The following is a 115,343-nucleotide window of genomic DNA, read 5'->3' on the forward strand; positions in this document are numbered from 1 at the left end:
TCACCGAGCTGTCCCCGCACCCGCTGCTGACCCACGCCGTCGACCAGACGGCCAGCAGCCTCGACATCAGCCACGCCGCGCTGGCCAGCGTGCGCCGCGAACAGGAAATGCCGTACGGCCTGCGCGGGGTGCTCGCCGACCTGCACAACGCGGGCGCCCAGATCGACTTCTCGGTGCTGTACCCGTCCGGCAACCTCGTCGACGCCCCGCTGCCGACCTGGACACACCGCGAGCTCATGCTCGTGCGCGATCCGCACGAACTGGCCCCCGGGGGCGCCACCATCGCCGTGCATCCGCTGCTGGGTGCGCACGTGCGGCTGCCCGAGGAGCCCGAACGCCACGCCTGGCAGGCCGACATCGGCACCGAGACCCAGCCCTGGCTGGGCGACCACCAGGTGCACAACGTTGCCGCGCTGCCCGGTGCCGCCTACTGCGAGATGGCGCTGGCCGCCGCGCGCACCGTCCTCGGTGACACCGGCGAGGTGCACGACATCAGCTTCGATCAGCTGCTGCTGCTGGAGGACACCACCGAGGTCTCCGCGGCCGCCACGGTCACCGGGGCCGGTAGCGCCCATTTTGCGGTGGAGACCTACCTGCAGGGCGAGCAGGTCAAGAGGGCCTCGGCCGCGCTGCGTACCGGCGAGGACGAGACCGCGCCCGCCGCGGTGGACATCGATGCCGTGATCGCGGCGCACCCGCTGCGCATCGACGGCGCCGAGATGCGCGGCTGGTACAACCAGCGTGGCGTCCAGTACGGCCCGGCCTTCGCCGGTCTGGTGGCGGTCAACGTCAACGACAGCGGGGACGGCCCCTCCGACTCGGTGCTCGCCGAGGTGGCGCTGCCCGGATCCATCCGGTCCCAGCAAGGCGCCTACGGGGTGCACCCGGCGCTGCTGGACGCCTGCTTCCAGGCCGTCGGTGCCCATCCGGTGCTGCGCAGCGACACCACCGGCACCCTGATGCTGCCGCTGGGTGTGCGGCGCCTGCGCGCCTACGGCTCCACCCGCAACGCGCACTACTGCTACGCCCGCATCGTCAGCGTCACCCCCGCCGCGGTCGAGGTGGACCTGGACCTGCTCGACGAGAACGGCGCTGTGCTGCTCGCCGTCGGTGGCTTGCGCGTCGGCACCGGCGTCTCGGACAGCGGCCAGCGTGATCGCACCTTCAGCGACCGGCTGCTGACCATCGAGTGGCGTCAGCAGGAACTGCCCGAGGTGGACTACCACGATGCCGGCCGCTGGCTGCTGATCAGCACCTCCGATGCCGCCGATCTGCTGGCCACCAAGCTGGCCGACGCGCTCAAGAGCCACGACATCGACGTCACCACCATGGTGTGGCCGCAGCACTCCGACCACGACGCACATGCGGCACGCCTGCGTGAGCAGTTGGCCGCGCAGCAGTTCGGCGACGTGCTGGTGGTCACCCCGCCGCGGCACGGTGTCACCGACGAGCAGTCCGGTGTGCGTGGCGGCGACAACGTGCGCCACCTGGTGAAGATCGTGCGCGAGCTGCCGGAGACGCCGGGGGAGGCGCCGCGGCTGCATGTCCTGACCCGCAACGCCCAGACCGTGCTGTCCGACGATTCGGCCAACCTCGACGAGGCCGGTCTGCGTGGTCTGGTGCGGGTGATCGGCACCGAGTTCCCGCAGCTGAAGACCACCCAGATCGACGTCGATGACTACACCGACGCCGCGCAGATCGCCGCGCAGCTGGTGTCGGGTTCCGACGAGGACGAGACCGCCTGGCGGGGATCCAAGTGGTACGTCGCGCGTCTGGTCCCGGGGCCGCTGCGCCCGGAGGAGCGGCGCACCACGGTGGTCAACCCGGCCCGTGAGGGGATGCGTCTGCAGATCCGCACGCCCGGTGACATCCAGTCCCTGGAGCTGGCCGCCTTCGAGCGGGTCGCGCCCGGGCCCGGGCAGATCGAGGTCTCGGTCACCGCGTCCAACCTGAACTTCGCCGACGTCCTGGTGGCATTCGGCAAGTACCCGAGCTTCGAGGGCCGCATGCCCAAGCTGGGTGCGGACTTCGCCGGTGTGGTCACCGCTGTCGGGCCGGGTGTCACCGGCCACAAGGTGGGCGACCGGGTCGGTGGCATCTCCGCCGACGGCGCCTGGGCGACGTTCGTGACCTGTGATGCCAACCTGGCCGTCACGCTGCCACCGGGGCTGCCGACCAATCGTGCCGCCGCGGTGCCCAGCGCCCATGCCACCGCCTGGTACAGCCTGCACGACCTGGCCCGGATCACCGCCGGTGACAAGGTGCTCATCCATTCCGCCACCGGCGGTGTGGGACAGGCGGCCATCGCCATCGCGCGTGCCGCCGGCGCCGACATCTACGCCACCGCGGGCAGCGAAGCCCGGCGGGAACTGCTGCGCGGCATGGGCATCGAGCATGTCTACGACTCGCGCAGCACCGCCTTCGCCGACGAGATCCGCCGGGACACCGACGGCTACGGCGTGGACATCGTGCTGAACTCGCTGACCGGCGCGGCCCAGAAGGCCGGCCTGGAACTGCTGTCCTTCGGCGGCCGGTTCGTCGAGATCGGCAAGCGCGACATCTACGGCGACACCCGGATGGGGCTGTTCCCGTTCCGCCGCAACCTGTCGTTCTACGCCGTCGACCTGGCGCTGCTGTCGCTGACCAACTCCGACACCCTGCGGCGCCTGCTGGAGGTCTGCTACCAGCAGATCGCCGACGGCGTGCTGCCGCTCCCGGAGACGACGCACTACCCGCTCGAGGACGGCGCCACCGCCATCCGCGTGATGGGTGCCGCCGAGCACACCGGCAAGCTGGTGCTCGACATTCCGCACGGCGGTCAGATCAACGCGGTCGTGCCGCCCGAGGAGGCGCAGGCGGTCCGTCGCGACGGCGCGTACGTCGTCACCGGTGGTCTCGGCGGTCTCGGTCTTTTCCTCGCCGAGAAGCTGGCCGATTCCGGCGCCGGACGGATCATCCTGAACGGCCGCTCGGCACCGTCCGCCGCCGCCAAGGAGGTCGTGGAGCGGATCCGTCGTGCCGGCACCGAGGTCGAGGTCGAACTCGGGGACATCGCCGAGCCCGAAACCGCCGAGCGACTGGTCGTGGCGGCCTGTGCCACCGGCCTGCCGTTGCGCGGTGTGCTGCACGGCGCCGCCGTCATCGAGGATGCCGCGATCCCCAACATCACCGATGAGCTGGTGGAACGCGACTGGGCGCCGAAGGTCTACGGTGCGCTGAACCTGCACCGGGCGACCACCAAGCAGACCCTGGACTGGTTCTGCGTGTTCTCCTCGGCGGCCGCACTGGTCGGCTCCCCGGGCCAGGGTGCCTACGCCGCCGCGAACAGCTGGCTGGACGCGTTCACGCACTGGCGTCGCAGCCAGAGCCTGCCCAGCACGTCGATCGCGTGGGGCCCGTGGGCCGAGATCGGCGCGGGTGTGGCACTGGCCGAAAGCAGCGAGGCAGCGATCGCACCGGAGGAAGGTGCCTTTGCGTTCGAGACCCTCCTGCGGCACGATCGTGCCTACAGCGGTTACGCGCCCGTGGTCGGCACACCGTGGTTGGCCGCGTTCGCTCAGACGAGCAAGTTCGCCGAGGCGTTCCAATCGTCGGGGCAGCGCAACACCGGCAGCGCATTCCTTGCAGAGTTGCATGAGCTGCCGCGGGACGAGTGGCCGGCGCGGATGCGCCGGATGATCTCCGAGCAGATCAGCCTGATCTTGCGCCGGTCGGTCGACCCTGACCGCCCGCTCGCCGAGTATGGGCTCGATTCGCTCGGCACGCTCGAAGTACGCACCCGCATCGAAGCGGAGACAGGTATTCGTATCGGATCGACAGATATTTCCACGATCAGGGTGCTCGCGGATCGCTTGTGCGATGTGCTGGCACCTGACGAAGTATCGGTTCCGTCGTGATCACGGGTTGCGCAGCGTCGCTCAGCCCGGGGTCGGACGTCGTCGAAACAGGAGATGAATAGTGGTTTCCATGAAACCGATCCACGACTGGGTCGGCGAACCGGGTGCTGTGACTTCCTGGCATCCGTCGCGGGCGACGCTTGCGAAGGTCAAGGATGCACCGGTCAGCGACGTTCCGGTGAGCTACCAGCAGGCTCAGCACCTGCTCGCTTATCGAAAGCACGAGTCCTCCGGCACCGACATGGCCCGCCTGAACATCCCCTCCTGGGACATCCCGGGCCGCTGCGATGTGCGGGCGATGACCCACGTCATCAACGCCTACCTGCGCAGGCACGACACCTTCCACAGCTGGTTCGAGTACGCCGAGACCGAAGACGGTGCCGACAAGATCATCCGGCATACCCTGACCAACCCGCGTGACATCAAGTTCGCCCCCGTCGAGCACGGCGAGATGAGCGCGACGCAGTGGCGCGACCACGTGCTGGGCACCGCGAGCCCGTGGGTGTGGGACTGCTTCCACATCGGGATGATCCAGCGCGAGGATCACTTCACCATCTACATCAGCGTCGACCACGTGCACACCGACGCCATGTTCATGGGCCTGGCCTTCGTCGAGATCCACATGATGTACAACACGCTGGTCGAGGGTGCGGCGCCGCTGAAGCTGCCCGAGCCGGGCAGCTATGACACCTACTGCCGGGAACAGCACGAGTACGTGTCCGCGCTGACCACGGACTCGCCGGAGGTCCGTAACTGGATCGAATTCCTGCAGCACAACGGCGGCACCCTGCCGACGTTCCCGCTGCCGCTCGGCGACCCGTCGGTGGCCTACACCGGCGACGTCATCACCGTGCAGCTGCTGGACAAGGAGCAGGGCGACAAGTTCGAGCAGGCCTGCATCACGGCCGGGGCCCGCTTCAGTGGCGGCGTGTTCGCCTGCGGCGCCATCGCCAACGCCGCGCTCACCGGCACCGACACCTACCGCGTCATCACCCCGACCACGACGCGGCGCACACCCGCGGAGTTCATGACCACGGGCTGGTTCACCGGTCTGGTCCCGATCACTGTGCCCGTCGACGTCGACGCGTTCGGTGACACCGCGCGGGCGGCTCAGGAGTCCTTCGACAGCGGCCTGGATCTGGCCCATGTGCCGGTCGAACGGGTGCTGGAGCTGGGCGCCGAGTCGCACGGCCTGCGCCCGCCGGAGTCCGGTGTGCCGATGCTGTCCTACCTGGACGCCGGCCTGTTGTCACCCGGTGTGATCGCCGAGTGGCAGCGCCTCAACGGCACCATCTACAGCGATTCCCGGTCGGCCTATCAGGTCGGCATGTGGGTGAACCGGGTCGAACAGGAGACCACGGTGACCGCCGCCTTCCCGAGCAACCCGATTGCCCGGGAATCGGTGCTGCGCTATCTGCAGGCGATGAAGTCCGTCTATTTGAGCGTCGTCGAGGGCCGTAGCGTCGCGGTCGCCGCCATCGCCGCGGACACCGTCGACCTGGATCTCAAGACGGCCTGATCGCCGTTGTTGTTATCGGAGGTGCCGCCGCGATGACCCGTGCCGACAACCGGCTCGATTTCACCGATCAGGCGATGTTCCTCGGGCTGCGCGCCACCGGCCAGGAAGCCGTCATGCAGGTGGTGTGGATCTACGAGCGTCCCGTCGACCTCGACGGGGTGCGGCGGTTCCACGAGTGCATCGGGCACGGTCTGCTGGGCCGGCGCATCGAACGTTCGGTACTGCCCTTCGGCAGGCACCGCTGGGTGTCGGTGCTCGGCCCGCAATCGGACCTGGACTTCGCCGAGCCGCGCGATCGCAGCGAGCTCGGGCGCTGGATCGACGAGCGCTCCACGCTGCCGCTGGATCCGGAGTTCGGTCCGGCATGGCATGTCGGAGTGCTGCCGATGACCGACGGGTCGACGGCGATCAGCATCGTGATCTCGCATTGCGTCAGTGACGGCGGCGGCGCGCTCGCCTCGATGGTCAACGCCATCAACGGCCGCACCCTCGACTTCGGCTATCCGCCCCCGGCGTCGCGCACCCGTACGCGCGCGCTACGAGCCGACCTGCGCGACACCGTCCGCGGGCTGCCCGAGGTGGGCCGCACCCTGGTCGAGGCCACCCGACAGGTCGTCCGCCGGCGCGGGGAACTGTCGACCTCCGGTGCCGCCAAACCCGTCGTGAGCGGGCCGGACCATCAGGTGTTCACTCCGTCGGCGACCGTCTGCGTGAAACTCGACGACTGGGACCGGCGGGCCGCCGAGCTCGGCGGCAACGGGCATTCGCTGGTCGCCGGGTTCGTCGCCAAGCTCGCCCAGCAGATCGGCCGGGTCGGCGCCGAGGACGGTCTGGTCACCCTCAACATCCCGCAGGGCGACCGGCTGCCCGGCGATGGCGACACCCGCGCCAACGCGGTGGTGCTGGTCAACCTGGCCATCGACCCGGCGAAGGTGACTTCCGATCTCACCGAGGCACGCGCGGCGCTGCGGGAAGGGCTGCGGGTCGCCCGCGAGGTGCCCGACGAAAACCTGGCGCTGCTGCCGCTGACGCCGTTCATCCCGAAGCGTGTCGTCAAGAAAATGGCCGATGTGGCGTTCGGCTTCAGCACCGAGCTGCCGGTGTCGTGTTCCAACATGGGTGACGTGCCCGAGGGCCTGCCCAACCTCGACGGCACCGAGGCCGACTTCGTCTTCCTGCGCGGTATCGACCGGGTCGCGACCAAGCACGCTCTGGAAGAGCGCTGCGGTCTGCTGACCGTGGTCGCCGGCCGGATCAACGGCACCGAGACACTCACCTTCGCCGCCTACGCGCCCGGCGCGGAGAACACCACGGCGTGGCTCAAGGCCGAACTCGAAAAGACGCTCGCGGCGTTCGAGCTGTCCGGCGTTATCGAATAGTGATGGGGGACAGGTCTTTTGGAGTTCACTAATGGCGACGCTGTGGGTAACCAGCTGACGCTGTGGGACGAGGCGCTGGTGCGCGCGAACCGGGCGACCGGCCGGGTTCAGCTCATCAAGGTGGTGTGGGTCTACGAGCACCCCGTCGACATGGATGCGGTGCGGCGATTCCACCGCAACTTCGGCTACGGGATGGCCGGCCGCCGGGTCGAGCGCTCACCGCTGCCGTTCGGGCGCTACCGCTGGGTGTCCGCGCTGGGCCCGGCCGCCCCGCTGCACATCAACACCGACCCGCTGCCGCGCGAGCAGATCAGTGACTGGGCCGACCAGTGGGCCCAGGTGCCGATCGACCCGGAGACCGGGCCCGGCTGGCAGATGGCCGTGCAGTCGTTCTCCGAGGGCGTGACCGCGATCTCGGTGGTGGGGTCGCACTGTCTCGGTGACGGTGTCGCCGCACTGCTCGCAGTGGGCACCGCGGTCGCGGGCGCCAACATCGACATCGGCTACCCGCCGCCGCTGTCGCGGCGCTCCGGCCGGGCGATCGCCGCCGACCTGCGCGAGACGATCCGCGGGCTCCCCGAGATCGGACGTGCGGCGCGCAAGGCCGTCAAGGTGCTGCGCGCCGGCGGCGAGGAGGCCGCTACGTCGCCGAAGCCGGCCCGCCCGCCGGTCGCGAACCCCGACGAGCTGGTCATCGTTCCGGCCATCACCACCTACGTGGATCTCGCCGAATGGGATGCCCGGGCCGCGGCGCTGGGCGGTAACGGCTATTCGCTGCTGGCGGCGATCAGCGCCAAACTGGGTGAGCGGATGGGGCGCCGCAACGCGGACGGCAACGTCTCGCTGCTCATCGCCATCAGCGACCGCACCTCCGAGACCGATATCCGCGCCAACGCGATGACGCTGGTCAACGCCAAGGTCGATCCGGCCGAGGTGACCAAGGATCTCAGCGTCACCCGGACGATCCTGCGCAATGCGCTGAAATCGGCCAAGGATCAGCCCGACGAGATCCTGGAACTGATGCCGCTGGTACCGCTGGTGCCCAAGCGACTGGTCAAGAAGGTCGCCGACATGATGATCGCCTCCGATGACATGCCGGTGGTGTGCTCCAACATGGGTGATCTCCCGCCGGTGCTGACCAGCGTGGACGGTACCGAAGCCGAGTACACGTCGTTCTACGGCGTCGACCAGGCCACGCCGCGCGGCGAACTGGAACAGGGCGACGGTCAGCTGGTCGTGGTGTCCGGGCGCATCAGTGGCAAGATCATCATCGGCATCGTCGCCTATCAGTCCGGGGCCGAGAACACGAAGACCCGTCTGCGGGAACTGACCGCGGAGACACTGGCCGAATTCGACCTGACCGGCGTGTTCGTTTAATACTGCATTTCGATTTGCACGGCTGAGAAAGGCTCACACCCGATGTCCGATACCTCCCTCATTGGCGTGCTCCGCGAACGCGCGAGCCTCCAGCCCGAGGACATTGCGTACACCTTCATGGACTACGACCACGAATGGGACGGGGTGGCCACCACCCTGACCTGGGCGCAGTTGAACCGGCGGGTACGCAGCCTGGCCGTCGAGATGCGCGCCATCGGCCAGCTCGGTGATCGCGCCGTCATCCTCGCGCCGCAGGGCCTGGAGTACGTCATCGGCTTCCTGGCCTCGCTGGAGGCCGGCATCATCGCGGTGCCGTTGTCGGTGCCCATGGTGGGCCAGCACGACGAGCGGGTGTCCGCGGTGATCAAGGACTCCGCCCCGTCGATCATCCTGACGACCTCCGCGGTCGCCGGCACCGTCGCCGAATACGCGAAGACCGACGACGGCGCGGCGGCTGCCGCTGTCATCGAGGTCGACACCCTGGATCTGGACGCTCGGCGCAAGTCGCTGTCCAGCCGCGAGGAGAAGCCGGAGACTGCGTACCTGCAGTACACCTCCGGGTCCACCCGCACCCCGGCCGGCGTCATGGTGACCAACCGGAATCTGACCTCGAACTTCGAGCAGATGATGTGCGCGTTCTTCCCGCATTTCGGCAAGGTCCCGCCCTCGGGCGCCCATGTGGTGTCCTGGCTGCCCTTCTATCACGACATGGGTCTGCTGCTCGGCATCGTCGCCCCGGTGCTGGGCGGCTGGAGCACCGTGTTCACCACACCGCTGTCGTTCCTGGCCCGGCCCGCGCGCTGGATCCAGCTGATGGGCAGCTTCCCGCGGGTGGTCACCGGTGGGCCGAACTTCGCGTTCGAACTGGCCGCCGGCCGGACCACCGACGAGGATCTCGAAGGTATCGATCTCGGCGATGTCATCGCGGTGTACAGCGGGGCCGAGCGGGTGCACGAGACGACCCTCAAGCGCTTCTCCCAGCGGTTCGCCAAGTTCAACTTCGACGAGGGGGTCATCCGGCCCTCCTACGGGCTGGCCGAGGCGACGCTGTTCGTCGGCACCGGCGTGCCCGGCCCGCCGAGCGTGGTGGCCTTCGACCCGGACAAGCTGTCCGCCGGGCTGGCCGAGCGCACCACCGACGGCAGCGGCACCAAGCTGGTCGGGTACGGCCGCCCGGAGGACCCGGTGGTGCGCATCGTCGACGCCGAGACCCGCCTGGAGGTGCCGGCCGGCGGTATCGGGGAGATCTGGTCCTACGGTGAGAACAACTGCCTGGGCTACTGGCAGAAGGACGAGCAGACCGAGCACACCTTCAACGGGCGCATCGAGAATCCGTCCGAGGGCACGCCGGAGGGTCCGTGGTTGCGGACCGGCGACCTCGGGTTCCTGTCCGACGGTGAGCTGTTCATCATCGGGCGGATCAAAGATCTGCTGATCGTGCGCGGCAGCAACCACTATCCCGACGACATCGAGGCCACCATCCAGGAGATCACCGGTGGCCGGGTCGCGGCGATCGCGGTCGAGGGGCACCGCAGCGAGCAGCTGGTGGCGATCATCGAGGTGAAGAAGCGCGGCGAGACCGAGGAGGCCATCGTGGAGAACCTCCTGACCATCAAGCGAGATGTGGCCTCCGCGGTGTCGCAGACGCACGGCATCAGCGCGGCCGACCTGGTGCTGGTGCCCCGCGGCGCCATCCCGATCACGACCAGTGGCAAGATCCGCAGGCAGTCCTGTGTGGAGAAGTACAACAAGCAGGAGTTCTCGCGGCTGGACGACAAGGTGCCCACCGCCTGACATGCGCGTCAGCTGATCGGTGCACACACGCAATTACGATGTGAGGGTGGACAACACCCTCGCCTATATCGATCAGGGGTCCTTCCTGGGCCTGCGGGCACTAGGGCGTGGGCCCATCGTGCAGGCCGTCTGGGTGTATGACCGCGGAGTCGACATGGACGGGTTGCGTCGGTTCCGTCGCAACCTGGCCAAGGGACTGTTCGGACGCCGGATCGAGCGCTCGGCACTGCCGTTCGGGCGGCATCGCTGGGTGGCCGACGGCGACCCGCAGTCCCTCGACCTGTCGGCGCAGGAACGCCCACGGTCGGATGTGTGGAACTGGGCCGACAAATGTCTGGGCACGCCCATCGATCCGGAGCACGGGCCCGGCTGGCGGCTGGCGGTACAACCGCTGACCGACGGAGCGGCGGCGGTCAGCCTGGTCGTCTCGCATTCGATCGCCGACGGTCACGGTCTGGTCATCGCGGTCACCGATGCCGTCAACGGTGTCGACCGGGACCTCGGTTATCCGCCACCGCGTTCCCGGACGCGGCGGGCGGCGCTGACCCAGGATGCCCGGCAGACGCTGGCCGCGGTGCCCGAGATGGCCGCCGCGGTGGCGGCGTCGGTGCGGGTGGCACGGGCCGAGCGCAGTGAGCTGGCGACCTCGTTCAAGGCCGCCGGCGACGTGCCCCCGGGCGATGACGTGCCGATGGTCGCCCCGTCGGTCGTCGTCTTCGTCGATGCCGAGCACTGGGACGAGTGCGCGCAACGCCTCGGCGGCACCAGCAATTCGCTGTTCTGCGGGATGGCCGCGCGGTTGGGTCAGCTACTGGGCCGGGTCGGGGCGGATGGCCGGGTGAACCTGTCCTGGCCGGTCAGTGAGCGTTCCGAGGGTGACACCCGCGCCAATGCGCTGGTGGCTGCCACGATGACGGCGGACCCCGATCAGGTTCTGACGGATCTGAGCGTCGTGCGATCGGACATGAAGAAGGCATTGTCGGAGTCCGCCGAAACCTCGGTGCGGATGACCGGCCCGCTGCCGCTGACGCCGCTGACCCCCCGCGTGGTGCTGCGCCGGCTGGAAGGCATGGTGCTGTCGGTGAACAGCCCCATCGGCTGTTCCAACATGGGTGATCTGGGCCCGGCGTTCAGCAGGCCCGACGGGACCGATGCCGACTACGTGATGATGCGGGGCGCGGAACCGCAGACCACCAGCCGGGTGCTGAACCGGATCGGCGGGCAGTTGGTGCTGGGCGGCTGCCGGTCGCGCGGCCGGGTGGCCGTGTCGGTCAGCTCCTGGTCGGTGGGCCGGCACAACTCCAAAGAGGCGTTACGCGAGGTGGTGCTGAAAGCGCTCGCCGATTTCGGGTTGTCCGGCACCGTCGAGGGCCCGGCGAACTAGACCGCCTCGGCCTTGACCTTCTGCTCGATCAGATCTGCGGCCATGGTGACGCTCTGCTCGGGAGTGGCCAGCCGGGCCGCGAAATCACGTGCCCGCGCGACGACGTCGGGGGCCAGCACGGTGCGCAACGCCTCGGTGAGCGATTTCTTCGTGATCCGGGTGAAACGCTGGGACGTACCGATTTTCAGCTTCTTGACCTGGCGGGCCCACACGGGCTGATCGGCGGAGACCCACAGCACCAGCGTTGGCACGCCGGCCCGGGCGCCGGCGGCGGTGGTGCCCGCGCCGCCGTGGTGGACCACCGCGCGGCAGGTCGGGAACACCGCGGCGTGATTGACCGCGCCGACGAGCTTGACGTGCTCGGCGAGCGGCATGGCGTCGAGTTCCCAGACCCCGGAACTGATCAGGGCGCGTTCACCGAGTTCGGCGCACACCTCGGTGATCATGGTGACCGCGTCGGCGGGGGACTCCACCGGCATGCTGCCGAAACCGAAATAGATGGGTGGCTTGCCCGCTGCGATCCACGACGTCACCTCGTCATCGGTCTCGGTCTGCAAGCCCAGCGTGATGGCGCCGGTGAAGGCCCGGCTGCCATTCCATTCCTGCGAGAGCCCCGGGTAGAACTGCTCGTCGTAGGCCTGGATCTCCAGCGTGCCGCTGTCGACGACGCGCTTGGCGGACCGGACGTCGGTCTTGGGCAGGCCCAGGATGCGGCGCTGCTCGTCCTCGGCCTTCTTCGAGACGCGCCACAGGCCCCACTCGATCACCGCGAAACCGGATTTCGCGACCCAGCGAGGGGCCGGCACCGGGATCAGCTGGCTGTTGGGCCGGTTCGGGAAATAGTGCAGGGCGGCCAGTGGGATGTCGTAGCGCTCGGCGACATTGGCGGCCACCTCCTGGTAGGTGGTGCCGGTGAGGATGATGTCGGCGTCGGCGGCCAGGTCGGTCAGCGCCGCGTTCATATCGGTCCAGCCCGCGGTGTAGTAGTCGATGGCCTTGCGGGCGACKGTCAGCGGATTGTGGAACTGCCAGTAGTTCTGGAAGGCATCGCTTTCGACCTGTTTCTGGGAGTCGACGCCGTAGGGCACCGCATCGGTGAAGCCGATGGAGGCGACGAAGCCGATCAGGTTCGGCGGGACGGCCATCCGCACCTGATGGCCGCGGTCGCGGAGCTCGCGGGCCACGGCGGTGCAGGGTTCGACATCGCCACGTGTGCCGTGGACTGCCACAACGATTTTCATCAGGTCGCAGTGTATGCGGTCCTGCAGCTGCCGGGACGACTCAGCGATCGACCTTGGAGAACCATCTGGTCTTGATGCGCCAGGAGTGCGCCGAGGACAGCGCGAAACCGGCGCCGCAGGCACACGCGAAGATCCATACGAACACGCCGCGCTCCCAGGCCAGGAACGCCGGGAAGATCGCGGACATGATGCGGATGATGCAGGCGATGATGCCGCTGCCGCAGGCGACGAGGTACACGTTGGCGATCCGCCGTGAGCGGGGGTCCTTACGGAGCACCAGCAGGGCACGGGCGCCGTAGCCCAGCAGGTAGATCAGCATGCCGCAGAGCATCACCCAGTACAGGCTCAGCCAGCTGTCGGTGGGGGAGGCGAAGAAGTCGCGGGCGTACACGTCGTGCGCGCTGCTCAATGAGAAGGCTGCCAGCAGCAGGGGAATGCAGAGTGTGGCCGGAAGTTCCACGTACTGCCGGAACGCGCGCTGCATCTGGTGGTCGTCCTGCAGGCGGCCGACCGCGTTGTAGACGATGGCCGAGGCCGCCACGATGTACATGTCGTGGCCGACGAAATCCTCGAGGTTCCACATCCCGGTCACCGAATGCAGGGCCTTGCCGAGCGTTTCCGATGCCAGCGGCGACATTAACAAGATCGCACCGCCTTGTAACGCAATGTTCAGGGTGGCCGCGACCTCCCAGCGACATGACCACGTCACACGGCGAATCCACAGACTCCACGCGATACACATAAGTGTGATCACGATCAGTACGGTTAGTTCCATCGCGCTTCGCCTTCGAGGCCTGTGAGCTGAATCCCTGCCAGCAAATACTACTGCTTAAAGCGGCGGTGCGTCGCTACGCGGCGTCAATTCGGACAGTCGGGGTCGTCTGGTCTGTTGCTGCGGTTCGGCCTGCACGCGGACCGCTTCTTGCACGGCCGTCACGGTGAACGGCGTCGATTCGATGTAGTTCCACACCTCTTGCCTGCTCATGAGCCCAAAGCGGATCTGCAGGTCGGGGTAGCTCAGGGCGAAGCGGTCGGCGACCCGGCGCAGCTCCTCCGCATCGGGATAGCTGCTCTCCTTGATCCGCCGGTAGTAGGTGCTGCTGGAGATGTCGAGCGCGTCATAGATGTCCTTGGCTTCGACTTCTCCGTCCAGGAGGTAGTCGAGCAGGGCTTTCAGCTGTCTGCCGTTCTCATCTGTACGTGGCACCCGCTCACAATAGCGTTATCCCGGCTTTGGGGGCTAGCAACCGATCAGCGGACATCAACGCCTTAATTGACAGGGGTGTCAGACTTTCGGGAGTGATGTCCCAATTCTGGGACACTCATTGTATTCTCAGCTACATGGTTGCTCCGCTATTCCAGGACCGGGTCTACGTCGACGACTTCGCGGCGTCGGGCTTCGAGCTCGTCATCGGGCATGCGCACGACATCGCCACCTCCCTGACGCTGGCCGACTACGACGTCGACGGTGTTCCCGCCGAGTCCGACCAGCAGCGGGTGTCCGTGCCGCTGCCGGCGGTACTCAGCGCCGAACTCGACGGCGCCGCCGCCCACCTGGGCGTCCTCAACGGCAAGCTGCTGCTGGCCGCGCTCGGCCGGGCCGTTGCGCGCACCATCGGCAGTGGTGTCGTCGCGGTCGACGTCGACACCCACATCATCGCTCTGGACTGCGTCATGCCGTCCGATCTCGATGCCACCCAGATGCTCGCGCACGTGTGCTCGGCCCTGGCCGGTTCCACCGTCCGGCGCCCCGGTCAGACGCTGGCCGAGCTGGCCTTCCGCTGCGCAGGCCCGGTCTCGTCCGAGGAGCCGCTGGAAGGGCACGCCCTGGAACTGCGGGCCTACCGCAGCAACGGCGTGGTGCAGCTGGACCTGTGGTTCGATGCGCGCCGGTTCGAGGCCTACACCATCGAGGAACTGGCCGAACAGTTCCCGCAGGCGCTGATCGAGATCACCTCCGAGGCGATCCCCGGATTCACCGACGCCGCCTGACCGTTAGACTGCAACGCACAGGCTTTGATCCGGCCATCACCGGGGAGCCTCCGGAAGAACGGCGTCTCGGCGCTCAGTAGAACCGGACGGCCGGGCTCGTCATCGCCCAATCGAGCGGCGCACCACGCTGATGTCGGCGCGGTACGCAAGCGGGGTGGTACCGCGGGCTCGCGCACCTGTCGCGACGTTCGTCCCCGTGCCTGAATCTCTGGGCACAGGAGACAACGCAGTGACCCCACCTCCCGAGTCGGCCGCCTACCGCAAGCCCGCCGCCGGAGCACCTGACTTCCCGGCGCTGGAATCCGAGGTCCTCGACTATTGGGGCGCCGACGACACCTTCCGCGCGAGCATCGCGCGCCGTGACGACGCACCCGAATACGTCTTCTATGACGGCCCACCGTTTGCGAACGGGCTGCCGCACTACGGGCATCTGCTCACCGGCTACGTCAAGGACATCGTTCCCCGTTACCGCACCATGCGCGGCTACAAGGTGGAACGCCGATTCGGCTGGGACACTCACGGTCTGCCCGCCGAACTCGAGGTGCAGCGCCAGCTCGGGATCACCGACAAGGCTCAGATCGAAGAGCTCGGCATCGAGAAGTTCAACGATGCCTGCCGTGCCTCGGTGATGAAGTACGCCGGCGAATGGCGTGCCTACGTGACTCGTCAGGCACGCTGGGTCGACTTCGAAAACGACTACAAGACACTGGATCTGGACTTCATGGAGTCCACCATCTGGGCCTTCAAGCAGCTCTGGGACAAGGGGCTGGCCTATGAGGGCAACCGGGTGCTGCCGTACTGCTGGAACGACGAGACGCCGCTGTCCAACCACGAGCTGCGGATGGACGATGACGTCTACCAGAGCCGCCAGGACCCCGCACTCACGGTGGGATTCAAGGCGACCGACGGTCCGGTGGCCGGCAGTTACCTGCTGATCTGGACCACGACACCGTGGACGCTGCCCTCCAACCAGGCCGTCGCGGTCAACCCCGCGGTCTCCTATGTCACCGTGGAAGGTCCGGACGGACACCGGTTCGTGCTGGCCGAGGCACGGCTGGGTGCCTACGCACGCGAACTCGGCGAGGAACCCGTCGTCGTCGCGTCCCATCTCGGTGAGCAGCTGCTGGGTACGCACTACCTCCCGCCGTTCCCGTATTTCCCGGATGCGGTCAACTCGTTCCAGGTGCTCGGGGCGGACTTCGTCAGCACCGAGGACGGCACCGGGATCGTGCACATGGCGCCGGCCTACGGCGAGGACGACAAGGCGACCGCCGATACCGCCGACATCGTCGCCGTCACGCCGGTGGACTCCAAGGGCCGGTTCGACGCGACGGTGCCCGATTACGCCGGTCAGCAGGTGTTCGACGCGAACACCCAGATCATCCGTGATCTCAAGAGCGGCACCGGACCGGCCGCCGTCAACGCCCCGGTGCTGCTGCGCCACGAGACCTATGAGCATTCCTATCCGCACTGCTGGCGCTGCCGTAACCCGCTGATCTACCGGGCGGTGTCGTCCTGGTTCGTGAAGGTCAGCCAATTCCGGGACCGCATGGTCGAACTGAACCAGCAGATCACCTGGTACCCCGAACATGTGAAAGACGGCCAGTTCGGCAAGTGGCTGTCGAACGCCCGTGACTGGTCTATCTCACGAAACCGGTACTGGGGCACCCCGATCCCGGTGTGGGTCTCCGATGACCCGGCCTACCCGCGTACCGATGTGTACGGCAGCCTGGACGAATTGGAGCGCGATTTCGGGGTCCGTCCCGACAACCTGCACCGGCCGTTCATCGATGAGCTGACGCGGCCGAATCCTGATGATCCGACCGGTAATTCGACCATGCGGCGCATCGAGGACGTGCTCGACGTGTGGTTCGACTCCGGGTCGATGCCCTACGCGCAGGTGCACTATCCGTTCGAGAACCAGAAGTGGTTCGACGGCGTGACCGGTGACGGCGGGGCAGAGGCACACTTCCCCGGCGATTTCATCGTCGAGTACATCGGCCAGACCCGCGGTTGGTTCTACACGATGCACGTGCTGGCCACCGCGCTGTTCGACAAGCCGGCGTTCAAAACCTGCGTGGCACACGGCATCGTGCTCGGCAACGATGGCCAGAAGATGAGCAAGTCGCTGCGCAACTACCCGGATGTGTCCGAGGTGTTCGACCGTGACGGGTCCGATGCGATGCGGTGGTTCCTGATGGCCTCGCCGATCCTGCGCGGCGGCAACCTGATCGTCACCGAACAGGGCATCCGCGAGGGTGTGCGGCAGGTGCAGCTCCCGTTCTGGAACGCCTACACCTTCCTGACCCTGTACGCGCCTCAGAAGGGCACCTGGCGTACCGATTCCCAGCACGTGCTGGACCGCTACATCCTGGCCAAGCTGGCCGCGTTGCGCGATGATCTGACCCTCTCGCTGGACACCTGCGACATCTCCGGAGCGTGCGATCAGCTGCGTCAGTTCACCGAGGCGTTGACGAACTGGTATGTGAGGCGGTCGCGTTCGCGTTTCTGGGAAGAGGACCGCGATGCCATCGACACTCTGCACACGGTGCTCGAGGTGACCGGCAGGCTGGCCGCGCCGCTGCTGCCGCTGGTCTCGGAGGTCATCTGGCGGGGTGTGACGGGGGAGCGTTCGGTGCACCTGACCGACTGGCCCGATGCTGCCGATCTGCCCGCCGATCCGGAACTGGTGGCCGCGATGGATCAGGTGCGCGAGGTCTGCTCGACGGGATCGTCGCTGCGTAAGGCAAAGAAGCTCCGGGTGCGCCTGCCGCTGCCGAAACTGACGGTGGCGGTGGACAACCCGGAGAGTTTGCGGCCCTTCGTCGATCTGATCGCCGACGAGCTGAACGTCAAGGCGGTCGAACTGTCCGACGATGTGGACAGCTACGGCCGGTTCGAACTGGCCGTGAATGCCCGGGTCGCGGGCCCGCGCATCGGAAAAGATGTGCAGGCCGCGATCAAGGCGGTCAAGGCCGGCGAGGGTGTGGTCAACGCCGACGGCACGCTGACCGCCGGGCCCGCGACGCTGCTGCCCGCCGAGTACACCTCCAAATTGGTGGCCGCCGACCCGGAATGGACGGCCGCGCTGGCCGACGGCGCCGGTCTGGTGGTGCTCGACGGGGAGGTGACAGCCGAGCTCGAGGCAGAGGGCTGGGCCAAGGACCGCATCCGGGAACTGCAGGAGCTGCGCAAGACCACCGGGCTGGAGGTGTCCGACCGGATCAGCGTGGTCATCGATGTTCCGGCGGAGAAGCTGGCGTGGGCGCAGACCCACGCCGGCCTGATCTCCGGCGAGGTGCTGGCCACGTCATTCGAGTTCGGCAGCGCGGCGGACGGTTCGGACATCGGTGACGGCGTGCGGGTGACGATCGCCAAGGCCTGATCTCAGCCCGCGGTCACCCGCGCGGACTGTCCGGCGATGGACACCTCGTCGCCCGGGTGCAGTTGGCGTCCGCGGCGCAGGTCGACATCGCCGTTGACGCTGACCTGCCCGTCGGCGATCACCGCCTTGGCGTCGGCGCCGGAATCGATCAGTCCGGCGAGCTTGAGGAACTGCCCGAGCCGGATCGATTCGTCGCGAATGGGCACGTCATCCATGTCGGTCAGAGTAGCCACCTAACATTTCCCGGGTGGAGCGCTGGGTGCTACATCTGGACATGGACGCGTTCTTCGCGTCCGTGGAACAGTTGACCCGCCCGACGCTGCGCGGCAGGCCGGTGCTGGTCGGCGGTCTCGGGGGCCGCGGCGTGGTGGCCGGGGCCAGTTATGAGGCCCGGGTCTTCGGTGCCCGCTCGGCGATGCCGATGCACCAGGCGAGGCGGATGGTGGGCGCCGCCGCGGTGGTGCTGCCACCGCGCGGGGTGGTCTACGGCGCGGCCAGTGGGCGGGTGTTTGAGACGATCCGCACCGTGGTCCCGGTGCTGGAACAGCTTTCCTTCGACGAGGCGTTCGGCGAACCCGCCGAGATCGCGGGTTCGACCACCGCTGAGGTGGTGGATTTCTGTGAAGCGCTGCGCGCAAAGGTTTTTGCCGAGACGGGACTGGTGTCCTCGGTCGGGGCCGGATCCGGTAAGCAGGTCGCCAAGATCGCCTCCGGGTTGGCCAAACCGGACGGTGTCCGGGTGATCGGCCGCGAAGAGGAGCGCGAGGTGCTGGCCGGATTACCGGTACGCGCGCTGTGGGGGATCGGGCCGGTCGCCGAGGATAAGCTGCGCCGACTTGGCATCGAGACCATCGGGGCGCTCGCGGAACTGACCGACAACGAGGTCGCCGATGTGCTCGGCGCAACCATCGGGCCCGCGCTGCACCGGTTGGCGCGCGGTATCGATGACCGACCGGTCGCCGAACGGGCCGACGCCAAACAGATCAGCGCCGAGTCCACGTTCGCCGAAGACCTGCGCACCCTGGACCAGTTGCGCGACGCCGCCGGGTCGATCGGGGAGCACGCGCACCGACGGTTGCTCAAGGACGGGCGGGGCGCCCGGACGGTGACGGTGAAGCTGAAGCGATCGGACATGAGCACCCTGACGCGTTCGGCGACCTTGCCCTACGCCTCCACCGATGTGGCCCTGCTCATCTCCACCGCACGGCGGTTGCTGCTCGATCCCATCGAGATCGGCCCGATTCGTCTTGTCGGGGTGGGCTTTTCGGGCCTGTCCGATGTGCAGCAGGAATCGCTGTTCCCGGATCTGGATCAGGGTGCCGAGGATGGTCCGATCGCCGGGTCCGAGGGTCCGGCCCCCGCGCCGGTGGCGGCCGGTCCCACTCCGTGGCGCATCGGCGACGACGTGATGCATCCCGAGCACGGACACGGCTGGGTGCAGGGCGCCGGGCACGGTGTGATGACGATCCGCTTCGAGACCCGGGCGTCCGGGCCCGGCATCGCGCGCACCTTCCGCGCCGACCTTCCCGAGATCAGCCGCGCCAATCCGATCGACAGTCTGGACTGGCGGGAGTACCTGGACGCGCTCTACCGAAACGACGAGTAGCCGGCCACCCGTCAGCCCCACTCGGCGACGACGTCGGCGACCGGGGAGCCCGCGGCCAGCGCGGCCATCAGCAGCACCCGGGCCTGCGCGGGGCGCAGCGTCGGCACCACCACCGCACCGGCGTCCACGAGTGCGCGGCCCGGACCGTAGGCCGGGCGCACCCGCCCGCCGGGCACCCGGGTGGATACCGCGACGGTGACCCCGGCCGCGCAGGCGCGCCGGACGCCGTCGATGACGGCGTCCCCGGCGTTGCCCGATCCGAGGGCTTCGAGCACGAGACCGCGCGCGCCGGCAGCCACACAGGCGTCGAGTGCGACGGCATCGGCCCCGGGGTAGGCGGCGACGATGTCGACCCGCGGCGCTCCCGCGGCGCTGAGCGCACCGAGGTTCGGCCGGCGCGGAGCCGTGTCGAATCGGACCTCCCCGTGCTGCACCGACCCCACCGCGGATCCGGCGAATCCTCGCAGGTCATCGGTGGCAACTTTATGCAGGCCCAGCGGCTCCCAGATGATGCCGGCGAAGCTCAGCAGCACACCGGCGTCACGGGCCTCGGTGCTGCCGGCCACCGCGAGCGCGTCGCGCAGATTGCCCGGGCCGTCCGCATCGGGGGCGTCTGCGCTGCGCTGCGCTCCGGTGAGCACCACCGGCACCGTGCCGGCATAGGTGAGCTGCAGCCACAGCGCGGTTTCCTCCATGGTGTCGGTGCCGTGGGTGACCACGATGCCGGTTGCGCCGCCGGCGGCGGCGGAGGCGATGGCGACGCCCATCCGGTCCCATTCGGCCGGGCCGAGCGCGGAGCTGTCCACGGCCATCAGCTCGATCACGGAGACATCCAGACCGCTGGTGAGATCGGCCCCGCTGCGGGTGGGCCGGGCCACGCCATCGGCTCCGGAACTGGTGGCGATGGTGCCGCCGGTGCTGATCACGACGAGGCGATGCATGCCCGCAATTGTTCACCCACCCGGGCGGCTGCGCGGAGACCGCTCGAATGTTTGGGATGATGGGCGGGTGACTGAGGAATCAACAGGCTCGGCCGAGCCGGTGGCCGCGGACCAAGAAGCGCAACCGCAGCCCCGTAAGCGCCTGCTCCTGCTGCTGTCGATCGCCGGTGTGGTGCTGGCGCTCGACATCGTCACCAAGGTGCTGGCGGTGCGCCTGCTGGTGCCCGGTCAGCCGGTGTCGATCATCGGCGACACCGTGACCTGGACATTGGTGCGCAACTCCGGCGCGGCCTTCTCGATGGCCACCGGCTACACCTGGGTGCTGACCCTGATCGCCACCGGCGTGGTGTTCGGCATCATCTGGATGGGACGCCGGCTGGTGTCGCCGTGGTGGGCGCTGGGGTTGGGCATGATTCTGGGTGGCGCCCTCGGAAATCTGGTCGACCGGTTCTTCCGGTCACCCGGACCGTTGCGCGGCCACGTGGTGGACTTTTTGTCGGTCGGCTGGTGGCCGGTGTTCAACGTCGCCGACCCGGCCGTCGTCGGCGGCGCCATCCTGCTGGTGGTGCTCTCGTTGTTCGGTTTCGACTTCGACACCGCCGGCCGGCGCAGGCCCGAGGCCGAGCCCGCGACGCCACCGCCGGCGAAGCCGGGCGCCGATGAGCAACCGGACGCGTCCACCTGATGACCACCCGTTCGATGCCCGTGCCCGAGGGCCTGGCCGGAATGCGGGTCGACGCCGGACTGGCCCGTCTGCTCGGGTTGTCCCGCACCGTCGCCGCGGCGATCGCCGAAGAGGGCGGTGTCGAGCTCGACGGCGCGACCGCAGGCAAATCCGACAAACTCGTCTCCGGCGCCTGGCTGGAGGTTCGGCTCCCGGAACCGGCTGCGCCCGTGGAGAATACGCCCGTCGAGGTCGAGGGCATGAACATCCTGTACTCCGATGACGACATCGTCGCCGTCGACAAACCGGCGGGCGTCGCCGCCCACGCGTCGGTCGGCTGGACCGGGCCGACGGTGCTCGGTGGGCTGGCCGCAGCGGGTTTCCGGATCACCACGTCCGGCGTGGCCGAGCGCAAGGGCATCGTGTCGCGCCTGGACGTGGGGACCTCCGGGGTGATGGTGGTGGCCATCTCGGAACGGGCCTACACCGTGCTCAAGCGGGCGTTCAAGGAGCGCACCGTGGAGAAGCGCTACCACGCACTGGTGCAAGGGCATCCCGATCCGTCCAGCGGCACCATCGACGCGCCCATCGGTCGTCATCGCGGCCAGGACTGGAAGTTCGCGGTGACCGAGAACGGCCGCGACAGCATCACCCACTACGACACCATCGAGGCGCACGTCGCGGCCAGCCTGCTCGACATTCACCTGGAAACCGGCCGCACCCACCAGATCCGGGTGCATTTCTCGGCACTGCACCATCCCTGCTGCGGCGATCTCACCTACGGCGCGGACCCGACGCTGGCCAAGAAACTCGGACTGGAGCGGCAATGGCTGCACGCCCGGTCGCTGGCCTTCGCGCATCCCGCGGACGGCCGGCGGATCGAGATCACGAGTCCCTATCCGGCTGACCTTCAGCACGCCCTGGATCAATTACGCCGCGACCAGTGAAACGGTCCGGACTGCTCTTCGGCATCGGCGCGTACGGCTCATGGGGGCTGTTCCCGGCCTTTTTCCCGCTGCTCAAACCGGCGGGCTCGGTGGAGATCCTGGCGCACCGGATCGTTTGGGGCTTCCTCTTTCTCTTCGTGGTCGTCGCCGCGGTGCACCGGCTGCGGGATGTGCGGGCCATCGGTGGCCGCACCTGGCTGTTGCTGGCGCTGGCCTCCGCCCTGATATCGGTCAACTGGCTGATCTACGTCTATGCGGTCAACAACGGCCATGTGGTCGACGCGGCCCTCGGGTACTTCATCAACCCGCTCGTCACGGTCCTGCTCGGGATGGTGGTGTTCCGTGAGCGCCTCAACCGCGCGCAGGGCGCGGCCCTGGTCATCGCGGTCGCCGCGGTGGTGGTGTTGACGGTGCAGGTCGGCGCGCCGCCCTACATCGGACTCGGGCTGGCGTTGTCCTTCGGTCTGTACGGCGCGGTCAAGAAGGTGGTGCCGGTCGATCCCCGGGTGAGCGTCGGAATCGAGACCGCACTGGCCGCCCCGTTCGCGCTGGGCTATCTGATCGTGTTGCAGGCCGGTGGGCACGCGGAGTTCGTCGGGCACGGCACCGGACATGTGGTGCTGCTGGTGCTGGCCGGCGTGCTGACAGCGGTGCCGCTGCTGCTGTTTGCCGCCGCCGCACAACGGTTGCCAATGGTGACGATGGGGCTGCTGTTCTATATGACACCGATCATGCAGTTGTCCTGGGGTGTTCTGGTCGGACACGAGCCGATGCCGGCCGCCAGATGGCTGGGATTTGCGCTGATCTGGGTCGCTTTGGCGGTCTTCACCGTCGATGCCATCCTGCGCTCCCGGTCGGCCCGCGCCACTGCCGCGCGTAAGCCGGTCGGCGAACCCCTGCCATGAGCGCGCCGACACCCGGATGCGCTGGTCACTTGTAGCTGACGGAGTTAACAGCAACACCATGTAGCCTTGTCGCCAATGTCCAGACGTTCGAAGGTGACCGCGCGCGGCCTTCTCGCCTCAAACGGTCGCATGATCGTTCGTCATCCCGTGCTCATCATTGCCGCTTGGCTGGTCATCGCCGGTTCCCTGTTCGCGGCGCTCCCGCCGCTGATCACGGTGGCGCAGCGCAACCCTCCGGACTTCATGCCGAGGGACGCGGCGGTCCTTCAGACCAGCCAGCAAATGAAAGACGCCTTCAACGAGGCCGATGCGACCAACCTCATAGCGGTCATTCTCGTCAACGACAACGGGTTGACCGACCAGGACGAGGACACCTACCGCAAAATCGTCGAGAACCTGCGTGCGCGGACCGACATCGTGGTCTCGATGCAGGATTTCATCAGCATCAAAGAAATCCGCCCGGCGATGTCGAGCAAAGACGGCAAGGCCTGGAACCTGCCCGTCAGCCTTAACGGCACCATGGGTACCGGAGTCGGCCAGGCGGCCTACCGCGACGCCGTCAAGATCATCAACGACACCACGGCCGGCACCACGCTGAAGCCGAGCATCGTCGGTGCGGCGGCGACGATGGAAGACGTCACCGAGATCGCCCTGCGCGACCAGCACCTGATCGAGATCTCCACCGTGGTGACGGTCCTGCTGATCTTGATCATCGTCTACCGCAATCTCGTCGCCATGGTGATCCCGCTGCTGAGCATCGGGATCTCGCTGGCGGTCGCCCAGCAGGTGGTGGCCGGCCTCGGTCTGCTCGGACTCGGCCTGGCACCGCAGACGATCGTGCTGATCACCGGCATGATGCTCGGCGCAGGGGTGGACTATGCCGTTTTCTTCTTCAGCCGATATCAGGAGTACATCCGAAAAGGCGTGCACACCGACGAGGCGATCGTCGGTGCCATGGTCACCATCGGCGAGGTGATCGCGGGATCCGCGGGCACGGTGGCGATCACCTTCTCGGCATTGTCCTTCGCCACGCTGAGCGTGTTCTCCAGTGTCGGACCGGCGCTCGCGGCGACGATCTTCATCGGGTTCCTGGGATCCATCACGCTGCTGCCGGCGTTCATCACCCTGGCCGGCCGCCGGGGCTGGGTGAATCCGCGCAAGGACATCACCGGTCCCATGTGGCGCCGGATGGCCGTCAGCATCGTCCGCAAGCCCAAACTCAACCTGTTCGGCAGCCTGGTGGTGCTCGTTGCGCTGGCGGCCTGCGCGCTGCTGGTCGACTTCAACTACGACGACCGCAAGAACCTGCCCACCGAATCGGACAGCAACAACTCCTACCAGACCATGAACGCTCATTTCCCGGCCAGCGCGTCGATTCAGCAGTTCATCGTCGTGCATTCCGAAACCCAGGATCTTCGGTCACCGCGGGCGCTGGCGGACATGGAACAGATGGCCAACCGGATCAGCCAGCTGCCCGACATTGCGGCCGTCCGCGGGATCACCCGGCCCAACGGCGAGATGCTCACCGAGGCGCGCGCCACCCATCAGGCCGGCGAGGTGGGCGACAAGCTCGGCGAGGCAACCAATCTCATCGACGAGAACGATTCCCGGCTGACCCAGCTGTCGGAGGGCGCGCACACGCTGGCCGGCGCGCTCGACAAGATCCGCGATCAGGTGATGGCCGCCGCGCCCTCGGTGCGCACCATCCTCACCTCTCTGGTCGAGATCGAGGAGGAGTACGGCGGCGCAGCCACTCTGAACGACATCGACGTCGGCGCCCGGCTCATCACGGTGATGCGCAACCTGGGCCGATCCATGGGTGTCGGACTGGAACAAGTGGTGCTCAACTACACCTGGATGGCACCGATGGTGGCGGTGCTGGACAACAGCCCGATGTGCACGCTGGACCCGGCGTGCAACGCCGTGCGCGTCGATATGAAGCGCATCGTCACCGCCTATGACGACGGCACCATCCAGCAGCTCTACGAGCTGTCGAAGCAGATGGAGACCACCCAGGAGGGTGACGGCCTGCAGCGCTCGGTCGGCGGAGTCACCGACAACCTGGAGAAGGCGCTGGGTGCCGCCGATCAGCTCGGGCTGAACCGGCCAGAAGACGTCGAAGCCCAGATGGACGAGCTGCTGACCGGCGTCAACACACTTGCCGATTCCAGCGCGGCACTTGCCCAGGGCGTCCAGCTGCTGGTCGATCAGACCCGGCAGATGGGCGGCGGACTGAGCCAGGCCTCCGACTTTTTGCTGGCGATGAAACGCGACGCCGCGGACCCGTCGATGTCCGGGTTCTACATCCCGCCGCAGATCCTGACCCGGCCCGAGTTCGAGAAGGCCGCCGGGCTCTTCATCTCCCCGGACGGCCACACCGCGCGCTACATGGTGCAGACCGCGCACGACCCGTTCGGCGCCAATGCGATGGACCAGGTCGACGACATCATCGAGGCGGCCCGCAGCTCGATGCCCAACACCGCGCTGGCCGATGCGGATATCGCCATGGTGGGCACCAGCGTCTATCAGAGCGAGATCCGCGACTACTACAACGGCGACATCCGCTACATCGTGCTCGTCACGCTGATCGTGGTGTTCCTGATCCTGGCGCTGCTGCTGCGCGCGATCGTGGCACCCATCTATCTGGTGCTCTCGGTGGTGCTGTCCTATATGTCCGCGCTGGGCATCGCCGTGGTGTTCTTCCAGATCATCCTGAAACAGCCCATCTTCTGGAACACGCCGGGCTTCACGTTCCTCGTGCTGGTGGCCGTCGGCGCCGACTACAACCTGCTGCTGATCTCCCGAATACGGGAGGAAGCCCACCGTGGGACGAAGGTGGCGGTGATCCGCACCATCGGCGCCACCGGCGGCGTCATCACGTCCGCCGGCCTGATCTTCGCCGCGTCGATGCTTGCCATGACGGTGAGCCACATCGCCGCGATCGTGCAGCTCGGCTTCATCATCGGCATCGGTCTGCTGCTGGACACCTTCGTGGTGCGCACCATCACGGTGCCGGCGCTGGCGGTGCTGCTGGGGGAGAAGAACTGGTGGCCCTCAACGGTTCCCAGCGATCTGAAGCGGCGCATACCCTTCGTCAAGAAGGAATCGCCCACGTACAAGGCCAAGCCGATGACGTTCCCCGTCGACGACGACCCCTATGACGACGACACCGACGTCGGTTACGGCGTCGCGGTGGCCAAGGCGTCGATGGTCACTGCGGCCTGGCGGACTCACTGACCACGTTGAAGGCCTCGTGGACCCGAGTCAGGTGCTCATCGTTGTCCCGGTGCACGAAGATGAAGTTGTTCACGTAGTCAGGGGAGCGGTTGCCTCCCAACGACTTTGCGGCTTCTGATCGCTGGAGTGCCGCGGTGTCGAACTCTCCCACATCCCGCAGCTTGCCGCGGTGTAGAAAGTAGCCGCGGTAGTTGATCGAGTCGAAGAACGAGAATGTCCTCTCGACTCCTCCTGCGTTGTGTCTTTCCTCGCACTCGACGATGCAYGTCGGTTTGACCGTCCGTAGTGTCTCGGTCCCGCCGCACAGAACCGCCGACTCGTGACCTTCAACATCGATCTTCAGGACGCCGACCTCACGGAGTCCCAGTTGGTCGATGGTGGTTGTCGGTACGGTGACCGTTCGTAGTCTGAAGCCCGGGTTGGCGTCCTTCTGCAGTGAACTGCGCGTGAACACGTCGCGACCATGGCGGGTCGGGATGTGCAATGTTGTCTCGCCGACCTCGTCCGAGAGTGCGACCGGAAGGACTTCATTGTCTGCCTTGATGATCCGCCGGAGACCGACAACCATGTCTGGATGCGCCTCCACGGCGAACACCTTCCGGAAGCGACTGAGCGCGTAGAAGGAGTAGACGCCTCTGTTTGCACCGACGTCGAGGAAATCGCGGCTCGGGTCGGTCAGGATCGCGAGGAGTCGGAGCTCAGGTTCCCCGTGGTGAAGTTCCCTGTGGACCAGTTGACGAGCGTGCAGGCGATGCACTGGAAGTGCGTCGGCGGCCTTGCGGAAGCCTTTCAGAAGGTTCATCGGTTCTCCTCGCCGTTACCTGCGATCGCGAAACACCGCTGCGCTCGTGGCCGCGGCATCCCGCCAGGAGCCATAGTCGGACGCCCACTGACGTAGTGCCTCGCGGTCGACACTGCGCGCCTTTTCTCGTGCCTCGATCAGCCCCGCGGCCAATCCGTCGACGCCGAGTTCGACCGGGTAAAGGCGCTGATCCCCGGCGAGATCGGCGAGGTGATTGATCCCGGGACCGACGACAGGGCAACCCATGCTGAGCGCCAGCAATGCGCTACCGGAGGTGAAGAAGGCGCGGTGCGCGATGACGGCAGCGTCGGCCGCGGCAAAGTAGATCGGAACATCTGCACCGGGAATACGCTTCGCATGCAGAACAATTCGAGGGTCGCGGCGAGCGAGAGCGAGCTCTGCCGAGACGTCGCCCTCGGGATGGCCGGCGAGCACGAGTCGGTCTTGCTCGCCGGCGACCTTCTGGAACGCATGAATGATGTCGTCGATGCCCTTGTAGGGCCGGATGAGTCCGAATGCCAAAGCGACGAAGCCCTCGCTGGGAAGTCTGAGTTTCGCGCGTGCATCGGCCTGTGTGGGTGGCGTCGGGTGCGAGTCGATGTAGTGCGGATGGTGAACCACCGTGCACGGGCCGGTGTATCCGAGTTCTCTCGCGAGTATCGCTTGGGCGCCCGGAAAATGTATGAACACGTGGTCGGCGAGTGCGAGTAGGTCGCGGCGAGCCTTCCGGCCGAGGTCCGGGTGCGGGTCGTCATGTGGCAAAAGGTTGTGCGCCGTCCATGCAATGCGCACGCCGCGTCGTTTCAGCCTTCGGACTTGTTGGTGGAACAGCGCAGCTCGGGCCTGATACACCCAGCGTATGTGGTGGGTATGCGCTTCGGTCGACCAGTGCGCGTGCAACCAATCGCCGGGCTTCAGGTGAGCGGAACCGCTGCTCAATACGTGCGGCGAGGTGACCGCGATGCCCTCGTCCTTGAGTGCGCCGACCAAGCTGGGCATGTACGGGTTATCGAACCAATGCGGCCAGACCAGCACCTCTACGGGGGCTGGGACTGGTTTGACAGGCTTCTCCGCGGTGGGTTTGACCGCTCGAGACAGCAAACGGGCCATGGACCGGAACCTTACCGCTCTTTATTGGCAGCGCCTGCCAGAAAAGCGAACTCGTGGTCATCCGATTCGCCCACCGGTCGTGCTCAAATTAGCTGTTGCCGTAGAGATTTCAACCAGGATACGGAGAGGCGGCGTTCGAGGAGTCCGTGGTTGGCGGTCGCGGCAATGCGCCAGGTGGCAAACTGGCAAATTGCAGTCGATTCGCCAGTACGTGCTCCTTCGGTGTGATGTGGGGGCGGCCTGTCCACCTGTTCGGGACTGCACCCGAGCATTTCGTGGCTCGAAATATGTTCGCTGACATTGTATTCCGTGCGTTTCACTCAGCTTGAGCGCTGTCGAAGGCCATAGTATCCAGCTTCGCTCGTCGGCGGCGTTTCTGATCGCAAGAAGCGTGCCGATGTTTGTTGTGGCCACTTCAGCATGTGGTGTACCGCGTCACTTAACGCGATCGACGGGAGGGGCACTGAAGGCCGATATGCGCTGTCGCGGACCGGCGCGCGACCGCGGAGGTTGATTGCTGAGATCGCGCGTGCCCGTCGCCAGGTACTTGCAGAATCAATGTCGTGAGCGGCACGGCAGACGGATTCGGTGCTGGATATTCGGTGCTGGTGAGGTTCCCGGGGTGGCTGTGACCTGACGTTGCGAGAGCGCCACGATGTGGTGTACTTAGCGGCGATGGCTCAGTGTCTTCAGTGGCCCGCCACCCGTCGCGCTGGAGTCAGCGCGCGGCGGACACCTCCAGTGAGGGAGAATTTCGTGGCGGGCAGACTCGATCGGCCGGGAACAATTCTGTTTTTTGAGTCTCATCCCGCGTGGTCCCAACGTACTGCTAGAGCTTGGAGAGCAGCCAGATGAAATTGAGTGTGATCGGAACGGGCTATCTGGGCGCCGTTCATGCCGCCTGCATGGCACAGATCGGCCACGAGGTCGTTGCGTACGACACCGATGCCTCCAAGATCGCCACGCTGTCCACAGGTACGTCGCCCTTCTTCGAACCGGGGTTCGACGAACTCCTCGGCGAGGTTCTCGCGACCGGCCGGCTGAAGTTCACTCAGTCCGTCGAAGAAGCGGTCTCCGGTGCTTCGGTGCACTTCGTCTGTGTCGGCACCCCGCAGCTGGCGGGCTCGGATGCGGCCAATATCGAGTACGTGGACAGCGCGTTTCGGTCCGTCGCCACACATGCCGATGGCGACGGGTTGATCGTCGGCAAGTCCACCGTGCCGGTGGGTACCGCGCAGCGCCTCGCCGCCGAGGTGGCGAACACGCCCTCGGCACATCGGCTTGAGGTCGCCTGGAACCCGGAGTTCCTCCGGGAGGGCAAGGCGATCGAGGACACCCTGCGGCCGGACCGCCTGGTTTTCGGGGTCACCTCCGAATACGCGGAGAAGACCCTGCAGGAGGTGTACGGATCCATCATCGAGGCCGGCACCCCGCACCTGACCGCGGACCTTCCGACCTCGGAACTGGTCAAGGTCGCCGCCAATGCCTTCTTGGCCACCAAGATCTCGTTCATCAACGCGATGGCCGAGGTGTGCGAGATCGTCGACGCCGACGTGGTGACGCTCAGCCGCGCGCTGGGATACGACGACCGCATCGGCAAGCGATTCCTCAATGCGGGCTTGGGCTTCGGCGGCGGCTGCCTGCCGAAGGACATTCGCGCGTTCAGTGCGCGCGCCGGTGAGCTGGGTGCTTCTGACGCGCTGCGATTCCTGCACGAGGTCGACAAGATCAACCTGCGTCGGCGTGAGAAGGCCGTCGCGGTGGCGCGTGCCGTCGTCGGGGGAGACTTCCTCGGTAAGAGCATCGCCGTGCTGGGCGCTGCTTTCAAGCCGAACAGTGATGACGTCCGCGATTCACCTGCCCTGAACGTCGCTGCGGCAATGCATCTGAAGGGCGCCGACGTTCGCGTTCACGATCCGAAGGCGATCGCGAACGCCAAGGCACGGTTCCCGACGCTCGGCTACTTCGACAGCGCCGAAGAGGCCTGCCGCAATGCCGATCTGATCGTGCTCGCGACCGAATGGGACGAGTACTGCAATATCGATCCCACCTCGTTCCGGGCGGTCGTCCGGGAGCCACGACTGCTCGACACCCGCAATGCGATCGACCGTGACTACTGGTCCGGCGCGGGATGGCAGGTGTACAGCCTCGGTCGCGGCGGATTGAACGGCTGATTTGTGACGGGTCAGACCATCGAGGTGATCATCCCGGTCCGGGACATGGCCGACCATTTGCCGAAGCTACTGCAGTCCTTGCTGGATCAGCTGTCCGCCGGTGACCGGGTCACCGTCGTGAACGACGCGTCCACCGACGAGACCGAAGCTGTGGCGCGTTCGCTGGGCGCCAACGTGGTCACGGTCACCACCAGCCGGGGGCCGTACTACGCCCGCCAGCTCGCCGCCAGCAAGTCGAACGCCGATATCCTGCTGTTCATCGACGGTCGCTGCCGGCCACTGCCCGGCTTGCTCGACGCACATCGCGCACTGCAGGGTCAACCCGGAGTTGCCTTGTCCTGCACGAATGTTCGCACCGTCACCGGGCCCACGCTGGCGGCCAAGATGGCGGCCAAGATGCAGCCGTTCATGCTGCCGCGTGGTGGCGGGGCCATGAAGGCGACCATCGGGATGGTCCCGCCCAAACCCGATTACTATCCGACCGCGAATCTCGGCATCGACCGCACCGCGTTCGCGAAGGTCGGCGGATTCCGGGCCATGCGCGGCGGCGGTGATCTCGATATCTGCTGGCGCATCCAGGAGCAGACCGGCGGCACGATCGCCACCGACACCCGGGTGCTGATGGAATGGGAGCCCCGGGCCGCAATGCGGGACATGGGCAGTCAGTGGAAGCGTTACGGACACAGCAACGCCTACCTGCGTTGGGCCCATCGCCACGAGAGCGACGCCGACGGTGCACACCCACCGGCGAAGCATTCGCCGGTGGAGGCCTGGACCACGCTGCGTGCCGAAATGCGGCGTCCGGTGGGCGAACTGGCGGCCAATGCGGTCGTCGGTCTGGCCTTCCAATACGGGTTCATCTCGGCGTGGCTGAAGCGTTCGGAGTTCGAGATGCCGGCCCGGTTCGAGGTTGGCCCTGGGCTGGACGTCGGCTGACGGAGCTCGCGTTCGGACCGAGCATGGCCTGCTGCTGTGACGGCAAGCGGTCAGTGCACCACGCGGCGCAAATTTTGCGCATGAGATAGTTTGCCACGCAAATATCCGCTCGCGTTGCGTCGCTCGCGTAGCGCAGGTATCTTCACTTTGTGGCGTCTTCTGCCAGTTATTCGCCAGCTGCGGACAGTGGGGGCATTGGCGCAGCTACCTATGGTAGTTGGTGTCTGGCGTGAATATGCGGTGAAGGCTGCCTGACGCACTGGGGGGTGTGGGTGGAACCGACTCAAAAACGGACCGTGCGACTGGTGTTCGGCATGACTGTCCTGTCGATTGCCTTGCTGCAGTATATTTTTCTCGCAGTCGCCCGCGCGGAACCCTATCCCGCACTGATCCTGCCCGGCTTTCCGGCAGCATGTCCGGGCTGCTTGCTGGAAACGGGGCAACCCGCGTCAAAAGATCCGGAACTGCAACTGCGACTGGCCGATGGGCGCATCAAACAGATCCCGATGGGGAGCATTCTGCCTCCGGGTCCGTCTGTGCGGCTCATGGCATTCTCGGCTGCGTTCAAGGACGACACCCTCAGATCGGATCCCGAGGTCGTCGCATGGCTGGAATCGAGAGTCGCTGAGCAGTTCCCTGATGACGCAGTCGTCGGTCTCGACATCGTCTGGCGATCTGCCACCTACCGGGCCGCCAGCGCGTCGTCGATCGACTACCTGCCCATGTACACAATTCACATAGATTTCGACGCGCCCAGATGAATATCGGCGAAAAGTTTGACCATTGGGTGGAACGTGGACCGTTCACGTCTGCGGATCTGGGAATTTATCGGATCATCTATGCGGTCGCAGCGTTGTTCACCGTGCCCGATATTTCTTGGGTCAGTGAGTATCCCGACTTCATGTTCCAGGCGCCGCCAGGCCCGCTCTGGGTGCTGTCAGGCTTTCCGTCGCTCACCGTACTGATCGCACTGGAAATCCTTCGATCGCTCACCTTGGTCATGCTCGCGCTGGGCATCTGGACCAGGTATGTGTCCATCGCCGCCTGGGTGATGCTCTCCCTCACATATGGTCTGACGTTCACGCTCGGCAAGGTCGACCACACGATCTTGATGGTGATCGTGCCGTTGGTATTGGCGTTCGCCAATTGGGGTGATCGCTTCTCGATCGACGCGCTGCGACGCAAGCACGAACCTTCGCCGCAGCGGCAATGGCCCCTGCGACTGTTGGCTCTTCTGATCGGCTGGGCATTCTTCGCCGCGGCAGTGACCAAACTTCTGACCGGATGGCTGTCGCCGTCCAGTCAAGCGGCCCGCGGTTACTTCGTGCTCGGATTTCTGACCGAGGATCGAACGCACCTCCTGGCGACGTGGGTCGCGGCGCACGACGTGACCGCTGCATGGGAACTCATCGACTGGATGACCGTGCTTTTCGAGTTCTCCATATTGCTTGCCCTGCCGTGGTGGCGAGCCTTTCGGACAACGCTGGCCGTGGCAACGACCTTTCATCTGGGTGTGTTGCTCTCCATGAACATCGACTTCAGCAATGCTGTGGTGGCCTATGGGGCGTTCGTGTCATGGGGGGCCGCGGCTCGTTGGCTGGGTGATTCCGCGGGCGGTAAAGCTGCCAGGCAGTTCGTGGTGACGCACCGCGCCCTGTTCACGGGCTGGGGCATCGTCGCTGTGTCGTGGATCGTGGCATTGGTCCTTGGCGGCGCAGCGTGGTTCCTGATGGTGAACCCGGCGGGCCGGATCGCGACGGGCCTCATCGCCGGCAACGCGATCATTGTGATCGGCGCGATCGTCGGTGTGTCATACCTGGTGTCGCAGGCGCGGACCGTGCTGCGTCGGGGGCGTCCGGTGGGCGCCGATGTTCACCCGTCGAGCTTGCCGCCTTCGACCGCCGCCCGGTAGCCGCGCACGGTGGCGGGCACGAACAGTGCCCCGAGCACCACCGCCCACACCGCGGTCAGTAGGAGCGGTTGCCACACATCGCCGCCCGAGGACAGCGCCCGCATGGCGGCCGCCGGAGGCGCGATCGGCTGGTACTCGGCCAAGGGGCGCAGCACCGCCGGGAGCCTGTCGAGAGGGATGAGCGTCGCGAAAGCCAGACCCATGCAGCCACTCTGCGTCCAGGTCAAGATGATCCGGCCCTGCGGCCGCAGCGCGAGCGTGATGACGATGGTCGCGAACACAACGACGATGACGACCGGGATCAGCAGATAGACCACCATCCCGAGCCAGCCGCTCTCGAACCGGAATCCCATCGCGAATGCAGTAACCACCACCAGCGCCGTTCCGGCGATGGTGCGTACGGCCTCGGCCAGCAGGGCGCCGGTCAACGGTGCGGTCCGGTGGACCGGCATGAGCCACAGCCGGGTGAGCAGACCGCTGTCTCGGTCGTAGGGCACGGCCAGGCCGGCGCCGACCGCGGCAGACATCGCTCCGGCCAAGGCGCAGACCGGAATCAGCAGATCGATACCACTGTTCCCGGTGATCCGGGTCATCGATTTGCCGACGAGCAGGCCGTAGATGATCAGCAGTCCGGTGGGGAACAGCAGCGCCTGTAGCGGGACCATCGGGTACCGGCGCCACTGGATGAAGAGCCGACTGGCGAAGATCCAGCTTTCGGCGAGTAGCGAACGCTGGTGCTGTGAGCTCGTGGTCATGATCGCCGCCCCTGGATTCGGATGGCGATGGTGCCGAAGACAACAAGCATCCCGAGGCACCACGCCAGGCTGGCGATGAGATTGCCCGGCACGATGTGGCCGCTGGTGAAACCGCGCAGTGTCTCGGTGATCTGCGAGATGGGCTGATACTGCACAAATGGTGCCAGCCAGGTCGGAAAGGCGTCGAGCGGAGCGATGCCGGTCGACAGCAGCACGAGCAGCAACTGCGGAACCAGCAGCAGCTGACTGGCCACCTCGGTCTGACCGGCCTTGCTTCCGGTGGCGTCGGCGCCGAAGGACAGGGCAAGAGTGAGGACGAGCGCCATCACGACAAATGCCGCGGCATAACCGATTCCGGCGGTCAGTCGGAATCCGAAAAGGTAAGCCGCCAGGAAAGAGGCGGCCAGCGCCAGCACGCCACGCACCAGGCAATATGTCATCCGCGCCATCAACGGTGCGTAGGGCGAGATGGGCAGGGTGCGCATCCGGGCGCCGATGCCACTGACCTTCTCCCAGGCTGCCCGGTCGGTGGTGGTGAGTGCGCCGAACAGCATGGCCTGGACGACGATCGCCGGCAGCACATATTGCGCGTAGCTCATCTCACCGGTCGAGATGATGTCGCGCAGCAGGAATGTGAGTCCGATCAGGCCGCTGATCGGCACGAGCGCAGCGAATGCCAGATCCACGCGCCCCTTTCGCAGGATGCGGGCCGCGAGAATCGCTACCGCCGTCACGTCGCGGTGACCGGGGTGGTGAGATGCAGAAACACCTCATCGAGGGACGGCCTGCGCAGGGAGATGTCGATGAGCTCGACGCCGATCTCATCCATCCGCCGGAACACCTCGGTCAGCGTCGCCACACCCTTGGGGGCCGGCACGGACACGGTCGTGGCGTCCGTGTCCACCTCGACCTCGTCGAAGTCGGACAGCGCCGCCGCGATCCGCGGCAGGTCATCGGGATGCAGCGGGGTCATCTCGCAGTAGCTGGAACCGGTTTGGCGCTTGAGCTCGTCTGCGGTGCCTTTGGCCACGATCTGTCCGGCGTTGAGGATGACGATGGAGTCGCTGAGGATATCGGCTTCCTCCAGATACTGCGTCGTCAGCAACACGGTGATGTCCTGGGCCTTCAACGAAGACACCAGGTTCCACACGTCGCGGCGGCTGCGCGGATCCAGACCGGTGGTCGGCTCATCAAGGAAGAGCACCTTGGGCAGGATCACCAGCGAGATGGCGATATCGATGCGTCGCCGCATACCGCCGGAGTAGCCGGTGACCTGACGGTCGGCCGCATGCCCCATGTCGAACTGGGTGATGAGTTCCTCTGCCCGGGCGCGGGCCTCGGCACGGCTCAGGCCGCGCAGCCGCCCGAAGAGCACGAGGTTCTCCCGGCCGGTGAGCCGGGGATCCAGCGCGGCGTCCTGACCGGTGACCCCTATATTGCGGCGCACCTTGGCAGGTTCGCGCGCCACGTCGTAGCCCGCGACGATGGCTTGGCCGGAGCTGGGCGTGAGCAAGGTCGACAGGATCTTGACCGTGGTCGTCTTGCCTGCCCCGWTGTGTCCCAGCAACGCCAACACCGAGCCGGTCGGGACGGAAAAGCTCACGTCGCGCAGGGCGGGGACGCTGCCGCCGAATGTCTTGGCGACATTATTGAGCTCGATCACGGAGTCATACGATACAGCCGCTTCCGGTTATGTGAGACCTACGGTCGCGGGGTCACGTCAGGTCTGTGGCGTGCTTCGGAGCCGGGGGAGAAGACACGTCACGCGACACGCCCGGAACTGTCGGAGCGCACCAATAGACTGGCCACCCTATGAGCGCCTCGTTCGTGCACCTGCACAACCACACCGAATACTCGATGCTGGACGGTGCCGCGAAGGTCAAACCGATGGTGGCCGAGGCGCAGCGCCTCGAGATGCCTGCCATCGGGATGACCGACCACGGCAACATGTTCGGGGCCAGCGAGTTCTACAACGTCGCCACCGATGCCGGGATCAAGCCCATCATCGGCATCGAGGCCTACATCGCGCCTGCGTCGCGCTTCGACACCAAGCGCGTGCTGTGGGGTGATCGCAGCCAGAAGGGCGACGACGTCTCCGGTAGCGGTGCTTACACCCACATGACGATGGTCGCCGAGAACGCGACCGGGTTGCGCAATCTGTTCAAGCTGTCCTCGATGGCCTCGTTCGAGGGACAGCTCGGCAAGTGGTCACGCATGGACGCCGAACTGATCGCCGAGCATGCCGAGGGCATCATCGCCACGACGGGCTGCCCGTCGGGTGAGGTACAGACCCGGCTGCGGCTGGGTCACATGGATGAAGCGGTGGCCGCCGCCGCCAAATGGCAGGACATCTTCGGCAAGGAGAATTTCTTCCTGGAGTTGATGGATCACGGCATCGAAATCGAGCGCCGGGTCCGGGAAGGGCTGCTGGAGGTGGGCCGGAAGCTCGGCATCCCACCGCTGGCCACCAACGACTGCCACTACGTGACCCGCGAGGCCTCCCAGACCCATGAGGCGCTGCTCTGTGTGCAGACCGGTAAGACGCTGTCGGATCCGGCCCGGTTCAAGTTCGACGGTGACGGTTACTACCTGAAATCGGCCGCCGACATGCGCGCGCTGTGGGACACCCAGGTGCCGGGAGCGTGCGACTCGACCCTGCTGATCGGCGAACGGGTGCAGTCCTACGCCGATGTGTGGACCCCACGCGATCGGATGCCGGTGTTCCCGGTGCCCGAGGGCCACGACCAGGGAACGTGGCTGCGTCACGAGGTCCAGGAGGGCCTCAAGCGCCGCTTCCCTGGTGGTGCCACCCAGGACTACCACGACCGTGCCGAGTACGAGATCAAGGTCATCTGCGACAAGGGCTTCCCGGCCTACTTCCTGATCGTCGCCGATCTGATCAACTACGCCCGGTCGGTGAACATCCGGGTCGGCCCGGGTCGTGGTTCGGCGGCAGGTTCCCTGGTCGCCTACGCGATGGGCATCACCAATATCGACCCGATCCCGCACGGGTTGCTGTTCGAGCGGTTCCTGAACCCCGAACGCCCGTCGGCTCCCGATATCGATATCGACTTCGACGACCGCCGCCGCGGTGAGATGGTGCGTTACGCGTCGGACAAGTGGGGCAGTGACCGTGTCGCCCAGGTCATCACCTTCGGCACCATCAAGACCAAGGCCGCTCTGAAGGACTCGGCCCGCGTCAACTACGGCCAGCCCGGGTTCGCCATCGCCGATCGGATCACCAAGGCGCTGCCGCCGCCGATCATGGCCAAGGACATTCCGCTCTCGGGTATCACCGACCCCAAGCACGAACGCTACAAGGAAGCCGCCGAGGTGCGCGGCCTGCTGGACACCGATCCCGATGTCCGCACCATCTACGAGACCGCCCGCGGTCTGGAGGGCCTGGTCCGCAACGCGGGCGTGCACGCCTGTGCGGTGATCATGAGCTCCGAGCCGCTGGTCGACGCGATTCCGCTGTGGAAGCGCCCGCAGGACGGCGCCATCATCACCGGATGGGACTACCCGTCCTGCGAGTCCATCGGGCTGCTCAAGATGGACTTCCTGGGTCTGCGCAACCTCACCGTCATCGGTGACGCTCTGGAGAACATCAAGGCCAACCGCGGTATCGACCTGGACATGGACCACCTCCCGCTGGAGGATCCGGCGACCTACGAGCTGCTGTCCCGCGGTGACACGCTGGGCGTGTTCCAGCTCGACGGCGGGCCGATGCGTGACCTGCTGCGCCGGATGCAGCCCACCGGGTTCAACGACATCGTCGCGGTGCTGGCGCTGTACCGCCCGGGCCCGATGGGCATGAACGCCCACAATGACTACGCTGATCGCAAGAACGGCCGCCAGGCGATCAAACCGATTCACCCGGAGCTCGAAGAACCGCTCAAGGAGATCCTGGCCGAGACCTACGGTCTGATCGTCTACCAAGAGCAGATCATGTTCATCGCCCAGAAGGTCGCCGGCTATTCGATGGGTAAGGCCGACGCGCTACGAAAGGCGATGGGCAAGAAGAAGCTTGAGGTGCTCGAGGCCGAGTACAAGGGCTTCAAAGAAGGTATGACCGCCAACGGTTTCTCCGAGGCCGCGGTGAAGGCGTTGTGGGACACCATTCTTCCGTTCGCCGGTTACGCGTTCAACAAATCGCACGCGGCCGGCTACGGCCTGGTGTCGTTCTGGACCGCGTATCTCAAGGCCAACTATCAGGCCGAATACATGGCGGGTCTGCTCACCTCGGTGGGCGATGACAAGGACAAGGCGGCGATCTATCTGTCGGACTGCCGCCGGCTCGGGATCACGGTGCTGCCGCCGGATGTCAACGAATCGGTGCACAACTTCGCCTCGGTCGGGCAGGACATCCGGTACGGCTTGGGCGGTGTGCGCAACGTCGGCGCCAATGTCGTGCAGTCGATCATCAACGCGCGCAACGACAAAGGCAAGTACACCGACTTCTCCGACTACCTCAACAAGATCGACATCGGTGCCTGCAACAAGAAGGTGACGGAATCGCTGGTCAAGGCCGGCGCCTTCGACTCGCTGGGGCATCCGCGTAAGGGCCTGTTCCTCGTGCACGCCGATGCGGTGGACTCGGTGCTGGGCACCAAGAAGGCCGAGGCGATCGGCCAGTTCGATCTGTTCGGCGGCGGCGACGCCGATTCGGGAATGGAGTCCGTCTTCACCATTCCCGTGCCCGAGGGCGAGTGGGAGGACAAGCACAAGCTCGCCCTGGAACGGGAGATGCTGGGGCTCTACGTGTCCGGCCATCCGTTGGACGGTGTGGCGCATCTGCTGGCCGCGCAGGTCGACACCCAGATCCCGGCGATCCTGGAAGGCGATATCGCCAACGACACCCAGGTGCGCATCGGCGGCATCCTCGCGTCGGTGAACCGCCGCGTCAACAAGAACGGATTGCCTTGGGCCTCAGCCCAACTGGAAGATCTCACGGGTGGGATCGAGGTGCTGTTCTTCCCGCAGACCTACACGGCGTTCGGCGCCGACATCGCCGATGACGCGGTGGTGCTGGTCGGCGCCAAGGTGGCCATTCGTGACGACCGGATCTCGTTGATCGCCAATGACCTCATCGTGCCGGACTTCTCGAACGCCCAGGGCGACCGGCCGGTGGCTGTCAGCCTGCCGACCCGGCAGTGCACGGTGGACAAGGTCACTGCGCTCAAGCAGGTGCTGGCCCGCCACCCGGGGACCTCGCAGGTGCATCTGCGGCTGATCAGCGGTGAGCGCATCACCACCCTGGAGCTCGATCAGTCGTTGCGGGTCACGCCGTCGTCGGCGCTGATGGGGGATCTCAAGGCGCTGCTCGGGCCCGGCTGCCTGGGCGGCTGACCCTAGAGATCCACCGCGATGATCGCGCTGTCCGGCCAGAGACCGCGGTGGCGTGCTCGACGCAGCTTCTCGCGGAGCGGTAAATCGCTGTGCACATTCGTGACACCGGGGATCTTGAGCAACGGGACGATGTTCCACTGCCATCCGTAGCGCCGGCGCAACGCCGTGTTGCCGCGTTGGGCATCGTCACCGGCAAGTGTCCGGGCCCGTCCGGTCACCGCGGCACCCAGCCGGTCGCCACGGTGGTCGCTGGGTCTCAACACGACATCCGGGTGGGACTGTAGCCGTCTGGTCTTGGGTCCGATCTTGGTGCGGAACAGTAGGGTTCGGCCGTCGACGACGAACCAGATCGGGGTGTCGACCGGCGTGCCGTCGCGGCGATAGGTGCGCAACATGGCGTAGCGGGAACGGCTCAGGGCGGCGAGGTCGGTCTCGATGGATGACATGATCGCCAGTGAACAACTTAGAGTTGGCTCTAAGTCAAGGGGAGGTGTCTCGGTGGCCGCAATGCTGTCCATCGGCGAGGTGGCGCATCGCACCGGTGTCGCCCAGACGACGTTGCGCTATTACGAGCAGGTCGGGTTGCTGCCCGCCCCGGATCGCGTGGGTGGCCGGCGCCGCTATCAGGAGTCCATCCTGACCCGGCTCGAGGTGATACGTGCCTGCAAGGTGGCGGGCTTCGCGCTGCACGAGATCACGGCACTGCTGGGGGACGACGCCGCGGGGAAACCGGTGGCTCGCGCCTTGGCCGAGCTGAAACTCGCCGAGATCGACGCCCAGATGGCGGCTCTGGTGCGCGCCAAGAAGGTCATCCAGTGGGGGATGAGCTGTGAATGCCCGACGATCGGCGAGTGCACGTGCGGCATCCACCACACGCTGCTTACCTGATCAGAGCCTCGACGGGGCGAGGCAAGGGTCGACGCGGTCAGCGACGGGCGGACATACCGCCGGCCAGCCACACCAGCGTCGCCGCGCCGGCGGCGGTGAGCACGGCCGGGCCGAGGCTGGCGGTGACGACACCGACCACCACGAGCACCAGGGCACCGACGATCAGCGCCAGCGCCTTGTACATCGGCCAGGGAACGCCGGCGACGCTGATTTCGGTGTGCGTGGTCACGGTTACACGATAACTCGCAACCTAGAGTTCGGGCAACCGAAACCCTGTATGAGTTGGATTAACCGTTTTCGCCTGGAGAGCAGGTGATGGCACCATTGAGCGGTGTCTGCTGATCTGATTCGAGGCCCCCAGGTATCGCCGCTCACCGCGGCCGACATCGACGAGGCCGCTGCGCGAATCGCCGGCGTCGTCACCCAGAGCCCCTTGCAGTTCAGCGACCGGTTGTCCCAGGCCACGGGCGCCCAGGTGTACCTCAAGCGTGAGGACCTGCAGGCGGTGCGTTCCTACAAGCTCCGCGGCGCCTACAACCTGCTGATGCAACTGACCCCCGACGAGCTCGCCGCCGGGGTGGTCTGTTCCTCGGCAGGCAATCACGCCCAGGGCTTCGCGCTGGCATGCCGGTCCATGGGCGTGCACGGCCGTGTTTACGTGCCGGCCAAGACGCCCAAGCAGAAACGCGACCGGATCCGCTATCACGGCGGCGAGTTCATCGAGTTGATCGTCGGCGGCAAGACCTACGACCTGGCCGCACAGGCCGCACTCGACGACGTGGCCCGCACCGGCGCCACCCTGGTGCCGCCCTATGACGACCCGCGCACGATGGCCGGGCAGGGCACCATCGCCGTCGAGCTGCTCGAGCAGCTGCCCGGTGAGCCCGACGTGGTGATCGTCCCGGTCGGCGGCGGCGGGTGCATCGCCGGTATCACCACCTATCTGTCCGAGCGCACCACCAACTCGGCGGTGCTCGGCGCCGAGCCGGCCGGCGCGGCATCGATGATGGCCGCCCTGGCCGCGGGCACCCCGGTGACGCTGGAGCATGTGGACCAGTTCGTCGACGGGGCTGCCGTGGCGAAGGCCGGCGCGAACCCGTACGCGGCGCTGGCCGCGGCCGGCGACATGTTGTCGATCACCTCGGTCGACGAGGGCGCGGTGTGTTCGGCGATGCTCGACCTGTATCAGAGTGAGGGCATCATCGCCGAGCCGGCGGGAGCATTGTCGGTGGCCGCGTTGATGGAGGCCGCCATCGAGCCCGGCTCCACCGTGGTGTGCATCATCTCCGGTGGCAACAACGATGTTTCGCGGTACGGCGAGATCCTCGAACGGTCGCTGGTGCACCGCGGGCTCAAGCACTACTTCCTGGTGGACTTCCCGCAGGAGCCGGGTGCCCTGCGCGGATTCCTGGACAGCGTGCTCGGACCCAACGACGACATCACCCTGTTCGAGTACGTCAAGCGCAACAACCGCGAAACCGGTGAGGCGTTGGTCGGTATCGAGCTGGGCTCGTCGACAGACCTCGACGGGCTGCTGCAACGGATGCACGACTCCGAGGCGCATGTCGAACTGCTGGAACCGGGTTCGCCGACCTACCGCTACCTGACCTGATCTCACGCCGGCGGCACTTCGACCAGCGCATCGTCGTTGGCCCGGAAGATCGGTTCGATCGGGATACCGAGCGCGGCGGCCTCCGCGCTGATCACCGCGGCCCAGCGTCTGTCCGTCGCCGATACCCCGTCGCGGCCCGGCCGGGTGAACAGGAACGCCACCGTGGTCCCTGGCGGGCCGTCCTCCAACAACTCGGCGATGATCGCCATCAGCCTCGCGACATGTGCCGTATCGGGTTCCGGATCGACCTCGACTTCGGTGAGCACCGTGACGAAACACCGGTCCGGGCCGACGAACACGAAGTCCAGCAGGGGCCTGGCGAATGCCACCGGTCCCATCAGGGCGCGCCAGCGCTGGCCGATGTCAGCGGGTGACCGCACCGGATCGGTGGCGGTGTCGAGCGGCGGAATGGGCAGGATCGCAGTCATATCCGCATCGTCGGGCAACCCGGCGGGCGGGGCAAACGGCCATCCACAGCCTGTGGACGGTCAGTTGACAGCGCGCAGAATCGCGAAAGAATGCCCGGGCATCACGGTGGCTGCACCGTCGGCCGACGGGTCATCCCACGCGAGCACGACCTCGCCGGTGACCGGAACACTCACCGCGGAGTCGCCGAGATTGCACACCACCGCCAGCGAGCCGCGGTGCAGGACGATCCAGCGCGCATCCTCGTCGTACTCCACCCGCAGGTGGTCCAGCCACGGGTCGGCGAAGTCGGGTTCGTTGTGCCGCAACGCGATCAGCTGCCGGTAGGCCTCCAACAGCCGGGCGTGCTCACCCTCGGCGACCTCGTCCCAGTCGAGCTTGGACCGGGTGAAGGTCTCGGGATCCTGCGGGTCCGGAATCTCATCGGCATCCCAGCCGTGCGCAGCGAATTCTGCCTTGCGACCCTCCGCGGTGGCACGGCCCAGTTCCGGTTCCGGATGGGAGGTGAAGAACTGAAACGGACTGCTCGAACCCCATTCCTCACCCATGAACAGCATTGCCGTATAGGGAGATCCGAGTGCCAGCGCGGCCTTCACCGCGAGCTGGCCGGTGGTCAGGTTCTGTGACGGCCGGTCACCGGTGGCCCGGTTGCCCACCTGATCGTGGGTGAGGGTGTAGGCGAGCAGTCGGGTCGCAGGAATGGTGGCCGTGTCCAGGGGGCGGCCGTGCCGGCGGCCGCGGAACGACGAGTACGTGCCTGCGTGGAAGTAGCCGTGCGTCAAGGTCTGCGCCAGCGTCTCCACGGTGCCGAAATCACCGTAATAGCCCTGCCGTTCGCCGGAGACCGCGGTGTGGATGGCGTGGTGGATATCGTCGTCCCACTGCGCGGTGAGTCCGAGGCCTCCCTGATCGCGCGGGGTGATCAGCCGGGGGTCGTTCATGTCACTCTCGGCGATCAGGGACAGCGGGCGGCCCAACTCGGCTGCCAGAGCATCGGTTTCGGTGGTCAATTCCTCCAGGATGTGGATGGCGGTGGTGTCCACCAATGCGTGTACGGCGTCGAGGCGCAGACCGTCGGCCCCGAAATCACGCATCCAGCGCAGCGCGCAGTCCAAGATGTAGCGGCGCACCTCGTCGGCGCCGGCATCGCCGATGTTGACCGATTCGCCCCACGGGTTGCTGCCGCTGGACAGATAGGGCCCGAACCTGGGCAGGTAGTTGCCGGACGGGCCGAGATGGTTGAACACCGCGTCGATCAGCACGCCGAGGCCCACGGCGTGACAGGCGTCGACGAGACGCAGCAAGGCATCCGGGCCGCCGTAGGGCTCGTGCACCGCGTACCAGAGCACACCGTCATAACCCCAGCCGTGGGTGCCGCTGAAGGCGTTCACCGGCATCAGTTCGACGAAGTCGACACCGAGATTGACCAGGTACTGCAGCTTTTCGATGGCGGCATCGAAAGTGCCTGCGGGGGTGAATGTCCCGACGTGCAGCTCATAGATGGTGGAGCCCTCGATCGAGCGTCCCGGCCAGTCTTCGGGGGCCGCGGCGGGGGTCCACAGCTGCGAAGGCGCGTGCACCCCGTCCGGTTGGCGGGGCGACCGTGGGTCGGGCAGCACGGTGTCGTCGTCATCGAGGACGAATCCGTAACGACTGTCGGGTCCGGCTGTCACGGTGGCCCGCCACCAGTCGTCGGTGCCGCGCTCCATCGGATACCGGGCGCCGTCGACATCGAGCTGCACCCGGTCGGGACGCGGCGCCCACACCTCGAATTCACGCTCAGACATCGGTGCGCTCCAGCAGTACCACCGGCAGCTCGGCGAACAACTCGGTCGCCGCCGGACTGCCCGCATGGGTGCGCCCGGTCAGCCGGTCGGTCCAGATGCCTTCCGGCAATGTCACTGTGGTGTCCCCCCAGCCGATCTCGGCAAGCTTGACCGTCCACCGTGACACCGCCACCAGCACGTCATCGCCGCGCAGGAAGGCGACCAGGTGCGCGGCCGCGGATCCCGACGCCGGCACCGGTCGGTAGCCGCCGTCGAGGAACGTGTCGGGCAGTTCCCTGCGCAGCCGCAGCGCGGCGCCCACCACCCGGATCTTGGGGTCGGTGCGGGCCTGCAATGCGGCGCGCCGCACGGCATAGTCCACCGGCCGGCGATTGTCCGGATCGACCAGGCTGTCGTCGAACTGTTCGGTGCCCTGATAAACATCCGGGATGCCGGGCACGGTGAGCGCCAGGAGTTTCTGGCCGAGGCTGTCGCTGTGGGCGTGCGCATCGGCGCGAGCCACCAGTGCGGTCAGTTCCTTGGACACCGGGCCGTCGATGACGGCATCGACCCAGTCGTGTACCGCCGATTCGAATGCGGTGTCCGGGTCGTTCCACGAGGTGTGCAGCGCGGCTTCCCTGATCGCCTTTTCCGCGTAGGCGTGCAGCCGGGCCCGCAGGGACTCGGATACCTCGCCGTCGACCGGCCACACGCCGAAGACGTTCTGCCACAGGAAGAGTGTGGTCGCCGGGTCCGGGCTCAGTACGATATGAGACCAGCGTTCGACACGTTCGGCCCACTCGTCGGCCAGCTGGGACAGCACACCGATGCGGGCCCGCACGTCCTCACTGCGTTTGGTGTCGTGGGTGGACAGCGTCACCATGGCGTGCGGCCACAGACGCGCCCGGGTGGCCGCCCGCTCGTGGAACTCGGCGGCGCTCACGCCGAAAAGTGACGGCTCACCGCCGACCTCGTTGAGGGTGACCAGTCGGGCGTCCCGGTAGAACAGGCAGTCCTCGACGGACTTCGCGGTCACCGCACCGCACAGCTGCTGGATGCGGACCGCGGCCTCGCCGTCGTGTGCCAGGGCCGCCGCCACCAGCTGCAGCGGTTCGGCCAGTTCGGGCCGGGTGCGCACGGCCTCGGCGATCGCGGTCGGTCCGACAGCGGTCAGATTCAGGTAGTCGAACCGGTACACGTGCACGTGGGTCAGCAAGGAGGTGACCGCATCCGGCAGCAGGGGATGGTCGGCACCGATATCGGCGACGATGGACCGGCACACCCGGGCCAGCTCGCTGGCGAGGGTGACGGTGGCGGCGGCGGTCTTCAATTCCGATGTCTGGTGCTCGATGGTGCTGCGGTCGACACCGCTGCGCTCGTAGAGCGCGGTCAGCGTCGGTTCGGCCGACGGGTCGACGAACAGCCCGCCGATCTCGCGCAAGGCGTCATAACCGGTGGTGCCGTCCACCGGCAGCCCGGTGTCGAGAGGCTCGTCGGGGGCCAGGATCTTCTCGATGACGATCCAGGCCTTCTCGCCGACCAGATCGCGAAGGTCCGTCACGTAGGCGGCGGGTTCGGCGAGCCCGTCGGGATGGTCGATGCGCAACCCGTCGACCATCCCCTCGGTGAACCAGCGGCCCACCTCGGCATGGGATGCGTCGAACACAGCGGGGTCCTCCTGGCGCAGGCCGGCCAGTGACGTGATGGAGAAGAACCGGCGATAGCCGCAGAGGTTGTTCCTCCAGCCGATGAGTTTGTAGTGCTGACGGTCGTGCACCTCGGCACCGGATGCGCCGTCCTGCGCGGTACCCGGAGCGATCGGCCAGACCCGATCGCCCAGCCGCAGCCGATCTCCGTCCACGGTCAGTTCGGAGATGTCGTCGTCGGATCCCAGCACCGGCAACACGATCCGGCCGTGGTCGAGATTCCAGTCGATGTCGAAGTAGGTGCTGTACGCGGAATCCCGGCCGTGCGTGAGCACGTCCCACCACCAGGGGTTCTGCGTGGGATCGTCGACGCCGACGTGGTTGGGCACGATATCGACGATCAGGCCCATCCCGCGGGCCCGGGCCTGGGCGGACAACTCGGCCAGACCCTCGGGTCCGCCGAGTTCCTGGGACACCGTGGTCGGGTCGGTGACGTCGTACCCGTGGGTGGACCCCGCGGCCGCGGTCAGGATCGGGGACAGGTACAGGTGTGAGACCCCGAGATCGTCCAAATAGTCCAGCAGGTCGACCGCGTCGGCGAAGGTGAAGGAATCACCGCGCATCTGCAGCCGATACGTGGAGAGCGGGACACCCATCAGCCGTTACCGCCTAGGTCGTTTTCCGGAGCACCAGAAGCGAACGCGGCTGCAGCGAGATCTTCTCGCCCGCAGAAATCGTCACCTCGTCGGGACCGGCGGGATCGCCGGTGTCCAACGCGGTTACCCACTTTTCGGCGTAATCATCCGGTGGCAGCACGAAATCCAGCGATTCGTCGTGTGCGTTGAAGCACAACAGGAACGAATCGTCGCGGACGCGCTCGCCGCGGGCGTTGGGTTCGGGGATGGCGTCGCCGTTGAGGAACACCGCGACACTCTTGCCGAAGCCCGATCCCCAGTCCTCCGGGGTCATCTCGGCGCCTGCCGGTGTCAGCCACGCGATGTCGCGCTCCTGTTCGCCGCTGCGAATCGGATTGCCCGCCAGGAAGCGGCGCCGCCGGAACACCGGGTGTTTCTTGCGCAGCGCCACCGCCTTGCGGGTGAACTCCAGCAGTTCGGCGTTGTCCTCGAGCCGGGACCAGTCCACCCAGGCGACCGGCGAATCCTGGCAGTAGGCGTTGTTGTTGCCGCCCTGAGTGCGTCCGATCTCGTCGCCGTGACTGATCATCGGGGTGCCCTGCGAGATCATCAGCGTGCCGATCACATTGCGCATCTGTCGCGCCCGCAGCGCGAGGATGTCCGGATCGTCGGTCGGGCCCTCGACGCCGCAGTTCCAGGACCGGTTGTGGCTCTCGCCGTCCCGGTTGTCCTCGCCGTTGGCCTCGTTGTGTTTCTCGTTGTAGGACACCAGGTCGGCCAGGGTGAACCCGTCATGGCAGGTGACGAAGTTGATGCTCGCGCCGGGCCGGCGGCCGGTGTTCTCGTAGAGATCCGAGGATCCGGTGAGCCGTGACGCGAACTCACCGAGCGTCGCGGGCTCACCGCGCCAGTAGTCGCGCACGGTGTCGCGGTACTTGCCGTTCCACTCTGTCCACAGCCCGGGGAAGTTGCCGACCTGGTAGCCGCCCTCGCCGACGTCCCAGGGTTCGGCGATCAGCTTGACCTGGCTGACCACCGGATCCTGTTGCACCAGATCGAAGAAGGCCGACAGCCGGTCGACATCGTAGAACTCGCGGGCCAGGGTTGAGGCCAGGTCGAAGCGGAAGCCGTCGACGTGCATCTCCAGCACCCAGTACCGCAGCGAATCCATGATCAGCTGCAGGGTGTGCGGGTGACGGGCGTTGAGACTGTTGCCGGTGCCGGTGAAGTCCTTGTAGAACTGTTCCTCGCCGTCGAGCAGCCGGTAATACGCCGCGTTGTCGATACCGCGGAAGTTCAGCGTCGGGCCCAGGTGGTTGCCCTCGGCGGTGTGGTTGTAGACCACGTCGAGGATGACCTCGATACCGGCGTCGTGGAAGGAGCGCACCATCGCCTTGAACTCGGCCACCGCGCCACCGGCGTGGCGGCTGGCCGCGTACTGGGCATGCGGGGCGAGGAATCCGAAGGTGTTGTAACCCCAGTAGTTTCGCAGTCCCAAGTCGAGCAGCCGGTGGTCGTGCAGGAACTGGTGCACCGGCATGAGCTCGATGGCGGTGACGTTCAGCGACTTCAGATGCTCGACGATCACCGGGTGCGCCAGGCCGGCGTAGGTGCCGCGCAGTTGTTCGGGGATGTCGGGGTGCAGCTGGGTCAGGCCCTTGACGTGGGCTTCGTAGATGACGGTCTCGTGGTAAGGGGTGCGCGGTGCCCGGTCGGAACCCCAGTCGAAGAACGGGTTGATCACCACGCTGGTCATGGTGTGGCCCAAGGAGTCCACCGGGGGATCGGCGGGGGTGACGGCGGGATCGTCGGATTCCAGGTCGTAGGAGAACAGCGCCTGGGTGAACTCGAAGTCGCCGTGGAATGACTTTCCGTACGGGTCGAGCAGCAGCTTGCTGGGGTCACACCGGTGTCCGGCCGTGGGATCCCACGGCCCGTACACCCGGAATCCGTAGCGCTGGCCCGGACTCACGGTGGGCAGGTAGGCGTGCCAGACGTAGCCATCGACCTCGTCGAGCGGAATCCGTTGTTCGGTACCGTCTTTGGCGATCAGGCAGAGCTCGACCGCGTCGGCGACCTCGGAGAACAGTGAGAAGTTGGTGCCAGCCCCGTCATAGGTGGCACCCAGTGGATACGCGGTGCCGGGCCAGACCGTGACGTCCATGTCACCACCAGCCGGTGGCGGCTGCGAGCTGACGCCCGAGTTCGTTCGTCATGGTGCGCACGTACGTGGTCGACAGGTGGTGGGAGTCGTGATACATCAACACATTTCCCTCCACTACTCGGCAGAAGTCCGGTCGGCACACCGCATCGGTCATGTCGAGTGGCTTCAGGTTCGGGAACCGTTGCACATAATTCAAAGTCGGGTTGTCGTCGGACAGTACCTCAGAGCGCTTGATGCCGCACGAGATGGCATCGCCGCCGTCGGCCAGACAATCGGCCGGGAAATACGGCTTGTTGTTGCGCACCAGCCAGGGCGTGTCGCGCATGGCCAGCACATCGATGCCGGCATCCGAGAACTCTTGCCAGATACCGAGATACGCGCTGGGCATGACATCGCCGGGTTTGATGTTCCACGGCCGGGTGGAGGTAGTGAACACGAAGTCGGGCTTGTCGGCAAGCAGCTTCGGCATCACCTTCTCATTCCATTCCCGGCACTTCGGATAGGGGCGGTTGTCGCCCATCACGAGGGGTTTCTCCTCGGTGGTCAGCGGGCAACCCATCTTCAGGTAGGTGACCACCTTGAAGTCGTGCAGCCGGCCCAGCAGGTCCAGCGCGGTGATCCAGTGTTCGGCATGTGAGCCGCCGGCCAGGGCGATGGTGCGTTGGGAATCCTTGTTGCCGTAGGTGCAGTTGATGACGTCGACGTTGTCGAAGTCACTGATACAACCGGCGTTGGTGGACTCCGGGATGTCGTTCTTGGCCTCCAGCACGGTGGGCCGCATCGGCAGCTTGGGCACCTTGGCGTTGTTGAGCAGTGCGCGCGATCCGGGGTAGTCGCGCGCCGAGAGGCCGGACAATTCCTTACCGCTGGCCCGCTCGACGGTGACATGCTCACGCCAGGTGAACGAGGTCGCGGTCAGCGTGACACCCAGTAGGGTGACCACCGAGCCCAGCACGATCGTCGGGCGGCGCAACCGGGTGCGCCACGGGACACCGACGGGCCGCTGCGCCGGTGCCTTGTAGCGCAGCGGGGTCTCCACGTATCTGGTGGTCAGCCAGGCCAGCACGCCGGACACCAGCAGCACGATCGCGCCGTCGGTGAAGCCGGCGTGGTCGCGCCCGCTGTAGGCCAGCCAGAAGATCAGCAGCGGCCAGTGCCACAGGTACAGCGAGTAGGCCATCGATCCCAGCGCGACGAACGGTTTGGTGGCCAGCAGCCGGTTGGGGGCGGGCAGCTTGCCGCCGGTGTGCGGGTCGGCGACCCGGTTGGCCGCGGACAGGATGAACAGCACGGTGGCCCCGACCGGCACCAGCGTCCACGGGCCGGGGAACTCGCGGACCCCGTCGATCAGCCAGCCGCACAACAGGATGGCGACCAGCGATACCGTCGCCACGATGGTGCGCACCCACATGGGCCAGCGCACATAGGGGACCAGCGCGCCGATCAGCGCGCCCAGGGTGAGCTCCCAGGCGCGGGCGAAGCTGTTGTAGTACGCGACGGCCTGATCGGCGTTGTGCGCGATGATCGCGTAGACGAACGACGCGATGGTCAGCGCGGTGAGCAGCACGATGAACACCCAGCGCACGTGCCTGCCGAGCGGTCGGCGCAGCAGGCAGGCGAGGCCGAAGATGATCGCCAGCAGCGCGATGTAGAACTGGCCCTGCACCGACATCGACCAGATGTGCTGCAGCGGGCTCACCGTCTCGCCGGCGCGCAGATAGTCCGCAGCGGTGTTGGCCAGCTCCCAGTTCTGGTAGTAGCCGAGGCTGGCCAGGCTCTGGTCAGCAAACGTTTCCCAGCGGGTTTCCGGCTGGATCAGGATGGTCAGCACCGCGGCGGCGGCGAGTACCACGATCAATGCAGGCAGCAGTCGGCGCACCAGCCGCACGATCTCCGGAACCGGGCGCAGCGCGGTGGCCGGGTCGATTGCGGCCCGCAGCAACCGGCCGCCGAAGAAGAACCCGGACAGCGCCAGGAACACGTCCACACCACCGGAAACCCGGCCGAACCAGACGTGGAAAATCGCCACGAGGGCGATCGCGACCCCGCGGAGTCCGTCGAGGTCGTGCCGGTAGAAGCCCGATGCGCGGGTACCCATCTGCGTGCCGACGGGCGACGCGGGACGCGCTTCGGCTTTACCGCGGGTGGAGGGCCGGGCGGGAGCAAGGGTCATCATGGTCGGGGAGTTAATCTACCTAAGAACCCTGGGTGCCTCAGGCCACGGGCGCGACGTCACACCTGCTGAGCAAAGCGATAGTGTCCGGTGCCATGCCCGCGTTGACACCGGATGAGATCAGCGCGATCGACACCGCGCACATCTGGCACCCCTACAGCACCATCGGCTCCCAGGCGCTGACGCCGGTGGTGGCGGTGGCCGCCAAGGGTGCCTGGCTGACCCTCGTGCACGACGGCAGGTCCGTCGATGTCCTCGACGCCATGAGTTCGTGGTGGACGGCGGTGCACGGCCACGGCCATCCGCGGCTCGATGCGGCCATGAGCGCTCAGCTGGCCACGATGAACCACGTCATGTTCGGCGGCCTGACCCATGAGCCCGCGGCCCGACTGGCTCAGCTGCTGGTCGAGATCACCCCGGCGGGCCTGGACTCGGTGTTCTTCAGCGATTCGGGCTCGGTGTCGGTGGAGGTGGCCGCCAAGATGGCGCTGCAGTACTGGCGCAGCCGCGGCCGGCCGGCCAAGCACCGGCTGATGACCTGGCGCGGCGGATATCACGGCGACACCTTCACCCCGATGAGTGTGTGTGACCCCGACGGCGGCATGCACTCGATCTGGACCGACGTCCTGGCCCGGCAGGTGTTCGCCCCGCAGGTGCCCGGTGAGTACGACCCGTCCTACGTCGCCACCTTCGAACGCCAACTCGCCGAGCACGCCGGCGAGTTGGCTGCGGTGATCGTCGAGCCGGTGGTGCAGGGTGCCGGTGGTATGCGGTTCCACGACCCGCGCTATCTCAACGACCTGCGACGGCTGTGCGACCGGCACGGTGTGCTGCTCATCTTCGATGAGATCGCCACCGGGTTCGGGCGCACCGGGGAACTGTTCGCCGCCGACCATGCCGGCGTCAGCCCCGACATCATGTGCGTCGGCAAGGCGCTCACCGGCGGATACGTGACGTTGGCCGCCACCCTGTGCACGGCGCACGTCGCCGCGACCATCAGCGCCGGCGAGCCGGGGGCCCTGATGCACGGGCCGACCTTCATGGCCAACGCGCTCGCCTGCGCGGTATCGGTGGCCGCCGTCGAACTGCTGTTGGAGGGTGACTGGCGGGGACGGGTCGGCAAGATCGAGGCCGGTCTGCGGGACGGACTCGAACCGGCGCGAACGCTGCCTGCGGTGGCCGACGTGCGGGTGCTCGGCGCCATCGGCGTCATCGAGATGCGTGAGCCCGTCGATATGGCCGTGGCCACCCGAACCGCGATCGAGCACGGCCTGTGGCTGCGACCGTTCGGCAGGCTGGTCTACGCGATGCCGCCGTTCATCTGCACCGCCGAGGAGGTCGCCCAGATCGGTGCGGGCATGGTCGCCGTCGCGCGTGCATTAACCTGAACGGTGTTCAAGTGTCGAAAGGACGTCCATTGACACGCACCGGTCTTTCCCCGCTGGCCTGGCTCGCCGAGGTCGAGACACAGCGCCGTGCGCAGGGGCTGCGCCGATCGCTGCGGGTGCGCCCGCCGGTGGGCACCGAGCTCGACCTGGCCTCCAACGACTACCTCGGGCTGTCCCAGCACCCGGCCGTGCTCGAAGGCGGCGTCGAGGCGCTGCGCACCTGGGGCGCCGGCGCGAGCGGCTCGCGACTGGTCACCGGGAACACCGAACTGCACGAGGAATTCGAATCCGAGCTGGCGGCATTCACCGGTGCCGAATCGGCACTGGTCTTCTCCTCGGGATACACCGCCAATATCGGCGCGGTCACCGCGCTGACCGGTCCGGGCGCCCTGCTGGTCTCCGATGCACTCACCCACGCCTCCATCGTGGATGCCTGCCGGCTGTCACGGGCCCGGGTCGCGGTGACGCCTCATCTGGATGTGGCCGCCGTCGAGGACGCGCTGTCCGGCCGCGCCGAGGACCGCGCCGTGGTGGCCACCGAATCGGTGTTCAGCACCGACGGCGCGCTGGCTCCGCTGCGGGAACTGCACGAGGTGTGCCGCCGGTTCGGTGCGCTGCTGCTGGTCGACGAGGCGCACGGGCTCGGGGTCCGCGGCGCCGGCGGGCAGGGTCTGCTGCACGAGGTCGGTCTGGCCGGCGCGCCGGACGTCGTCATGACCACCACCTTGTCCAAGTCGCTGGGCAGCCAGGGCGGCGCGGTGCTGGGCCCGGCCGCGGTGCGCGCGCACCTCATCGACACCGCCCGCACCTTCATTTTCGACACCGGTCTGGCGCCGGCCGCCGTCGGTGCCGCGCTGGCAGCCCTACGGGTGCTGATCGATCAGCCGCAGCTGGCCGCCGCGGTGCTGGCCCGCGCGGGCGAACTGGCCCGGATCTGCGATGTGGCCGAGGCACCCACCTCGGCGGTCGTCTCGGTCATTCTCGGTGACCCCGAGGTGTCCGTCGCCGCCGCGGCGGCCTGCCTGCAACGCGGCGTGCGGGTCGGCTGCTTCCGGCCGCCGACCGTCCCGGCCGGCACGTCGCGGCTGCGGCTGACCGCCCGTGCCGCCCTCACCGACGATGAGATCGCGCTGGCGGCAAGGGTTCTCGCCGATGTTCTCGGCCTGCCACGATGAGCGTGCTGGTGGTGACCGGCACCGATACCGGGGTGGGCAAGACCGTGACGACGGCCGCGCTGGCGTGCGCCGCGCGCCTGGCCGGACTGGATGTCGCCGTCTGCAAACCGGTGCAGACCGGAAGCGCCGACGGCGATGACGATCTCCGCGAGGTCGGCAGGCTGTCCGGGGTGACCGCGCTGCACGGCGGCTGGCGCTATCCCGAAGCGCTGGCCCCGGTGGCTGCAGCTGGGCGAGCAGGCCTGCCGCTGCCCAACCGCGACGAACTGCTGGCCTCGGTGCGGGCCGCCGACGCGCCGGGACGGTTGACGATCGTGGAGGGCGCCGGCGGCCTGCTGGTGCAGCTGGGCGCCGACGGCGTGACGCTGCGCGATCTGGCAACCGACTTGTCCGCGCCGGTCCTGGTGGTGGTGTCCCCGGGGCTGGGCACCCTCAATCACACCGCGCTGACTCTGGAATCGCTTGCGGCAAAGGGGGTTCCGATAGCCGGACTGGTGATCGGCGCCTGGCCGGAGCTGCCCGGGGTCGCCGAACAGGACAACCGCGAGGCGCTGGCGCAGTTGGCCGAGCTGCGCGCAGTGTTGCCGGCTGGTGCGGCGCCGCTGAGCATCGACGGGTTCCAGATGCTCAGCACGTCGGCCTTCGACCCGAACTGGATCGCGAGCCTGGTGTAGCGATGGTGCACTCGATCGAGCTGACTCTCGATGCGGGCGCCGATGCCGCCGTCCGGGGGCACTGGCAGGCGCTCGCCGACGCCGGAGTGCCCAGCCAGGCCGGTCACCGCTCGCCGACCAATCGCCCGCACGTCACGGTCACCGTCGCGGCACAGATGTCCGCCGATGCCGAGGCGGATCTGGTGCCGCTGCTGGACCGGTTGCCGCTGCCGTGCCGGCTCGGTGCGCCGATGGTCTTCGGGCGTGGTCCGTACACCCTGGTGCTGCTGGTGATCCCGTCTGTCGAGCTGTTGGACCTGCATGCCCAGGTGAACCGTATCTGCTTGCCGCACATGGAGTCCGGACCGCTTGGGCATACCCTGTCCGGGCAGTGGACCCCGCACGTCACACTGGCGCGCCGGGTGCCCGCCGAGCTGCTGGAGCAGGCGCTGGCCGTGGTGGGCACCGGCACCGATATCGAGGGGGAGTTCGTGGGGCTGCGGCACTGGGATGGCGATGCCCGTGAAGAACATTGGATGAGTTGACGGCTACCAGGTCGCGGTGCTGAGCAGGCGCGGACGCAGTTCGGCCATCGGCTGCGGCCGCCCGGTGCGGTAGCCCTGAATCAGGTCGCAGCCCAGTGCCGCGAGTTGCTCACGCTGCGTAGCGGTTTCGACTCCCTCGGCGACGGTGTGCAACTTCAGCGCGCGCGCGAGGTTGATGATCATCTCCACGATCGCGTCGCCGGAGGTGGTGTCCAGTTGGTTCACGAAATGTCGGTCGATCTTGAGGGCGTCCAGCGGTAGTTCGCTGAGGTACTGCAGCGAGGAGTAGCCGGTGCCGAAATCGTCGATCCCGATCTTCGCGCCCTGGCCGCGCACGATCTCCAGCTTGCGTCCCGCGTCGGCGGTGTCGTTGAGCAAGGTCGCCTCGGTGACCTCCAGACGCAGCAGATCGAACGAAAAGCCGGCGTCCTGCACCGCTTTTGCCACGAGCTCCACGAAATCTGGCCGGCCCAGCGTTGCGGACGACACGTTGACGGCGACACCGATCGCGGCGCCGGCCTCGACCAGCGCGGCGCCGTCCCGGCAGGCCTGGGCCAGGACCACCTCGTCGATCTTGGCGATCAGGCCCGCGTCCTCGGCGATGGACAGAAATGCCGCAGGCTCCAGCAGCACACCGTCACGCCGCCACCGCACGAGTGCTTCGATATCGGTGGGTCGTCCACCCCGTGTCGGCACCACCGGCTGGTAGTGCACCTCCAGGCCGCCGATGCTCACCGCCTCCTGCAGGGCATGTTCCACACCGCGCCGATGGTCGGCTTCGGCAGCGAGTCCCAGATCGAATTCCGCGACGTGCGAACGACCCTGGTCCTTCGCGGCGTACAGGGCGATATCCGCCCGCTGCAGCAGTTCGTCGGCGGGGATTCCGTCATCGGGGGCGACGGCCACACCGACGGATACGTCGATATCCACCCAGCGACCCGCCACTTCGTACAACCGGTCCACAGCCCCGACCATCCGGTGCGCGGCTTGTCGGGGCCGGTCGCCGTCGGCGGGGCCTGTCAGGACGACGCCGAATTCGTCGCCTCCCATCCGGCCCACCTGCCCGCGGTCACCGACCTCCACCTCCAGGCGCGTCGCGACCTGGCACAGCAGGTCGTCGCCGGCGTCGTGACCGAAGGTGTCGTTGATGAACTTGAACCGGTCGAGGTCGCAGAACAGGAAGGCCACCCAGCTTCCGTCGGCACGGCTGCGGCCGAGCGCGTCTTCGAGAGCGTCCACCAGGGCGACCCGGTTCAGCAGACCCGTCAGACCGTCATGAGTCGCCTGGTGTGCGAGCACACCGAGGATGTTGTCCCTGGATCTCACGATGTTCATCAATCGTGAGCTGGTCTCCAGTGACTGTTCGTGATCGGCGAGCGCATCGATCGCCGCATGAACCTCACCCGTGGGCGCACCCGCGGCAACCTGTTCCAGGATCGATGCCTGATCGTTGGCCAGCTCGACCGCGGCCTGACGGCGCCGGTCCTCACAGGCCAGATCCTTCAATGCGTTGTGATGGTTGACGCGCAGGCGCCTGCGGAACAGTCCGATGGTCGCCGTGCCGAACACAAAGGTCAGGACACCGGCGACGACCGCAAGCCGACGGTTGCGGTCGTCGAATCGCTGCGAGGCGACGGTCTGGTCGAACACCGCTCGATTGCTGCGCTGCCGGTTGAGTTGGGCATCGGTGACGATGCTGTCGGCTTCGGCCGCCAGGGCCCGGATGAGGCCTGGTTCGGGCGCGGACACCGGGGCCCGGGTCTTCTGATCGTCGATGTCGCCGCTCAGTCGCTGCGCACGGGCCAGCAGATCCTCATAGCGTTCCCGGACGTCGCTGGTGGGCGCATTGGCGGCGGCGGTGTGTAGCTGGCGAATGAGGACACCGCGGTTGACGTCGATGGTGTCCAGGACCTGCGCACCGTCCGCCCAGCGTTCCAGTGCGTACGCGAGGTGCCCCGCCGCCGGTGCAATATCTCCCTCGTTGCCGGAGGCGATATCGGTGTACTGGATTGTGTCCTGCAGGCGCGCGCTGTTCTGATAGGCGTTGAAGGTTGCACCGAGCAACAGGACGAGCGCGATCAGCATGGCCGTCGCGGTGGCCATTTCGATACGGGACCATCGGGTCTCGAGCTCGGTCATGGGTCAGGCACGCAGGATCGTCACGGTCGCGAGGCTCCAGATCCACTGGTTCAGATCGGAGGCCAACGGGTCACCGGGGAAGACGAGGCGGGTGGGGCCGCCGTCGGCTATCGGGATCTCCTGCCCGTCGGTGCGGGTGGCGAACAAGGCCTTGGAGTCCAGCAGGTCGCCGACGCCGATGGTCAGTTCCAGCCCGTCCAGAGCCACCACGTCGATGCGGTCGGCTCGGTCCAGAGCCAGATAGGTCGCGAGATTCTGGGCGGGGACGCCCTCGAACGTGATGTTCTGCTTGACGTAGGGCTCGTAGAGTCGCGACCGCGCGGTACCCAGCTTCTCCAGTCCGGCCAGGTCGAACACGGTGCGGTCCGAACCGTCGTAGACGGACAGGACCGGCTTGCCGGCAGTGGCTATCGGTTGACCGGGGGCGACCTGCGCGTTGTGAACGGTCACGACCTCGGCGGCTAGGTTCGTCACCTCCGGTGAACATCCACTCAGGGCGGCTACAGCGAACACCCAGGCGACGATCACCCACGCCCGCGCATCCGACCGGCACATCCATGAACCCCTCACTGACGAGGCCATTTTGCCATGCTCGGGAACCGGCTCTGCGCGAAGTGGCGCATTGGGTCACCCGTACTGGCTATTTTGCGGGGTGTGAGCTTGGGTGGCCGGTGGCACTGTGCACCGCCATACCGTCGACGAGCAGGCCGAGCCCGAACGCGAAACGCCGGCCGGCGTCCTCGGCGAGCGCCGATTGGCTTTCCGGCAGATCGGCGCCCGCGGCGTCCCACTGCAGCCGGGACTGCTCATCGACGGTGAATCCCAGCACGTAGTAGACGACGGTGCGAGCCGCCAGCGCGGAATGCAGACCCTCGACGCCGGATTCGGCCGCCGCCGCCGACAGCCGCTCGACCACCTGGGTCATCGCCTCGGACTGTCCGGCGGCGAAGCTGGCCGAGACCAGTTCGGCACCATCGGTGTGCGACAGCAGCGCATCCCGCAGGCGCTGGCAGTCCCCGGAGATCTGCTCGCGCCAGCTTCCGGTCGGCGCCGGTTGCAGGGTGGGCTGCAGAATCCGGTCGGCCACCGCGCCGAGCAGCTGCTGCTTGTTGGCGAAATGCCAGTACAGCGCACCGGGGCTGACGCTGAGTTCGCGGGCGAGCCGGCGCATGGTCAGATCGGCGATCCCGAAGTTGTCCAGGATCGCCGTGGCGGCGTCGACGAGGTCACGTTTGTGCAGCTGCACGGAGGTAGCCTAACCTGAACGGTGTTCAAGTCGAGCGCTCCGGTGGTCGGCACTGCACGGACAGGTAGGGAGACGTACCGGTGACGGACATTCTGGTTCAGGCGCGCGAGCAGGTCTTGGAACGCGGCGTCGGCCTCGATCAGGACCAGACCCTGCAGGTGCTGCAGCTGCCCGATGATCAGCTCGACGCTCTGCTGGAGCTTGCGCACGATGTCCGGATGAAGTGGTGCGGTCCCGACGTCGAGGTCGAGGGCATCATCAGCCTGAAGACCGGCGGCTGCCCCGAAGACTGCCACTTCTGCTCGCAGTCAGGCCTTTTCGCCTCACCGGTGCGCAGTGCCTGGCTCGACATCCCGAGCCTCGTGGAGGCCGCCAAGCAGACCGCCAAGACCGGTGCCACCGAGTTCTGCATCGTCGCCGCGGTGCGCGGACCGGATGAGCGGCTGCTGTCGCAGGTCGCCGCGGGCATCGAAGCCATCCGCAACGAGGTCGACATCCAGATCGCGTGCTCGCTGGGCATGCTCACCGAGGAGCAGGTGCAGCGGCTGGCCGACATGGGCGTGCACCGCTACAACCACAACCTGGAGACGGCGCGCTCCTTCTTCACCAACGTCGTGACCACCCACTCCTGGGAAGAGCGCTGGGAGACCTTGCGCATGGTCCGCGAGGCCGGTATGGAGGTCTGCTGCGGCGGCATCCTGGGCATGGGCGAAACGTTGGAGCAGCGCGCCGAGTTCGCCGCCAACCTGGCCGAGCTGGACCCCCACGAGGTGCCGCTGAACTTCCTGAACCCGCGCCCGGGCACCCCCTTCGGTGACCTGGAGGTGCTGCCGGCCGCCGACGCGCTGCGAGCCGTGGCGGCGTTCCGGCTCGCGCTGCCGCGCACCATGCTGCGGTTCGCCGGCGGGCGCGAGATCACCCTCGGCGACCTGGGCGCCAAGAAGGGCATCCTGGGCGGTATCAACGCCGTGATCGTCGGCAACTACCTCACCACGCTGGGCCGTCCGGCCGAGGCGGACCTGGAGCTGCTCGACGATCTGCAGATGCCGATCAAGGCCCTGAACGCGACGCTGTAGCGCGCGCGGTAAGACTGACAGTGTGATGATCAGCGAGTTGCCGGCCCTGCCCGCGCCTGTGGGCGCCGGTGTCTACAACGTCTATACCGGTGCCGAGCTGGGGGCCGCGGCGGGCACGGTCATCCCCACCGCCGCTCAGCTCGGGCTGGAGCCGCCGCGGTTCTGCGCCGAATGCGGCCGCCGGATGATCGTCCAGGTCCGCCCGACGGGGTGGTGGGCGAAGTGTTCGCGGCACGGTCAGGTGGATTCCACCGATCTGGACACCCAGCGATGACGAATTCTGTTGGTGCACCTGCTGTTTCCAGGCGCACCGCGGCCGTCCGGGTGTTCCTGGGTCTGCTCGCCGCCGGCGCGGTGGTCGGTGCCCTGTGGGCCTGGCTGGCGCCCCCTATCCAGGGCGTCGTCGCGTTGACCCGGGCCGGCGACCGGGTGCGGGCCTACCTGGGCAATGACTCCGACCATTTCTTCCTCGGCGCGTTTCTCCAGGTCGGTCTGCTCGGGGTGCTCGCCGTCGTCGCGACCGTCCTGGTGTGGCAGTGGCGGGCACACCGCGGTCCGGTTCAGGTGGCCGCGCTTGCCGCCGGTATGGCCGCCGCCGCCGGTGCCGCCGCCGGTGTCGGTGCGGCCCTGGTGCACTGGCGCTACGGCAGCATCGATGTGGATGCCGCGCCGGTCTCCGAGGCCAATCGGGTGCACTACGTGAGCGAAGCACCTGCGGTGTTCTTCGGGCACGGACCGTTGGTGATCGCCGCGGGCATCCTGTTGCCCGCCGCGGTGGCCGCCCTGACCTACGCGCTGATGACCGCCTCGACCTCTCGTGATGACCTCGGCGCCTGGCCACCGGTGGAATACGCCGGGGTGTACCCGCCTATTCCGGTGGCCGCGGAACCGGCCACCGAGGTTGCCGGTCCCGCGCAGACGTAGCCCCCACAGATCGTGCTCACACCGGTAGATTGACGCGCGCACAGCTGCGTCACAGCAAAATGGCTGCTGCGATAATTACGGGTGAGTGAGGTCAGCTATGCCGATGCTGGAGTACAAGACGACGCCCGCGTGGCTGCAGGCCTCCCGCCGCAAGATGGTCGACAGGATTCCGGTCACCACCATGCGGCAGTTTCTGTACCTGTCGATGATCCGCAAACGCGGCAACTTCACCGACCCGAAGACCTTCAACGAGAAGGTGAACTGGCGGATCTTCAACGACCGGCGGGACCGGATCATCAAGGCGTGCGACAAGATGTGGATGAAGGACATGGCCCGGGAGGCCTACCCGAGTCCCGATCTGCGTATCCCGGCCACCTATTGGTCCGGCACGGACCTGCGTGACGCCCCCGATCTGGCGTCGCTTCCACCGTGGGTGCTCAAGCCCAATGCCAGCAGTGGGCGCGCGCTGTTCGGGCCCGATCCGCAGACGGATCTGGCCGGTCTGCTGCAGCAGACCAGCACCTGGTTCGACGAGACACCGCTGGAACTCGGCGAGTGGGGTTACAGCGAAGCCCGCCCGCACCTGCTCCTGGAGGAGCGCATCCCGACGCCGGACGGCCAGGCGCCGGTCGACTACAAATTCTTCGTCTTCGACGGCCGTATCGAGCTGATCCAGGTCAATCGGGGCCGGTTCGGCAAGCACCAGACGGCCACCTTCCTGGACGCCGACTGGCGGCAACTGCCGGTGCGCTGGCGGATTCAGCCGGTGGCCGATGAGCAGCGGCCCGCCGAACTGGACAAGATGATGGAGATCGCGAGCACCCTCGGTTCCGGCTGGGACTTCATCCGCGTCGACCTGTACGCCGTCGACGGTGAGGTGTGGTTCGGCGAATACACCCCGTACCCGGGCAGCGGTCTGCTGCGCTACAAGCCGATGAGCTTCGACCTGGAGCAGGGCCTGCAGTGGAAACTGCCGTCGCTGGAGGACGTGCAGCGCGGCCGGCCCTGAGCCTGGCCGCGCCGTTCAGCGGTCGAGCACCGACAGCGGCAGGCGATGCACCGTGCGCCCCGTCAGCACCTTGGCGGTGATCACGGCCAGCCGTGCCATTCCCTTGTAGGTCGACGGGTTGAACATGGTCGGCCACTTGGTGCGGGCCAGGTGCTCGCCGAGCGGGCGCCCGGCGAAGCGATCGGAGAGCCAGCGCAGCGCCATCGGCGCCGACATCGGGTGCAGCAGCAGATGCTCGCTGAACGCGTCGCGATGGTAGGTGACGTGGGCGCCGCCGGAAGCATAGGTTTCGGCGAGCTCGTCGATCCCGTCGACGGAGATGATCTCGTCGTGCACGGCCTGGATGATGAGCACTGGCGGGGTGGGCACCGCGACACCGAGCTTGATATCGGCGAAGACGTGCTGCACCTCGGGAGTCGAGAGGATCTGCTCCAGCGGCTGATCGAGCATGTCGCCCATATCGGTGCGCCACAGCCGCACGATGGCTTCGACGGTGGTCATGTGGTGCAACCGGTCCAGCAGGGCCCGGCCGTTCTCGCTGACGTGCTCGGCGATGATCCGCTGAAGTCCCGGGTAGACGTCGGCGAGAGCGGCGACCACCAACGCGGGCAACGCCGAGGCGAAGGTGCCGTTGAGCTTGCGGAAGGTGCGCCCCAGATCGCCGACCGGCGAACCCAGGACGGCGCCGACGATGTTGAGTTCGGGGGCGTAGGTGCCGCTCATCTCGGCGGCCCATGCGCTGGCCAGACCGCCACCGGAATAGCCCCACAACCCGATGGGCGCCTTGTCCGACAGCGTCAGTTGCTCGGAGCCCAGGGCCGCACGCACCCCGTCGAGCACGCGGTAGCCGGGTTCGTACGGGGTGCCCCAGCTGCCGTTGACGCCTTCGTGGTCGGGGACGGACACCGCCCAGCCCTCGGCGACGGCCGCGGCGACGAGCAGCATCTCGAACTGCGGCACCGAGCCGGGTGCCACCGCATGCCGGCGCAGCGCATAGGACGGGAAGCAGCGCGATGAGATGGCATCGATGGCGCACTGGTAGGAGACCAGCGGACAGATGCGCTCCGGTCCCCGTTCGGCGGGCATGACCACGGTGGTGGCGGCCGCTTCGGGGTTGCCGTTCATATCCGTGGTCCGATACAGCAGCTGTACCGCGCGCACCTGCTGGGGGATCAGTCCGAGAAAGGCCAGTTCGACGTCCCGGCTGCGCAGCACGGTGCCCGGGGTGGCGTGCTGGAAGCCGGCCGGGGCGAGGTAGAACGGATCATCCTTGGGCAGCTGTGGGCGCGCGGAGCGGTCCAGCGCCTCGTGCGGGACGGCTCCGATCCATTCGGCGTCGGGCGCGGCCGCAGTGCTGCCAAAGTCCATCCGGGCATTGTTGCCTAAGAAGGGTCTAAGAAGCCAGCCCGACTCACCCCGGCGGGCGTAAAGCGGCAAATTCGTCGGTGACCCGGTAGCGGGATTCGGTGAACCGGTACAGCGCCGCGGGCCGGCCCCCGCTGCGCCCCGAGCGTGCGGTGGTCCCGGTCCTGGTGATGACGTTGCGCCGCTCCAGCACGCGCTGCAGATTGGTCGCATCGACCGGGTGCCCGAGCGCGRCACTGTAGATGTCGCGCAGCGCTGACAGCGCAAACTCTTTGGGCGCCAAGGCAAATCCGATGTTGGTGTAGGACAGTTTGGCGATCAACCGAGAGCACGCGTTGGCCACCATGGTGCCGTGGTCGAAGGCCATCGGTGGCAGGGCGGACACCGGGTGCCAGCGGGTGTCCGGTGGCAGCTCCGGGGTGGCGGGGGAGGGCACCAGCCCCAGGAAGGTGGAGGCGATGGTGCGCGGACCCGGTACCCGGTGCGGGTCGGAGAACACCGCCAACTGCTCGAGATGTGTCAGCTCGCGCAGGTCGACCTTCTCGGCGAGTTGACGCCTGACCGAACTGATCATGTCTTCGTCGTGTCGCAGCTGTCCGCCGGGCAGCGCCCAGGCGCCGCGCTCCGGATCCATGGCCCGTTCCCACAGCAACACGCTGAGCTGCGGGTTTTTGGTGGACAGTTGACGAACCTGGAGGACGACGGCGAGCACCTCGTGGTCGGTGCTACGATATGGCATGTTTTCGATTGTAAGTCGAAAACCTCCATTGGCACAAAGGAGACTGCCATGACGGTCCTGGATCGCACTGCAGCGCACGACAGCGTTCTCGCCGCACGCATCGTCGACGGCCCCGGCGGCTACGCCGGTGTGGTGGGCGACGGCCAGTGGGCGGCCGAGGTCCGCCGGCTGGCGAACCTGCGCAACGCCACGCTGCTCGCGCACAACTACCAGTTGCCCGCCATCCAGGACGTCGCCGACCACGTGGGCGATTCGCTGGCGCTGTCCCGCATCGCGGCCGAGGCCTCCGAGGACACCATCGTGTTCTGCGGTGTGCACTTCATGGCCGAGACCGCCAAGATCCTGGCGCCCGCGAAAACGGTGCTGATCCCGGATCAGCGCGCCGGCTGCTCACTGGCCGACTCGATCACCGCCGACCAGCTCCGCGAGTGGAAGGACGAGTTCCCCGACGCCGTCGTGGTGTCCTACGTGAACACCACCGCCGCGGTGAAGGCGCTCACCGACATCTGCTGCACCTCGTCCAACGCGGTCGAGGTGGTCGCCTCGATCCCCGAGGACCGCACCGTGTTGTTCTGCCCGGACCAGTTCCTCGGCGCCCACGTCCGGCGCGTCACCGGCCGCAAGAACCTGCACATCTGGGCCGGCGAATGCCACGTGCACGCCGGGATCAACGGTGACGAGCTCGCCGACCAGGCCCGTGCACATCCGGACGCCGAGCTGTTCGTGCACCCCGAATGCGGTTGCGCCACATCGGCTCTGTACCTCGCGGGTGAGGGAGCAGTCCCGGAGGACCGGGTGAAGATCCTGTCCACCGGTGGCATGCTCGACGCCGCCCGCGAGACCAACGCCCGCCAGGTGCTGGTGGCCACCGAGGTCGGCATGCTGCACCAGTTGCGCCGCGCCGCACCCGATGTCGAGTTCCTCGCGGTCAACGACCGGGCCTCCTGCGGGTACATGAAGATGATCACCCCGGCCGCGCTGCTGCGCTGCCTGGTCGAAGGCGCCGACGAGGTGCACGTCGACCTGGAGACTGCCGAGCTGGCGCAGGCCAGTGTGCAGCGCATGATCGAGATCGGGCAGCCCGGCGGCGGGGAATGACCGCCGTCTCGGCATCCTGTGGGGGAGCCGGGTACTGGCAGCAGCGCGCTGACGTCGTGGTCATCGGCACCGGTGTCGCCGGACTGGTGGCCGCGCTGGCCGCGGTCCGAGAGGGCCGCAAGGTCGTGGTGCTCTCCAAGATTGCCGAGACCGCCACGTTCTATGCCCAGGGCGGTATCGCCGTCGTCCTGCCCGATTCCTTCCGCGAGGGCGGAGATTCCGTGGAGGCGCATGTCGCCGACACCTTGGCGGCCGGTGGTGGTCTGTGCGATGTGGACGCCGTGCGTTCCATCGTCGCCGACGGCTACCTGGCGGTGTCCGACCTCGTCGATGCCGGGGCCCGATTCGACGAGTCCACACCGGGGCACTGGTCGCTGACCCGCGAGGGCGGGCACAGCCGGCGCCGGATCATCCACGCCGGCGGGGACGCCACCGGTGCGGAAGTGCAGCGCGCGCTCGATCACGCTGCCACCCACCTGGATATCCGGCGCAACCACGTCGCCCTACAGGTCTGTCACGACGGCGACCAGGTGACCGGCGTGCTGGTGCACAGCGGTGACGGGCCGGGCATCGTGCATGCGCCGTCGGTCATCCTGGCCACCGGTGGGCTCGGCCATCTCTACGCCGCCACCACCAATCCCGACGGATCCACCGGCGACGGTGTCGCGCTCGCGCTGCAGGCCGGGCTGAGCGTCACCGATATCGAGTTCGTCCAGTTCCATCCCACGATGTTGTACACCGGGCCGGCCGGCGGGCGCCGCCCGTTGATCTCCGAGGCGCTGCGCGGTGAGGGTGCCGTTCTGGTGGACCGCCAGGGCAATTCGATCACCGCCGGGGTGCACCCGCTGGGGGACCTGGCACCGCGTGATGTGGTCGCGGCCGCGATCGACGCACGACTGCGGGAGACCGGCGACCCCTGCGTGTACCTCGATGCCACCGGTATCGACGATGTGCGCCGACGTTTCCCCACCGTCACCGCGGCGTGTCTGGCCGCCGGCGTGGACCCGGCGGCACGGCCGATCCCGGTGGTGCCCGGCGCGCACTACAGCTGCGGCGGGGTGCGCACCGATGTGCACGGGCGTACCGAACTGGCCGGGCTCTTCGCCGCCGGTGAGGTCGCGCGCACCGGTATGCACGGCGCAAACCGGTTGGCGTCCAACAGCTTGCTCGAAGGCCTCGTCGTCGGCGGCCGGGCCGGGCGTGCCGCCTCGATGCACTCCCAGGAGTCCGGACCGACCACAGCGGCCGCACCGGCCGCGGTGCGACTGCCCGTGCTCGCGCGAGATGCGCTGCAGCACGCCATGAGCCGGCACGCCTCGGTGGTGCGCGACGCCGATGGCCTGCACCAGCTGACCGCGATGCTGGCGGACGCGCCACAGCGTGCCGTCGCCGACCGCGGCACCGCCGAGGACGCCGCGCTCACCATGACGGCACGCGCCATCGCCGCGGCCGCGCTCGCGCGTACCGAATCACGCGGCTGCCATCACCGCGGTGACCATCCCGAAACCGATACCGAACAGGCGGTCAGCATCTCGGTGCGCACCGATGCCGCCGGTGCCCCCGCCGTCGCCGCCCCGGTCGGGGCCGGCTGATGACGCACATGACCGAAGGAGCGCAGGTGACCACCACGACAGGACTGTCGGCAGCCGAACTCGTCGAGGCCAGGGCCGTCGTCGCCCGCGCTCTGGAAGAGGATCTGCGCTACGGGCCGGATGTCACCACCCTGGCGACAGTGCCCGCCGACGCCACCACGACCGCCTCGATGGCGACCCGCGAACCCGGCGTCATCGCCGGTGTCGACCTGGCCCTGCTGGTGCTCGACGAGGTGCTGGGCGCCGATGGCTACACCGTGCTGGACCGGGTGCAGGACGGTGCCCGGCTGGAGGCCGGTCAGTCGCTGCTGCGCGTCACCGCGCCCGCGCAGGGACTGCTCACCGCCGAGCGCACCATGCTCAACCTGGTCTGCCATCTGTCCGGTATCGCGACCGCGACGGCGCACTGGGTGGATGCCGTCGAGGGCACCGGAGCTAAGATCCGGGACACCCGCAAGACGTTGGCCGGGTTGCGATTCCTGCAGAAGTACGCGGTCCGGGTCGGCGGCGGGGTGAACCACCGGATGGGGCTCGGTGATGCCGCGCTGATCAAGGACAACCATGTCGCGGCGGCCGGCTCGGTGCTGGCCGCCCTGCACGCCGTGCGGACCGCCGCGCCGGACCTGCCCTGCGAGGTCGAGGTCGATTCACTGGAGCAACTCGATGATGTGCTGGGCGCCGGGGTGGAACTGATTCTGCTGGACAACTTCCCGGTGTGGCAGACCCAGATCGCGGTGCAGCGCCGCGACACCCGCGCACCCGCGACCCTGCTCGAATCCTCGGGCGGACTGTCACTGGAATCGGCGGCCGACTACGCCGGCACCGGCGTGGACTACCTGGCCGTAGGGGCGCTGACGCACTCGGTGCGGGTGCTCGATATCGGCCTGGACACCTGAGGCGGATAAGCCCCGCTCAGGCGGTTGCGCCGCGACGCACCAGCGAGAGCACCACGGCCGCGGCCGCGAACATCGCGGCGATGACACGGTTCAGGATGGTCTGCTGCCGAGCGTTGTGCAGCCAGTTCATCAGCCGTCCGGCCAGCCCGGTGTAGAAGCCCATCACCACGATGTCGACGACGATCATCGTCAGCCCGATGGCCAGGTACTGCGGCAGCAGCGGCGCGGACGGCACCACGAACTGCGGCAGTGCCGCCAGGAAGAACACCAGTCCCTTGGGGTTGGTGGCATTGACCAGGAATCCGCGCGCGACCAGGCCGCGGCGGCTGCTGCCGGTCGAAGAACCGAGTTGTTCGCGCAGGTCGCGCGGGGCGGTACGCCACTGACGGATCGCCAGGTACGCCAGGTAGCCCACCCCGAGCCACTTGATCACGGTGAAGGCCAGCGCCGACGCCGCGACGATCGCACCGACGCCGGCCGCGACCAGTGCCAGCTGCAGCATCAGGCCGATCTCCAGGCCGAACACGCTCCACCAGCCGCGCCGCAACCCCTCGGTCATCCCGGTGGCCATCGACTGCACCGCGCCGGGGCCCGGCGCCACGCTGATCACGATCGCCGCACCGAGGAAAGCCAGCCACACCTGCCAGGTCATGGGAAAAGTGTGGCAGGTCCGGTCAACCGGAATTCAGGCGATATCGGCGACGAACACGCCGGACTTGCGGGCCATGAGACGTGCGATGAACGGCAGCGACCGATCCACCGTCCCGGCGGGCAGGACCCGCGGGTTCACCAGGTGCAGATCGTTCCCCGACACCCGGATGTCGGCCTGCCCTGCCGCCAGGACGTTCTTCACCCAGTTCGTCTTGCCGTGGATCAGTCCGATGGCCAGGGTGTTGCCCTTGCGGTAGGACGTGACGGGGGTTTCGTACCGCTTCCCCGAGGTCCGCCCGGTGTGCGTGATCACACTGAGGCCGGGCAGCTTCTTGCTGATCGGCGTCATCAGCGGGTTGATGTACTTGATCTGGAAACTCTCCAGCGCCGGCGGCACCAGCATCGGCACGCCGGAGGCGTTGTTGGGGTGCTCTTTACGTGACGGTGACGCGGACATGATGGCTCCCGAATTCGATTTGGCCTGCTCTGGGACAATAGACCCGTGACGTCACCACGATCCCTCATGACCCGCATCGATCTGCGGGGCGCGGACCTGTCCGCAGCCCGGTTGCGGACGACGCTGCCGCGCGGCGGTGTCGATGTGGACTCGGTGGTCCCGAAGGTCCGTCCGATCGTCGACGACATCGCCGAGCGCGGTGCCGTCGCAGCGCTGGAGTACGGCGAGACGTTCGACGGTGTGCGTCCCGCGACGGTGCGGGTATCAGGCGAGAAACTGCAGGCCGCGCTGGCGGAGCTGGACCCCGACGTGCGCGCCGCCCTCGAGGTCGCGATCGACCGGACCCGGATCGTGCACGCGGATCAGCGCCGCACCGACACCACCACGACGCTGGCCCCGGGCGCGACCGTCACCGAGCGCTGGGTGCCGGTCGAGCGGGTCGGACTGTACGTACCCGGCGGCAACGCCGTCTATCCCTCCAGCGTCGTCATGAACGTGGTGCCGGCCCAGACCGCCGGGGTCGAGTCCCTGGTGATCGCGAGCCCGCCGCAGGCCCAGTTCGGTGGCCTGCCGCACCCGACCATCCTGGCCGCCGCCGCACTGCTGGGCGTCGACGAGGTGTGGGCCGTCGGCGGTGCCCAGGCGGTCGCCCTGCTGGCCTATGGCGGCACCGACACGGACGGGGCCGAACTTGCCCCGGTGGACATGATCACCGGGCCCGGCAACATCTACGTGACCGCCGCCAAGCGCATCTGCCGCTCCCAGGTGGGCATCGACGCCGAGGCCGGTCCCACCGAGATCGCCATCCTGGCCGATCACACCGCCGATCCCAGGCACATCGCCGCCGATCTCATCAGCCAGGCCGAACACGACGAGATGGCCGCCAGCGTGCTGGTCACCGACAGCGTCGCACTCGCTGATGCCTCCGACCGCGAGGTGGTCGCGCAGCTCGAGACCACCACGCACCGCGAGCGGGTCACCGTCGCGCTGACCGGCAGGCAGTCCGCGATCGTGCTGGTGGACGATGTGGACGCCGGAATCAAGGTCGTCAACGCCTACGCGGCCGAACACCTGGAGATCCAGACCGAGGACGCCTCCGCGGTCGCCGGCCGGATTCGTTCGGCGGGCGCGATCTTCGTCGGCGCCTGGTCGCCGGTCAGCCTCGGTGACTACTGCGCCGGTTCCAACCACGTGCTGCCCACCGCCGGGTGTGCGCGCCATTCCAGCGGGCTGTCGGTGCAGACCTTCCTGCGCGGTATCCATGTCGTCGAGTACGACGAGGCCGCACTCAAAGATGTTGCCGGTCATGTGATCACGCTGTCCAAGGCGGAGAACCTGCCGGCGCACGGCGAAGCTGTCCGACGTCGGTTCGAAAGGTGAGCACCATCTCGAAGATCACGCTCGACGACCTGCCGTTGCGGGAGAACCTGCGCGGCAAGACACCGTACGGTGCGCCGCAACTGTCGGTGCCGGTGCGGCTCAACACCAACGAGAACCCGCACCCGCCCACCCAGGCCCTCATCGACGATGTGGCCGAGTCGGTCCGTGACGCCGCGTCCGATCTGCACCGGTATCCCGACCGGGACGCCGTCGCGCTGCGGACCGACCTCGCCACTTACCTGACGGGCCAGACCGGTGTCGAGGTCACCGTCGAGAATGTCTGGGCCGCAAACGGTTCCAACGAAATCCTGCAGCAGATCCTGCAGGCCTTCGGCGGGCCCGGCCGCAGTGCCATGGGGTTCGTGCCGTCCTACTCGATGCACCCGATCATCTCCGACGGCACCCAGACGTCGTGGCTGGAAGCCTCCCGCGCCGGAGATTTCGGTCTGGACACCGATGCCGCGGTCACCGCGGTGGCGGCCGAGTCACCCGATGTGGTGTTTCTGGCCAGCCCGAACAACCCATCGGGACAGAGCGTCTCACTCGACGATCTGCGCCGGGTGCTCGACGCCGCGACCGGCGTGGTGATCGTCGATGAGGCCTACGGCGAGTTCTCCTCGCAGCCCAGCGCGGTGCAGCTGGTCGCCGACTACCCGGCCAAGCTCATCGTCACCCGCACCATGAGCAAGGCCTTCGCCTTCGCCGGCGGCCGGCTGGGCTACCTGATCGCCGATCCCGCGGTCATCGACGCCCTGCTGCTGGTCCGGCTGCCCTATCACCTCTCGGTGCTGACCCAGGCCGCCGCCCGGGCGGCGCTGCGGCACGCCGATGACACCCTGGGCAGCGTCGCCACCCTGATCGCCGAGCGTGAACGCGTCGCCGCGGCGTTGACCGGCCTGGGTTTCCGGGTCATCCCCAGCGATGCCAACTTCGTACTGTTCGGCGGATTCGACGATGCGCCCGCGGTCTGGCAGAGCTACCTGGACGCCGGGGTGCTGATCCGCGATGTCGGCATCCCCGGATACCTGCGCACCACCATCGGCCTGATCGACGAGAACGATCTGCTGCTCGACGTCAGCGCCAAGATCGCCGAGTCCGGCGTCCTCGGTACCGTCTCGACCAGCACAGCCCACATCCAAGGAGCCTCATGACCCGCCGCGCGAAAGTCGAACGCAAGACCAGGGAGTCCGACATCGTCGTGGAGATCGACCTCGACGGCACCGGCAAGGTCGACATCGACACCGGCGTGCCGTTCTTCGATCACATGCTGACCGCGCTGGGCAGCCACGCCAGTTTCGATCTCAGCGTGCAGGCGCGCGGTGACGTCGAGATCGAGGGACACCACACCGTCGAGGACACCGCGATCGTGCTGGGGCAAGCCCTCGGTCAGGCGCTGGGGGACAAGAAGGGCATCCGGCGGTTCGGCGATGCCTACATCCCGATGGACGAGACGCTGGCGCACGCCGCCGTCGACGTCTCCGGCCGGCCCTACTTCGTGCACACCGGCGAACCGGATTACATGGTGGAGTTCACCATTGCCGGATCCAGCACCCCGTACCACACCGTGATCAACCGGCACGTCTTCGAATCGCTGGCCTACAACGCTCGCATCGCGCTGCACGTGCGCACCCTCTACGGCCGCGATCCGCACCACATCACCGAGGCCGAGTACAAGGCCGTGGCTCGCGCGCTGCGCCAGGCCGTGGAATTCGATCCGCGGGTATCCGGGGTGCCGTCCACCAAAGGCACCCTGTAGACGTGGACGGTTCGCGAAAAGTTGTCGTGCTGGACTACGGATCCGGCAATTTGCGTTCGGCGCAGCGCGCCCTGGAGCGCACCGGTGCCGATGTCGAGGTCACCGCGGACGCATCCGCGGCGTTCGAGGCCGACGGTCTGGTGGTCCCCGGTGTCGGGGCCTACGAGGCCTGCATGACGGGCCTGCGCGATATCGGTGGCGAGCAGATCATCGCCAAGCGCCTCGCGGCGGGACGCCCGGTGCTGGGCGTCTGCGTCGGGATGCAGATCCTGTTCACCCGCGGGGTCGAGTTCGGTGTCCAGACCGACGGCTGCGCCCAGTGGCCGGGTGCGGTGACCCGGCTCGATGCGCCGGTCATTCCGCACATGGGCTGGAACGTCGTCGACGCACCCGCCGAGAGCACCCTGTTCCGTGGTCTCGACGCCGACACCCGGTTCTACTTCGTGCATTCCTACGCGGCGCAGACCTGGGAGGGTGACGCCGATGCGCGGCTGACCTGGGCGACGCACCAGGTGCCGTTCCTGGCCGCGGTGGAGAACGGGCCGCTGGCGGCCACCCAGTTCCACCCCGAGAAGAGCGGCGACGCCGGTGCGGCGCTGCTGCGCAATTGGGTCGAGAGCCTCGGCTGACGAGGCAAGTAAGGTAACCGCACGTGTCCCTAATTCTTCTTCCCGCCGTCGACGTCGTCGAGGGCCGCGCCGTACGCCTGGTTCAAGGCGTCGCCGGCAGTGAAACCGAGTACGGCTCCGCCCTGGACGCCGCGCTGGGCTGGCAGCGCGACGGTGCCGAATGGATCCATCTGGTCGATCTGGACGCCGCGTTCGGGCGCGGTTCCAACCGCGAACTGCTCGCCGACGTGGTCGGGCAACTCGATGTCGCGGTGGAGCTGTCCGGCGGTATCCGTGACGACGAGACGCTGAAGGCCGCGCTGGCCACCGGATGCCGGCGGGTCAACCTCGGCACCGCGGCCCTGGAGAACCCGCAGTGGTGCGCCGCAGCGATCGCCGAGCACGGCGACAAGGTGGCCGTCGGGCTGGACGTGAAGCTGGAGAACGGCGACTACCGGCTGCGTGGCCGCGGCTGGGAGACCGATGGCGGTGACCTCTGGCCGGTGCTGGAACGTCTTGTCGGCGAAGGCTGCTCGCGCTTCGTGGTCACCGACGTCACCAAGGACGGCACCCTCAACGGGCCGAACCTGGAACTGCTGGCCTCGGTGACCGAGCGCACCGACGCACCGGTGATCGCCTCCGGCGGGGTGTCCAGCCTGGACGACCTGCGGGCCATCGCCACCCTGACCGACCGGGGCGTCGAGGGAGCCATCGTCGGGAAGGCGCTGTACGCCGGGCGGTTCACGCTGCCCGAGGCGCTCAGCGCGGTCAGCGGCTGATGGTCGAGCCCGGGAAGCTCGCCGCTCTGCTCGCGACCGCCGCAGAAGTCCTCGACGACGTGTCGGCGGCGTTCATCGACGGACACCGGGCCGATTCCGCAGTCCGCAAGCAGGGCAACGATTTCGCGACCGAAGTGGATCTGGCCATCGAACGACGCGTGGTGGCGGCCCTCACCGAACAGACCGGTATCGGGGTGCACGGCGAGGAGTTCGGCGGAGCCCCCATCGATTCCGAGCTGGTGTGGGTGCTCGACCCGATCGACGGCACCTTCAACTACGCCGCGGGTTCGCCGATGGCCGCCATCCTGCTCGGCCTGCTTGCCGACGGTGAGCCGGTCGGCGGGCTGACCTGGCTGCCGTTCACCGGCAACCGCTACATCGCGGCGGCCGGTGGGCCCGTGCGGGACAACGGAACCGAGCTTCCCGCCCTGAAGCAGTCCACCCTGACCGACTCGATCGTCGGCATCCAGACCTACAACATCGACTCACGTGGCCGGTTCCCCGGCCGCTACCGGGCCGAGGTGCTGGCCAACCTGAGCCGGGTTTCGTCCCGGGTGCGCATGCACGGCGCCACCGGCGTCGACCTGGCCTACGTCGCCGCCGGAGTGCTCGGCGGCGCGATCAGCTTCGGGCACCACATCTGGGATCACGCGGCCGGGGTGGCGCTGGTGCGCGCCGCCGGCGGCATCGTCACCGATCTGGCCGGGCAACCGTGGACGGCCGAATCGAAGTCGGCGCTGGCCGGCGCGCCGGGCATCCACGAGCAGATTCTGGCACTGGTGGCCGCCGCGGGTTCCCCGGAGGATTACTGAGATGGGTGTGGCGGTCAGGGTCATTCCGTGCCTGGACGTCGATGACGGCCGCGTCGTCAAAGGCGTGAATTTCGAGAACCTCAGGGATGCGGGCGATCCCGTCGAGCTGGCGGCCGCCTATGACGCCGCGGGCGCCGATGAGCTGACCTTCCTGGACGTCACCGCCTCCTCGGCGGGACGCTCCACCATGCTCGAGGTGGTGCGCCGCACCGCCGAGCAGGTGTTCATCCCGCTCACCGTCGGCGGCGGGGTGCGCTCGGTGGCCGATGTGGACACCTTGCTGCGCGCCGGTGCCGACAAGGTGTCGGTGAACACCGCCGCGATCGCGCGACCGGGACTGCTGGCCGAGCTCTCCAGGCAGTTCGGTTCCCAGTGCATCGTGCTGAGCGTGGATGCCCGCACGGTCCCCGCCGGGTCCGAACCGACCCCGTCGGGCTGGGAGGTCACCACCCACGGCGGCCGTCGCGGCACCGGGATCGATGCCGTCGAATGGGCCCGCCGCGGAGCCGAACTCGGGGTGGGAGAGATCCTGCTGAACTCGATGGACGCCGACGGCACCAAGGCCGGTTTCGATCTGCCGATGCTGCACGCGGTCCGCGCCGCGGTCACCGTGCCGGTGATCGCCAGCGGCGGCGCGGGCGCGGTGGGCGATTTCGCACCGGCCGTGCAGGCCGGGGCCGATGCGGTGCTGGCCGCCAGCGTGTTCCACTTCGGTGAGCTCACCATCGGCGAGGTGAAGGCCGCCATGGCCGCCGACGGGATAGAGGTCCGATGATGTCACTTGACCCCGCCATCTCGGCCCGCCTGAAACGCAACGAGGCCGGTCTGTTCACCGCGGTGGTGCAGGAACACGGCAGCGGCGATGTGCTGATGGTCGCCTGGATGGACGACGACGCGCTGGCCCGGACCCTGGAAACCCGCGAGGCGACCTACTTCTCGCGTTCGCGTGGCGAACAGTGGATCAAGGGCGCCACCTCCGGGCACACCCAGCACGTGCATTCGGTCCGGCTGGACTGCGACGGCGACAGCATCCTGCTCGTGGTCGATCAGGTCGGCGGAGCCTGCCACACCGGTGATCACAGCTGCTTCGACGCCGACCTGCTGCTGCCGTCCGAAAAGTAGGAAAGTCGAGTACCGCGGTACTCCATGGCCTGATCCGTCGCACCTCGACAATGGGTCATGTCCGAATCGACGCCTCGTAGGGATGCGATTCTCACCGCGCCGGCCGCGCTGGCCGCCTGGTGGGGTGCGGCCACGGCCTTGACCGCCCTGTCGATGCGGGGCTTTCCGCAGCGGTTCAGCGTTCCGGTGATCGTGCTGGCGGCCTTTGCCGCCGCAGTGCTGATCGTGCTGGTGCTGCGGCGACAGCCGCTGAACAATTGGACCCGGGTGAGCGCCTACCTGTGCGCGTTCACGGCCACCCAGGCGGCCTGGGTGTTCGTCGCGCTCGACGAGCTGACCGCGGGTGCGCCGTATTCGCCTCCGCCGATGCGTCTCTGGGACCTGATGGTGATGGTCTTCGGCGGTCCGGCGCTGGCGGTGTGGACCTTCTTCGTGATCAGAACGTGGGTGTCGCGCGACGAGCCGGTGCCGGCCAGGGCGGGCTTTCGTGGTTGGTGGCGCGGTCTGAGCCTGGGCTGTGCGGCGGCGCTGGCCTTCCTGGTGGTGTTGATCGCCGCCAATCTCACCAAGCACACGTTGATCGGGGTACTCGAGGTGCCCGACGTGGATTACCCGCTCGGTGCGCAGGGCGCCGAGCAGTGGTTCCTCACGGCCGTCGAGGTCGGCTTGGCGGGTGTCGCCGAGGAGCCGGTGTTCGTCGGTGCGGCAGTGCTGTTGTGGCCGCGGCTGACATTGCCGAACTTTCTGGCAGCGCTCTGGTTGAGCTCGCTGGCACGCGCCGGTATCCATCTCTATTACGCGGCGGGCGCCGGAGCCGACACTGCCGCCGCCGTGGGAGTCGTAATCCTCTGGTGCACAATCTGGTCCGGGTTCAGCCTCTTCCTGGTGTACTGCACCCGCAGGCTCTGGCCGGTGATACTCGCGCACGGACTGCAGAACGTCATGACGGTCGTGTCGGCGCTGTTGCTCGTGCCGAACCCGCGTCCGGGTGAGCAGCTGGTGGGCGGCTACCTCGCCATCGCGGTCGTGGGGGTGCTGGCACTGCTGCTGATCGGCACACTGAGCTTTTTCATCCTGGCGGTGCGGCGGATCTGGTTCGAGCGGTTCGCGCGCCGGCCGCTGCTGGAACCTCAAGTGCGCGGCCCGGTCTCCGAGGCGACCGTGAGCAGCTGATACCGCACTCGGTGACCGCCATGGCGTGGTCATGCGCCGAGTTGTCGGTGCCGTCGTCCACAATGACCGGGTGCAGAACGACCCGGCGATCGATACCGCCGCCACCCGCAAGGCGCGTGGTGCGTTCTTCACCCCTCCGCAGATCACCCGGTACCTGGCCGACTGGGCGGTGCGCTCACCCGAGGACGCGGTGTTCGAACCGTCGGCCGGTGATGCCGCCTTCCTGGTCGCGGCCACCGAGCGGTTACGCCGCCTGGGCGCCGACCACCCGGATCTCGACGGTGTGGAGATCCATCCTGCCAGCGTCGCGACCGCGCGGCGCCGGGTGGCCGAGGCCGGTGGCAGGGCACGGGTCCGCACCGCGGACTTCTTCGACATCCCGCCCAAACCCACCTATTCGGCGGTGCTGGGCAACCCGCCCTATATCCGTTATCAGGATTTCCGCGGGACCCAGCGGGCCCAGTCCCGGCGCGCGGCGCTCAAGGCCGGCGTCACGTTGTCCGCGCTGGCCTCCAGCTGGGCTGCCTTCACCGTGCACGCCGCGTTGTTCCTGCGTCCCGGCGGGCGGATGGCGCTGGTGCTGCCCGCCGAGCTGCTCAGCGTCAATTACGCCGCCGCGGTGCGCAAGTTCCTGTTCGACCGGTTCGCCAGCGTGGAACTGGTGATGTTCGACGAGCAGGTCTTCCCGGGGGCCGAGGCCGATGTGGTGCTGCTGCTGGCCGACGGTTTCGGGGCGGGACCGTCCGGGCATGCCGTCATCCACCGGGCCCGCAATGCCGAATCTCTGACTTCCGAACTGGTGCAACGGCATTGGTCTCCGGTCGATCCGGCAGACAAGTGGGTCAGCGGCCTCATCGGCAACCGGCCCGTCGAGATTCTGCACGGCCTGCACGACGATGGCCGGTTCAGCACGCTCGAAGACTGGGGTGACACCACGCTGGGCATGGTGACCGGCAACAACGGTTTCTTCGCGCTGTCCCCGGCCCGGGTGGCCGAGCTCGGGCTGCGCCCGTCCGATCTGCTCAGCCTGTCCCCGCCGGGAAGCGCGCACCTGCGCGGGCTGACCTTGTCGACGAACCAGCTCGCGGCGCTGGGTGCCGACGGACGTTCGGTGCACCTGTTCCGGCCCACCGGGCGGCTCTCGGCCCCGGCGCAGCGTTACGTCGAGGCCGGCCATGCCGCCGGGGTGCACCTCGCCTACAAATGCCGGGTCCGCACGCCCTGGTACCAGGTGCCGCTGGTGAAACCCGCCGACCTGTTACTGACGTGCATGAATGCGGACACCCCTCGGTTGGTCACCAACCGGGCCGCCGCGCATCACCTCAATTCGGTGCACGGGGTGTACCTGCGCGACGAGGTGGCCGCACTGGGCCGCGATCTGTTGCCGCTGGCCGCACTGAACTCGGTGACCGTGCTGCACGCGGAGATGGTGGGCCGTGCCTACGGCGGCGGTGTGCTGAAAATCGAACCGCGCGAAGCGGATCGCTGGCTGGTGCCCGCCCCGGAGCTGATCGCCCCCCGCGCCACCGAACTGCGGGCCGCCCGGCGCACCGTGGCCGCGCTGCTGGCCCGCGGCAGGCTGCTCGATGCCGTCGGCGTCATCGACGAAGCGCTGGACCTGGACACCGACCTGGAATCGGTTCAGGCCGCGCGCCATTCGCTGGCCTCCAGAAGGGCGGTAAGGTCGCGGCGTGCCCGCTGAGCCTTCCACCAAAGCCACCGCGTGGGCCATCTTCGACCGGATCGTCGCCGACGCCGCGCCCGCCGGGGTGCACACCAACCCGTGGCTGCGGGTCGCCGACACGCTGACCTTCCGTCCCGACTTCAAGGTGCTGCGCAAACTGCTCGGGGTGCCGCTGTATCTGGACGCGCCGTCGACCACCGGGGTGCCCGCGCTGGCCCTGGACGTGTGGATGTCCTACGAGCTGCGCCGCGCCGGCTTCGAACCGGATGCGGTGTGGCCGCGGCCCACCGACCCGCGCATCATGCCGGGCGCGATCGCCAGTCTGCTCGAGGCGCTGCCGCAGCGGGAACGTCAGCTCATCGAGGCGCGGCTCGGGCGCTCCATGAAGGGCACCGTCGGTTCCAGTGCCAGCGTGCTCGGCAAGCACTACATGAAGCAGGTCGACGTGGTCATGTCGGACTGGGATACCGGACCGGAGTTGTTGATCAGCACCAAGCGGATGGATTCCAGCTTCGGCAAGAACGCCGCCAACCGCGTCGAGGAGAGCTACGGAGACGCCAAGAACCTGCGGCTGCGCCACCCGCTGGCGGCGCTGGGTTTCGTCTACGGGCTGCGGTCGACCATCCTGACCTCCGAACCGGACAAGGCCGAATGGCTGATCGACCTGCTGGGCAAGCTGGGCACCGAGGACGACGCCTATCACGCCACCGCACTGGTCATGATCGATTACGAGGCCGAGGGCGTCGAGTCCCCCGAGGACGAGGTGGACAGCGTCGAAAAGGCAGAATCGGAAATGCTTTTCGAGATCGTCGACGTGGCCACCGCCGCGGTCGACGAGGCGCTCGCGGCGCTGCCCGACATCGCGATCCGCCACGATGTGGTGCCACCGCAACTGCAGCCGGCCAGGTTCCTGGCCATCATGGCCAACCGTGTCATCGACACCTCGCCGGTGACCCGACACCGGGAGGCGCGCCGCCGCCGCGACCAGGCGCCGGTCGGTTAGATCATCCGCGAGCTGGCTTTCGCCCGTGCGCTCCACCGGCCGTCGGCGAAACCCACCGTCACCGGATGCCGGAACGCGTCGCTGACATGCTCGGTGGTGACGGTGCTCCGCGCCGGTCCGATGGCCACCGTGCGGCCCTCACCGATCAGCAGCGCATGGGTGGTGCTGGTGGGCAGTTCCTCCAGGTGATGGGTCACCAGGATCGACGCCATCTCGGGATGTGTGACATCCAGGGTGTCAATGGTTTCCAACAGTTGCTCGCGGGCGGCCACATCCAGGCCGGTGCTGGGTTCGTCGAGAAGCAGCAGCTGCGGTTCGGCGATCAGGGCGCGCGCGATCAACGACCGTCCGCGCTCGCCCTGCGACAGTGTCGGCCAGGTGGCGTCGGCGCGCGCCGACAGTCCGACGGTGTCGATCAGTTCATCGGCCCGGCGCACCTGCTCGGGGCTGGGGGTCCAGCGTGCCGCGGTGTCGACGGTGGCAGTGAATCCGGTGAGCACCACCTCGCGCACCGTCAGCGGGTATTGCAGCCGGTGCCGCGGATTGACGTGCCCGATGGATCGGCGCAACACGGACAGGTCGGTGCGCCCCATCTGGCCGCCCAGGATGCGCACGGTGCCGCTGCTCGGAAACGTCACCGCCGCACAGAAACCCAGCAGCGTGCTCTTACCGGCGCCGTTGGGTCCCAGCAGCGCCCAATGTTCGCCGGCCTGCACCGTCAACGAGATGCCGTCGATGATCTGCTTGCCGTCGCGACGGAAGGTGACATCGGTGATCTCCAGGACGGGGGTCATGAGAAGGACTCCTTGAGTGCGCTCAGGTGGGTGCGGCTGGCCGCGGCCGCCGCAGCGGGGGATCGGGCGGCGATGGCGGCGGCCAGTTCCTGGTGACAGGCGTGGTCAGCGGCTTCGCTGGCCACCGGTGCGATCTTGAGCATGTCGATCATGGCGGTGCGCAGTCGCGGCAGGAAGGCATCGAAGAGTCCGGAGAGCACGTCGTTGTGCGCGGCGGCGATCACCGCGCGGTGAAACGCCATATCGGCGTCCACGTGTGCGGGCACCGACTGACCCCGGACGCCGCGGGCGGCCAGCGTGCGCCGGATGTCGCGCAGGTCCGCGGGGGTGCGGCGGGTGGCGGCCAGCGCCGCAGCCTCGGCCTCGATGGCGATGCGGGCCTCGATGACCGCGGCGATCGTGGTGYGCCGCAGCACGGCATCCCAGTCCTCGGTGGCATCTACTGCGGTGACGAACACCCCCGCACCCTGCCGGCTTTCCAGGACCCCCCGGCCGGCGAGTTCGCGGATGGCTTCACGCAGGGTGGAGCGTCCGACGCCGAGTTGGGCGGCCAGCGTGGTCTCGCCGGGGATTCGGTGCCCGAGCGGCCACTCGCCGTCGCGGATGCGGGTCAGCAGCAGTTCCGCGGCCTGGGCCGCCAGCGGGTGGCGTTGGACCTGAGCGGCCATCGTGACCCCAACCTCTCTACTTGTCTGAGGAGTTGAGGTACAGTCTAGCCATCATGACGCGCCAGCTTCTCCTTCGCCGCCTCGGCAGGGCCTGACCGACCGGCCCCCTGTCGTGGGGCCACGTCGTGCCGGTCGGATTTTCATCGACCGAATGGGAAGCAATCGTGAACTGGAATCGTCAACAACGCTCACCGATGCCGTGGCACCGATACGCCGGCGTCTACGACCGGGTGGAAGTGCCTCTGCGACAACGCCACTGGCCCGATGCCCGGCTCACCGAGGCGCCGCTGTGGGTGCCGGTGGACCTGCGCGACGGCAATCAGGCACTGGCCGAACCGATGGATCCCGCCCGCAAGAGGCGGTTCTTCGAACTGCTGGTGAGCATGGGCTACAAGGAGATCGAGGTCGGTTACCCGTCGGCGTCGCAGACCGACTATGACTTCGTCCGGCTCATCGCCGGATCCGACATCGCGCCGGCCGATGTCACCATCGTGGTCTTCACCCCGGCCCGGCGCGACCTCATCGAACGCACCCTGCAGTCTGTGCGCGGTATCGGCAATGACGTGGTCATCCACCTGTACACCGCCACCGCGCCGGTGTGGCGGAACACGGTGCTGGGCAAGGACCGCGACGACCTGCGTGAGCTGATCACCGCCGGCGGCCGCGATGTGCTCGAATTCGCCGGCGACCGGCCCAACATCCGGTTCGAGTTCTCCCCGGAGGTCTTCAACCTCACCGAACCCGACTATGTGCTGGAGATCTGCGATGCCATGACCGGTCTGTGGGATGCGACACCGCAGCGACCGGTGATCCTGAACCTGCCGGCCACCGTCGAAGTGGCCACCCCGAACGTCTACGCCGATCAGATCGAATACATGCACCGCAATATCGCCCGCCGCGACAGCGTCATCCTGTCGGTGCACCTGCACAACGACCGCGGCACCGGGGTCGCCTGCGCCGAACTGGCGGTGCTGGCCGGCGCCCAGCGGGTGGAGGGCTGCGTGTTCGGCAACGGCGAACGCACCGGCAACGTCGACATCGCCACCCTGGCACTCAATCTGTACGCCCAGGGGGTGGACCCGAAGATCGACTTCTCCGATATCGACGCGATCGCCCGCACCGTCGCGCACTGCACCCGGATGCCGATTCACGAACGGCACCCCTACGTGGGCGATCTGGTGCACACCGCGTTCTCCGGCACACACCAGGACGCCATCAAGAAGGGGCTGGCCGAGCATCGCGACCGGGCCGCCGGGGCCGGTCGAGCGGAGAACGAAATCGACTGGCGGGTACCGTATCTGCCCATCGACCCGGCCGATATCGGCCGTACCTACGACGCGGTGATCCGGGTCAATTCACAGTCCGGCAAAGGCGGCATCGCCTATCTGCTGCACGCCGACCACGGGCTGGAACTGCCGCGGCGGCTGCAGATCGACTTCGCCCGGCGCGTGCAGGCGCACACCGACGACAGCGGCGCCGAGATCGGCGCGGCCGAACTGTACGAGCTGTTCGAGGCGACCTACCTGAGCTCCGAAGGTCCGGTGCAGCTGAAGGGCTGGCACACCGGCAGCGACGAGGTCACCGAGATCAGCCTCATCGTCGACGGGGGCGTCCACACCAGCTCGCACCGCGACATCGGACCCGTCGAGGCGCTCGTCCGGGCGCTGGCCGCGGCCGGGCATCCGGTGGAGATCCTCGGCCTGACCCAGCAGTCGATCGGCGCCACCGCCATCACCTATCTGGAGGCGCGGTCCGGGTGGGCGTGCGGGCGCAGCGATTCGGTGCTGGGCGCCTCGATGGCGGCGGTGCTGCGGGCGGTCAACGCGCCCTGAGCACCTCGAGCGCCTTGTCGGCGTGGGTGTCCATGCTGAACTCGCTGGAGATGACCTCGAGCACGGTGCGGTCGGTGTCGATCACGAACGTCGTCCGCTTGACCGGCATCAGCTTGCCGAGCAGACCACGCTTGACCCCGAACTCGGTGGCGATCTTCCCGTCGGCGTCCGAGAGCAGCGGGTAGTCGAAACGCTGCTGATCGGCGAACTTGGCCTGCTTCTCCACCGCGTCGGTGCTGATACCCACCCGGGATGCGCCCACGGCGGCGAACTCGGCGGCCAGGTCACGGAAGTGGCAGGCCTCCTTGGTGCAACCGGGTGTCATCGCGGCGGGGTAGAAGAACAGCACCACCGGTCCGTCGGTGAGCAGCGCGGACAGGCTGCGCCTGGTGCCGGTCTGGTCGGGCAGTTCGAACTCGGCCACGCGGTCACCGGTCTTGATTAGCGTCACGGCTGCCCACGCTACGCCGAACGCCTTTCCGGCGTCTGGGAGGATTGGGTCCGTGCAATCCAACACCGCCACGCTGGCCGTCACCACGCCGCGCGAGGACTTCCGGGAACTTGCCGCCGGGCACCGGGTGGTTCCGGTGACCCGCAAGGTGCTGGCCGACAGCGAGACACCGCTGTCGGCGTACCGGAAGCTGGCCGACAACCGGCCCGGCACGTTCCTGCTGGAATCCGCCGAGAACGGCCGGTCCTGGTCGCGGTGGTCGTTCATCGGCGCCGGCGCGCCGTCGGCGCTGACGGTCCGCGACGGCGAGGCGGTTTGGCTGGGCGCCACGCCGCAGGGCGCACCGTCCGGAGGTGACCCGCTCGTCGCGCTGCGCACCACCCTGGACCTGCTGGCCACCGCCGCGCTGCCCGGCCTGCCGCCGTTGTCCTCAGGGCTGGTCGGCTACTTCGCCTACGACATGGTGCGCCGGCTGGAACGGCTCCCGGAGATCGCCGTCGACGATCTGTTGCTGCCCGACATGCTGCTGCTGCTGGCCACCGATATCGCCGCCGTGGACCACCACGAGGGCACCATCACCCTGATCGCCAACGCGGTGAACTGGAACGGCACCGACGAACGGGTCGACGAGGCCTACGACGATGCGGTGGCCCGCCTCGACGTGATGACCGCCGCGCTCGGTGAGCCGCTGCATTCCACCGTGGCCACCTTCAGCCGACCGCAGCCGCAGTTCCGCGCGCAGCGCACCGTCGAGGAGTACAGCGCGATCGTGGACAAGCTGGTCGGCGATATCGAGGCCGGTGAGGCGTTCCAGGTGGTGCCCTCCCAGCGGTTCGAGATCGACACGAGCGCCGATCCACTCGACGTGTACCGGATGTTGCGGGCGACCAACCCGAGCCCGTACATGTACCTGCTCAATGTGCCGGATGCCGAAGGGGGGCTTGACTTCTCGATCGTCGGGTCCAGCCCGGAGGCGCTCGTGACCGTCAAGGACGGCAAGGCCACCACGCATCCGATCGCGGGGACCCGGTGGCGCGGGGACACCGAGGAGGAGGACGTGCTCCTGGAGAAGGAGCTGCTGGCCGACGAGAAGGAGCGTGCCGAGCACCTGATGCTGGTCGATCTGGGCCGCAACGACCTGGGCCGGGTGTGTCAGCCGGGCACGGTGCGGGTCGAGGACTACAGCCACATCGAGCGGTACAGCCACGTCATGCATCTGGTGTCGACGGTGACCGGGCATCTGACCGACGGGAAGACCGCGCTGGACGCCGTCACGGCGTGTTTCCCGGCGGGCACGCTGTCCGGGGCGCCCAAAGTGCGCGCCATGGAGCTCATCGAGGAGGTCGAGCTGACCCGCCGCGGTCTCTACGGCGGGGTGCTCGGCTACCTGGACTTCGCCGGCAACGCCGATTTCGCGATCGCGATCCGGACCGCTCTGATGCGCGCAGGCACCGCCTACGTCCAGGCGGGCGGGGGAGTCGTGGCCGACTCCAACGGGCCCTACGAGTACAACGAGTCCGCCAACAAGGCCAAGGCCGTGCTGAATGCGATCGCCGCGGCCGAGACGCTGGGTCAACCGTGATCCGGATCGCGCAGGCTCTCCTGGCTCTCAGCGCGTTGGCGCTGTGGGGGGCCTCGCGCCTGCCCTGGGTCGAGGTGAGCACATTCGACGGTCTCGGACAGCCCAAGACCTCGACGTTGTCGGGCGCGGCCTGGTCGACGGCACTGGTGCCGCTGGCGCTGGTGCTGCTGGCGGCGGCGGTGGCCGCTCTGGCGGTCCGCGGCCTGCTGCTGCGTGTGGTGGCGGTGCTGGTGGCGGTGTCGGGGGCGGGAATCGCCTATCTGGGCATCAGCCAGTGGGTGGTCCACGATGTCGCGGTGCGCGGCGCGGGCCTGGCCGAGGTCCCGGTCTCCGCGCTGGTGGGTTCCCAGCGCTTCTACTGGGGCGCCGGCGTGGCCCTGGTGGCGGCGGTGATTGCGCTGGTGGCGGCCGGATTGTTGATGCGTTCGGCGGCGACCGCACGGACATCGACGGCCCGCTATGTGGCGCCGGCGGCGCGCCGCGACGCGGTGCGCTCGGAAACGGCCGACGGGGCGGGTCCGGAGGGAATGTCGGAGCGGATGATGTGGGACGCGCTGGACGAGGGCAGCGATCCCACCCGCGAGCCGAACTCCCCGGATCCGGACAACCAGGGTCGGTGACAGAACGTGTGGCGCTGGCGACTAACCTTTCAGATATCAACTGGGTCGATACAGACCACTCCGGGGGGATCCCGGCCTACGGAAAAGGACGATGGCCAATGAGTTCGGCGACCGTGCTCGACTCCATCATCGAAGGAGTCCGCGCCGACGTTGCCACCCGTGAAGCCGCCGTGAGCTTCGCCGACATCAAGCAACGGGCCAAAGATGCGCGGCCGCCACTGGATGTGATGGCCGCGCTCCGTGTGCCCGGCATCGCTGTGATCGCCGAAGTGAAGCGTGCCAGCCCGTCACGTGGTGAGTTGGCGTCGATCGCGGATCCCGCGGAACTGGCGAAGGCCTACGAAGACGGCGGCGCCCGCGTCATCAGCGTGCTGACCGAGGAACGTCGCTTCAAGGGATCGCTGGACGATCTGGACAGCGTGCGTGCGGCGGTGTCGATCCCGGTGCTGCGCAAGGACTTCATCGTCGGCCCGTATCAGATCCACGAGGCCCGCGCGCATGGCGCGGACATGCTGCTGCTGATCGTCGCGGCGCTGGAACAGCGCGCCCTGGAGTCGATGCTGGATCGCACCGAATCGCTCGGGATGACCGCGCTGGTCGAGGTGCACACCGAGGAGGAGGCCGACCGCGCCCTGCAGGCCGGCGCGACCGTCATCGGTGTCAACGCGCGCAACCTCAAGACCCTCGAGGTCGACCGCGACTGCTTCGCCCGGATCGCGCCGGGGCTACCGTCGAAGGTCATCCGAGTCGCCGAGTCCGGTGTCCGGGGCACCGCCGACCTGCTGGCCTACGCAGGTGCGGGTGCCGATGCCGTGCTGGTCGGAGAGGGCCTGGTCACCAGCGGTGACCCGCGCAGTGCCGTGTCCGACCTGGTCACCGCAGGCGCTCACCCGTCATGCCCGAAACCCGCCCGCTGATCGGCGATGAGCCGCTTGCGCGAAGAGAACAGATAACGATGGGCGACATCGCCGGCCCCCAGCTGCCACACACCAGCGCAGCCCTCGCCGAACCCACCAGTCATGATCCGGATGCCAAGGGGCATTTCGGGCCCTACGGCGGCCGCCTGGTCCCCGAGGCCCTGATGGCCGTCATCGAAGAGGTGACCGCGGCCTACGAGAAGGCGCGCAGCGACCAGACCTTCCTCGATGAGCTCGACCGTCTGCAGCGGCACTACAGCGGGCGCCCGTCGCCGCTGTACGAAGCCGAACGGCTCACCGAGCACGTCGGCGGTGCGCGAATCTTCCTGAAGCGAGAAGACCTCAACCACACCGGTTCTCACAAGATCAACAACGTGCTGGGGCAGGCGCTGCTGGCCCGCCAGATGGGCAAGACCCGGGTCATCGCCGAGACCGGTGCCGGGCAGCACGGCGTGGCGACCGCCACCGCATGTGCGCTGCTCGGGCTGGAATGCATCATCTACATGGGTGCCGTCGACACCGCACGCCAGGCGCTCAACGTGGCCCGGATGCGGTTGCTCGGCGCGCGGGTGGTGTCGGTGGAATCAGGGTCCAAGACCCTCAAGGACGCCATCAACGAAACATTCCGCGACTGGGTTGCCCACGCGGACAACACTTTCTACTGCTTCGGTACGGCCGCCGGCCCGCACCCATTCCCGCTGATGGTCCGCGATTTTCAGCGGATCATCGGGATGGAGGCCCGGGTGCAGATCCGTGATCAGGCCGGTCGGCTGCCGGATGCAGTGACCGCATGTGTCGGTGGCRGGTCCAACGCCATCGGCATCTTCCACGCCTTCATCGATGACCCGGACGTCCGGCTCGTCGGGTTCGAGGCAGCCGGTGACGGCGTCGAGACCGGTAAGCACGCCGCCACCTTCACCGGCGGGTCACCGGGTGCGTTCCAGGGGTCGTTCTCCTACCTGTTGCAGGACGAGGACGGTCAGACCCTCGAATCCCATTCCATCTCAGCCGGTCTGGACTACCCCGGTGTCGGCCCCGAGCATGCGCTGCTCAAGGATTCCGGCCGTGCCGAGTACCGGCCCATCACCGATACCGAAGCCATGGATGCGTTCCTGCTGCTGTGCCGGACCGAAGGCATCATCCCGGCGATCGAGTCGGCGCACGCGGTGGCCGGCGGTATGAAGGTGGCTGCTGAACTCGGGCCCGGCGCGATCGTCGTCGTGAACCTGTCCGGGCGCGGCGACAAGGACGTGGAGACCGCAGGAAAGTGGTTCGGGTTGTTGGACGGTGATTCGTGAGTCGGCTCGCCGGAGTGTTCGACGGCTGCCGCGCTGAGGGCCGCTCGGCGCTCATCGGCTATCTGCCGACCGGCTATCCGGATGTCGAGACGTCGATCGCTGCGATGACGGCCATGGTCGAATCCGGCGCCGACATCATCGAGGTCGGGGTGGCGTACTCCGATCCCGGCATGGACGGACCGACCATCGCGCGGGCCACCGAGGCGGCGCTGGCCGGCGGGGTCCGGGTCTACGACGCGCTGCGGGCCGTGGAGGCCATCAGCAACGCCGGGGGTCACGCCGTGGTGATGACCTACTGGAATCCGGTGCTGCGCAAGGGTGTTGACACCTTCGCGCGGGATCTGGCGTCCGCGGGCGGACTCGGCCTCATCACTCCTGATCTCATCCCGGACGAAGCGGAGGACTGGATTCGGGCGTCGGAGCAACACGACCTCGACCGGATTTTTCTGATCGCGCCGTCGTCCACCCCGGAGCGGCTCGCCGCAACGGTCGAGGCTTCGCGCGGGTTCATCTACGCGGCGTCGACGATGGGTGTCACCGGTGCGCGCGATGCCGTGTCGAACGCCGCGCCGGAACTGGTGAGCCGGGTCAAGGCGATCTCGGATATCCCGGTCGGTGTCGGCCTGGGTGTGCGCTCGCGTGAGCAGGCCGCCGAGATCGGCGCCTACGCCGACGGCGTGATCGTCGGTTCGGCGCTGGTGTCGGCCCTCGACGAAGGTCTGCCCGCGGTGCGGGCCCTGACCGCCGAGCTCGCCGAGGGCGTGCGCCAGGCGGTGCGTGCATGACGGTGACGACGCTGGCCTACATCCCCAGCCCGGCGCAGGGTGTCTGGTTCATCGGTCCCGTCCCGCTGCGCGCATACGCGCTGTGCATCATCATCGGCATCGTCGCGGCGCTGGTCATCGGTGACCGCCGGTGGGAGGCCCGCGGCGGCGAACGTGGCGTCATCTACGACATCGCGTTGTGGGCGGTGCCTTTCGGCCTGGTCGGTGGGCGGATCTATCACGTGCTGACTGACTGGCCGACCTACTTCGGCGCCGGTGGCGCGGGACTGGGTGCGGCGTTCCGGATCTGGGACGGCGGCCTGGGTATCTGGGGCGCGGTGGCCCTCGGTGGCGTCGGCGCGTGGATCGGCTGCCGGCAGCGGGGAATTCCGTTGCCCGCGTTCGGCGATGCGATTGCACCGGGAATCATTCTGGCGCAGGCGATCGGCCGGTTGGGTAACTACTTCAACCAGGAGCTGTACGGGCGGGCAACGACCCTCCCGTGGGGTCTGGAGATCTACGAACGCCGTGACGCCGCTGGGTTCCGCGACTCTCTGAACGGTGTGTCGACAGGGGAGTTGGTCGGTGTCGTCCATCCGACGTTCCTGTACGAACTGCTGTGGAATCTGCTGATCTTTGCGTTGCTGATCTGGATCGACCGGCGCTACAAGCTCGGCCACGGCAAGGTGTTCGCGCTGTATGTCGCCGGGTACTGCCTGGGCCGGTTCTGGATCGAGTTGATGCGCAGTGATACCGCGACGCTGATCGCCGGGATCCGGGTCAACTCGTTCACCTCGACGTTCATCTTCATTGCGGCCGTGGTCTACGTCATGGTGGCGCCCAAGGGTCGCGAGGATCCGGAATCGCTGCGTGGCAAGGACAACGCCGACGAGGAGTCGGCGGTCGACGAGGTGGCCACCGAGGTGATCGCGGTGGGTGCCGGCGCGGGTGTGGTCGCTGCCGCCAAGGTCGCTGGTGCTGCCGAAGGCGAGGACTCGGACAAAGCCGATCCCGTCGAGGGAGCCAAGGTGGCTGACGCCGCCGACGAGGCTGACGAGGTGGAAGAGCCTGTCGAGACGGAAGTTCTAGTGATCGCCGAGCCCGAGCCCGAGGGTGACTCTGTGGCTGCTGCCGAGGCAGCAGTCGAAGAACCGGTCGAAGCGACCGTGACCGATGCCGATGCCGATGGCCATGCACCCGATGCACTGGAGACCTCGGCCGCGGAGGTGACATCGGAAGCCGCGGTGTCTGAGGTCTTGACCGCACAGCCGCGTGTGGCCRCCGACGAGCCGGCACAGGTTGGGGAATCCGCTGATGCTGACGAGGCTGAGGCCGAAGAGCCCGTTGTCGAGGCTGAGTCCGCTGACGTTGAGGAGTCACCCGAGGCTGAGGCAGCSGACGCATCGGTTGCTGCCGAGACCGAGGCTGAGGCCGAGTTGGCTGAGAGCGACTCCGACGAAGCGGCAGTGTCTGAGGCTCAGACCGAAGAGCCCGCCGCCGACGCCGAAGAGGAGCCTGCCGCAGATGAGCCGGCAGAGCCTGAGGTGGAGGAGTCACCCGAGGCCGAGGCAGCCGACGCATCGGTTGCCGCCGACGATCCCGCTCTAGCTGAGGGATCCGCCGTGGCTGAGGCCGAGGTGGCTGAGAGCGACTCCGATGAAGCGGCAGTTTCTGAGGCTGAGACCGAAGAGCCGCCCGCCGCGGAGGTGACATCGGAAGCCGCGGTTTCCGACGTCTTGACCGCACAGCCGCCTGTGGCCGCCGACGAGCCGGCGCAGGTTGGGGAATCCGCTGATGGTGACGATGCTGAGGCCGAAGAGCCCGTTGTCGAGGCTGAGTCCGCTGACGTTGAGGAGTCACCCGAGGCTGAGGCAGCGGACGCATCGGTTGCTGCCGAGACCGAGGCTGAGGCCGAGTTGGCTGAGAGCGACTCCGACGAAGCGGCAGTTTCTGAGGCTCAGACCGAAGAGCCCGCCGCCGACGCCGAAGAGGAGCCTGCCGCAGATGAGCCGGCAGAGCCTGAGGTGGAGGAGGCTGAGGGCGACGAGCTGACCGAGGCCGATGAACCATCGGCCGACGAGACCGAGACTGAGAGCGAGCCGGACTCCGCTGCTACGGATTCCGCGGCCGATGCACCTGCCGAAGCCACACCTGCCGAATCCAGCAGGGAGACAAAGAGCCTCGGCGAACGCTTCCGTAAGCCGCGGTGGTTCCGCCGCAACAGCTGACCGGCCTAGGGATCCTCATCAGGGGGTCTGAGCAGTTCCTCCGGATGATGGAAATGGTTCAGGGTGTCCTGACCGACATCGAGCAACGGTGGCGGGTGCCAGTGGACGCGGCCATCGTTGCCGATCGAATTGGTCCATCCGGTTTCGAAGGCCAGCTGGTTGTCCGACCCGCACCCGAGTCCGAGACCGGTGATATCGGTGCGGCCCCCACGGACCCAGTCCAGGTCGGCATGCATCCCCTCGCAATCGATACCCGCGACAGGGCAGTTCGGCATGGTGCACCCGCGGTCACGGGAGATCATCACCAAGCGCTGCGCTTTGGAGGCCAGGCGCTTGGTCCGTCCCAGGTATAACGGTTCAGCCGTGTGCTCCCGATACACGATCAGGTAATGGTGGGCATGGGCGGCCAGCCGGATCAGGTCGCGGATGGGCATCGTCGTCCCCGCAGAAGTCCTGGCAATTCCGGCCGCATCCTGCAATTCGCCCAAGGTGGTCGACACGACGACGGTCACCGGCAGACCGCCATGCTGGCCGAGCCGCTTGGACATCAAGGCATCACGCATCACCGCTTTGAGAGCGTCATGGTTGCGCTGGGCTTTGGTGCGGGTGTCGCGGGCTGATGCGGTCAGGTTGTCGGGAACGGCATCGAACGCCGAACGGCGCTCGGCCAGCTCGTCGGTCGACAACCCTGCGTCAGCCATCGCGTCATCCAGTGCGGTCCGGCGTTCGGCAAAGGGCTCCGGCGGATGGTCGATCAACTCGGCAAGCACGCTGGCGTCGTCGGGAAACCAATTCTCCTCGGGCGGCACCGGACTCGGCTGGGCTGGCCTGGGTTCGGCCGGCGCCTCCGGCGGCATCGGCTCCGCGTCCGGTGACACCCCGGCGTCATCCATCAGGGGATTCGGCACCGGATTGTTCACCGGCTCGGCGTCGGCGGGATTGTTCACTCCCGGTGCACCCCAGACCTGGGTGATGGTCTTCAGGTAGGCGCCCAACTCGGCGTCGACGTGGCCGCTGACCCGGATCATCCCATCGACATCCTGACGCCCAAAGGTGATTCCGCGCTTGCGCGTGGCCAGGTCCGGACCGTCCCCGTCCGGATTGAGGGTGTTGAGCGCGTACGTCGCGAGTTCACGGAGCGTATGCGGGGTGATCCCGGTCGCGGCGGTGGCCAGCACGCCTTCCAGTTCGGCGCACGCAGCCGGGTCGGCGTGTTTGGCGGCGGTGGTCAACGCCTTGCGGATCTCCCGCACGTGTTCGCGGTTGATGGCCCCGTCGGCCAGTGCGTCCGCACAGGCCGGCAATGCAGCCTCCAAGAGCTCGCCGTCCATCCCGTGGCGCGGCCCGAGGTCGCGCGCATCCGCGAGTCGCCGATCGGCCTCGTCCTTGGAGATCCGCATCCGGGTGCACAGGATCTCTGCCCAGGTTCGCGCACCAACGTCTTTCGGGGTCGCCTGGGCTTGTAGGGCCGCCAGGATCCGGTGATCCGCCACGGCAGTGGTCCGCGCCCGATGCTCGCGCCGGGACTGCAACTCGAACAACTCGGCCGGCGTCATCCGCGCGAAATTCAGTGTGGCCAACTGCTCGCAGGCCGAATCATAGGCATCGAAGGCCGCCAGCACGGCCTCCCGATCCAATACCTGATTCGCAAGCATGTTCGAATTCTATCGAGAAACTTCGGCGCGCAAAGAAGTTGTCCACAAGCAGATCGGCTATCCACAGATCCAGAAAAAGTATTGGCGCGCAACCACTTCGAGGAGTACGCGCAGCAGCTACGTGCTGATCTGGATCCGGCCGTCGACCTCGGAAACCGGATAGCTGCGCACCGGTGCGCCACCGGCGGCCTCGACACCGGTGCACATGTCGTAGGTCGCGCCATGGAGGGGGCACACCACCACGGATTCGTCAGCCAGCCCGTCCGCCAAGGGGCCCCCCTTGTGCGGGCACACCGCGTCCAGCGCGCGCAACGACCCGTCGCGCAACCGGAAAACCGCGATCTGGCTGTCCGCCACGGCGAACGTCCGGCCCTCACCCACCGGAACCTGGGAGACCGGCCCGAGATCACTCATCGCACCGGCACCTGCGGCAGCGGCAACAACGGCAGCGACGTCCGGAACTGCCCCTCGGTCGCGGGTTCCCGTCCGTCCAACCACGGATCCCGGTATGCGTCAATCGATTTCTGCATCCGCGCATCCAGTCCCTCGGCGAGCCCCTCGGTGTCCTCGACCACCACTGCCCGAATGTGATCGATGCCCACCCTCGGCACCCACGCGTAGGTCCGCTCCAGCCAGTTCGCATCCTCGCGGTAGTACTGCAGGAAGCGGCCGGTCAGTGTCATCACCTCGTCGGCCGAGTCGACGGTGGCCATCAGATCGCCCTTGCGGATATGGGCGCCCGCGGCACCGCCGACGTAGATCTCCCAGCGTCCCCCGTCGACAGCCACCACACCGAGGTCCTTGCACAGCGACTCGGCGCAGTTGCGCGGACACCCGGTCACGGCGAGTTTCATCTTGGCCGGGCTGGCCAGACCCTGGAACCGCTCCTCAAGGGCAATGCCGAGCGCGGTCGAATCGCCCACACCGAACCGGCAGAAGTCGCTGCCCACACAGGTTTTCACGGTCCGGAAGCTCTTGCCGTAGGCGTAGCCGGATGGCATCTCCAGATCAGCCCATACCCCGGGCAGATCCTCTTTGCGGATGCCCAGCAGATCGATGCGTTGTCCGCCCGTGCATTTGATCATCGGGATGGCGTACTTGTCGGCCACATCGGCGATGCGCCGCAACTGCCACGCGCTCGTCACGCCGCCCTTCATCTGCGGGACCACCGAGAAGGTGCCGTCCCGCTGGATGTTGGCGTGCACCCGGTCGTTGATGAACCGCGAATCCCGCTCGTCGACGAACTCGTCGGCCCACATCAACTCCAGCAGCGACGCCAGCGCCATCTTCGATCCGGCGTCGTGTTTGCCGTCGGGTGCCAGCGCGTTGAATACCGAAGAGACCGAGTGTAGTTGCAATTCGCGGATCAACCGCATCAGCTCCGGCTTGGCGTACGGCACACCCGGCACATACCAGGACGCCGACGGATCCTCGGTGACCGCACCGTCCGCGGCCCATTCGACGACCTGCCCGACCAGTTCCTTGCACGACCCACAGCCCTTGCCGGCCTTGGTCTGCGCCATGACGCCGGTCACCGAGGTGGTGCCGGCCCTGACGCACGCCACCAGCGCACCCTTGGATACGCCGTTGCAGTTGCACACCTGCGCGTCCTCGGCCAGTTCGGCCACGCCGACGGCGATATCCGGTGTGCCGATGTCGAACATCAGCGCCACCCGCTCGTCGGGCAACGGCAGCCCGTTGTCGAAGGCCTGGGTCAGGAACGACACCTTGCTGACGTCGCCGATCAGCGTGGCGCCCACCAGCTTCCCGTCCCGGATGACGATGGTCTTGTACACACCGTGCTTGGGTTCGGAGTACTGGACGAACTCGTCGTCGGGATGTTCGGGGCCCTTGACCCCCATCGACGCGACGTCCACGCCGGCCACCTTGAGCTTGGTGGCCACCCGCGAACCGTGGTAGGCGGCTTTGCTGTCGGTGCCGGTCAGATGGTCGGCCAAGACCTTCGCCTGCTCCCACAACGGTGCGACCAGACCGTAGACCTGCCCGCGGTGCTGTGCGCATTCGCCGACCACGTAGATATCGTCATCGTCGACCGAACGCATGTGGTCGTCGGTGACGATGGCCCGCTCGACGGTGAGCCCGGCGCGTTGCGCCAGTCCGACATTGGGCCGGATGCCCGCCGCGATCACCAGCATGTCGCAGTCCAGCCGCTCACCGTCGGCGAACACGATGCCGGTCAGCTTGCCATCCTCGACCAGCACCTCTGTCGTCCGCTTCGATGTGTGCACACCGATGCCCAGGCCCTCGACCGACTTGCGCAGGATGTTGCCGGCGGGGTCGTCGAGCTGTGCGTTCATCAGCGTGGACGCCGCATGCACCACATCCACTGCCAATCCGCGGCTCTGTAGCCCGCGGGCGGCCTCGAGCCCGAGCAGTCCGCCGCCGATGACGACGGCCTTGGTGCGGTGGGCGGCCTCGGCGATCATCGCCGAGGTGTCATCGAGGGTGCGGAAACCGAAGACGCCGTCGGCCATGTTCTTGTCGTCGGCCCACAGGCCGGTCATCGGCGGAAAGAAGGACCGGCTGCCGGTGGCCAGGATCAGCTTGTCGTATCGCACCCGGGAGCCGTCGTCGGCGAGCACCATGTGACCGAAGGAATCGATGCGCACCACCCGCACCCCGGCTCGCAGGTCGATGTGGTTGTCGGTGTACCAGTCCAGCGCGTTGAGGTAGATCTCGGACGGATCATCCTTACCGGCAAGAACATTCGACAGCAGAATCCTGTTGTAGTTGCCGTAGGGTTCGTCGCCGAACACCGTGATGTCGAACTTCTCGCCGCCGCCCCGAGCCAGCACATCCTCGATGGCGCGGATGCCGGCCATACCGTTGCCGACCACCACCAGGCGCGCCTTCGCGGTGGACGCCGGACGGCCGGTGCGAATGACTGCTTCGGTGACGGTCATCTACACCTCGACCAGGCCGAGATCGAGAATGACTGTGCCCGAGCATCCCTCGGGCGCGGAGATGTGCAACTCGAGCACCGTGTCGGCCAGCAGATCCTCGACGACGCGCAGTGCGACGTGGGTGGCGCCCCTGGCGGCAATGGGGAAGTAGCGCATCGGGACACCGTCGCGGACCAGCACCACCGAGACCATCTGTTTGGTCGAGTTCCCGCCGCGGAAGTAGACCGGTTGGGTGACGATGCCCGCGGGCACGACGTATCTCAACGTGTCGTGGATCGGCACCGGCTTGTCCAAACCGGCCCCTTCGAAGGGAAAGGCGCCCTGCAGGAACTGTGGTGTGCTGCCATCGCTCATGCTTCAGCGAAGCTAAGGGGCGTTTGTTTCGGATTCGTTTCAGAAGTGCGTCGCCCATGAATACCGTGGCGCACCGAGTGGGATACGCCCGATGTGAGTAGGTGTTGACAAACCCGACACGGTGGGGCAACCGAGGCGGAATGGCCGAAACATAGTTTCTGCTCAACCGATTCCGCTTCTGGGAGGAACTAGTGCCTACAACAAGCCGCAACCGTGACATCGCTCACTGGGATGYCGAGGACGTCGACGCCTGGGACGCGGGGGGCAAAGACATCGCCAAGCGGAATCTCATCTGGTCGATCTTCGCCGAACACGTCGGTTTCTCGGTGTGGTCGATCTGGTCGGTGATGGTGCTGTTCATGCCGCAGGACGTGTACGGCATCGACCCCGCCGGGAAGTTCTACCTCGTCGCGATCCCGACGCTCGTCGGTGCGTTCATGCGCATCCCGTACACCATTGCGCCCGCCCGGTTCGGTGGCCGCAACTGGACCATCGTCAGCGCGCTGCTGCTGCTGATCCCGCTGGTGCTGACCCTGTGGGTGATGGCTCAACCCGGCGCGTCGTACACCACGTTCATGATCATCGCGGCCTTCGCCGGCTTCGGCGGCGGCAACTTCGCCTCGTCGATGACCAACATCAACGCATTCTATCCGCAGCGACTCAAGGGCTGGGCGCTCGGCTTGAACGCCGGCGGCGGCAACATCGGGGTGCCGGTCATCCAGCTCATCGGACTGCTGGTGATCGCCACCATCGGCAACACCGCGCCCTACCTGGTCTGCGCCATCTACCTGGTGCTTGTCGGTCTTGCCGCCCTCGGTGCGGCCGTCTTCATGGACAACCTGGGTAATCAGCGCTCCAACCTGGGAGCCATGGTCGAGGCGATGCGCTACAAGCACTCCTGGGTGATGAGCTTCCTCTACATCGGCACCTTCGGTTCGTTCATCGGGTTCTCGTTCGCCTTCGGTCAGGTGCTGCAGATCAACTTCCTGGCCGGTGGTGACACCCCGGCGCAGGCTTCGCTGCATGCCGCCCAGATCGCCTTCCTGGGACCGCTACTCGGCTCCATCTCACGGCCGTTCGGCGGCAAGCTGGCCGACAAGATCGGTGGCGGCAAGATCACCCTCTACGTGTTCGTCGCAATGATCTTCGCCGCAGGCATCCTGGTGGCCGCCGGCGTGCTCGACGACTCGGCCGCCGGCGCACCCACCGGCACCCAGATGGGCGCCTACGTCGCCGGATTCATCCTGCTCTTCATCCTGTCCGGGTTGGGCAACGGATCCACCTACAAGATGATCCCGTCGATCTTCGAGGCCAAGGCCCAGAACCACGACGAGTGGAGCAAGGACGAGAAGGCAGCCTGGTCGCGCAGCATGTCCGGGGCCCTGATCGGCTTCGCCGGCGCGGTGGGAGCCCTGGGCGGGGTGTTCATCAACATCGTGCTGCGGATGTCCTACGTCAGCGACGCGAAGTCGGCCACCAACGCGTTCTGGGTGTTCCTCGGCTTCTATGTGGTGTGCGCCATCGTCACCTGGTTCGTCTTCCTGCGGATGGGAGCCGCCCGCCAGGCGGCCCGGGACGATCTGCTGCCCGAGCAGGCAGTCACCGCTTGACACCTGGGAGTTCCATCGCCAACACACCGCCTCGCAGCGGGCTCACCGAGGGGGTGAGCCCGCTGTGAGGTCGAGTTTTCTTCGCGATAACGTCGGCTCAAAGGAACCGGAACAGTGCCCGCCCACGATGGTCGTATGACAGCGGCCGCGGGGGAGACGACACGTACCGCGTGCTCGTACTGCGGTGTGGGCTGCGGCATCGAGATCACCACCGCACCGGATGCGGTCACCGGGCTCCCGGTCATCGCGAAGGTCAGCGGGGACAAGCTGCACCCCACCAACTTCGGCAGGTTGTGCACCAAAGGCGCCACCCACGCCGAGATGATGGCCGCCACCGACGGCCGGTTGACGACGGCCCTGGTGCGTGGGGCACGCGGCGCCGAACCCGAACCGGTGCCGGTGGATACGGCCGTCGCCGAGGCGGGCCGACGACTGCGGGCGATCATCGACGAGCACGGACCAGACGCCGTCGCGCTGTACGTGTCCGGTCAGATGTCCATCGAGGCGCAGTATCTGGCGACCAAACTGGCCAAGGGCTATCTGCGCACGGTGCACATCGAATCGAACTCCCGGTTGTGCATGGCCAGCGCGGGGACCGGCTACAAACAGTCGCTGGGTTCGGACGGCCCGCCCGGGTCCTACACCGATTTCGACTCGGCCGATTTGTTCTTCGTCATCGGCGCGAACATGGCCGACTGCCATCCGATCCTGTTCCTGCGGATGGCCGACCGGCTCAAGTCCGGTGCCAAACTCATCGTGGTCGACCCGCGGCGTACCGCCACCGCGGACAAGGCCGACCTGTACCTGGCGATCAAACCCGGCACCGATCTGGCACTGCTCAACGGACTGCTGCACCTGCTCGTCCAGAACGGCGACATCGACCAGGATTTCATCGCCGAGCACACCGAGGGCTGGGACGCCATGCCGGCCTTCCTGGCCGACTACCCGCCCGACCGGGTCGCCGAGATCACCGGAATCCCCGAGGCCGACATCCGCACCGCCGCCGCGATGATCGCGGAATCGGGGGAGTGGATGACGTGCTGGACGATGGGCCTCAACCAGAGCACACACGGCACCTGGAACACCAACGCCATCTGCAATCTGCACCTGGCGACGGGCGCCATCTGCCGGCCCGGCAGCGGTCCGATGTCACTGACCGGACAACCCAACGCCATGGGTGGTCGCGAGATGGGCTACATGGGGCCGGGATTGCCCGGCCAGCGTGCCGTGCTGTCGGCCGAGGACCGGGAGTTCTGCGAGCAGCAGTGGGGGCTGGACCCCGGAACCATCCGCTCCGACGTCGGCCCCGGCACCATCGCGATGTTCGAGCAGGCGGCCGCAGGCGATATCAAGGCCTGCTGGATCATCTGCACCAATCCCGTTGCCACCGTGCCGAACCGATCGACCGTCATCACCGGACTCGAGACGGCCGAACTGGTGATCACCCAGGACGCCTACGTCGACACGGCCACCAACCGCTACGCCGACATCATGCTGCCCGCCGCGCTGTGGGCCGAGACCGATGCCGTCATGATCAACTCCGAGCGCAACCTCACGCTGCTGCAACAGTCGGTCCCGCCCGTCGGGGACGCCCGGGCGGACTGGGAACTGATCTGCGGTGTCGCCGAATATTTGGGTTTCGGTGCGGATTTCGCCTACAAGTCGGGCTCGGAGATCTTCGACGAGATCCGCCGGTTCGCCAACCCCCGCACCGGATACGACCTGCGCGGGGCCAGTTACGAGCGGCTGCGGGAGACCCCGTTGCAGTGGCCCTGCCCGCCCGGAGACGAGCACGACCGCCACCCGATCCGCTACCTCAACGACGGGGTGTCCCAGACCCTGCACATCGATGAGGACGGGCACCGGCCGCGCCTGGCGTTCGCGACACCGTCACGCCGGGCGAAGTTCCTGGCCCGCCCGCACATGGATGCCCGCGAGCTGCCCGACGACGACTACCCGATGGTGCTGAATACCGGCCGGTTGCAGCACCAGTGGCACACCATGACCAAGACCGGCCGGGTGGACAAACTCAACAAGCTCAACAGCGCACCCTTCGTGGAGGTGCACCCGGACGACGCTGCCGCACAGGGCATCACCAAGCAGCATCAGGTGGAGCTCACCTCGCGGCGCGGTCGAGCCGTGCTGCCCGTGCAGATCACCGACCGGGTGCAGCCCGGCAATGTGTGGGTGCCGTTCCACTGGAACGACGAACACGGCGAGTACCTGACGGTCAACGCCCTGACCAACGACGCCGTCGACCCAGATTCGCTGCAACCCGAACTCAAGGTGTGCGCGGTGCGGCTACGTCCGATTCCGCTGCAGCGACCCGACCCGTTCGGACTCGCGTCGGTCGCACCGGAGTTCAGCGAGGACGAGAAGTACTACCTGTCCGGGTTCTTCGCCGGTATGGAGGCCAACCCCGTTGGTGTACCGGTACTCCCGTCATCGGCACCGGTGCGCGCACAGGTCCGGTTGTGGGTGGACGGCCTGCTGGCCGGGACCTACTCCCGCGCGGAACCCGAACAGCCCACCGGGACCGGACCGATGGTGTTGTGGGCCTCCCAGACCGGGAACGCCGAGGAGTTCGCCGCCCAAGTGGCCGCCCGGTTGTCCGGTGCCCGGCTGATCACCATGAACGACGCCGCCCTGGAGGACCTTGCCGCGGCGGGCGAAGTGGTGATCGTCACCAGCACCTTCGGTGATGGCGGCCCGCCCGACAACGGCGCCGAGTTCTGGGACCGGTTGACGTCGGCGGACGCGCCCACCCTCGACGGTCTGCGGTACGCGGTCCTGGGCATCGGTGACCAGTCCTATGACAACTTCTGCGGACATGCCAAGGCGCTGGATGCCCGGCTGGCGGAGCTCGGAGCCGTCCGCTCTGTCGATCGCGCCGACTGCGAGATCTACGACGAGGCGCCGATGGCGGCCTGGGCCGACGAGGTGGTCGCCGGACTGGACGTCGCGCCGGTGGCGATCGCCCCGGCGACACCCAAAGCCCCGGTACCACTGACCCGTAACGCCCCGGTGCAGGCACCGCTGTGCCGCAACACCCGTCTCACGCCGCAGTCGGCGGCCAAAGAGGTACGTCAGTTCGGATTCGACATCTCCGAGCATGTCGCCGAACACGGTGCCGGCTACGACGTCGGCGACTCGCTCGGGGTGTTCGTCACCAACTCCGATGAGTCGGTGTCCGCGTGGCTCGCCGCGACGGGACTGTCCGGCAGCGAGATCATCGAGGTCGACGGCGCCGACACCGATCTGCGCGGCGCGCTCACCACTTCCTATGACATCTGCCGGGTCACCCCTAATCTGCTGAGCTTCGTCGCCGAACGCAGCCGCGACGCCAAGAAGCTGCGCAAATCCGGTGACAAGACGGCGTGGCTGGCCGGCCGCAACGGCCTCGACATCGTGCAGGAGTTCGCGCTGCGCGCCGAGCCGCAGGAATGGCAGGACGCGCTGGTGCGGCTGACCCCACGGCAGTACTCGATCTCGTCCAGCCCGCTGGTCAGCCCCCACGAGGTGCAGTTGACGGTGTCGGTGGTGCGCTACCGCAGCGCACGCGGAGAGAACCGCGGCGGTGTGGCCTCGACGTATCTGGCCGACCGGGCGTCCTCGGTGCCCGTCTTCGTGCAACGCTCGCCGAACTTCCGGCCGCCCGCCGAGTCGGCCACCCCGATGATCATGGTCGGCCCTGGCACCGGGATCGCCCCGTTCCGCGGCTTCCTGCAGGAACGCCGTGCGCTGGGTCACGCCGGGCGCAACTGGCTGTTCTTCGGAGATCAGCACCGCGCCGAGAACTTCTATTACCGCGACGAACTGGAACACATGGTCGCCGACGGCCTGCTCAACCATCTCGACCTGGCGTTCTCCCGTGATCAGGCCAGCCGGATCTACGTGCAGCACAAGATGCTCGACGCCGGCGCCGAGCTGTGGCGCTGGATGGAGGACGGTGCGCACTTCTACGTGTGCGGTGATGCCACCAGGATGGCCCGCGATGTCGATGACGCCTTGATGAAGATCATCCGCACGTACGGCTCGATGTCGACCGAGGCCGCCCACGACTACAAGAAGGAACTGGTCGCCACCAAACGGTACGTACGCGACGTCTACTGATCGCTGCGAATAAAAATCGCCGCTTTGGCGTTGTTCCGCCGTAGGCGAAAGCAGATTTGGGTCAGGGAGACGATAGAAATGGCTTGGCACAGTGGTGACGTGGTGAYCGCCCGCCGCGAGATCGACGAAATGGACGTTCAGACGGTTCCCGAGGGTGCTGCCGGCACGGTCGAGGAGACGACCTTGTTCGGGCAGCCCAAAGTGGTCTGCTTCGACGTCCCCACCGTGTGGGGACCCAAACGTGCGTGCGTGCACGTGCACCGTGGAGATGTCGCGCTGGCCGGTTAAACGGCGTCGACATCCCGCACGGCGCCCTTGTCCGCGGACAGCGCCAGCGCCGCATACGCGCGCAGCGCCGCGGACACCGTGCGCTCGCGGTTCTTGGGCTTGTAGCCACCGGCGGCCTCCAGCGCGATGCGCCGGCGATCCAGTTCCTTATCGGGGACATCGACCTGGATGCTGCGGTGCGGGATGTCGATGGTGATCAGGTCACCGTTCTCCACCAGCGCGATGGTGCCGCCGGCGGCCGCCTCGGGGGAAACGTGGCCGATGGACAGGCCCGACGTGCCGCCGGAGAACCGGCCGTCGGTGATCAACGCACACTGGGCGCCGAGGCCACGGCCCTTCAAATAGGCTGTCGGATAGAGCATCTCCTGCATACCCGGGCCGCCCTTGGGCCCCTCGTAACGGATCACCACGACATCTCCGGGCTGCACCCGCTTGTTCAGGATGGCGTCCACCGCATCCTCCTGGGATTCCAGCACCACGGCCGGTCCGGAGAACTTCCAGATGCTCTCGTCGACGCCCGCGGTCTTGACGATGCAGCCGTCCACCGACAGGTTGCCGCGCAGCACCGCCAGCCCGCCGTCGGCGGAGTAGGCGTTCTGCAGGTCGCGGATGCACCCGTTTTCGGCGTCGGTGTCCAGGCTCTCCCACCGCTCGGACTGGGAGAACGCGGTCGCTGAGCGCACACACCCCGGCGCGGCGTGGAACAGTTCGACGGCCTCCGCCGAGGGGGAACCACCCCGGATATCCCACGCGCGCAACCACTCCGCCATCGATCCTGCGTGCACGGTGTGCACGGTCTCGTGCAGATGCCCGCCCCGCCACAGTTCGCCGAGGATCGCGGGGATACCGCCGGCGCGGTGCACGTCCTCCATCAGATAGTGGCCGTTGGGGGCGACCTTGCACAGGCAGGGGATCATCTGGCTGCGTTTCTCGATGTCCTCGAGGGTGTAGTCCAGTTCGGCCTCACGGGCGGCGGCCAGCAGGTGCAGCACCGTGTTGGTGCTGCCACCCATGGCGATGTCGAGCGCCATCGCGTTGTCGAAGGCGTCGCGGGTGGCGATGGCGCGCGGCAGCACGCTCGCGTCGTCGCGGTCGTAGTAGGCCCGGACGATGTCCATCACGGTGCTGCCGGCCTTCTCGTAGAGGGCGCGGCGCGCGGTGTGGGTGGCCAGCACCGAACCGTTGCCGGGCAGGGCCAGGCCGAGTGCCTCGGTGAGGCAATTCATCGAGTTCGCGGTGAACATGCCCGAGCACGAACCGCAGGTCGGGCAGGCGGCTTCCTCGATGCGGGCGATGTCGTCATCGGAGACATCGGTGTTGACGGCGTCGGCGATGGCGGACACCAGGTTCAGCCGGGTCTTCACGGTGCCGTCCACCAGGACGGCGGTGCCGCCCTCCATCGGGCCACCGGAGACGAAGACGGTGGGGATGTTCAGTCGCAGGGCCGCCATCAGCATGCCGGGAGTGATCTTGTCGCAGTTGGAGATACACACCAGGGCGTCGGCGCAGTGCGCGTTGACCATGTACTCCACCGAGTCGGCGATCAGTTCGCGCGAGGGCAGCGAATACAGCATGCCGCCATGACCCATGGCGATCCCGTCGTCCACGGCGATGGTGTTGAACTCGCGCGGCACCCCACCGGCGGCCGAGATGGCCTCGGACACGATCCGGCCCACGGGCTGCAGGTGGGTGTGCCCGGGCACGAACTCGGTGAAGCTGTTGGCCACCGCGACGATCGGCTTGCCGATATCGGAACCGGCCACACCGGCGGCGCGCAGCAGCGAGCGCGCTCCGGCCATGTTGCGACCGTGGGTGACCGTACGTGACCTCAATTCGGGCATGGCACCTACAGTCGCAGCGAGCGGGGCCACAGAGAAGACGGCGCTGATGCTAGTACCGGCACTACCAGTCTGAGGCCGGGAATAGGCTGGCGGTTATGGACAAGCGCGCGCAGCAGCGGCTCGCCCTCGGCGCGTTCCTGCGTGCCCGCAGAGAGGCCGCGCCGCGCGACGAGCTGGGGTTTCCCGAGGTGCCCAGGATGCGCACCAGCGGGCTGCGCCGCGAAGAAGTCGCGCTGTCCGCCGGGGTGAGCGTCACCTGGTACACCTGGCTGGAGCAGGGACGCGATATCAATCCCTCCAAGCAGGTGCTCGACGCGATTTCCGGTGCGCTGCGACTGACCCGGGCCGAGCATGACTACGTGCTCGCCCTCGGCGGCCACACGTCCGACCCGACCGTCTCTGCAGGCCCCACGCCGCCACACATCCAACGATTTCTGGACGCTCTTGCCGGCTACCCGGCCTTTGCGATCGGACCCACATGGACCATCGCAGCCTGGAACGCGGCGTACGCGGCCCTGTACCCCAACATCGCCGTCACCGACCCTGCCGACCGCAATCTGCTCTGGCTGGTGTTCATGGATCCCGCGATCCGGGAGCTGTTGCCGGACTGGGAAACCGACAGCCGACGGTTCCTGGCCGAGTTCCGCGCCGAGGCCGGGTCCCGGGTCGGGGAACCCTCCTACACCCAGCTGGTCGAACGTCTCCGCGAAGGAAGTGCGCATTTCGCCGCGGAGTGGATGGCGAGCAGTGTCGAGCGCTTCGCGTCCCGGGAGCGCAGATTCTTCCACCCCGGCGTCGGCGAACTGCTCCTCGAACATCATCAGCTGACTCCCGCGGACGCACCCGGGATACAGATCGTCGCGTACCTACCGCTGCCGGGAAGCAGTGCCTCCGAACGCTTGACACAGTTGATCAGCCAGTCCGAGAGCAGGGGGTAGACATGGAGCAGGACGCGATCGACCCGCAGGTGCGCGTCTACGCCTCCCGGGTGCACAACCTGCGGGCGGTCGACATGGCCGCACCCCGCAACTCCTTCGTGGCGTTCACCGGGGTGTCGGGGTCGGGGAAGTCCTCGCTGGCGTTCGGGACCATCTATGCCGAAGCGCAACGCCGCTACTTCGAATCCGTTGCCCCGTATGCCCGTCGGCTGCTGCTGCCCAGTGATGCGCCGAAAGTCGATGACATCACCGGCCTGCCACCGGCGGTGGCGCTGCAACAGCGCCGCGGGTCGACCAGCTCACGGTCGACGGTGGGCACCGTGACCACCTTGTCGAATCTGTTGCGGATGCTGTTCTCGCGCGCCGGCACGTTCCCGCCGGGCGCGACGGTGCGGCTGGACTCCGATGCCTTCTCCCCGAACACGACGGCGGGGGCATGCCCGGAATGCCACGGGCTCGGCCGCATTCACCGTGTCACCGAGGAGACTCTGGTTCCCGACCCGACGCTGACCATCCGTGAGGGGGCGGTGGCCGCGTGGCCCGGTGCCTGGCAGGGCCAGAACCTTCGCGACATCCTCATCACCCTGGGTTACGACATCGACAAGCCGTGGCGCAAACTCAGTAAACGCCAACGGAACTGGATCCTGTTCACCGAAGAGCAGCCGACGGTCGAGATCGATCCCAGCCAGCACCCGGTCACCGCCGACTACTACTACAACGGCACCTATTCCAGCGCCGAACGACACGTCCGCCATACCCTGGCCAACTCGCAGAGCGCGATGATGCGCCGACGGGTGCTGCAGTACGTCGACAGCGCCGACTGCCCGGTGTGCGGGGGCTCGGGACTGCGCCCCGAAGCGCTCGCGGTGACCTTCGCCGGCCGCAACATCGCCGAGCTCACCGCGATGCCGCTCACCGTGCTCGCCGAGGTGCTGACGCCTGCGGCCACCCGCACCCAGTTCGAGGCCGCCTACGAGTCCACCGAATCCGGGGAGTTCACCGAGGTTGCCACGATGATCGCCGCCGACCTGGTGGCGCGCATCGCCATCCTGGTCGATCTCGGCCTCGGGTACCTGAGCCTGAACCGGCGCACCCCGTCCGTATCGCCGGGGGAGTTGCAACGTCTGCGATTGGCCACCCAGCTGCGGGCGGGGCTGTTCGGCGTGCTCTACGTGCTCGACGAGCCGTCGGCGGGCCTGCATCCCGCCGATGCCGAGCCGCTGCTGGAGGTACTCGACCGGCTCCGGCGGGCGGGCAACTCGTTGTTCGTCGTCGAGCACGACATGGATGTGGTGCGCCGCGCGGACTGGATCGTCGACGTCGGGCCCGGTGCCGGTGAACTCGGCGGTGAGGTGCTCTACAGCGGGCCGGTGGCCGGGCTCGCCGATGTCGAATCGTCGGTGACCCGACGTCACCTGTTCGACAGCGCCGTCCCGGCCGCTCGCGCACCCAGGAAATCGTCGGAAATGCTGTGCCTGCAGCATATTTCCTTTCACAATCTGCAGGATGTCGAGGTGGCCCTACCGCTGGGCAGCTTCATCGCGGTCACCGGTGTGTCCGGTTCGGGGAAGTCGACCCTGGTCTGCAAGGTGCTCGGCGATGTGGTGGCGCGCCACCTCGGCGGCGGCGCGGCCGATGTCTCCGACGCGGAGGTGACCGACGCCGAGAGCGAGCTGCTGGACATCGACACGGATGCCAGCGTCGGTGTCGTCGCGACTGGCGTCGAGGCCGTCGACCGTCTGGTGACCGTCGACCAGCGTCCGATCGGGCGGACGCCGAGGTCCAATCTGGCGACGTACACCGGCATGTTCGACGCCGTCCGCAAGGCCTTCGCCGATACCGAGGAGGCGCGCCGACGCGGCTGGAGTGCCGGCCGGTTCTCGTTCAACGTCGCCGAGGGCCGCTGCGAGACCTGCCAGGGCGAGGGTTTCGTGGCCGTCGAACTGCTGTTCCTGCCGGGCACCTACGCCTCCTGTCCGACCTGCGGCGGGGCCCGCTACTCCGAGGAGACACTGGAGGTGCGCTACCGGGAGCGCACCATCGCCGAGGTGCTCGCGATGACCGTCGACGAGGCGGCGGATTTTCTCTCCGAGATCCCCAGTGCGGCAAGAAGTCTGACCACACTGCGCCAAGTGGGCCTGGGCTATCTGCGGCTGGGCCAACCCGCCACCGAACTGTCCGGTGGGGAGGCCCAGCGGATCAAGTTGGCCACCGAGTTGCAGCGCGCCCGCCGCGGGCACACGTTGTACGTGCTCGACGAGCCGACCACCGGACTGCACCCCGCCGATGTCGAATTGCTCGTCGCGCAACTGCACCGCCTGGTGGATGCCGGCAACACCGTGGTGGTCGCCGAGCACGACATGGGGGTGGTGGCCGGGGCGGATCATGTGATCGATCTCGGGCCCGGCGGGGGCGATGACGGTGGCACCGTGGTGGCCACCGGCTCACCCCGACAGGTCGCGGCAGCCAAGGGAAGCCGTACTGCGCCTTACCTGGCGAAGCACGTGTGAGGATGTGTGTCCGAGGGGGGACTTGAACCCCCACGCCCGTTAATAGGGCACTAGCACCTCAAGCTAGCGCGTCTGCCATTCCGCCACTCGGACATTGCGCCGTGCCATCGGCACGGAGCGACTAAGGCTAACGGATGGAGGCGGTCTGGCCCAAACCAGACCGTCGCCGGCGGTGCGCCACCCCGCCCGGGGGAGTCGCTGCGGTGGTACGAATGGTGACTGTGAGCGTGCCCCCGACAAGCGCGGACGAGGTCGTCGACCTCGTCAGCGCCCTGATCCGATTCGATACGTCCAACACCGGCGACCCGGCGACCACCAAAGGCGAGGCCGACTGTGCGCAGTGGGTGGGCGACCGGTTGCGCGAGGTCGGCTATGAGACCGAATACCTCGAAGCGGGCGCCCCGGGCCGCGGCAACCTGTTCGCGAGACTGGCCGGTGCCGACCCCGACCGCGGCGCGCTGCTGATCCACGGCCACCTGGACGTGGTGCCCGCCGAACCCGCCGACTGGAGCGTGCACCCGTTCTCCGGCGCGGTGAAGGACGGCTACGTGTGGGGACGCGGCGCGGTCGACATGAAGGACATGGTCGGCATGATGATCGCGGTCGCCAGGCACTTCAAACGCCACGGCATCGTGCCGCCGCGCGATCTGGTGTTCGCCTTCGTCTCCGATGAGGAGCACGGTGGCACCTACGGCGCCCAGTGGCTGGTCGACAACCGGCCGGACCTGTTCGAGGGTGTCACCGAGGCCATCGGCGAGGTCGGCGGGTTCTCTCTGACCGTGCCGCGCCGCGACGGCGGCGAACGCAGGCTCTACCTGATCGAGACCGCGGAGAAGGGCCTGGCCTGGATGCGGCTGACCGCCCGCGGGCGGGCCGGGCACGGCTCGATGGTGCACGACGACAACGCCGTCACCGAGGTGGCCGAGGCGGTCGCCCGGTTGGGCCGACATCAGTTCCCGCTGATTCTCAGCGAGCCCGTCGAGCAGTTCCTCACCGCGATCTCCGAGGAGACCGGCTACGAGTTCGACCTGAACTCGCCGGACCTGGACGGCACCATCGCCAAGCTCGGCGGTATCGCCCGCATCATCGGGGCCACGCTGCGCGACACCGCCAACCCGACCATGCTGAAGGCCGGTTACAAGGCCAACGTCATCCCGGCCACCGCCGAGGCGGTGCTGGACTGCCGGGTGCTGCCGGGTAGGCGCGCGGCCTTCGAGCGTGAGGTCGACGAGCTCATCGGCCCGAACGTGGTGCGCAGCTGGGAGCGCGACCTGCCGTCCTATGAGACGTCGTTCGACGGCGATCTGGTGGATCAGATGAACGCCTCGCTGCTGACGCTCGACCCGGAGGCACGCACCGTGCCGTACATGATGTCCGGTGGTACCGACGCGAAGTCGTTCCAGCGGTTGGGAATTCGCTGCTTCGGTTTCGCTCCGCTGCGGCTGCCCGCCGACCTCGATTTCGCATCGCTGTTCCATGGCGTCGACGAACGGGTACCCGTGGACGCACTAGAGTTCGGGGCGAAGGTTCTCGAACACTTTCTGACCAACTGCTGAGCGAAAGGCAAAATGAGCGCCGTGACTTCCTCACCGTATGACAACCTGCCGCAACTGCCGACATTCACGCTGACCTCGGAGACCGTCACCGACGGACAGCCGCTCGGCAACGATCAGGTCAGCGGCATCATGGGCGCCGGCGGTGCGGACATCTCGCCGCAGCTGAGCTGGTCGGGCTTTCCCGAGGAGACCCGCAGCTTCGCGGTGACGGTGTACGACCCGGACGCCCCGACCGCATCCGGTTTCTGGCACTGGGCGGTCGCCGACCTGCCGGTCGACGTGACGTCGCTGCCCGCCGATGCCGGCAACGGTGACCCGCTGCCCGGCGGCGCGGTCACCCTTGCCAACGACGCGAGCCAGAAGCGGTTCATCGGTGCCGCGCCACCGGCCGGGCACGGACCGCACCGTTACTACATCGCGGTGCATGCGCTGCCCGTCGAGAGCCTGGACCTGCCCGACGGCGCCACCCCGGCTTACCTCGGCTTCAACCTGTTCGGCCAGGCGATCGCCCGCGCGGTCATCCACGCCACCTACGAGCAGAACTAGCGGGTCGCGGCGCCGACCGCCTCGGACAGCGAGGCGTAGCCGCCCTCACGCAGCCTGCGGGCGACCCCGTCGTGAATCTGCTTGGCCCACAAGCCACCGCCGTAGATGAACCCGGTGTAGCCCTGCAGCAGGGTGGCACCGGAGATGATGCGTTCCCAGGCGTCGTCGGCCGTCTCGATACCGCCGACGCTGATCAGCACCAGGCGGTCACCGACGCGCCCGTAGAGGCGGCGCAGCACCTCCAGGGACCGGGCGGCGACCGGTGCGCCGGACACGCCGCCCGCTCCGAGGTCGGCGGCCCCCGGGGTGCGYAGGCCTTCGCGGGACACGGTGGTATTGGTCGCCACGATGCCGGCCAGATCCAGTTCGACTGCCAGATCGGCGATCTCGTCGATATCGGCGTCCGAGAGATCCGGTGCGATCTTGACGAGCACCGGCGTGGAGGTCGCTTCCCGGACGGCGGCCAGAATGGGCCGCAGCGAGGACACCGCCTGCAGGTCGCGCAGTCCCGGGGTGTTCGGCGAACTCACGTTCACCACCAGATAGGACGCCAGCGGGCCGACCAGCCGGGCGCTCTCGGCGTAGTCCTCGACGGCCCGCTCGGCCGGTGTCGCCTTGGTCTTGCCGATGTTGACGCCGATCGGGACGTCCGCGGTGTGCCGGGTCAGCTGCACCGCGAGCGCGCCGGCGCCGTGATTGTTGAAACCCATCCGGTTGAGCAGGGCGCGGTCCTGGGCCAGCCGGAACATCCGCGGTTTCGGGTTTCCCGGCTGCGCCTGCGCGGTCACCGTGCCGACCTCGGCGTACCCGAACCCCAGCGCACCCCAGGCCGCCAGGCCGTGGCCGTCCTTGTCGAAACCGGCGGCCAGCCCGAGCGGGCCGGGGAAACGCACTCCCCAGACGGTGCTGGCCAGCACCGGGTCCTGCGGCGCCAGGCCGGCGGACAACCGGCGGCGCGCGATACCGGGCCGGGTGGCCAGGCGCAGCGCCGCGAACACGAACGTGTGGATGCGTTCGGGGTCGACCTGGAAGAAAGCCTGTCGAAGCAGCCGATAGATCACAGTGCCGGCTGATCGCCGAGGACGGACTTCTTGCGGCGCAACAGCACCCGGCGACTGCCGTCGGTGTAGAGACGCACCCGGGTCAGCTCCCAGCCCCGGTACTGCGCCTCGATCGACAACCGCACCGACGCCGACAGGCGGGTGACGTCGGGAGGGAGCCGCAGCGGTACCCAGTCGTACTCGTCGGAGAGATCGGAGGCCCATCCGGCCGGCATCCGTCCGCGCTGCACTGTGCTCATGAGATTCTCCTCCTCGCCGCGGGCATCATCGGGGCGTCGCCCCGGTGATCACCTGCACTCCGGCACCGGAGCCCGACACCACATAGAGGGTGTTCGTGGCGCCGTCGAAGGCCAGGGTGTTGGGTTGCTGCACAGTTCGATAACGCACCTTCTCGACGGGTATTCCGGTGGCCAGATCGTAACCAACGACGGTGTTGGTCGCCGTCTGTGACACCCACGCCAGGTCCGGCGACCCGGTCACCCCGTACGGCGCGTCGTGCACGGGGTAGCGCTGGCGCAGGATCAGCGGCTCGGTGCCGTAGACCAGCAGCGCGCCGCCCCGGGTGTCGGTGACCAGCACCCGGCCGGCCGGATCCGTCGCCATCGAGGTCGCACCCTCACCGGCCCGCAGCGCCTGCTCGGAGGCCGCTCCGTCACCGTCGATCTCGGTGACCGAGGTCTGGCCGCGGTCCAGCACCACCATCGAGTCATCCTGTGCGACAAGGACGTCCACCCGCGCGAACTTCTTCAGCGTGGCGCCGACCTCGGTGTCCGAGCGCAGGGTGTAGAGGGTGCCGTCGGCGCTGCCGAGCACCAGACGGCCGTCGTCGTGCCGGGCGATGGCGGTGAACTCGGTATCGGCGTGGCCGTCGACCTCCACCGGGGTGGCGGCCGCCGCGGCGACGTTCACCCGCAGATACCCACCCCGGGTGGACAGCCAGACCTCACCGCTGCCGTCACCGGTGAGGGCGGTGGCCTCCGCGGGCAGGGCGAGGGTGCGGGTCGGCCCGTCGGTCGGCAGCACCGTGAGCTGATCGGCGGGGCCGAGCACGACGAGCGCGGAGGTGCGGATATCGAAGAAGGCCGCGGTTCCCGGTGCGGAAAGCGGTTTCACCACACCGTCCGACACGCCGGTGACCGGCGGCGATACCGCGGGCTGTGCGACGGGAATCGTCGGTGGTGGCGAATCGGCGGGGTTCGATGAGCATGCCGAAGCAAATGCGGTCACCAGGGCCAATACCCCAGCCGTCAGGAGCTGGAATCCGGATTTCGTATGCAATGGCCCCAAAAACTCCTGATTTCGTTGTTGCGGTGATTCCGTTTTCAAATTTTAGGCAAACAAACCCAAGCCGGACACCGACATCAAATTGACGGTAGGGTGCGAAATATGACCCTGGCCCCGGGAACGGATCTGACGGCAGACGATTTTGCCATCGAGGACATCTCGACAGGCGTGCATGCCAGCGGATTCGGCGCGCTCGGCGATGGCCGTAGCTTCTCCTTTCACGTCGAAGACCGGCAATTCCTGGTCGTCGAGGTGTATCGCCCGCGGCTGAGCGGACCGGTCCCGCAGGACGAGGACATCGTCGCCATCGCCACCCGCAGCCTGACCGATATCGACGTCACCGATGAGCGCAGCGTAGCCGCCGCCGTCCGCGATGCCGTCGCCGGAGCCGAGCCGGTACGCACAGCACGCTGACAACAACCCCACGGTACGGTCGTCCGCGTGGCGGAGATGTCGTGGTTGCAGGTCGTCGTGCTTGCCGTGGTGCAAGGGCTGACCGAGTTCCTGCCGGTGTCGTCGTCGGGCCACCTCGCGATCGTGTCGGAGGCCTTTTTCGGCGGGGACGCGGGCGCGTCCTTCACCGCCGTCGTGCAGATCGGCACCGAGGTGGCGGTCCTGATCTATTTCGCCGGGGACATCGGCCGCATCCTGACGGCCTGGTTCGCCGGACTCACCGACGCGGCGCGGCGGACCCCCGACTACTGGCTCGGGTGGTGGGTGATCATCGGCACCGTGCCGATCGGCGTGTTCGGCTTCACCCTGCAGCACTTCATCCGCGACGACATCCGGAATCTGTGGATCATCGCCACCGCACTCATCGTCTTCTCATTCGTCATCGCCGCGGCCGAATATCTCGGCAAGCAGACCCGCGACATCCAGCAGTTCACCTGGCGCGACAGCCTGATCATCGGGTCGGCGCAGGCACTCGCCCTCATCCCGGGCGTCTCCCGGTCCGGGGTCACCATCAGCGCCGGGCTGTTCCTGGGCCAGAAACGCGAGGCCGCGGCACGTTTCGGCTTCCTGCTGGCCATCCCGGCGGTGCTCGGGTCCGGACTGTACGAACTGCGTCACGTTTTCGAACCCGGCGCCTCGGGAATGAGTGCCACGGTTGCCCAGATCGTGGTCGGCACGCTCATCGCGTTCGTGGTCGGCTATGCCGCGGTCGCCTGGTTCCTGCGGTTCCTGGTGCGCCACAGCATGTACTGGTTCGTCGGTTACCGGATCATCCTCGGCACGCTCGTCCTGGTTCTGCTCGCCACCGGCGTGCTGGCCGCGCAGTAACGGAAAAAGGACCTTCATGACCGTCATCCTGCTGCGGCACGGCCGCTCGACATCGAACACCGCGCACACCCTGGCCGGCCGCTCCGAAGGCGTCGACCTCGACGACAAGGGCCGCGAACAGGCCCAGACCGTGGTCACCCGGATCGGTGACCTGCCGGTCAAGGCCATCGTCCGCTCGCCGCTGCTGCGCTGCGAGCGGACCGTGGAGCCGTTGGCGGCGGCACTCGGGGTGCAGCCGGTCGTCGAGGACCGCATCATCGAGGTCGACTACGGCAGCTGGACCGGCCGCACGATCGGTGAACTGGTCAAGGAGCCGTTGTGGAAGGTGGTTCAGCAGCAACCCAGCGCAGCGGTCTTCCCCGACGGTGAGGGACTGGCGCAGGTGCAGGCCAGGGCGGTGACCGCGATCCGCGAGCACGACCGCAATCTGGCCGCCGAACACGGCGGGGACGTGCTGTGGGTGGCCTGCACGCACGGTGACGTGATCAAGGCGGTGCTGGCCGACGCGCTGGGGACCCACCTGGACACCTTTCAGCGCATCACCGCCGACCCCGCCTCCATGAGCGTCATCCGCTACACCGACACCCGTCCGTTCGTGCTGCATGTCAACCACACCGGCAGCGGGTTGACCGCGGCATTGAGCGCCAAGCCCGCCGCCGCTCCGGAATCGGATGCGGTTGTCGGCGGCTCCACCGATTGAGGTAGCCCCGCTACCGGTATTTTGAAAGGTGCCATGGCCCGCGCAATCCACGTCTTCCGCACACCCGACCGCTTCGTGGCCGGGACCGTCGGGCAGCCCGGGAACCGAACGTTCTACCTGCAGGCGGTACACGACAAGCGGGTGGTGTCGGTGATGCTGGAAAAACAGCAGGTGGCGGTGCTCGCCGAACGGATCTCGGCGCTGCTGGTGGAGATCAACCGGCGATTCGGCACCCCGATCCCGCCCGACACCGGCGAGGTCGGCGACCTGCATCCGCTGCTCACCCCGGTCGATTCCGAATTCCGGGTCGGCACGATGGGGCTCGGCTGGGACTCCGAGGCGCAGACCGTGGTGGTCGAACTGCTCGCGGTCTCCGAAACCGAGTTCGACGCCTCCGTGGTGCTCGATGATGCCGAAGACGGTCCGGACGCGGTCCGGGTGTTCCTGAGCCCGGAATCGGCGCGCGAGTTCGCCACCCGGTCCAACCGCGTCATCTCGGCGGGCCGGCCACCGTGTCCGCTGTGCGATGAGCCACTGGACCCCGAGGGGCACATCTGCGTCCGCACCAACGGCTACCGGCGCGGCGCGTTCGGTGCGGTCGAAGAAGATGAACCCCCGTTCTGAGGAGCAGGTACTGACCGACGGCGACCTCACCGTCATCGGCCGTATCCGCTCCGCGAGCAATGCCACCTTCCTGTGCGAGGCGCAGGTGGGGGACCAGCAGGTGCACTGCGTCTACAAGCCGATCGCCGGCGAGGCCCCCCTGTGGGACTTCCCCGACGGCACGCTGGCCGGCCGCGAGCGCAGCGCCTATCTGGTGTCGGCCGCGCTGGGGTGGGATGTCGTGCCGCACACCATCATCCGTGAAGGACCGGCCGGGCCCGGGATGGTGCAACGCTGGGTGGACCAGCCCGGCGACGCGCTCACCGAAGACGTCCAGGACGACGAGGCGGGGGCCGACGACGACCCGGGCGAACCCGACCTGGTGGACCTGCTGCCCGCCGGCCATGTGCCGCCCGGTTACCTGGCGATCCTGCAGGCCTACGACTACGCCGGCGACCCGGTCACCCTGGTGCACGCCGACGACGACCGGCTGCGCCGGATGGCGATCTTCGACGTGCTGATCAACAACGCCGACCGCAAGGGCGGCCACATCCTGGCCGGGGTCGACGGCAGCGTGCGTGGCGTGGATCACGGTGTGAGCCTGCACACCGACGACAAGCTGCGGACCGTGCTGTGGGGCTGGGCCGGAAAACCGGTCGACGACGACTCGCTGGCCGCGATCGCGACCCTGCGCGAGCAGCTGAACGGCGATCTGGCCGATCAGCTCCGGGAGCACATCACCGCCGGCGAGGTCGCCGCACTCAGAGCCAGAGTTGTTGGCCTGCTGGAGCGTCCGGTGATGCCGACACCGGATCGGCACCGGCCGATCCCGTGGCCGGCGTTCTAGCCGCGCGGACCGAACCCCTCGAACGGATTCCACGACTGGCTGCCCCGGATGTGCAGGTAGTAGGCGTAGTTGGCGGTCGTCATGATGGCGCCGGCGAAACCGAAGGTGACGGCCTGGGACAGGAAGTTCGGCGCCTGCAGCACCGACAGGGCGACACCGATCCCGACACCGGCGCCCAGGATCGTGGTTCCCTTGCGCCACATGCCTTTCACATAGAAGTAGAGGAAGCCGAACAGGAACGCCCACACGTTGGACGTCAGCCGCACCTTGTCCCAGAACGGCAGCGTGCGGTACGCCGCCTTGGCCACCGGATTCGAGTTGGGCAGACCATAGAGGTCGAAGAAGGCGAACCGGCGCTGCCAGCTTGCGGCGAGCTCGCCGGCTTCGGGTGCGGTCATGTGCCGTGCCTTTCGATCCTGGGTGTCGGGCATCATCCTCATTCATCGGGCGGTGCCGTGGGGCGTTTCCCGCGCACGCAATACTGAGTCGGTGAATCCCGCTGAGCAGACCGACGCCGCGGTGGCCGCGATGGTGGCCGCCGAAGCCGGTGAACTGCTGTTGGCCGTCCGCGAGGAGGTCGGCTTCTACGACTCCTATGACCTCGGGGACGCCGGGGACCGCCGCGCCAATGTGTTGATCCTGAAACGTCTTGCCGAGTTGCGGCCCGGGGATGCGGTGCTCTCCGAGGAGGCCGTCGACGACCGCTCCCGGGTGGACGCCGACCGGGTGTGGATCGTCGACCCCGTCGACGGCACCCGGGAGTTCTCGATGGCAGGGCACGCCGACTGGGCGGTGCACATCGCGCTGTGGCAGCGCAACGGCACACCGGAAGGCTCGATCACCGACGCCGCAGTGGCGCTGCCCGCGGTCGGCGAGGTCTACCGGACCGACACGGTGCAGGCACCGCCGCCGCGCCGCGAGGGACCCATCCGCATCACGGCCAGCACCTACCGGCCACCGGCCGTGCTGTGGTGGCTACGTGAGCATCTGGACATCGAGGTGGTCCGCATCGGCTCGGCGGGCGCCAAGGCGATGGCGGTGGTGCGCGGCGACGTCGACGCCTACATCCACGCCGGCGGGCAGTGGGAATGGGATTCGGCGGCACCCGCCGGGGTGGTGCAGGCCGCCGGTCTGCATGCCTCACGCCTGGCCGGGGCACCGCTGATCTACAACCGGCGCGACCCGTATCTGCCCGATCTGCTGATGTGCCGGACGGAGCTGGCCGGGCCGCTGCTGGAAACCATCCACGCCGCGTTCTGAGCCGCCGGGAATGGAATCGCGTACGAACTTGTCGGTTCCCATGAGTGACCACACCATCGGAAGGCATCGGTGACCGAACACCTTAGAGTCGACGTCATGCAGTCCTGGCCGGCGCCGACCGTTCCCACGTTGCCCGGTACGGGTGTGCCACTGCGGCTCTTCGACACCGCCGACCGCCAGGTTCGCCCGGTATCCCCAGGTCAGACCGCCACCATGTACGTCTGCGGAATCACCCCCTACGACGCGACCCACCTCGGGCATGCGGCGACATACCTGACCTTCGACCTGATCAACCGGGTATGGCGGGACGCCGGCCACGACGTGCACTACGTGCAGAACATCACCGATGTCGACGACCCGCTGTTCGAACGCGCGGCCCGCGACGGTATCGGCTGGCGCGAGCTCGGCGACCGCGAGACCCAGCTGTTCCGCGAGGACATGGCGGCGCTGCGGGTGCTGCCCCCGCGTGACTATGTGGCCGCCACCGACGCCATCGCCGAGGTGATCGCCCTGGTGGAGAAGATGCTGGCCTCCGGGGCCGCCTACGTCGTCGACGACGCGCAGTACCCCGACATCTATTTCCGTGCCGACGCCACCACCCAGTTCGGCTACGAGTCGGGCTACGACCACGAGACCATGTCGCGGCTTTTCGCCGAGCGGGGCGGCGACCCGGACCGGGCGGGCAAGACCGACCCGCTGGACGCGCTGCTGTGGCGCGCCGAGCGTCCCGGCGAGCCCAGCTGGCCCTCACCCTTCGGCGACGGCAGGCCGGGATGGCACGTGGAATGCGCCGCGATCGCGCTCGACCGCATCGGCACGGAGCTGGACATCCAGGGCGGCGGATCGGACCTGATCTTCCCGCACCATGAGTTCTCCGCCGCACATGCCGAATCCGTCACGGGGGAGCGCAGATTCGCCCGTCACTACGTCCAC

The 115,343-nt window shown here is 67.6% G+C and carries 99 protein-coding genes and 1 tRNA gene (1 of these 100 running past the window's edge); 63 read left to right on the forward strand and 37 right to left on the reverse strand.

Going from position 1 to position 115,343, the window contains the following annotated elements; genetic code table 11:
* The 6 genes from AC1DTF_RS00005 to AC1DTF_RS00030 all read left to right on the forward strand — a co-directional run.
* Nucleotides 1–3,896, forward strand: a 3,896-nt coding sequence (locus AC1DTF_RS00005) for an SDR family NAD(P)-dependent oxidoreductase (RefSeq protein ID WP_477472551.1), incomplete at its 5' end; no start/stop codon positions are given.
* Nucleotides 3,897–3,957: 61 nt separating this feature from the next.
* Nucleotides 3,958–5,415: a condensation domain-containing protein gene (locus tag AC1DTF_RS00010; RefSeq protein ID WP_477472552.1), complete on the forward strand. Its 1,458-nt coding sequence runs from the start codon at nt 3,958–3,960 to the stop codon at nt 5,413–5,415.
* A gap of 32 nt (nt 5,416–5,447) precedes the next feature.
* A complete protein-coding gene (locus tag AC1DTF_RS00015; RefSeq protein ID WP_477472553.1) occupies nt 5,448–6,794 on the forward strand; it encodes a condensation domain-containing protein in 1,347 nt (448 codons plus the stop codon).
* Between the two features lie 42 nt (nt 6,795–6,836).
* On the forward strand, nt 6,837–8,171 hold the full coding sequence (locus AC1DTF_RS00020) for a WS/DGAT/MGAT family O-acyltransferase (RefSeq protein ID WP_477472554.1): 1,335 nt from the start codon (nt 6,837–6,839) through the stop codon (nt 8,169–8,171).
* A 42-nt stretch (nt 8,172–8,213) separates the two neighbouring features.
* Complete coding sequence (locus AC1DTF_RS00025; RefSeq protein ID WP_477472555.1) at nt 8,214–9,965, forward strand: AMP-binding protein; 1,752 nt, start codon at nt 8,214–8,216, stop codon at nt 9,963–9,965.
* A 46-nt stretch (nt 9,966–10,011) separates the two neighbouring features.
* Nucleotides 10,012–11,349 (forward strand): hypothetical protein, encoded by a 1,338-nt coding sequence (locus AC1DTF_RS00030; RefSeq protein ID WP_477472556.1) that lies wholly within the window; start codon nt 10,012–10,014, stop codon nt 11,347–11,349.
* Here the strand turns inward: AC1DTF_RS00030 and AC1DTF_RS00035 are convergent.
* From AC1DTF_RS00035 to AC1DTF_RS00045, 3 genes are read right to left on the reverse strand one after another with little or no spacing between them, the layout of a single operon-like run.
* On the reverse strand, nt 11,346–12,590 hold the full coding sequence (locus tag AC1DTF_RS00035; protein WP_477472557.1) for a glycosyltransferase: 1,245 nt from the start codon (nt 12,588–12,590) through the stop codon (nt 11,346–11,348). The two genes, AC1DTF_RS00030 and AC1DTF_RS00035, sit on opposite strands and share 4 nt — an antisense overlap.
* 40 nt (nt 12,591–12,630) lie before the next feature.
* Nucleotides 12,631–13,365, reverse strand: coding sequence for a hypothetical protein (locus tag AC1DTF_RS00040; RefSeq protein ID WP_057165148.1), 735 nt, complete (start codon nt 13,363–13,365; stop codon nt 12,631–12,633).
* A 54-nt stretch (nt 13,366–13,419) separates the two neighbouring features.
* A complete protein-coding gene (locus AC1DTF_RS00045) occupies nt 13,420–13,797 on the reverse strand; it encodes a hypothetical protein (protein ID WP_057165149.1) in 378 nt (125 codons plus the stop codon).
* Between the two features lie 134 nt (nt 13,798–13,931).
* On the opposite strand from AC1DTF_RS00045, the gene AC1DTF_RS00050 reads away from it, so the two are divergent.
* Together AC1DTF_RS00050 and ileS are read left to right on the forward strand one after the other, a co-directional pair.
* Nucleotides 13,932–14,582, forward strand: coding sequence for a hypothetical protein (locus AC1DTF_RS00050; protein WP_477472558.1), 651 nt, complete (start codon nt 13,932–13,934; stop codon nt 14,580–14,582).
* Nucleotides 14,583–14,811: 229 nt separating this feature from the next.
* The gene (ileS, locus tag AC1DTF_RS00055; protein ID WP_477472559.1) at nt 14,812–17,967 is read left to right on the forward strand and encodes an isoleucine--tRNA ligase; all 3,156 of its coding nucleotides are present in this window, start codon (nt 14,812–14,814) and stop codon (nt 17,965–17,967) included.
* A 2-nt stretch (nt 17,968–17,969) separates the two neighbouring features.
* Here the strand turns inward: ileS and AC1DTF_RS00060 are convergent, their stop codons facing one another.
* Nucleotides 17,970–18,182 (reverse strand): RNA-binding S4 domain-containing protein, encoded by a 213-nt coding sequence (locus tag AC1DTF_RS00060; protein WP_477472560.1) that lies wholly within the window; start codon nt 18,180–18,182, stop codon nt 17,970–17,972.
* Between the two features lie 59 nt (nt 18,183–18,241).
* Here AC1DTF_RS00060 and AC1DTF_RS00065 point away from each other — a divergent pair, with 59 nt between their 5' ends.
* Nucleotides 18,242–19,573 carry a DNA polymerase IV gene (locus tag AC1DTF_RS00065; protein ID WP_477472684.1) on the forward strand — a complete coding sequence of 444 codons (1,332 nt, stop codon included), beginning with the start codon at nt 18,242–18,244 and terminating at the stop codon, nt 19,571–19,573.
* A gap of 11 nt (nt 19,574–19,584) precedes the next feature.
* Here AC1DTF_RS00065 and AC1DTF_RS00070 read toward each other — a convergent pair whose 3' ends face one another.
* Nucleotides 19,585–20,514, reverse strand: coding sequence for an asparaginase (locus tag AC1DTF_RS00070; protein WP_477472561.1), 930 nt, complete (start codon nt 20,512–20,514; stop codon nt 19,585–19,587).
* Between the two features lie 67 nt (nt 20,515–20,581).
* Between AC1DTF_RS00070 and lspA the strand changes: the two genes are divergently transcribed.
* From lspA to AC1DTF_RS00090, 4 genes are all read left to right on the forward strand, one after another.
* Entirely contained in the window at nt 20,582–21,199 is a 618-nt protein-coding gene (gene lspA / locus AC1DTF_RS00075; RefSeq protein ID WP_477472562.1) for a signal peptidase II, read from the forward strand.
* A complete protein-coding gene (locus tag AC1DTF_RS00080) occupies nt 21,199–22,125 on the forward strand; it encodes an RluA family pseudouridine synthase (protein WP_477472563.1) in 927 nt (308 codons plus the stop codon). Before lspA ends, AC1DTF_RS00080 begins: the two co-directional genes overlap by 1 nt.
* Entirely contained in the window at nt 22,122–23,030 is a 909-nt protein-coding gene (gene rarD, locus AC1DTF_RS00085) for an EamA family transporter RarD (protein ID WP_477472564.1), read from the forward strand. The genes AC1DTF_RS00080 and rarD overlap by 4 nt, the downstream gene beginning before the upstream one ends.
* A 129-nt stretch (nt 23,031–23,159) precedes the next feature.
* Complete coding sequence (locus tag AC1DTF_RS00090) at nt 23,160–26,267, forward strand: MMPL/RND family transporter (RefSeq protein ID WP_477472565.1); 3,108 nt, start codon at nt 23,160–23,162, stop codon at nt 26,265–26,267.
* On the opposite strand, the gene AC1DTF_RS00095 is transcribed toward AC1DTF_RS00090, so the two are convergent.
* A complete protein-coding gene (locus AC1DTF_RS00095; protein WP_477472566.1) occupies nt 26,242–27,069 on the reverse strand; it encodes an FkbM family methyltransferase in 828 nt (275 codons plus the stop codon). The genes AC1DTF_RS00090 and AC1DTF_RS00095 overlap by 26 nt on opposite strands.
* 15 nt (nt 27,070–27,084) lie before the next feature.
* On the reverse strand, nt 27,085–28,179 hold the full coding sequence (locus AC1DTF_RS00100) for a glycosyltransferase (protein ID WP_477472567.1): 1,095 nt from the start codon (nt 28,177–28,179) through the stop codon (nt 27,085–27,087).
* Between the two features lie 851 nt (nt 28,180–29,030).
* On the opposite strand from AC1DTF_RS00100, the gene AC1DTF_RS00105 reads away from it, so the two are divergent.
* The 4 genes from AC1DTF_RS00105 (at nt 29,031) to AC1DTF_RS00120 (ending at nt 33,201) form a co-directional block, all read left to right on the forward strand.
* Complete coding sequence (locus AC1DTF_RS00105) at nt 29,031–30,353, forward strand: UDP-glucose dehydrogenase family protein (protein ID WP_477472568.1); 1,323 nt, start codon at nt 29,031–29,033, stop codon at nt 30,351–30,353.
* Nucleotides 30,354–30,356: 3 nt separating this feature from the next.
* Nucleotides 30,357–31,289, forward strand: a complete 933-nt coding sequence (locus AC1DTF_RS00110) for a glycosyltransferase family 2 protein (protein ID WP_477472569.1) — start codon at nt 30,357–30,359, stop codon at nt 31,287–31,289.
* A 296-nt stretch (nt 31,290–31,585) separates the two neighbouring features.
* The gene (locus AC1DTF_RS00115) at nt 31,586–32,050 is read left to right on the forward strand and encodes a hypothetical protein (RefSeq protein ID WP_477472570.1); all 465 of its coding nucleotides are present in this window, start codon (nt 31,586–31,588) and stop codon (nt 32,048–32,050) included.
* The gene (locus AC1DTF_RS00120) at nt 32,047–33,201 is read left to right on the forward strand and encodes an HTTM domain-containing protein (protein WP_477472571.1); all 1,155 of its coding nucleotides are present in this window, start codon (nt 32,047–32,049) and stop codon (nt 33,199–33,201) included. The genes AC1DTF_RS00115 and AC1DTF_RS00120 overlap by 4 nt, the downstream gene beginning before the upstream one ends.
* Here the strand turns inward: AC1DTF_RS00120 and AC1DTF_RS00125 are convergent.
* The 3 genes from AC1DTF_RS00125 to AC1DTF_RS00135 are packed head-to-tail and all read right to left on the reverse strand — an operon-like array spanning nt 33,162 to nt 35,619.
* Nucleotides 33,162–33,956, reverse strand: a complete 795-nt coding sequence (locus AC1DTF_RS00125; protein WP_477472572.1) for an ABC transporter permease — start codon at nt 33,954–33,956, stop codon at nt 33,162–33,164. The two genes, AC1DTF_RS00120 and AC1DTF_RS00125, sit on opposite strands and share 40 nt — an antisense overlap.
* Nucleotides 33,953–34,690: an ABC transporter permease gene (locus AC1DTF_RS00130; RefSeq protein ID WP_477472573.1), complete on the reverse strand. Its 738-nt coding sequence runs from the start codon at nt 34,688–34,690 to the stop codon at nt 33,953–33,955. Before AC1DTF_RS00130 ends, AC1DTF_RS00125 begins: the two co-directional genes overlap by 4 nt.
* Nucleotides 34,687–35,619 (reverse strand): ATP-binding cassette domain-containing protein, encoded by a 933-nt coding sequence (locus AC1DTF_RS00135; protein ID WP_477472574.1) that lies wholly within the window; start codon nt 35,617–35,619, stop codon nt 34,687–34,689. The genes AC1DTF_RS00130 and AC1DTF_RS00135 overlap by 4 nt, the downstream gene beginning before the upstream one ends.
* A 149-nt stretch (nt 35,620–35,768) precedes the next feature.
* On the opposite strand from AC1DTF_RS00135, the gene dnaE reads away from it, so the two are divergent.
* On the forward strand, nt 35,769–39,305 hold the full coding sequence (gene dnaE / locus AC1DTF_RS00140; protein ID WP_477472575.1) for a DNA polymerase III subunit alpha: 3,537 nt from the start codon (nt 35,769–35,771) through the stop codon (nt 39,303–39,305).
* 2 nt (nt 39,306–39,307) lie between these two features.
* Here the strand turns inward: dnaE and AC1DTF_RS00145 are convergent, their stop codons facing one another.
* On the reverse strand, nt 39,308–39,751 hold the full coding sequence (locus AC1DTF_RS00145) for a PPOX class F420-dependent oxidoreductase (protein WP_477472576.1): 444 nt from the start codon (nt 39,749–39,751) through the stop codon (nt 39,308–39,310).
* A 61-nt stretch (nt 39,752–39,812) separates the two neighbouring features.
* Between AC1DTF_RS00145 and AC1DTF_RS00150 the strand changes: the two genes are divergently transcribed.
* Nucleotides 39,813–40,193 (forward strand): MerR family transcriptional regulator, encoded by a 381-nt coding sequence (locus AC1DTF_RS00150; protein ID WP_477472685.1) that lies wholly within the window; start codon nt 39,813–39,815, stop codon nt 40,191–40,193.
* A 37-nt stretch (nt 40,194–40,230) separates the two neighbouring features.
* On the opposite strand, the gene AC1DTF_RS00155 is transcribed toward AC1DTF_RS00150, so the two are convergent.
* The gene (locus tag AC1DTF_RS00155) at nt 40,231–40,422 is read right to left on the reverse strand and encodes a hypothetical protein (protein ID WP_477472577.1); all 192 of its coding nucleotides are present in this window, start codon (nt 40,420–40,422) and stop codon (nt 40,231–40,233) included.
* Nucleotides 40,423–40,524: 102 nt separating this feature from the next.
* On the opposite strand from AC1DTF_RS00155, the gene ilvA reads away from it, so the two are divergent.
* Nucleotides 40,525–41,805 (forward strand): threonine ammonia-lyase IlvA, encoded by a 1,281-nt coding sequence (gene ilvA / locus AC1DTF_RS00160; RefSeq protein ID WP_477472578.1) that lies wholly within the window; start codon nt 40,525–40,527, stop codon nt 41,803–41,805.
* 2 nt (nt 41,806–41,807) lie between these two features.
* On the opposite strand, the gene AC1DTF_RS00165 is transcribed toward ilvA, so the two are convergent.
* Genes AC1DTF_RS00165 through AC1DTF_RS00185 form a run of 5 tightly spaced genes read right to left on the reverse strand, consistent with a single transcriptional unit; the run spans nt 41,808 to nt 50,618 of the window.
* On the reverse strand, nt 41,808–42,233 hold the full coding sequence (locus AC1DTF_RS00165) for a hypothetical protein (protein ID WP_477472579.1): 426 nt from the start codon (nt 42,231–42,233) through the stop codon (nt 41,808–41,810).
* Between the two features lie 60 nt (nt 42,234–42,293).
* On the reverse strand, nt 42,294–44,018 hold the full coding sequence (treZ, locus tag AC1DTF_RS00170; protein ID WP_477472580.1) for a malto-oligosyltrehalose trehalohydrolase: 1,725 nt from the start codon (nt 44,016–44,018) through the stop codon (nt 42,294–42,296).
* A complete protein-coding gene (gene treY, locus AC1DTF_RS00175) occupies nt 44,011–46,299 on the reverse strand; it encodes a malto-oligosyltrehalose synthase (RefSeq protein WP_477472581.1) in 2,289 nt (762 codons plus the stop codon). Before treY ends, treZ begins: the two co-directional genes overlap by 8 nt.
* Nucleotides 46,300–46,312: 13 nt before the next feature.
* Nucleotides 46,313–48,442, reverse strand: a complete 2,130-nt coding sequence (gene glgX / locus AC1DTF_RS00180; RefSeq protein ID WP_477472582.1) for a glycogen debranching protein GlgX — start codon at nt 48,440–48,442, stop codon at nt 46,313–46,315.
* Between the two features lies 1 nt (nt 48,443).
* On the reverse strand, nt 48,444–50,618 hold the full coding sequence (locus tag AC1DTF_RS00185) for an acyltransferase family protein (RefSeq protein WP_057165172.1): 2,175 nt from the start codon (nt 50,616–50,618) through the stop codon (nt 48,444–48,446).
* A 92-nt stretch (nt 50,619–50,710) separates the two neighbouring features.
* Between AC1DTF_RS00185 and AC1DTF_RS00190 the strand changes: the two genes are divergently transcribed.
* From AC1DTF_RS00190 to AC1DTF_RS00205, 4 genes are read left to right on the forward strand one after another with little or no spacing between them, the layout of a single operon-like run.
* The gene (locus tag AC1DTF_RS00190) at nt 50,711–52,003 is read left to right on the forward strand and encodes an adenosylmethionine--8-amino-7-oxononanoate transaminase (protein WP_477472583.1); all 1,293 of its coding nucleotides are present in this window, start codon (nt 50,711–50,713) and stop codon (nt 52,001–52,003) included.
* 29 nt (nt 52,004–52,032) lie between these two features.
* Nucleotides 52,033–53,178 carry an 8-amino-7-oxononanoate synthase gene (locus AC1DTF_RS00195; protein ID WP_477472584.1) on the forward strand — a complete coding sequence of 382 codons (1,146 nt, stop codon included), beginning with the start codon at nt 52,033–52,035 and terminating at the stop codon, nt 53,176–53,178.
* Nucleotides 53,175–53,852: a dethiobiotin synthase gene (bioD, locus tag AC1DTF_RS00200; protein WP_477472585.1), complete on the forward strand. Its 678-nt coding sequence runs from the start codon at nt 53,175–53,177 to the stop codon at nt 53,850–53,852. The genes AC1DTF_RS00195 and bioD overlap by 4 nt, the downstream gene beginning before the upstream one ends.
* Nucleotides 53,853–53,854: 2 nt before the next feature.
* The gene (locus AC1DTF_RS00205) at nt 53,855–54,376 is read left to right on the forward strand and encodes a 2'-5' RNA ligase family protein (protein WP_477472586.1); all 522 of its coding nucleotides are present in this window, start codon (nt 53,855–53,857) and stop codon (nt 54,374–54,376) included.
* Between the two features lie 3 nt (nt 54,377–54,379).
* Here the strand turns inward: AC1DTF_RS00205 and AC1DTF_RS00210 are convergent, their stop codons facing one another.
* The 3 genes from AC1DTF_RS00210 to AC1DTF_RS00220 form a co-directional block, all read right to left on the reverse strand.
* On the reverse strand, nt 54,380–56,515 hold the full coding sequence (locus AC1DTF_RS00210) for a putative bifunctional diguanylate cyclase/phosphodiesterase (protein WP_477472587.1): 2,136 nt from the start codon (nt 56,513–56,515) through the stop codon (nt 54,380–54,382).
* A gap of 3 nt (nt 56,516–56,518) precedes the next feature.
* On the reverse strand, nt 56,519–56,965 hold the full coding sequence (locus tag AC1DTF_RS00215) for a molybdopterin-dependent oxidoreductase (RefSeq protein WP_477472588.1): 447 nt from the start codon (nt 56,963–56,965) through the stop codon (nt 56,519–56,521).
* Nucleotides 56,966–57,155: 190 nt separating this feature from the next.
* Nucleotides 57,156–57,761 (reverse strand): TetR/AcrR family transcriptional regulator C-terminal domain-containing protein, encoded by a 606-nt coding sequence (locus tag AC1DTF_RS00220; protein WP_057165179.1) that lies wholly within the window; start codon nt 57,759–57,761, stop codon nt 57,156–57,158.
* Between the two features lie 80 nt (nt 57,762–57,841).
* Here AC1DTF_RS00220 and bioB point away from each other — a divergent pair, with 80 nt between their 5' ends.
* The 4 genes from bioB to AC1DTF_RS00240 all read left to right on the forward strand — a co-directional run bounded on the left by bioB (nt 57,842) and on the right by AC1DTF_RS00240 (nt 60,770).
* On the forward strand, nt 57,842–58,837 hold the full coding sequence (gene bioB / locus AC1DTF_RS00225; protein WP_477472589.1) for a biotin synthase BioB: 996 nt from the start codon (nt 57,842–57,844) through the stop codon (nt 58,835–58,837).
* Between the two features lie 25 nt (nt 58,838–58,862).
* Nucleotides 58,863–59,111, forward strand: a complete 249-nt coding sequence (gene bsaP / locus AC1DTF_RS00230; protein ID WP_156408995.1) for a biotin synthase auxiliary protein BsaP — start codon at nt 58,863–58,865, stop codon at nt 59,109–59,111.
* Nucleotides 59,108–59,761 carry a DUF2567 domain-containing protein gene (locus AC1DTF_RS00235; protein WP_477472590.1) on the forward strand — a complete coding sequence of 218 codons (654 nt, stop codon included), beginning with the start codon at nt 59,108–59,110 and terminating at the stop codon, nt 59,759–59,761. Before bsaP ends, AC1DTF_RS00235 begins: the two co-directional genes overlap by 4 nt.
* Nucleotides 59,762–59,858: 97 nt before the next feature.
* Complete coding sequence (locus tag AC1DTF_RS00240) at nt 59,859–60,770, forward strand: ATP-grasp fold amidoligase family protein (protein WP_477472591.1); 912 nt, start codon at nt 59,859–59,861, stop codon at nt 60,768–60,770.
* 15 nt (nt 60,771–60,785) lie between these two features.
* Here the strand turns inward: AC1DTF_RS00240 and AC1DTF_RS00245 are convergent, their stop codons facing one another.
* Nucleotides 60,786–62,138, reverse strand: coding sequence for a lipase family protein (locus tag AC1DTF_RS00245; RefSeq protein WP_477472592.1), 1,353 nt, complete (start codon nt 62,136–62,138; stop codon nt 60,786–60,788).
* A gap of 43 nt (nt 62,139–62,181) precedes the next feature.
* On the reverse strand, nt 62,182–62,874 hold the full coding sequence (locus tag AC1DTF_RS00250) for an NUDIX hydrolase (RefSeq protein ID WP_477472593.1): 693 nt from the start codon (nt 62,872–62,874) through the stop codon (nt 62,182–62,184).
* A 48-nt stretch (nt 62,875–62,922) separates the two neighbouring features.
* Between AC1DTF_RS00250 and nadA the strand changes: the two genes are divergently transcribed.
* The 3 genes from nadA to nadC are packed head-to-tail and all read left to right on the forward strand — an operon-like array spanning nt 62,923 to nt 66,460.
* On the forward strand, nt 62,923–63,972 hold the full coding sequence (nadA, locus tag AC1DTF_RS00255) for a quinolinate synthase NadA (protein WP_057165186.1): 1,050 nt from the start codon (nt 62,923–62,925) through the stop codon (nt 63,970–63,972).
* Nucleotides 63,969–65,564, forward strand: a complete 1,596-nt coding sequence (locus tag AC1DTF_RS00260) for an L-aspartate oxidase (protein ID WP_477472594.1) — start codon at nt 63,969–63,971, stop codon at nt 65,562–65,564. Before nadA ends, AC1DTF_RS00260 begins: the two co-directional genes overlap by 4 nt.
* 26 nt (nt 65,565–65,590) lie before the next feature.
* Entirely contained in the window at nt 65,591–66,460 is an 870-nt protein-coding gene (gene nadC, locus AC1DTF_RS00265; protein WP_235570585.1) for a carboxylating nicotinate-nucleotide diphosphorylase, read from the forward strand.
* A gap of 16 nt (nt 66,461–66,476) precedes the next feature.
* On the opposite strand, the gene AC1DTF_RS00270 is transcribed toward nadC, so the two are convergent.
* On the reverse strand, nt 66,477–67,112 hold the full coding sequence (locus tag AC1DTF_RS00270) for a LysE family transporter (protein ID WP_477472595.1): 636 nt from the start codon (nt 67,110–67,112) through the stop codon (nt 66,477–66,479).
* 33 nt (nt 67,113–67,145) lie between these two features.
* Nucleotides 67,146–67,568 carry a nitroreductase family deazaflavin-dependent oxidoreductase gene (locus AC1DTF_RS00275; protein ID WP_477472596.1) on the reverse strand — a complete coding sequence of 141 codons (423 nt, stop codon included), beginning with the start codon at nt 67,566–67,568 and terminating at the stop codon, nt 67,146–67,148.
* 66 nt (nt 67,569–67,634) lie between these two features.
* On the opposite strand from AC1DTF_RS00275, the gene hisD reads away from it, so the two are divergent.
* Genes hisD through AC1DTF_RS00330 form a run of 11 tightly spaced genes read left to right on the forward strand, consistent with a single transcriptional unit; the run spans nt 67,635 to nt 77,885 of the window.
* Nucleotides 67,635–68,948, forward strand: coding sequence for a histidinol dehydrogenase (gene hisD, locus AC1DTF_RS00280; RefSeq protein WP_057165190.1), 1,314 nt, complete (start codon nt 67,635–67,637; stop codon nt 68,946–68,948).
* Nucleotides 68,945–70,099, forward strand: a complete 1,155-nt coding sequence (locus AC1DTF_RS00285; protein ID WP_477472597.1) for a histidinol-phosphate transaminase — start codon at nt 68,945–68,947, stop codon at nt 70,097–70,099. The genes hisD and AC1DTF_RS00285 overlap by 4 nt, the downstream gene beginning before the upstream one ends.
* Nucleotides 70,096–70,704, forward strand: coding sequence for an imidazoleglycerol-phosphate dehydratase HisB (gene hisB / locus AC1DTF_RS00290; protein ID WP_057165192.1), 609 nt, complete (start codon nt 70,096–70,098; stop codon nt 70,702–70,704). The genes AC1DTF_RS00285 and hisB overlap by 4 nt, the downstream gene beginning before the upstream one ends.
* A gap of 2 nt (nt 70,705–70,706) precedes the next feature.
* Nucleotides 70,707–71,333 (forward strand): imidazole glycerol phosphate synthase subunit HisH, encoded by a 627-nt coding sequence (gene hisH / locus AC1DTF_RS00295; RefSeq protein ID WP_477472598.1) that lies wholly within the window; start codon nt 70,707–70,709, stop codon nt 71,331–71,333.
* 23 nt (nt 71,334–71,356) lie between these two features.
* Nucleotides 71,357–72,091, forward strand: coding sequence for a bifunctional 1-(5-phosphoribosyl)-5-((5-phosphoribosylamino)methylideneamino)imidazole-4-carboxamide isomerase/phosphoribosylanthranilate isomerase PriA (gene priA / locus AC1DTF_RS00300; protein WP_057165194.1), 735 nt, complete (start codon nt 71,357–71,359; stop codon nt 72,089–72,091).
* Nucleotides 72,091–72,903, forward strand: a complete 813-nt coding sequence (locus AC1DTF_RS00305; RefSeq protein WP_057165195.1) for an inositol monophosphatase family protein — start codon at nt 72,091–72,093, stop codon at nt 72,901–72,903. The genes priA and AC1DTF_RS00305 overlap by 1 nt, the downstream gene beginning before the upstream one ends.
* A 1-nt stretch (nt 72,904) precedes the next feature.
* Nucleotides 72,905–73,678 carry an imidazole glycerol phosphate synthase subunit HisF gene (hisF, locus tag AC1DTF_RS00310; RefSeq protein WP_057165196.1) on the forward strand — a complete coding sequence of 258 codons (774 nt, stop codon included), beginning with the start codon at nt 72,905–72,907 and terminating at the stop codon, nt 73,676–73,678.
* A complete protein-coding gene (gene hisI, locus AC1DTF_RS00315) occupies nt 73,678–74,025 on the forward strand; it encodes a phosphoribosyl-AMP cyclohydrolase (RefSeq protein WP_477472686.1) in 348 nt (115 codons plus the stop codon). The genes hisF and hisI overlap by 1 nt, the downstream gene beginning before the upstream one ends.
* A gap of 57 nt (nt 74,026–74,082) precedes the next feature.
* On the forward strand, nt 74,083–75,198 hold the full coding sequence (locus AC1DTF_RS00320; RefSeq protein WP_477472599.1) for a CPBP family intramembrane glutamic endopeptidase: 1,116 nt from the start codon (nt 74,083–74,085) through the stop codon (nt 75,196–75,198).
* 31 nt (nt 75,199–75,229) lie between these two features.
* Nucleotides 75,230–76,900, forward strand: a complete 1,671-nt coding sequence (locus tag AC1DTF_RS00325; RefSeq protein WP_477472600.1) for an HsdM family class I SAM-dependent methyltransferase — start codon at nt 75,230–75,232, stop codon at nt 76,898–76,900.
* A complete protein-coding gene (locus AC1DTF_RS00330; protein WP_477472601.1) occupies nt 76,890–77,885 on the forward strand; it encodes a hypothetical protein in 996 nt (331 codons plus the stop codon). The genes AC1DTF_RS00325 and AC1DTF_RS00330 overlap by 11 nt, the downstream gene beginning before the upstream one ends.
* Here AC1DTF_RS00330 and AC1DTF_RS00335 read toward each other — a convergent pair.
* Nucleotides 77,882–78,679 carry an ABC transporter ATP-binding protein gene (locus AC1DTF_RS00335; RefSeq protein WP_477472602.1) on the reverse strand — a complete coding sequence of 266 codons (798 nt, stop codon included), beginning with the start codon at nt 78,677–78,679 and terminating at the stop codon, nt 77,882–77,884. The genes AC1DTF_RS00330 and AC1DTF_RS00335 overlap by 4 nt on opposite strands.
* Nucleotides 78,676–79,347, reverse strand: a complete 672-nt coding sequence (locus AC1DTF_RS00340; RefSeq protein WP_477472603.1) for a FadR/GntR family transcriptional regulator — start codon at nt 79,345–79,347, stop codon at nt 78,676–78,678. Before AC1DTF_RS00340 ends, AC1DTF_RS00335 begins: the two co-directional genes overlap by 4 nt.
* Before the next feature lie 194 nt (nt 79,348–79,541).
* Between AC1DTF_RS00340 and AC1DTF_RS00345 the strand changes: the two genes are divergently transcribed.
* On the forward strand, nt 79,542–81,179 hold the full coding sequence (locus AC1DTF_RS00345; protein WP_477472687.1) for a 2-isopropylmalate synthase: 1,638 nt from the start codon (nt 79,542–79,544) through the stop codon (nt 81,177–81,179).
* On the opposite strand, the gene AC1DTF_RS00350 is transcribed toward AC1DTF_RS00345, so the two are convergent.
* Nucleotides 81,166–81,621, reverse strand: a complete 456-nt coding sequence (locus AC1DTF_RS00350) for a peroxiredoxin (protein ID WP_477472688.1) — start codon at nt 81,619–81,621, stop codon at nt 81,166–81,168. The two genes, AC1DTF_RS00345 and AC1DTF_RS00350, sit on opposite strands and share 14 nt — an antisense overlap.
* A 61-nt stretch (nt 81,622–81,682) precedes the next feature.
* Between AC1DTF_RS00350 and AC1DTF_RS00355 the strand changes: the two genes are divergently transcribed.
* The 6 genes from AC1DTF_RS00355 to lgt all read left to right on the forward strand — a co-directional run bounded on the left by AC1DTF_RS00355 (nt 81,683) and on the right by lgt (nt 89,039).
* Nucleotides 81,683–83,212, forward strand: coding sequence for an anthranilate synthase component I (locus tag AC1DTF_RS00355; RefSeq protein WP_477472604.1), 1,530 nt, complete (start codon nt 81,683–81,685; stop codon nt 83,210–83,212).
* Nucleotides 83,209–83,832: a TIGR02234 family membrane protein gene (locus AC1DTF_RS00360; protein WP_057165205.1), complete on the forward strand. Its 624-nt coding sequence runs from the start codon at nt 83,209–83,211 to the stop codon at nt 83,830–83,832. The genes AC1DTF_RS00355 and AC1DTF_RS00360 overlap by 4 nt, the downstream gene beginning before the upstream one ends.
* A 98-nt stretch (nt 83,833–83,930) precedes the next feature.
* Entirely contained in the window at nt 83,931–84,749 is an 819-nt protein-coding gene (trpC, locus tag AC1DTF_RS00365; protein ID WP_057165206.1) for an indole-3-glycerol phosphate synthase TrpC, read from the forward strand.
* A gap of 38 nt (nt 84,750–84,787) precedes the next feature.
* On the forward strand, nt 84,788–86,047 hold the full coding sequence (gene trpB / locus AC1DTF_RS00370) for a tryptophan synthase subunit beta (protein ID WP_477472605.1): 1,260 nt from the start codon (nt 84,788–84,790) through the stop codon (nt 86,045–86,047).
* Nucleotides 86,044–86,832 carry a tryptophan synthase subunit alpha gene (gene trpA, locus AC1DTF_RS00375; RefSeq protein ID WP_477472606.1) on the forward strand — a complete coding sequence of 263 codons (789 nt, stop codon included), beginning with the start codon at nt 86,044–86,046 and terminating at the stop codon, nt 86,830–86,832. Before trpB ends, trpA begins: the two co-directional genes overlap by 4 nt.
* Nucleotides 86,829–89,039 (forward strand): prolipoprotein diacylglyceryl transferase, encoded by a 2,211-nt coding sequence (lgt, locus tag AC1DTF_RS00380; protein ID WP_477472607.1) that lies wholly within the window; start codon nt 86,829–86,831, stop codon nt 89,037–89,039. The genes trpA and lgt overlap by 4 nt, the downstream gene beginning before the upstream one ends.
* Before the next feature lie 5 nt (nt 89,040–89,044).
* Here the strand turns inward: lgt and AC1DTF_RS00385 are convergent, their stop codons facing one another.
* The 4 genes from AC1DTF_RS00385 to AC1DTF_RS00400 form a co-directional block, all read right to left on the reverse strand.
* On the reverse strand, nt 89,045–90,694 hold the full coding sequence (locus AC1DTF_RS00385) for a DUF222 domain-containing protein (protein WP_477472608.1): 1,650 nt from the start codon (nt 90,692–90,694) through the stop codon (nt 89,045–89,047).
* Nucleotides 90,695–90,811: 117 nt separating this feature from the next.
* Nucleotides 90,812–91,108: a Rieske (2Fe-2S) protein gene (locus tag AC1DTF_RS00390; RefSeq protein ID WP_057165211.1), complete on the reverse strand. Its 297-nt coding sequence runs from the start codon at nt 91,106–91,108 to the stop codon at nt 90,812–90,814.
* Nucleotides 91,105–93,618, reverse strand: a complete 2,514-nt coding sequence (gene nirB, locus AC1DTF_RS00395; protein WP_477472609.1) for a nitrite reductase large subunit NirB — start codon at nt 93,616–93,618, stop codon at nt 91,105–91,107. The genes AC1DTF_RS00390 and nirB overlap by 4 nt, the downstream gene beginning before the upstream one ends.
* Nucleotides 93,619–93,972, reverse strand: coding sequence for a molybdopterin oxidoreductase (locus AC1DTF_RS00400; RefSeq protein WP_477472610.1), 354 nt, complete (start codon nt 93,970–93,972; stop codon nt 93,619–93,621).
* Nucleotides 93,973–94,163: 191 nt separating this feature from the next.
* On the opposite strand from AC1DTF_RS00400, the gene AC1DTF_RS00405 reads away from it, so the two are divergent.
* The 3 genes from AC1DTF_RS00405 to AC1DTF_RS00415 all read left to right on the forward strand — a co-directional run bounded on the left by AC1DTF_RS00405 (nt 94,164) and on the right by AC1DTF_RS00415 (nt 99,983).
* Complete coding sequence (locus AC1DTF_RS00405) at nt 94,164–95,582, forward strand: nitrate/nitrite transporter (RefSeq protein ID WP_477472611.1); 1,419 nt, start codon at nt 94,164–94,166, stop codon at nt 95,580–95,582.
* Nucleotides 95,583–95,717: 135 nt separating this feature from the next.
* On the forward strand, nt 95,718–99,695 hold the full coding sequence (locus AC1DTF_RS00410) for a molybdopterin-dependent oxidoreductase (protein ID WP_477472612.1): 3,978 nt from the start codon (nt 95,718–95,720) through the stop codon (nt 99,693–99,695).
* A gap of 78 nt (nt 99,696–99,773) precedes the next feature.
* Nucleotides 99,774–99,983: a hypothetical protein gene (locus tag AC1DTF_RS00415; protein ID WP_477472613.1), complete on the forward strand. Its 210-nt coding sequence runs from the start codon at nt 99,774–99,776 to the stop codon at nt 99,981–99,983.
* Here the strand turns inward: AC1DTF_RS00415 and ilvD are convergent.
* Nucleotides 99,980–101,824 (reverse strand): dihydroxy-acid dehydratase, encoded by a 1,845-nt coding sequence (gene ilvD / locus AC1DTF_RS00420; RefSeq protein WP_477472614.1) that lies wholly within the window; start codon nt 101,822–101,824, stop codon nt 99,980–99,982. The two genes, AC1DTF_RS00415 and ilvD, sit on opposite strands and share 4 nt — an antisense overlap.
* Before the next feature lie 95 nt (nt 101,825–101,919).
* Between ilvD and AC1DTF_RS00425 the strand changes: the two genes are divergently transcribed.
* The gene (locus AC1DTF_RS00425) at nt 101,920–102,762 is read left to right on the forward strand and encodes a helix-turn-helix transcriptional regulator (protein WP_477472615.1); all 843 of its coding nucleotides are present in this window, start codon (nt 101,920–101,922) and stop codon (nt 102,760–102,762) included.
* Nucleotides 102,763–102,764: 2 nt separating this feature from the next.
* Nucleotides 102,765–105,272: an excinuclease ABC subunit UvrA gene (locus AC1DTF_RS00430; protein WP_477472616.1), complete on the forward strand. Its 2,508-nt coding sequence runs from the start codon at nt 102,765–102,767 to the stop codon at nt 105,270–105,272.
* A gap of 7 nt (nt 105,273–105,279) precedes the next feature.
* Here the strand turns inward: AC1DTF_RS00430 and AC1DTF_RS00435 are convergent.
* A tRNA-Leu gene (locus AC1DTF_RS00435) sits at nt 105,280–105,365 on the reverse strand.
* Nucleotides 105,366–105,484: 119 nt separating this feature from the next.
* Here AC1DTF_RS00435 and AC1DTF_RS00440 point away from each other — a divergent pair.
* Together AC1DTF_RS00440 and AC1DTF_RS00445 are read left to right on the forward strand one after the other, a co-directional pair.
* Complete coding sequence (locus AC1DTF_RS00440) at nt 105,485–106,828, forward strand: M20/M25/M40 family metallo-hydrolase (RefSeq protein WP_057165220.1); 1,344 nt, start codon at nt 105,485–105,487, stop codon at nt 106,826–106,828.
* A gap of 12 nt (nt 106,829–106,840) precedes the next feature.
* On the forward strand, nt 106,841–107,374 hold the full coding sequence (locus tag AC1DTF_RS00445; RefSeq protein ID WP_477472617.1) for a YbhB/YbcL family Raf kinase inhibitor-like protein: 534 nt from the start codon (nt 106,841–106,843) through the stop codon (nt 107,372–107,374).
* Here AC1DTF_RS00445 and AC1DTF_RS00450 read toward each other — a convergent pair.
* From AC1DTF_RS00450 to AC1DTF_RS00460, 3 genes are read right to left on the reverse strand one after another with little or no spacing between them, the layout of a single operon-like run.
* Nucleotides 107,371–108,432, reverse strand: coding sequence for a quinone-dependent dihydroorotate dehydrogenase (locus AC1DTF_RS00450; protein WP_477472689.1), 1,062 nt, complete (start codon nt 108,430–108,432; stop codon nt 107,371–107,373). The two genes, AC1DTF_RS00445 and AC1DTF_RS00450, sit on opposite strands and share 4 nt — an antisense overlap.
* Nucleotides 108,432–108,674, reverse strand: coding sequence for a DUF5703 family protein (locus AC1DTF_RS00455; RefSeq protein WP_057165222.1), 243 nt, complete (start codon nt 108,672–108,674; stop codon nt 108,432–108,434). Before AC1DTF_RS00455 ends, AC1DTF_RS00450 begins: the two co-directional genes overlap by 1 nt.
* Before the next feature lie 25 nt (nt 108,675–108,699).
* Complete coding sequence (locus AC1DTF_RS00460; RefSeq protein ID WP_477472618.1) at nt 108,700–109,662, reverse strand: YncE family protein; 963 nt, start codon at nt 109,660–109,662, stop codon at nt 108,700–108,702.
* A gap of 159 nt (nt 109,663–109,821) precedes the next feature.
* Here AC1DTF_RS00460 and AC1DTF_RS00465 point away from each other — a divergent pair, with 159 nt between their 5' ends.
* From AC1DTF_RS00465 to AC1DTF_RS00485, 5 genes are read left to right on the forward strand one after another with little or no spacing between them, the layout of a single operon-like run.
* Nucleotides 109,822–110,133, forward strand: coding sequence for a hypothetical protein (locus tag AC1DTF_RS00465; protein WP_057165224.1), 312 nt, complete (start codon nt 109,822–109,824; stop codon nt 110,131–110,133).
* 36 nt (nt 110,134–110,169) lie between these two features.
* Entirely contained in the window at nt 110,170–111,000 is an 831-nt protein-coding gene (locus tag AC1DTF_RS00470) for an undecaprenyl-diphosphate phosphatase (protein ID WP_057165567.1), read from the forward strand.
* A gap of 16 nt (nt 111,001–111,016) precedes the next feature.
* Nucleotides 111,017–111,700 carry a histidine phosphatase family protein gene (locus AC1DTF_RS00475; RefSeq protein ID WP_057165225.1) on the forward strand — a complete coding sequence of 228 codons (684 nt, stop codon included), beginning with the start codon at nt 111,017–111,019 and terminating at the stop codon, nt 111,698–111,700.
* A 33-nt stretch (nt 111,701–111,733) separates the two neighbouring features.
* Nucleotides 111,734–112,324, forward strand: a complete 591-nt coding sequence (locus AC1DTF_RS00480) for a DUF3090 domain-containing protein (RefSeq protein WP_057165226.1) — start codon at nt 111,734–111,736, stop codon at nt 112,322–112,324.
* Entirely contained in the window at nt 112,308–113,150 is an 843-nt protein-coding gene (locus tag AC1DTF_RS00485; RefSeq protein ID WP_057165227.1) for an SCO1664 family protein, read from the forward strand. Before AC1DTF_RS00480 ends, AC1DTF_RS00485 begins: the two co-directional genes overlap by 17 nt.
* Here AC1DTF_RS00485 and AC1DTF_RS00490 read toward each other — a convergent pair.
* A complete protein-coding gene (locus AC1DTF_RS00490) occupies nt 113,147–113,548 on the reverse strand; it encodes a DUF2628 domain-containing protein (protein ID WP_057165228.1) in 402 nt (133 codons plus the stop codon). The genes AC1DTF_RS00485 and AC1DTF_RS00490 overlap by 4 nt on opposite strands.
* 130 nt (nt 113,549–113,678) lie before the next feature.
* Between AC1DTF_RS00490 and AC1DTF_RS00495 the strand changes: the two genes are divergently transcribed.
* Both AC1DTF_RS00495 and mshC read left to right on the forward strand, forming a co-directional pair.
* Nucleotides 113,679–114,410: a 3'(2'),5'-bisphosphate nucleotidase CysQ gene (locus AC1DTF_RS00495; RefSeq protein ID WP_057165568.1), complete on the forward strand. Its 732-nt coding sequence runs from the start codon at nt 113,679–113,681 to the stop codon at nt 114,408–114,410.
* A 96-nt stretch (nt 114,411–114,506) separates the two neighbouring features.
* On the forward strand, nt 114,507–115,343 hold the 5' portion of the coding sequence (gene mshC / locus AC1DTF_RS00500; RefSeq protein ID WP_057165229.1) for a cysteine--1-D-myo-inosityl 2-amino-2-deoxy-alpha-D-glucopyranoside ligase. 402 nt of this gene lie beyond the right edge of the window; only the first 837 of its 1,239 coding nucleotides appear in the window; the start codon lies at nt 114,507–114,509; its stop codon lies off the right edge, out of view.

This window comes from Mycobacterium sp. P4_H6 (assembly GCF_056400845.1).

What these genes read in the sequence shown, in the direction of transcription:
- AC1DTF_RS00485 (WP_057165227.1), top strand. Translation starts at nt 112,308, where the DNA reads ATGAACCCCCGTTCTGAGGAGCAGGTACTGACCGACGGCGACCTCACC.
- AC1DTF_RS00480 (WP_057165226.1), top strand. Translation starts at nt 111,734, where the DNA reads ATGGCCCGCGCAATCCACGTCTTCCGCACACCCGACCGCTTCGTGGCC.
- AC1DTF_RS00455 (WP_057165222.1), bottom strand. Translation starts at nt 108,674, where the DNA reads ATGAGCACAGTGCAGCGCGGACGGATGCCGGCCGGATGGGCCTCCGAT.
- AC1DTF_RS00425 (WP_477472615.1), top strand. Translation starts at nt 101,920, where the DNA reads ATGGACAAGCGCGCGCAGCAGCGGCTCGCCCTCGGCGCGTTCCTGCGT.
- AC1DTF_RS00305 (WP_057165195.1), top strand. Translation starts at nt 72,091, where the DNA reads ATGGTCGAGCCCGGGAAGCTCGCCGCTCTGCTCGCGACCGCCGCAGAA.
- AC1DTF_RS00440 (WP_057165220.1), top strand. Translation starts at nt 105,485, where the DNA reads ATGGTGACTGTGAGCGTGCCCCCGACAAGCGCGGACGAGGTCGTCGAC.
- nadA (WP_057165186.1), top strand. Translation starts at nt 62,923, where the DNA reads ATGACGGTCCTGGATCGCACTGCAGCGCACGACAGCGTTCTCGCCGCA.
- AC1DTF_RS00345 (WP_477472687.1), top strand. Translation starts at nt 79,542, where the DNA reads ATGCCGTGGCACCGATACGCCGGCGTCTACGACCGGGTGGAAGTGCCT.
- AC1DTF_RS00065 (WP_477472684.1), top strand. Translation starts at nt 18,242, where the DNA reads ATGGACGCGTTCTTCGCGTCCGTGGAACAGTTGACCCGCCCGACGCTG.
- AC1DTF_RS00210 (WP_477472587.1), bottom strand. Translation starts at nt 56,515, where the DNA reads ATGACCGAGCTCGAGACCCGATGGTCCCGTATCGAAATGGCCACCGCG.
- treZ (WP_477472580.1), bottom strand. Translation starts at nt 44,018, where the DNA reads ATGTCTGAGCGTGAATTCGAGGTGTGGGCGCCGCGTCCCGACCGGGTG.
- AC1DTF_RS00185 (WP_057165172.1), bottom strand. Translation starts at nt 50,618, where the DNA reads ATGATGACCCTTGCTCCCGCCCGGCCCTCCACCCGCGGTAAAGCCGAA.
- AC1DTF_RS00470 (WP_057165567.1), top strand. Translation starts at nt 110,170, where the DNA reads ATGTCGTGGTTGCAGGTCGTCGTGCTTGCCGTGGTGCAAGGGCTGACC.
- AC1DTF_RS00080 (WP_477472563.1), top strand. Translation starts at nt 21,199, where the DNA reads ATGACCACCCGTTCGATGCCCGTGCCCGAGGGCCTGGCCGGAATGCGG.
- trpC (WP_057165206.1), top strand. Translation starts at nt 83,931, where the DNA reads ATGAGTTCGGCGACCGTGCTCGACTCCATCATCGAAGGAGTCCGCGCC.
- nirB (WP_477472609.1), bottom strand. Translation starts at nt 93,618, where the DNA reads ATGACCGTCACCGAAGCAGTCATTCGCACCGGCCGTCCGGCGTCCACC.
- AC1DTF_RS00475 (WP_057165225.1), top strand. Translation starts at nt 111,017, where the DNA reads ATGACCGTCATCCTGCTGCGGCACGGCCGCTCGACATCGAACACCGCG.
- AC1DTF_RS00320 (WP_477472599.1), top strand. Translation starts at nt 74,083, where the DNA reads ATGTCCGAATCGACGCCTCGTAGGGATGCGATTCTCACCGCGCCGGCC.
- AC1DTF_RS00260 (WP_477472594.1), top strand. Translation starts at nt 63,969, where the DNA reads ATGACCGCCGTCTCGGCATCCTGTGGGGGAGCCGGGTACTGGCAGCAG.
- AC1DTF_RS00325 (WP_477472600.1), top strand. Translation starts at nt 75,230, where the DNA reads ATGCGCCGAGTTGTCGGTGCCGTCGTCCACAATGACCGGGTGCAGAAC.
- AC1DTF_RS00235 (WP_477472590.1), top strand. Translation starts at nt 59,108, where the DNA reads ATGACGAATTCTGTTGGTGCACCTGCTGTTTCCAGGCGCACCGCGGCC.
- AC1DTF_RS00145 (WP_477472576.1), bottom strand. Translation starts at nt 39,751, where the DNA reads ATGTCATCCATCGAGACCGACCTCGCCGCCCTGAGCCGTTCCCGCTAC.
- AC1DTF_RS00245 (WP_477472592.1), bottom strand. Translation starts at nt 62,138, where the DNA reads ATGGACTTTGGCAGCACTGCGGCCGCGCCCGACGCCGAATGGATCGGA.
- AC1DTF_RS00490 (WP_057165228.1), bottom strand. Translation starts at nt 113,548, where the DNA reads ATGACCGCACCCGAAGCCGGCGAGCTCGCCGCAAGCTGGCAGCGCCGG.
- AC1DTF_RS00445 (WP_477472617.1), top strand. Translation starts at nt 106,841, where the DNA reads ATGAGCGCCGTGACTTCCTCACCGTATGACAACCTGCCGCAACTGCCG.
- AC1DTF_RS00100 (WP_477472567.1), bottom strand. Translation starts at nt 28,179, where the DNA reads ATGGCCCGTTTGCTGTCTCGAGCGGTCAAACCCACCGCGGAGAAGCCT.
- AC1DTF_RS00040 (WP_057165148.1), bottom strand. Translation starts at nt 13,365, where the DNA reads ATGGAACTAACCGTACTGATCGTGATCACACTTATGTGTATCGCGTGG.
- AC1DTF_RS00400 (WP_477472610.1), bottom strand. Translation starts at nt 93,972, where the DNA reads ATGAGCGATGGCAGCACACCACAGTTCCTGCAGGGCGCCTTTCCCTTC.
- AC1DTF_RS00190 (WP_477472583.1), top strand. Translation starts at nt 50,711, where the DNA reads ATGCCCGCGTTGACACCGGATGAGATCAGCGCGATCGACACCGCGCAC.
- AC1DTF_RS00150 (WP_477472685.1), top strand. Translation starts at nt 39,813, where the DNA reads ATGCTGTCCATCGGCGAGGTGGCGCATCGCACCGGTGTCGCCCAGACG.
- AC1DTF_RS00015 (WP_477472553.1), top strand. Translation starts at nt 5,448, where the DNA reads ATGACCCGTGCCGACAACCGGCTCGATTTCACCGATCAGGCGATGTTC.
- AC1DTF_RS00090 (WP_477472565.1), top strand. Translation starts at nt 23,160, where the DNA reads ATGATCGTTCGTCATCCCGTGCTCATCATTGCCGCTTGGCTGGTCATC.
- AC1DTF_RS00120 (WP_477472571.1), top strand. Translation starts at nt 32,047, where the DNA reads ATGAATATCGGCGAAAAGTTTGACCATTGGGTGGAACGTGGACCGTTC.
- AC1DTF_RS00050 (WP_477472558.1), top strand. Translation starts at nt 13,932, where the DNA reads ATGGTTGCTCCGCTATTCCAGGACCGGGTCTACGTCGACGACTTCGCG.
- AC1DTF_RS00125 (WP_477472572.1), bottom strand. Translation starts at nt 33,956, where the DNA reads ATGACCACGAGCTCACAGCACCAGCGTTCGCTACTCGCCGAAAGCTGG.
- AC1DTF_RS00070 (WP_477472561.1), bottom strand. Translation starts at nt 20,514, where the DNA reads ATGCATCGCCTCGTCGTGATCAGCACCGGCGGCACCATCGCCACCAGT.
- AC1DTF_RS00410 (WP_477472612.1), top strand. Translation starts at nt 95,718, where the DNA reads ATGACAGCGGCCGCGGGGGAGACGACACGTACCGCGTGCTCGTACTGC.
- hisB (WP_057165192.1), top strand. Translation starts at nt 70,096, where the DNA reads ATGACCCGCCGCGCGAAAGTCGAACGCAAGACCAGGGAGTCCGACATC.
- AC1DTF_RS00495 (WP_057165568.1), top strand. Translation starts at nt 113,679, where the DNA reads ATGGTGGCCGCCGAAGCCGGTGAACTGCTGTTGGCCGTCCGCGAGGAG.
- AC1DTF_RS00335 (WP_477472602.1), bottom strand. Translation starts at nt 78,679, where the DNA reads ATGACCCCCGTCCTGGAGATCACCGATGTCACCTTCCGTCGCGACGGC.
- AC1DTF_RS00165 (WP_477472579.1), bottom strand. Translation starts at nt 42,233, where the DNA reads ATGACTGCGATCCTGCCCATTCCGCCGCTCGACACCGCCACCGATCCG.
- AC1DTF_RS00430 (WP_477472616.1), top strand. Translation starts at nt 102,765, where the DNA reads ATGGAGCAGGACGCGATCGACCCGCAGGTGCGCGTCTACGCCTCCCGG.
- ilvD (WP_477472614.1), bottom strand. Translation starts at nt 101,824, where the DNA reads ATGCCCGAATTGAGGTCACGTACGGTCACCCACGGTCGCAACATGGCC.
- AC1DTF_RS00465 (WP_057165224.1), top strand. Translation starts at nt 109,822, where the DNA reads ATGACCCTGGCCCCGGGAACGGATCTGACGGCAGACGATTTTGCCATC.
- bioD (WP_477472585.1), top strand. Translation starts at nt 53,175, where the DNA reads ATGAGCGTGCTGGTGGTGACCGGCACCGATACCGGGGTGGGCAAGACC.
- AC1DTF_RS00390 (WP_057165211.1), bottom strand. Translation starts at nt 91,108, where the DNA reads ATGAGTGATCTCGGGCCGGTCTCCCAGGTTCCGGTGGGTGAGGGCCGG.
- AC1DTF_RS00205 (WP_477472586.1), top strand. Translation starts at nt 53,855, where the DNA reads ATGGTGCACTCGATCGAGCTGACTCTCGATGCGGGCGCCGATGCCGCC.
- AC1DTF_RS00275 (WP_477472596.1), bottom strand. Translation starts at nt 67,568, where the DNA reads ATGTCCGCGTCACCGTCACGTAAAGAGCACCCCAACAACGCCTCCGGC.
- AC1DTF_RS00025 (WP_477472555.1), top strand. Translation starts at nt 8,214, where the DNA reads ATGTCCGATACCTCCCTCATTGGCGTGCTCCGCGAACGCGCGAGCCTC.
- hisD (WP_057165190.1), top strand. Translation starts at nt 67,635, where the DNA reads ATGACCCGCATCGATCTGCGGGGCGCGGACCTGTCCGCAGCCCGGTTG.
- hisI (WP_477472686.1), top strand. Translation starts at nt 73,678, where the DNA reads ATGTCACTTGACCCCGCCATCTCGGCCCGCCTGAAACGCAACGAGGCC.
- AC1DTF_RS00105 (WP_477472568.1), top strand. Translation starts at nt 29,031, where the DNA reads ATGAAATTGAGTGTGATCGGAACGGGCTATCTGGGCGCCGTTCATGCC.
- bsaP (WP_156408995.1), top strand. Translation starts at nt 58,863, where the DNA reads ATGATCAGCGAGTTGCCGGCCCTGCCCGCGCCTGTGGGCGCCGGTGTC.
- dnaE (WP_477472575.1), top strand. Translation starts at nt 35,769, where the DNA reads ATGAGCGCCTCGTTCGTGCACCTGCACAACCACACCGAATACTCGATG.
- glgX (WP_477472582.1), bottom strand. Translation starts at nt 48,442, where the DNA reads ATGGACGTCACGGTCTGGCCCGGCACCGCGTATCCACTGGGTGCCACC.
- AC1DTF_RS00385 (WP_477472608.1), bottom strand. Translation starts at nt 90,694, where the DNA reads ATGCTTGCGAATCAGGTATTGGATCGGGAGGCCGTGCTGGCGGCCTTC.
- AC1DTF_RS00060 (WP_477472560.1), bottom strand. Translation starts at nt 18,182, where the DNA reads ATGGATGACGTGCCCATTCGCGACGAATCGATCCGGCTCGGGCAGTTC.
- AC1DTF_RS00270 (WP_477472595.1), bottom strand. Translation starts at nt 67,112, where the DNA reads ATGACCTGGCAGGTGTGGCTGGCTTTCCTCGGTGCGGCGATCGTGATC.
- AC1DTF_RS00240 (WP_477472591.1), top strand. Translation starts at nt 59,859, where the DNA reads ATGCCGATGCTGGAGTACAAGACGACGCCCGCGTGGCTGCAGGCCTCC.
- treY (WP_477472581.1), bottom strand. Translation starts at nt 46,299, where the DNA reads ATGGGTGTCCCGCTCTCCACGTATCGGCTGCAGATGCGCGGTGATTCC.
- hisF (WP_057165196.1), top strand. Translation starts at nt 72,905, where the DNA reads ATGGGTGTGGCGGTCAGGGTCATTCCGTGCCTGGACGTCGATGACGGC.